Genomic DNA, 96719 nt, shown 5'->3' on the forward strand with positions numbered 1-96719 from the left:
CGGCGCGCCTTGATCCCTTGGCGGACCCACACCTCCTCCTGAGCCAGCTTGCGATCGAACTCGGCGTTTTTCAGCTCCTCGACCCGCAGCCACTCCTCTTTGCCCAGCAGGTATTGATCGTAGTTGCCAGGCCAGGAGGTGATCTCGCCGCGATCCAGATCGATGATCCGGGTCGCCAGCTTGTGGATGAACTCCCGATCGTGAGAGATGAAGACGATGGCGCCACGGAAATCTTTCAGGAACTCTTCCAGCCAGTTGATGGCTTCGATGTCCAGATGGTTGGTTGGCTCATCCAGCAGCAACAGATCCGGGTCACAGGCCAGCGCCCGGGCCAGGGCGACTTTGCGCAGCCAGCCACCGGAGAGGCTATCCAGGGTCGCGTCGGGATCGAGGTTCAGCAGGGTCAGCACCTGGCTGATACGGGTCTCGAACTGCCAGCCATTCTGATAATCGAGCTGTTCTTGCAGCTCGCTCATGATGCGAATGTTGGCATCGCTCGGATCGTGGGCCAGCTCCATGGAGATATGGTGATACTGCTTGAGCAGCTCGCCGACGCCGGCCAGCCCTTCGGCCGTGTAGTCGAACACAGTCAGATCGCTGGAGGCGGGCGGATCCTGCTCGAGGCGAGTCACCTTCAGATCCTGCTGTTGCACCATGCGACCGTCATCAAGCGGCAGTTCGCCGGCGATGACCTTCATCAGGGTGGACTTGCCCGCCCCGTTGCGCCCGACCAGACAGAGACGCTCACCGCGCTCTATGCTGAGCTCGGCATTGTCGAGCAGCGGGAAATCACTGAACGACAAGCAAGCGCCGTGCAATGTTAAAAGAGCCATTTTCGTTCCTTATTTCATATGAAAAAACGGGCGACAGACTGGGTCTGCTCCCGTTTCATCGTCAAATCAGCATTCATCCTGACGTTCAACCCAGGCCTTCAACTCAACCAGCGTGAAGGGCCAGCCCAGCTCGCGGCCAGCCTCATCCCGCAGCACAGGAATGCGTACCCGGTAGGCGGCAAGCCACTGCGCATCGTCCATGATGTCGCTCTGGCGGGTCTGGCCAGCCAGTCCGGCCTCCTTCACCAGCCCCCATGCCTGTTCGCACAGGTGGCAGCCGTCGGTGTGAAACAGGGTCAGCATCACGCCTGCGCTGGCGCCTCGGCGTGGGTGATGATCCAGCAGTTGTGGATATGCTGGTTACGCTCGAAGTCCTTCGGTCGGGTCTGCTGGGTGATGTTGCGAGCCTTGAGACCCGCGGCCTCGAGCCCGGCCAGATCCATCTTGAAGTGGCGCTTGTTGTTGGAAAACACCAGGGTGCCATCCGCCGCCAGCAGACGCTTCAGGTGCTGCATCAGCAGCAGGTGATCGCGCTGTACGTCGAAGCTCTCGTCCATCCGCTTGGAGTTGGAGAAAGTCGGCGGATCGATGAAGATAAGATCGTACTGATCATCGGCTTCAGACAACCACTTCAGGCAGTCGGCCTGCACAAACTTGTGCTGACGGCCCACCAGCGAGTTGAGTCGCATGTTGTCCTGCGCCCAGTTCAGGTAGGTGTGGGACATGTCGATGGTGGTGGTCTCGCTGGCCCCGCCAAGACCTGCGTGCACGGTAGCACTGCCGGTATAGGCAAACAGGTTCAGGAAGCGCTTGCCCCTGGCCATCTGACCCAACATGCGACGAGTCTGACGATGGTCGAGGAACAGGCCAGTATCCAGATAGTCGTAGAGGTTGACCCACAGACGGGCACCGTACTCCTGCACCTCCATCCGGTGCTGCTCTTCGGAGAGCTTCTGATACTGCTGTTTGCCTTCCTGACGCTCACGCACTTTCAGGATCACCTTTTCGCCGTCCATGCCGGTCACCTTGATGGCGGCTTGAACCATGTCGAGCAGACGCTGACGGGTCTTCTGGGCGGGGATGTCCTTGGGCGCTGCGTACTCCTGCACTACCAGATAATCCTGATAGCGGTCGATGGCGGCGTTGTATTCCGGCAGGTCCGCATCATACAGGCGGTAGCAGTCGATACCTTCCTTAGCGGCCCATTTTTCGAGGGTCTTCAGATTCTTGCGCAGACGGTTGGCAAAGTCCTGCGCGACCTCTTTCTGGGAAGCCACCGAGTCCAGCGCTATCTGGTAGTTGCGCAGCTGACACTCAAGGGCGCCGTTGAACAGGCGATATTGCTTGTCGGCACGCAGGCGCAGGCAGCTCAAGAGCTCGGGCGAGGCAGAGAGAATGGAGACGCGCCAGCCCTGGAAACTGCGACGCAGGGCATCACCGAGGGCCTGATGCACTTCCAAGAGCGCCGGGAACTCGCCAAGACGCTCGCCATAGGGCGGGTTGGAGATAAGCATGCCAACTTGGCGGGCCTCCCCTTGACCTTCTTCCCCTTCAACAGGGGCCGGCATCGGCAGCGGGTTTTCCAGCGCGGTGACATCGGCCTGCTTGAAGGTGATGAGGTGGGCCACACCTGCCGCCTTGGCGTTGTCGCGGGCCTTCAGCAGCACGCGGGGGTCGGCATCACAACCAAACAGCTTCACCTCGCAGCGCTGCATGCCGCGCTTGGCCCGCACCTGGGCTTCCATCATCAGGCTCTGCCACAGCTCGCCATCGTGCTGCAGCCAGCGATCGAAGCCGAAGCGTTCGCGGCGCAGGGCCGGCGCCATGTCGGCGGCGATGAAGGCCGCTTCAATCAGCAAGGTACCGGAGCCACACATGGGGTCCATCATGGGCTCACAGGCCCAGCCGCTACGGGCAATCATGGCGCAGGCCAGATTCTCCTTGAGCGGCGCCTCGCCTGTGCCCTGACGATAGAAACGCTGGTGCAGCGCCGGGCCTGACAAGTCCAGCGTGATATTGGCCTTGCCTTTGCCCAGGTGCGCCATGATGCGAATATCCGGCGATTTCTTGTCCACATCCGGGCGCACGTGACCGCGCTTGGTGAAGCGATCGACGATGGCATCCTTGATCTTCAGCGCGCCGTACTGGGTATTGCGAATGGCGGGGTTGGTACCGGTAAAGTCTACCGCTATGGTGGAAGTACCGGAGAAATGCTCTTCCCAGGGGATGGTGTGGGCGCCGAGATAGAGATCCAGATCGTCGTTCATCTGGAATTCGGACAGCACCAGCACGATGCGGGAGGCAAAACGGCTCCACAGGCAGGCCTTGTAACCAATGACCAGTTCGCCTTTGAAATGGACACCTGCGACTGTCTCACGGACCTGCTCTGCGCCCAGGGTGGTCAGCTCGTCGGCCAACAGGTTTTCCAGCCCCTTGGGGCAGGTTGCAAAAAATTCTTTCATCACGCTCACGGGGATGCCATAAAAATAGTGCCGCATTATACCTTAAGAGCCGATCCTGAGCAGCAAAAGCTTGGTGATGACGCCAGAAACAGGGTGTTTCTCTACGTGTTGGCCGGCTCACCTCCCCGCCCATTCTGCCATTCCCCTTGATACCAGGATGGGCGAGCCAGGCATTCGATGATGCCTGGCGCCAACTCACCTGATGGGGTGACAGGGTATCACCGTAAAATAGCGACAATCTGAACCGGGTTATATCTCCCTTGTCAGCAGGCTGAACATATTCCACATCCGTGGCGCAGCGGATCTCAACACATCATGATTGCCATATCTGACAGGCGTCAAACAAAGCTCACTGAGTTATTATCCTTCCGACAGAGCATGTCCTTTCGTTACCCCGTGTTTTTGCCCTCCCGTTATCGTCCGAAAACAGGAGGGCTATTTTTTACTTGCCGCGCCCCGCTATTCCATCAACTGTCAGACTGTCATATCTATCAGGTTTCAGGCTCAACCATACGTCTTAAAATAGCCGGGTGGCTGGAACAACAGCTTATTCCTCCTGTAGTGTGTGTTTGCCGCCCTCTCATCCTCTTGATGCGAGGGCATTTTTGTTGGTGGCATATGAGTATTCCCATAATGCCTCTGGCAACCGTCGATATCTGAATCAAAAAACTCGCTCGTCTTTGGGGATGTCACCAGATATTGATCGTTCCTGCTCTGTTCAGGCTCACTTGGTCATAAGCAAAATATAAAAACCCGCATCTCGCGGGTCTGTTACATCCAGAACAAGGGCATCAAATGGCCCAACGCAGGCCGAATGATGTCACGGCTACGTGTTTTCTGCCGGGCACATTATCCATCTTGGGGGCATACCCGATTTCCAAAGCCAGATTTTTATAGCCCAGGCTGACAACGGGCAGTACCGCAAAGCCATTGATACCTGAACCATCAAGATAGCCGGCCTGCAGTCCCAGACCGGCAAAGAAGTTTTCGGTGAGATACCACTCCTTGCGATACATGAAGCCTGCATAGGCCGCAAATTTTTCGTAAGAGTCCTCATAGCCCCCGCCACGCAATGAGAGCTTGCCGGTATCGTTATTTCCCAGAAAAACCCAATCCACCCCGAGCCCCGGATTGATATTGTTGAAGTCACAGGTTTTTCCGTGCGGTCCCTTGGCCGCTTGGCAACCACTGTGGATTGATGCTCCGTAGATGAGGACCGACAAATCTTCTGTCGCAGAAACGGTCAAAGGCAGAAATAATAGACTACTGGTCAGTAGATACTTGTTTATTGTCATGAGTCGTTTCCCTGATCATGTTGCTTACACGTATCAACCAGATACACACGTATTACACATCACAATTTCGAGACTACGGCGTTTGCAAACAAGCCTCAAGCGACACATGTCACAATTACCAGGTTAATGGAGGTAAACGAGCAAAAATAGAAACGTGACCAGACAGGAAGTTTCATGTTGAATTCATAATGAAGAAAAATACCCTGAACCAGAATGACATCAGGTTATTTTGCACCCACCGACAGAAGACAGGCGTCAACCATCACCCTACCTGACGGTATTGTGTCTGGGTCGACACCCTGGCGCTCATGCGATTGTTCATTACCTTGATCACCCCGAAACGGGGCAGGATCTTGCTGGCGGTCAAAATAAGATCATCCGTCAGATTCAGACAGACGCTGGCCTGTTCACCCGCCTCGATCACCATGAACTCCCCCTTGCCATGAGGGGTATTCATGCACACCAGGGCGCCGGTCTCAGGAATAATGAAGGGATGAACTTCACCAAAGAACCAGCTTTGCGGCATCAGGGGTTTATAAAAGCGACTGACGGCAATGGCATTGAGTACCAACTGAACCTGATGGGGAGTGCTCCAGTCGAGTTCGGCAGCCTTGTCCATCAATTGATAATAGAGGGCGGCATCGTCCACGCAAAAAGGCTGGGTGGTGAAGGAACAGGGGACAAGCTGTCGCCCTTTATATTCGGTCGCGAATATCATGCGATCGGATAAATCCAGCATCAGACGATCATCATGAGCATCATAATGCCACTGCCAATTGTCATTGGGTTGGATACACATGGGGGTGCCCTTACTGGAAGTCGTTACTCGACTTTATTCCATGTCGAGAATTTCAGCAACTTTAAATAAAGGGCACCCATTTATTTCTTAAATATGGGTCACAATCTCTTTGACCAGACTCGGGCCTTTATAAATAAAGCCGCTGTAAATCTGGACCAGACTGGCACCCGCTGCCAGCTTCTCCCGCGCCGCCATGGCGCTGTCTATGCCCCCTACCCCTATGATGGGCAGGGCGCCGTCCAGTGCCTTGGCCAGCTGGCGGATCACCTCTGTGCTCTTGTGCTGCAAGGGACGCCCACTGAGGCCACCCGCTTCACCTGCATGGGGCATGTCATAGATCATGTCACGCTCCAGGGTGGTATTGGTGGCAATCACGCCATCGATCCCGTTTTTGATCAAGGACGCAGCTACCTGATTAATTTCATCCAGACTCAAGTCCGGTGCAATTTTAACTGCGAGCGGCACGTACTTCTTATATTGGGCAGCCAGCTCCTGCTGACGAACCTTGAGCGCGGCCAGCAACTCATCGAGTGCGTCACCGTATTGCAGCTGACGCAGACCCGGGGTATTGGGGGAAGAAATATTGACGGCAATATAACCGGCATGATCATAAACCTTGTCCATGCAGATCAGATAATCATCCTTGCCCTGCTCTATCGGGGTGTCCTTGTTCTTGCCGATATTGATGCCGATGATGCCCTGGTATTTGGCTTTCTTGACCTGGGCAACCAGATGGTCGACACCCTTGTTGTTGAATCCCATCCGGTTGATGATCCCCTCTGCCGGAATAACCCGGAACAGACGAGGCTTGTCATTGCCGCTCTGGGGCTTGGGAGTCACTGTACCTACTTCAATAAAGCCAAACCCCATGGCCCCGAAGGCATCGATGCACTCCCCGTCCTTATCCAGACCCGCAGCCAGTCCGACCGGATTGGCAAAATAAAGCCCCATGACAGTGACGGGGCGTTTGGGCAGTGAATGGCGGAAGAAACAATCAAGTGGCGTACCGAGAAGGCGGGGCAAATATTTGATGGAGAGATCGTGTGCCTGTTCAGGATTGAGCTTGAACAAGAAATGCCTGGCGAGGGGGTACAACATTTTTGCTCCTTAAAAAAGCCCCGGCAACTGGCCGGGGCTTTAGGGGTTATGCCGAGGTTCGGCAATTCAACTGGAGCAGGTTCAACTCTCGCAAGGCCACCGAGAACTTGGCGAACTCGTGGGTGCTCGTGGTCTTGAAGTCGGCCAACATATGGGTCCAACGGGACAAGAGTTGCTCATGCTCCGAAATCCAGTCGGCCAGTATGGTAGCGCATTCTCCCTGCTCTTTGCACCCTTCCAGTACCACAGATGTGAGGCTGCGCTGCTGCCAGTCCAGATCTTCACGGAAGGAGGCCCGTGCCATCGCCTGCCAGTGGTTGCCCACCGGTTGATGGTTGATCTGATCGAGGAACCAGTGCAGATCCAGCTTGGCGCCGAGGCGATAGTAGACATTGGCGGCGCGCACTATGTCGGTCTTGTGCTCCGCGGCAATCTGCGCCAGATCCAGGCTGGAGAAGAGGCTGCTCATGTGGGCCACCTGACGGGCGATGGCATCCGGCACCTGCTTGGCCACCAGCGCGGCCACTGCCTGCTGGTGCTCGGCCACCTCGCTCTCGTCCATCACCTCGTAGAGGTGGGTCCCCAGGGTCTCGAACGCCGGGCGGAAGAAGGCGATGTTCTCAGCTATGCTCCAGCTGCGATTGCGGGCACGCAGGAACCAGCGGGTGGCACGGCGCACTATGCGACGGCTGTAGAACATCAGCTCGAGCTGGGTCTCTGCACCCACCAGGTTGTCGCACCCTTCGATGTCGCGCCACAGGGTCCCTAAGCCAAACACCTCGCGGGCCATGGCAAAGCAGCAGGCCACTTCGGCCACGGAGGCACCTGTCTCGTCCTTCATCCGGCTGGCGAAGTTGAGCCCCATGTCGTTGACCAGCATGTTGGCCACCCGGGTCGCAATGATCTCGCCACGCAGCGGATGCTGGGCAAGCTGGGCACCGAACTGCTGCTGCAGCTTGGCCGGGAAGCTGGTGACCAGCATGTTGGCCAGGAAGGGCTCTTCGGTGATCTCCGGGCAGTTGAGTTGCTCCTTGAGCACCATCTTGCCGTAAGCCACCAGCACCGCCAGTTCGGGACGGGTCAAGCCCTGCCCTGCCGCCATCCGCTCGGACAGCTCCTCATCGGAGGGCAGGAACTCCAGCCCCCGATCCAGCTTGCCTTCGCGCTCCAGCCCCTGAATGAAGCGTTGCTGCTCCTTGAGCTGCTCGGTACCCCGGAAACTGGTGACCGAGATGGACTGGGACTGACGGTAGGCGTTGGTGATGACGATCTGCGCCACGTCATCCGTCATCTCGTACAGCATCTGGTTGCGCTGCTTGAGGGTCAAATCGCCGGCGGCCACCAGCTGGTTCAACAGGATTTTGATGTTGACCTCGTTGTCGGAGCAATCCACCCCGCCCACGTTGTCGGTGAAGTCGGTGTTGATGCGACCGCCCTGGCTGGCGTACTCCACCCGGCCGAGCTGGGTAAAGCCCAGGTTGCCACCCTCACCGACGATATGGGCACGCAGGTCACGACCATTGACCCGCAGCACGTCGTTGCTGCGATCCCCCACTTCGGCATCGCTCTCGCGGGAGCTCTTCACATAGGTGCCGATACCGCCGTTCCACAGCAGGTCCACATTCAGGCAGAGCAGCGCCTTGATCAGTTCGTTCGGCGCCATGCTGGCCTTGTCGGTACCGAGCAGGGTCTGGATCTGCGGGCTCAGCTTGATGGACTTGGCCGAGCGCAGGAAGATGCCGCCCCCTGCCGAGATGAGGTCGCGGTTGTAGTCATCCCAGCTGGAACCCGGCAACTCGAACAGCCGCTTGCGCTCGACGAAACTCTTGGCCGCATGGGGCGTCGGGTCAATGAAGATGTGCATGTGGTTGAAGGCGCCCACCAGCTGGGTGTGCTCGGAGAGCAGCATGCCGTTGCCGAACACGTCGCCCGCCATGTCACCTATGCCCACGCAGGTGAAGTCGGTGGTCTGGCAGTTGATACCGATCTCGCGAAAATGCCGTTTGACCGACTCCCAGGCGCCGCGCGCCGTGATGCCCATCTTCTTGTGGTCATAACCGACCGAGCCACCGGAGGCGAACGCATCGCCGAGCCAATGGCCATATTCCTGGCTTATCTCGTTGGCGATGTCGGAGAAGGTCGCCGTGCCCTTGTCGGCCGCCACCACCAGGTAGTAGTCATCCTCGTCGTGGCGTACCACGGATTTGGGCGGGATCACCTCTCCCTGGATGATGTTGTCGGTCACATCGAGCAGACCGCGGATGAAGAGGCGATAGCAGGCCTTGCCCTCCTCCTGGATGACGGCGCGGGCCGCCCCCACCGGCATCTGTTTGCAGTAGAAGCCGCCCTTGGCCCCCACCGGCACTATCACTGTGTTCTTCACCTGCTGCGCCTTGACCAGACCCAGCACCTCGGTGCGGAAATCTTCCTTGCGATCGGACCAGCGCAGACCGCCACGGGCCACCTTGCCCCAGCGCAGATGCACCCCTTCCACTCGCGGCGAGTAGACGAAGATCTCGAATTTCGGCAGCGGCAGCGGCATGTCGGTGATGCTGGAGGGCGCCAGTTTGAAGGAGACGTAAGGCTTGACCTGACCCTCCTTGTCCAGCTGGTAGTAGTTGGTGCGCAGGGTGGCGTCGATCATCTCAACATAACGGCGGATGATGCGATCGTCATCCAGGTTCGCTACCTGATCCAGCTTGGCGGCCAGTTGCTCGTGCAGCCTGGCCTGTACCTTGGCATCCTGTTTGCCAGCCGGGTCGAGGCGCTGCTCGAACAGGGTGAACAGCAGCTGGGCGATATCGGGATAACGGGTGAGCGTCTCCTCTATGTAAGACTGGCTGAAGGAGACGCCGGTCTGGCGCATGTACTTGGCGTAGGCACGCAGCACAGAGACCTGACGGCCGGTGAGGCTGGCACCCAGCACCAGACGGTTGAAGCCGTCATCCTCCAGCTCCCGGTTCCAGACGGCCGCAAACGCCTGCTGGAAGCGCTGCTGGCTCTGTTCCAGATCAAACGGCTGATCGCCACGCAGCAGCATGGAGAAGTCGAGGATCCAGAACACATCCCCCGAGGGGGTACGGACCTGATACGGGGTCTCGCCTATCACCCGCAGCCCCATGTTTTCCAGCATGGGCAACACATCTGAGAGGTGAATGGGTTCGGTACGGTGGAACAGCTTGAGGCGGACCCGGCGATCGTTCTCCTCCTCCTGGGCACGGTAGAACAGCATGCCAAGGGGATGGGTTTCGCTCAGATTGTCCAGCTCCATGATGTCGGCCACGGCGGAGCCCGGCAGCACATCTTCCTTGTAGGCACGGGGGAAGGCTGTGCTGAAACGACGGCGCAGGGCATTGCCACGGGCCTCGCCATAGTGCGTCAGCAGCACTGAGTCGAGCCGGTCGTCCCAGCTGCGGGCCGCTTCAATCAGGTTGTTCTGTACTTCGTTCACGTCCACATCCACGTTGTTATTGTTGACCCGCACTATGTAATGGGTCCGCGCCAGCACGCCTTCGGAGAAGTAGACGTTGAACTCCACCTCTTCGCTGCTGCCGAAATATTTCTGCAGTATCTGCTGGGTCTTGACCCGCAGCGCCGTGTTGTAGCGTTCCTTGGTGACATAGACCATGCAGGAGAAGAAACGACCGTAGACGTCGCGGCGCACGAACAGCCGCAGCATGTCGCGCTCCTGCATCTCCAGCACGCCGAGACCCGTGGCCAGCAACTCCTCTTCGCGAGCCTGGATAAGCTCGTCGCGGGGATAGGTTTCCAGCACGTTGAGCAGGGCCTTGTAGGCGTGGGAGCCCTTCTCATGACCGGACGAGGCCATGATGCGCTCGAGGCGGTGGCTGATGAGCGGGATCTGGGTCGCACTGGTGTTGTAGATGGAAGAGGCGTAGAGACCGATGAAGCGATCCTCTCCCACTACCTTGCCGTGCTCGTCGAAACGCTTGATGCCGATGTAATCCACATAAGCCGGGCGGTGGACCCGGGACTTGCTGTTGGACTTGGTGAGGATCAGCAGGTCGGAGCTCAGGGCCGCATGACGGGCACTGGCCGGCATGTTGCCAAGGCGCTGCCCCTCATCCTTGATGGAGTTCTTCATCAACCCCAGGCTGGAGTCCGGCAGCGGCAGGATCTCGTGATCCCCCTCCACCGCCTTGACGTCGTAGCGGCGATAGCCCATCAGGGTGAAGTTGTGGGCGGCCACCCACTTGAGGAAGGCGACACAGGAGGCGACCTCCTCCTTGCTGACCGGGTTCTTGCGCTTGGGCAGCTCGTCGATGATCTCGTTCAGACGACCCAGCATGGGCAGCCAGTCACCCACCGCCAGCGCCACTTCACCGGCGACCGAGTGGAGCTCGGCGGCCAGCGCCTCCATCTGATCGTCACCGGTCAGGTGATCGATCTCGATGAGGAAGGCGGTTTCAACCGAGGTCTGCCCGGCCGTGTTGTCGAGATCCAGAATGGCGCTGATCTTGCCTTCGTTGCCGCGAATGAGGTGCAGCGGCTGGTGCAGCATCATGTGGGCCGTGATGTTGAGACGCTTGAGCGTCATGCGGATGGAGTCCACCAGGAAAGGAGAATCCTGCAGTATGATCTCGACTATGGTGTGGGGAGACTGCCAGCCGTGGCGGGTCAGCTCGGGATTGTAGACCCGGATGTAGGGCTCCGTGCTGGTACGCTGGTTGAGCGCATTCCACAGGCTGAGCGCTGCGCCGTAGAGATCGCTGTCATTGCGATCATGCAGATCTGTGCTGGCCATGTTGCCGTAGAACTTGGCAACGAAGCACTCGACCAGGGAGGCACTCTTCTTGGGCAACTTCTGATGGATCAGGCTGAGAACGTTTTCGAGCAGAACTGAGGTAGGGGCGTCTTTCAATGCCATTGCTATATTCCTTATCGGACGACATTAACCACCGACGGAAAGACATCCACCCTGGATGCCCACCGGTACAGAGTTGCTGCGAAGTGTAATGTCTTGGATCAAGGAAGGCGAGCAAAGGTGCTAACGAGATGTTAAAAACAAGGGGCAGATCACGGCTTGAGCTGTGAAAAATTTTGCCAATTTGGCAAAAAACAGAAAATCCCACTGGATGATTGCGGATTTACCGGATAGATAGTGACTGAAAGCAGATAATTACTCGGGATCCTGTTCAGATTTTGTTAATTTATGCGTTCCAGGCTGATAAAGCGATAATCGTCCTGGGTTTTCAGCCGGAAATAGCCGTATACACCATTGATAGCGACGAATGGCCGGATTTTTTCCAAGGCCAGCTCTATGGTCAGGCCCTGCTCGGTACGCACTACCAGCCGTCTGGCATGGCCCTGATACATCAGCATGATCTCGTCGCTGTTGAGCGACAGCCGGAAAGTAAACTGCTTCACTGTGACTCCTGATAAAAGGCAGCTTGTGGACGTCCCCACAAAGATAACGCCGGTGCCTTGACCTCGCGCTCGATAAAACAGGGCAGGAGAGCCGGCCCCCCTGCCCTGCACCACTCTTAATTACTGCTGCAACGCCTTGCTTATCTTCTCGAACAGATCCCGCGCCAGCCCGTCCAGGTTGAACAGCCGGAGCAGCTCTGCGCGGATCAGCGCCTTGCGCGCCTCATCCAGTCGCTTGAACTGGATCAGCGGCGTGATGAGGCGAGAAGCCACCTGAGGATTGACCTCGTTGAGCTCGATCAGCAGATCGGTCAGGAAGCGGTAACCACTGCCATCGACGGCGTGGAACTGCACCTGGTTGTTCATGGCAAAACTGGCCACCAGTGCGCGCAGCCGGTTCGGGTTGCGAATGCTGAAGGTGGGATGGGCCATCGCCTGGCGCACCTCGACCAGCACATCGCTCGCCGGCTTGGCGCCGACCAGCCGCAGCCAGTTGTCCAGCACCAGTCCATCCCTGGCCCACTTGCCTTCGAAGTCCGCCAGCAGGGCGGCCCGGCATGGCAGCAAATAGCCGTTGGCCACCTGCAGCGCCGCCAGGGTGTCGGTCATATTGTCGGCTCCCTGATACTGTTCCCGCACCAGGGCATCGGCATGCTCGGCATTCAGTGCCGCCAGATAACCCAGCACCACCCCTTTGAGGGCCCGCTTGGCCATGTCGGCATGAACCACCTGATAACCTTGCAAGCGCAGGCTCTCGTAAGTGGCCGTCAGCCGGGCACCGAACGCCTGCGCCAGCGAGGCATGAATGATATCCCGCACCTGATGGATGGCATCGATATCGGCCACCTCGAACAGCTCGGCCAGGGTAGCTTCCCCCGGCAGCGCCAGGATCTCCGCCTTGAGGGCAGGATCGAGTGCTGCATCGTCCAGAATGGCGACAAAGGCCGCCAGCAGGGTCTGGGAAAGCTCGACTCCCTGCCCGTGCTGGACCCGTGCCACCCCGTCGATCACCGCCTTGTTGATCAGCATCTGGGCGGCATCCCAACGGGCGAACTCGTTGCGGGCAAAGCGCATCAGGAAGGCCAGCGCCTCCTCGCTGTAGTCATAGTGCAGCTTGACCGGCGCGGAGAAGTCCCGCAGCAGGGAGGGAACCGGCTTGACCGGCACCCGATCGAAGACGAAGGTCTGCTGTGCTTCCAGCACGTCGAGCACGTTGCCGATGGCCTTGCCCTGATACTGCAACGGGATGACGGCCCCCTGCTCATCATAGAGTTCGATGTCGAGCGGAATATGCAGCGGCAGTTTTTGCGGCTGATCCTGGGTCGGCGGCGTGTGCTGGCTCACATGGAGGCGATAGACGCCGCTTTCAGCATCGTACTCATCGGTCACAGTGAGTTCAGGGGTACCGGACTGGCTGTACCAACGGCGGAAACGATCGAGATCCACGCCGGAAGCATCCTCCATCGCCTGCACGAAATCGTCACAGGTGACCGCCTGCCCGTCAAAGCGCTCGAAGTAGAGCTTCATCCCGGCTTGGAAGTTGGCTTCCCCCAGCAGGGTGTGCAGCATGCGGATCACTTCCGAGCCCTTCTCGTAAACGGTCAGGGTATAGAAGTTGTTCATCTCTATCACCACATCCGGACGGATGGGGTGTGCCATGGGGCCGGCGTCTTCGGCAAACTGCGGGCCACGCACGGTGCGCACGTTGTTGATGCGGTTGACCCCGCGCGAACCCAGATCGGAGGAGAACTCCTGATCCCGGAACACGGTCAGCCCCTCTTTGAGGCTGAGCTGGAACCAGTCGCGGCAGGTGACGCGGTTGCCGGTCCAGTTGTGGAAGTATTCGTGGGCGATGACCCGCTCGATGCCGTGGTAGTCGCCATCGGTGGCGGTAGCCGGGTTGGCCAGCACGAACTTGGAGTTGAAGATGTTGAGCCCCTTGTTCTCCATGGCGCCCATGTTGAAGAAGTCCACCGCCACGATCATATAGATGTCGAGGTCGTACTCGAGGCCAAAGCGCTGCTCGTCCCAGCGCATGGAGTTGACGAGGCTCTCCATGGCGAAACCGGCGCGGTCCAGGTTGCCCTTGTCGACGAAGATCTCGAGCGCTACCTTGCGGCCGCTCCTGGTGGTGTAGTGGCTGCGCTCCACGTCGAAGTCCCCGGCCACCAGCGCAAACAGGTAGCTGGGTTTGGGGAAGGGATCCTGCCACTGCACGAAGTGGCGACCGCCATCCAGCTCGCCACTGTCGACCTTGTTGCCGTTGGAGAGCAGGAAAGGGAACTGGGATTTATCGGCTGTGATGCGGGTGCTGTAGCGGGCCAGAATGTCGGGCCTGTCCAGGTAATAGGTGATGCGGCGAAAACCCTCGGCTTCACACTGGGTGCAATAGGCATCGCCGGACTTGTAGAGCCCCTCCAGCGCCGTGTTGGCGGCAGGATCCAGCAGGGTGACAACGGTCAGCACGCACTCGGCCGGCAGGTTGAACAGGGTCAGGCTGCTCTCCCCCAGCTCGTACTGGGCAAAGGGCACGCCATCCACGCTGACGCTGTGCAGGGAGAGCCCTTCTCCATCCAGCACCAAGGGTTCATTGTGCTCGCCATTGCGGCGCAGACGGGAGATGGCGGTAACCTGGGTCAGCGGCTCCTGCAGTTGAAAATCGAGATCGATGCTGTCGATCCAGTAGAGCGGAGCCTGATAATCCTGGCGATATTTGGCCGTCATGGCCTGGGAGTGATCGGTCATTATTGTTTGCTTCCACGCTTGTAATTGACGTGTCAGAGGCTGTCACAACCGGTTGGCAGGGTCAAATAGTTTGCATTCAGCCAAAAGAAAGGGCGACCTGAGTCGCCCTTGTATGCATGTTGTTCGTCAACCAATGTCAGCCCTGTTTGCTGAGTCTGGCCAGATCCGCCGTGATGTTGGCAGCCTCGACCAGATACTCGTCGGGGGCTTCAAAATCGGCCGGCAACTCGTCCAGGCTCTTCACCGCCGGCTTGCCAAGGCGAGCCAGACGCTCGTTGGTGCGCGCCAGCGCCTTCTCGTCCTGCTTGGCCTGATCAGCCAGACGCTCCGCCTCGTTGAGGGAGACCGACTTCTTGTCCTTCTCCTCCTTGTAGTCGGCGATGTCCTGCATCACATAGGCAAACTCCGGATCCTTGTTGATCCGTGCCTCGTGGGCCGATTGCAGCTTGGGCAACAGGCTGGCGAAATTGCCGAGCTTGTCGTACTTGGCCGAGGCTATCTTGTCCCAGGGCAGCGCGTTGAACTCACGGCTCTCACCCGTCTCTTCCGGGGCGACCGCAGTGGGGAAGCCGATGTCGGGTGCAACCCCCTTGTTCTGGGTGCTGCCACCGTTGATCCGGTAGAACTTGGCGATGGTGTACTGCACGTGACCCAGCGGCTGCTCGTAGAAGTCATAGACCTTGGCGAGGCTACGATGCTGTTGCACAGTGCCCTTGCCGAACGAGTTCTCACCCAGGATCAGGGCGCGACCATAGTCCTGCATGGCGGCGGCAAAGATCTCGGAGGCCGAGGCGCTGTAGCGGTCGATCATCACCGACATGGGGCCGCCGTAGTAGACGTTGCCATCGTCATCGCCATTGACCGTGATACGGCCCATGTGATCACGAATTTGCACCACGGGACCGCTGGCGAAGAAGAGGCCGCTCAGGGCAGAGGCTTCGGTCAGTGCACCGCCGCCGTTACCGCGCAGATCGACGATCAGGCCTTCGATCTTCTGCTTGTTGAGGCTGGAGAGCTCCTTGATCACGTCGTCGTGCAGATTGACGTAGAAACTCGGGATCTCGAGCACCCCAATCTTCTTGCCTTCGGCGTTGATCACCTTGGACTTGGCGGCCCTGTCTTCCAGGCGCACCTTGTCGCGGGTCAGCTCGATCTGCTCGGTCTTGGCGGTGGCGCCCTTGCCGCGCTGGATCTCCAGCTTCACCTTGCTGCCTTTTGGCCCCTTGATGAGTTCGACCACGTCATCGAGACGCCAGCCGATCACATCGACAATCTTGCCGTCGTCCTGCCCGACCCCGGTGATCTTGTCATCAGGCTTGAGGTGATTGGACTTGGCGGCCGGGCCACCCGGCACCAGGGAACGAATAACGGTAAAGTCATCTTCCGCCTGCAGCACGGCACCTATGCCTTCCAGCGAGAGGTTCATCTCGGTATTGAAGCGATCGGCGCTGCGCGGGGAGAGATAACTGGTGTGCGGTTCGATGGCGCGGGCGAAGGAGTTCATGAAGAGCTGGAACACGTCCTCGCTCTCGGTCTGGGACATCCGCTTGATGGCGTTGTTGTAACGCTTGCCAAGCAGCTCCTTGATCTCGGGCCACTCCTTGCCGCTGAGCTTGAGGCTCAGGGCATCGAACTTGACCCGCTGACGCCACAACTCGTTGAGTTCTGCTTCGTCTTTGGGCCAAGCCGCCCCTTCCCGATCAAAGATGTAATTGTCGGGCTGGGTAAAATCGAAAGGAGTATCGAGCAGTTTGAGGGCGTATTCGAACCGCTCATAACGCCGCTGCTGACTCAGATTGAACATCTCGTAGGCAGGTGCCAGCCGTCCTCTTTCGAGGTCGGTGTCAAAGCCGTTACGGTACTTTTCAAAGCGGCTGATATCAGAGGCCAAAAACAGGTTTCTGCTGTAGTCCAGATTCTCCAGATACTTGTCGTAAATCACGGAGGAAAAGGCATCGTCCAGCTTGAACTGCTTGTAATGCGAGCGGGTAAACAGATTGGCAATTCGCTTGCTAGCCGTAGCATGTTGGCTCTCTTGAGCCAACACAGGCAAATCACTTTCCTTGAGCACCGGCTCGATGGCCTGTGCAAGCCCGGCAAGCGCCAGGCTACAGGCAACGAGGGAAAAACGAATTACGCCATGCTTCAACATTTGTCTCCTTAGAGAACCAGATGCTCAAATTTGACCCGCAGCATCATGCCGGTCTGCAATTGGACCTGAACGTCATCCTTGGTCACTTCCTTGATGGTCGCCGGTACAGGAGACTTGCCCAGCACGACCCGAACGCCTTGATCCACTTTCAGATTGGCAGCATCGACCTTCACCAAGGGCGCATCGGCAACGGGTGCCTTGGGTGCGGCTTTGGGCTTGTCAGATTTGGCGGCAGCGTCAGCCTTGCGCGGGGCAGGACGACGGGGCTGCTTGGCCTTCTCTTCTTTAGTATTGGTACGACGGCTGGCAAAGACGCGCTCTTTGCTCTCTTTCAGGGCTTGCTTGGCGTGCTCGATGTGCTCTTCGGTGAGCAGCTCGCCCGGGTTACCGTCCAGATCGACACGGGCCTGGCCGGCTTTGAGGCCATGCAGGTAACGCCAGCTGGAGGTGTATTGACGCAGTGCAGAGCGCAGCATGGTCTTGGAGACTCTGGCGTCGTCAGCAAGACGCTCGGCCAAATCCTGGAAGATGCCAATCTTGAGCGGCTTGGCCTCTCCTTCAGCGATGAAGCAGGCCGGGAATTTCTCGACCAGGTAGGCAACGATCTCTTTACTGTTCTTCAGCTTCTCAGTGTTTTCCATGTATAACCTTGGCTTTCATATAAACGCGCGGGCACGCCCGAGCACAACAAAGGCCCCATTATAGAGAGCTTGGGGCCTTTTGCGAACCATCAAGCAATGACTTAGAGCATGCTTTCCAAAATTTGCACCGTTTCTTCCAGCCCAATCCGGTCTTCTGCGTCAAAACGGTTAAAGATTGGACTATCGATATCCAGTACGCCAATGATCTCGCCATCACGGCGCACCGGGATCACGATTTCCGAATTGCTGGCGCCATCGCAGGCGATATGACCTTCGAATTGGTGGACATCGTCAATGAGCTGGGTCTTGCCCTGTGCCACTGCCGTGCCACAGACCCCGCGGCCGACCGGAATGCGCACGCAGGCCGGCTTGCCCTGGAACGGGCCGAGCACCAGGGTATCCCCCTGCAACAGGTAGAAACCCACCCAGTTGATGTCGGCAAGCTCCAACGCCAACAAGGCGGAGAGGTTGGCCAGGTTGGCGATGAGATCCGGTTCCCCTTCCAGCAAGGCCTGTGCCTGCTGGTTGAGACCGCGATAAAATGCTTGTTTTTCAATCATGATTAAATGAACTTCACTCCCTGATAATCTGTGCAAGGTAACGCCCTGCCTGAAAATTTCAAATCTATTTTCACCTTACCCCTCATCCTTTTATTCATAAAGGCAGGGATTCAACGGTTGACGGAGAGCGCCAACTGCTGGCGCTGGCCATTGCTCCACTCGATATTGAGCAGCCAGACCATCACAGCCGAGGTGCAGGAACCCACCAGGGTCGAACCCTGCCAGCCGCGCTCTGCCGGCTCGAAGCTGACCGGTATGGTGCCCATGAACATGTCCCGTCCTTCCAGCCAGGCTTTCACCGGTTTGAAGGCGGGATCCCCCCCCTGAAGCAGTATCACCAAGTCATGTTCGGCCCGCACCGGCAAGGAGGCGACGCTGACGGTTATCGGCTTCTCCCCCAGCAGCAGGCTGCAGGAGGTGCGGGACAGATCACAAATCTGATCTTTTTCTGCGCCCGCCACCGCCGCCTGGCCCCCGTCAAACCAGGTTCGATAGGCAACCAATCCGAGCAAAATGGCCAGGACGATCGCCAAGTGGACAATTTTGCGTGAAGTGAGTCTCTCTTTCATGAAAAAACAACCTTGTAAGATGCCTTGAAAATGACATTTTCGTGATCTCGCGCAAGGTAAATAATTGAGCAGGCGAGACCCAACGGAGCCAAATATATCACTGTTTATACTGTTATTTTACCTGTCAGTTCAGTATCATTCCCATTGAATTTTCATTTAGCTACTTTTTGCTTTTCCTTTTATTAACAGTTGTTAACAAGGGGTAAGGCAGTAGCCAATGATGTCGGTCCATGTCACTGGACAAAAAATCAAACAACAGCAGCATCGGAAGCGGAATACAACGATGAGCCATACAACTAACCATCCTGAGTACAACTACACCGTTGTTCGCCAGTTCACAGTCATGACGATTGTCTGGGGAATTGTCGGCATGTCGGTTGGCGTACTGATCGCAGCCCAGTTGATCTGGCCTGCCCTCAACTTTGATACTCCCTGGCTGACTTACAGTCGCCTTCGCCCTCTGCACACCAATGCGGTCATCTTCGCATTTGGCTGTAGCGCCCTGATGGCGACCTCCTTCTATGTGGTGCAACGCACCTGTCAAACCCGACTGTTTGGTGGCAAGCTTGCCTCCTTCGTGTTCTGGGGCTGGCAGGCGATCATCCTGTCTGCCGCCATTTCGCTGCCGCTGGGATACACCACCTCCAAGGAGTACGCAGAGCTGGAATGGCCGATTGATATCGCCATCACCATCGTCTGGGTCGCCTATGCCGTGGTCTTCTTCGGCACCCTGGTCAAACGCACCACCTCCCACATCTATGTGGCGAACTGGTTCTTTGGCGCCTTCATCATCACGGTGGCCGTGCTGCACATCGTCAACAACATGGAAGTGCCGCTCTCCGGCATGAAGTCCTACTCCATGTATTCCGGTGCCATGGATGCCATGGTGCAGTGGTGGTATGGCCACAACGCGGTAGGCTTCCTGCTGACCGCCGGCTTCCTCGGCATGATGTACTACTTCGTGCCCAAGCAGGCGGGTCGTCCGGTTTACTCCTACCGCCTCTCCATCGTCCACTTCTGGGCGCTGATCTCCCTCTACATCTGGGCCGGTCCGCACCACCTGCATTATACCGCGCTGCCTGACTGGGCCCAGTCGCTGGGCATGGTGATGTCCCTGATCCTGTTCGTCCCCTCCTGGGGTGGCATGATCAACGGCATCATGACCCTCTCCGGCGCCTGGCACAAATTGCGTTATGACCCCATCTTGCGCTTCCTGATCGTGTCCCTGTCGTTCTACGGCATGTCCACCTTCGAAGGCCCCATGATGGCGATCAAGACGGTCAACGCCCTCTCCCACTACACCGACTGGACCATAGGTCACGTCCACTCAGGCGCACTGGGCTGGGTTGCCATGGTATCCATCGGCGCCGTCTATCACCTGATCCCGAACCTGTTCGACCAGGGCCGCATGTACAGCATCCGCCTGATCAACGTGCACTTCTGGCTGGCTACCGTGGGCACTGTGCTCTACATAGTCGCCATGTGGATTTCCGGCGTGATGCAGGGTCTGATGTGGCGTGCGGTCAACGACGACGGCACCCTGACCTACAGCTTCGTGGAAGCGCTGCAGGCCTCTTATCCCTTCTACTTCGTGCGCTTCCTGGGTGGCTGCTTCTTCGTCACCGGCATGTTGCTGATGGCCTACAACGCCTATCGCACCATCACTGCGCCCAAGGGTTCCCTGGAACCTGTCGCACAGCCAGCATGATTGAAGAGGTCAAAGCATGAGCAACAATAACCGTCACGAGATCTTTGAAAAGAGCGTACCCATGCTGGTGGTCGGCATCATATTTGCCATCAGCCTGGGGGGCCTGGTCGAAATCACCCCGCTGTTCTTCCAGAAGCAGACCACCGAGCCGGTAGAGGGCCTCAAGCCCTACACCGCCCTGCAGATGGAAGGCCGCGACATCTTCATCCGCGAAGGCTGCACCGTTTGTCACAGCCAGATGATCCGTCCGTTCCGCGCCGAAACCGAGCGCTATGGCCACTACTCGGTCGCCGGTGAAAGCGTGTGGGAGCACCCCTTCCTGTGGGGCTCCAAACGTACGGGTCCGGATCTGGCCCGTGTGGGCGGTCGCTATTCAGACGACTGGCACCGCGCTCACCTTATCAATCCGCGCGATGTGGTGCCCGAGTCCAACATGCCGGCCTTCCCCTGGCTCGACACCAATGTCCTGACCGGTGAACTGACCGGCAAGAAACTGGCGCTGTTCCGGGATCACTTCGGCGTGCCTTACAGCGACGCTGACATCCAGGGTGCAGGTGAAGCCGTCAAGGGCAAAACCGAACTGGATGCGCTGGTAGCCTATCTGCAATCACTGGGTCATGCCCTGAAATAAAGGAGTCAGGATATGGATTACGGCACATTTCGCGGCCTTTATACCCTGCTGTTGATGGCCATCATGATCGGCATCATCGTCTGGGCATACAGCAAGCGCCGCAAGGCCTCTTTCGACGAGGCTGCCAACCTGGTTTTTGCCGACGACGAGCAACCCGGTGCTGATAACAAGAACGCAGGAGCGAAACAATAATGAGCACTTTGTTTAGCATTTTTGTGACCGTCATCAGCCTGGGAACCATACTCGGCTGCTTCTTGCTGCTGGTGTGGTGCCTGCGCGACAAGATGGGCGTGGAAGAGGGCAAGTCCATGGGACACGCCTTCGACGGTATCGAAGAGATCAACAACCCGCTGCCGAAGTGGTGGACCTACATGTTCCTCTTCTTCATCGTCACCGGTCTGGTCTATCTGCTGGCCTTCCCGGGCCTGGGCAACTGGAAGGGTCTGCTGGGCTGGCAGAGCTCCAACCAGGACGTCCGCTCGCTGGCCGAGTCCAAGGCTGCGGTGGCCTCCGCCAAGGCCGAAGGCCGGGCGGTGGAGTACGACCGCGAACTGGTCAAGGCTGACGAGATCTACGGCGCCAAGTTCCGCGAGCTGGCCTATCAGGCCGATGGCAAGACCTATCGCGCCATCGAAGAGATCGCCGCCGATCCGGAAGCACGCAAGGTGGGTCAGCGTCTGTTCCTGCAGAACTGCTCCCAGTGTCACGGTTCCGATGCCCGCGGCGGTCGCGGTTTCCCGAACCTGACCGACAGCGAATGGCAATGGGGCGGTCAGCCTGATCAGATCAAGACCACCATCATGGGCGGTCGTCAGGGTGTGATGGCGGCCTGGGGCGAGATCCTGGGTCAGGATGGGGTGAAAGAAGTCGCCTCCTACGTGCTGAGCCTGTCCGGTCGCAAGGTCGATCTGGTCGAAGCCAAGAAGGGCGAAGCGCGCTTCACCATCTGCGCCGCCTGTCATGGCCCGGATGCCAAGGGCGGTATCGCCTTCGGGGCACCGGACCTGACCAACAACACCTGGCTGTATGGCGGTTCCCGTCAGGTTGTCGAGCAGACCATCACCCATGGTCGTCACGGCGTCATGCCGGCCTGGAAGGATATTCTGGGTGAAGACAAGGTCCACCTGCTCGCCTCCTACGTTTATAGTTTGTCCCACAACAACAAGTAAAATAAGCAGTAACATGTGATAAGCACGTGATTACTCAGCAAAAAGCCTCGACTCTTCGAGGCTTTTTGTTATCTTGTGTTGGCTGAAAAGCCTCCATTCTGTTAATCATTCGTTTCGGTAGCACTCATTATGTCCCAACCCTGGTATCGCCAATTTTGGCCCTGGTTCATCATCGCCCTCCCGGCCGCCGCCGTGATCGCCAGCATCGGCACGGCCATCATCGCCAGCAAGGATGGCGTCAATCTGGTGGCCGAGGACTATTACAAACAAGGCAAAGAGATCAATCAGGACTTGAGCAAGTTCGATCGCTCCGAAGCCCTCAACATTCGCATAGCGCTGGAAGTGAATGGCAAGGAGCTGACCCTCAAGCCTCTGTCGGGAGATATCCCCCCCGGTCAGGCCCTCTACCTCTCCCTGTTCCACCCGACTCTGGCCGGCATGGACAGCGAACACATGGTGACGGCCGACGCCAGCGGCGTCTATCGTCTGCTGCTCGACAAACCATTGAACGGGAAATGGCATATCCGGGTCGATGCCTTCAATCACGAATGGCGTCTGCAAGAGACAGTCCAGCTCCCGACCAAGGCGCCCGTCGAACTCGATCCCAAAGGACGTTAAGCCATGACAGGCGGTTTTCACCCTGGCGAGCCGGTTCCCGCCAGCACGCCCCATGCCCCGCTCGTTTACTTTACCTCCCGGGGCAAGACGCCATGAAGGCTTGTTTCCATTGTGGTGAGCCGGTTCCCGCCGGCAGTCGTTATGCGCTCGAGATCAAGGGCATAGTGCAACCCATGTGCTGCCCCGGCTGTCAGGCCGTGGCAGAAACCATCATGGAGTGCGGCCTATCCAGCTATTACGAGCACCGCACAGCGCCCGGCATCAAGGGGGAACTGGTCCCGGAAGAGCTGGCCGCCCTCACCCACTACGATCTGGCCGAGGTGCAGCAGGATTTCGTCACCGACAGCGGCACGGGCAGCCACAGGCAGCGCGAGATCCTGCTCAGCGTGGAAGGACTGACCTGCGCCGCCTGCGCCTGGCTCATCGAGCGTCATCTGACCGGCCTTGCCGGCCTGCACTACATCAACGTCAATACCACCACTCACCGCGCCCGCATCAAGTGGGATCCGGACCGGCTTGCCTTGAGCGACATCCTCAAGGGGTTCGCCAAGATAGGCTATCGTGCCTACCCGTTCCAGACCCACAACCAGGAAGCTATCTACGCCAAAGAAGTGCGCAGCTACATGTTCCGGCTGGCACTGGCGGGCCTGGGGTCAATGCAGGTGATGATGTGCGCCGTGGCGCTCTACATGGATCTCTTCATCAGTGTCGAGGATGAGTTCATGGTCTACTTCAAGTGGATAAGCCTCTTGCTCTCGACCCCCATCATGATCTACTCGGCCCAGCCCTTCTATGTGGGTGCCTGGCGCAGCCTGAAACAGGGCCATCTATCCATGGACGTGTCGGTATCGCTGGCACTGATCGGCGCCTTCGTCGCCTCCATGTGGGCCACCGTATTCAATACCGGTGAGGTCTATTACGACTCCATCACCATGTTCGTCTTCTTCCTGCTGCTGGGGCGTTTTCTGGAGTTGCGGGCCAGACGCAAGGCCTCCGAGTCCAGCTCCAACCTGGCGCGGCTGGTGCCCATCATGGCCACGCGCATCGATGAAGATGGCGAGCACGAAGTGGCAGCCAAGATGCTGCAGGTGGGAGACAGGATACGGGTACTGGCCGGCGCCACCCTGCCGGCCGATGGCCTCATCGTCGAGGGGCAGGCCAGCCTCAACGAATCCATGCTGACCGGCGAGCAGTTGCCGCTGCTCAAGCAGGTAGGTGACAGCGTCTATGCCGGCACCATCAACACGGACGCACCGCTACAGATCCGGGTCAGCCACCGCATCGAGGAGTCACGCATCGCCCAGATCATGCGGCTGCAGGATCATGCCCTCGACGACAAGCCGGCCATCGCCCAGATGGCGGACGTGCTCTCCCGCCACTTCATCCTGGTGCTGCTGATCATTGCCGCGGCTGTGTGGACCTTCTGGCACTTCCATCAACCGGAGCAGGCCTTCTGGGTCACCCTGGCCGTGCTTGTTGCCACCTGCCCCTGCGCCCTGTCGCTGGCCACGCCGACCGCGCTCACCTCGGCCACCGCCCGCCTGACCCGATCCGGCATTCTGCTGCGCCGTGGCCATGTGCTGGACGTGCTGACCAAGGCCAACCGGATCGTGATGGACAAGACAGGCACCCTGACCACGGGCAACATCAGCCTGATCAGCACCACGGCGCTGGCCGAGCTGAGCGAGGCCCAGTGCCTCGCCATCGCCCGCGCGCTGGAAGCCTACTCGGAACATCCCATCGCCCGCGCCTTTCGCAGCAAGGCAGCAGACGATGGTGTGTTGCTGGCGGCAAGCGAGGTGACCCCCGTCATAGGTCACGGCATTCAGGGCACGATCGCAGGCCGGCATTACCGCATCGGCAGCGCCCGCTGGCTGGCACTGCCCGCCGGACAGACTGCCAGCCAGGGCCTTGCCATCTATCTGGCCGATGAGTCCAGGCTGCTGGCCCGCTTCATCCTGGCAGATACCCTGCGCCCGGATGCCAAGGCGCTGATCCAGGCCTTCAAGGCCGCCGGTCTCAAGACCACCATACTCACGGGTGACAGCTCGGCCCAGGCCGACGAGGTGGCTCGCGAGCTCGGAGTGGACGAACTGGTGAAAGGGGTCACGCCGGATGGCAAGCTGGCCTATCTCAAGGAACATGAGGCCCGCGGCGATATCAGCATCATGGTGGGGGATGGCATCAACGATGCCCCCGTGCTGGCCGGTGCCCACGCCTCCTTCGCCATGGCGGGCGGCACGGATCTGGCCAAAAACAGCGCCGATGCCATATTGCTGGCCGACGATCTCTCCCGTCTGCTGGAGGCGCGTACCCTGGCCATTCGTACCCGCAAGATCATCCAAGAGAACTTCGCCTGGTCCATCGGCTACAACCTGCTGGTGCTGCCGCTGGCGGCCAGCGGCTGGTTGCCACCCTATGTGGCGGCAGCGGGCATGTCTCTGAGTTCCCTCATAGTGGTCACCAACTCCATGCGGCTGAACCGCTGAGCCATGGCCGCATACATGCACACGATAAAGGGAGCCCGCGTTTGCCGGGCTCCCCGCGCCACAGAATCGCCGGGCCCCTGGCCACCAACGGGTGTACCATGACCACTCTCATTGCAAGGCTTGCACCATGAACATCATCTTCGTCCTGATCCCCATCGCCATCCTGTTTGTCATCATCGCCGGCGCCGTCTTCTTCTGGGCCATTCGCTCCGAACAATTTGAAGATCTCGACCGCCAGGGCTCCAATATCCTGTTCGATGAAGACAAACCCGCCCAGAAACCCAGCGAGCATACCTCCGATGACCGCCAGCCTTGATCTGGTCGGGGCCCTGCTGGTGGGGCTCGCGGGCTCAGGCCACTGCATCGGCATGTGTGGCGGCGTCTCGGCCGCCCTCTCCATGGCCATTCCCCCCGAGAAGCAGCACTTCTGGGGCAGGCTCGGTTATCTGCTCAACTACAACCTGGGCCGGATCCTCAGCTACGTGGTAGCCGGTGCTCTGGTCGGGGGCCTGCTGGCCACCACCAGCGAGCTGGGCGCCGGCAAGCACGCCATCGCCGGCTTGCGGCTGGTGGCGGCGCTCTTGATGATAGCGCTCGGTCTCTATCTCGCCGGCTGGTGGCAGGGCATATTGCTGCTCGAGCGCATCGGCGCCCGACTCTGGCCTCGCATCAAGCCGCTGGCGGGCAAGTTTCTCCCCTTCACCTCGGCCTGGCAGGCCCTCCCCTTTGGCATGGTGTGGGGCTGGCTGCCCTGCGGTCTGGTCTACTCCATGCTGACCTGGAGTGCGGCGGCAGGTTCCGCCGGAGGCGGTGCGCTCATCATGCTCAGTTTCGGCATAGGGACCCTGCCGACACTGTTTGCACTGGGAGGGCTGGCAGACCGCCTGCGTTACTGGCTGACCCTGCGCAGTTTGCGCCAGGGCGGGGCTGTTTTGCTCATCGCGTATGGGCTTCATACTCTCTGGATCGGGATAGCGTCCTTTTGAAACCCTATCCAAAACGGATGAGTTGATGGTAAACTTGTTTGATATAAATCAATTATTCGTATGAGCCTATGATCCCGGAAAAGAAACCTGGCAGACGTATTCAGAGCGGTGGCTGTGCAATTCATTGCCAGGATTGCAGCATCAGCCAGCTCTGCATTCCCTTCACCCTGAACGACAGCGAACTCGATCAGCTCGACAGCATCATCGAGCGAAAGAAGCCGATCCAGAAGGGTGAGGAGCTGTTCAAAGCCGGCGATGAGCTGAAATCGCTCTACGCGATCCGTTCCGGGACCATCAAGTCATACACCATCACGGAACAAGGGGATGAGCAGATCACCGCCTTCCACCTCGCCGGTGATCTGGTTGGTTTCGATGCCATTCACAAACAAGCACACCCCTCCTTCGCCCAGGCGCTGGAAACGGCCATGGTGTGCGAGATCCCGTTCGACGTGCTCGACGATCTCTCCGGCAAGATGCCCAAGCTGCGCCAGCAGATCATGCGACTGATGAGCAACGAAATCATGGGCGATCAGGAGATGATACTGCTGCTCTCCAAGAAGAATGCCGAAGAGCGCCTCGCCGCCTTCCTGCACAATCTGTCGGTGCGTTTCTCCGAACGCGGCTTCTCCGCCAAGGAGTTCCGCCTCTCCATGACTCGCGGTGACATCGGCAACTACCTCGGCCTCACCGTCGAGACCATCAGCCGCCTGCTTGGCCGCTTCCAGAAGTCCGAGCTCATCAGCGTCAAGGGCAAGTACATTACAGTGCTGGATCATGTGGCCCTCGGCGTCATGGCTGGCGCGACCCGTCCTCCCTGCGGTTAATCCTCCTCTGTTGCCGGATCGGTTTACGCTGAAATTTGATCCGGCACACGTCTCCCCACCTCCTCCTGAGCTAAGCTGTAATGGCTAAAGGTCTGCCATCATTGGTATTTTTGCCAAGGAGGAGGAGAACATGGTCAAGTACCGAAAGATCCTGGTCGTTATCAACCCGGAAGAAGAGCGGCAAATTGCCCTCGAACGTGCGGTCAAGGTGGCTGAGCTGGATGAAGGCGCTCAACTGACCCTGTTGCTCACCATTTACGACTTCTCGTACGAGATGACCGCCATGCTGTCGGTGGACGAACGGGAAGAGATGCGCCACGGCGTGATCGCCCAGCGCCGTGAATGGCTCGACGATATTCTGAAACCCTACCGAGCCAAGGGGCTGGACTGCGAGATCAAGGTGGTCTGGCACAATAGGCCCTTCGAATGCGTCATTCAGGAAGTGCTGGAAAACCGCCACGATCTGGTGGTCAAGGCGACTCACCATCACTCGTTTCTGCAAACCTTCATCTTTACCCCGACCGACTGGCACCTGCTGCGCAAGTGTCCCTGCCCCGTCCTGCTGGTCAAGGAGGGTCATTGGCAACGGGGCGGCAACATCATAGCCGCCATCAATTGTTCCAGCGACGACCAGGATCAGAAGCTGCTGAACGAGCGGATCACGGAGGAAGGGATTGCCATCGCCGAGCTGCTCGGCTCCAACCTCTACCTGGTCAACACCTATCCCGGCACCCCGGTCAACGTGGCCATCGAGCTGCCGGAGTTCGATCCCAACGCCTACAACGATGCCATTCGCAAACACCATGAGAGCCTGCTGCTGAGCCATGCCGACAAATTTGGCATCAGTCATCTGTGGACCCGGGTGGCGGAAGGCCTGCCGGAAGAGGTGTTGCCCGATCTGGCCGAAGACCTGCAAGCCACCCTGATGATCATGGGCTGCGTCGGTCGCACCGGCCTCTCCGCCGCCCTGCTCGGCAATACCGCCGAACACGTGGTGGACAGACTCGCCTGCGACATGCTGATCCTCAAACCCGCCGATTACAGCTGCCCGGTAGACAGCCGGCGCAGTCAATCATAAGACGCCTTTCATCCTGGCATCTTGCCCTCCCCTGGGACATGGCTATAATAACGCGCTTATTTGTGTCCCGGGTTTTACGAGCATGCTAGAAGAGCTGAACGCCAAAGATAAATACAGTTTCAACAAACTGCAGAAGCGCCTGCGGCGCAACGTAGGTCAGGCCATCGCCGACTTCAACATGATTGAAGAGGGCGACAAGATCATGGTGTGCCTGTCCGGTGGCAAGGACAGCTTCGCCATGCTCGACATCCTGATGAGCCTGAAGGCGAGCGCCCCCATCCATTTCGATCTGGTGGCCGTCAACCTGGATCAGAAGCAACCCGGTTTCCCCGAGCATGTACTGCCGGAATACCTGGCCACCCTGGGCGTCGACTTCAAGATCGTCGAGGAAGACACCTACTCCATCGTCAAGGACAAGGTGCCGGAAGGCAAGACCACCTGCGCCCTCTGCTCCCGTCTGCGCCGTGGCATTCTCTATCGCACCGCCCAGGAGCTGGGCTGCACCAAGATTGCCCTCGGCCATCACAGGGACGACATACTCGAGACCCTGTTCCTCAACATGTTCTACGGTGGCAAGCTCAAATCCATGCCGCCCAAGCTGGTGAGCGACGATGGCAAGAACGTGGTGATCCGCCCGCTGGCCTACTGCAAGGAGAAAGACCTGGTGCGCTATGCCGAGGTCAAGGCCTTCCCCATCATCCCGTGCAACCTGTGCGGTTCGCAGGAGAACCTGCAGCGTCAGGCCATCAAGCAGATGATGCAGGATTGGGATCGCCGCTTCCCGGGTCGTATCGAGACCATGTTCACCGCCATTCAGGACGTGATCCCGAGCCACCTGCTCGATCACAAGCTGTTTGACTTCAAGAGCATCAACCGCGACTCCGGCATCATAGATGGTGGCGACAAGGCATTTGATCCGCCTGAACTGCCCAAGGCGCCGCTGCTGGACATCGACGAGATGGACATGCTGGATGTGATTGAAGTGCGCTAAGCACGATAGACACAAGTCCACAGCAACAAAAAAGGAGCGCCAGGCGCTCCTTTTTTTATCTCACTGGCAAGCGGCTGGCTCACTCCTTGTGCAGCCAGGGGGTCAGTCGCAGTATGTCGCCCTGCAGTTGCAGCTTGCCCGCGGCGAAATCCGCCAGCTGCGCATTGCTGAGCAGCAGTTGCCCCCCTTGCCAGGAGAGCGGTTGCTGGCGGGCACCGTCGACCAGATAGGCGGTGCCCGTCGGTTGTACCAGGGTCACCCGCACGCCCGCCATCTCGGGCAGGAAATACTTGCCGACCATGCCGGCCAGCTTGCTCAGCAGGGCCTGCATATCCTGCTGACGCCCGGCCACCTCGGCCACCTTGAGATCCCACTGGCTGCCTGACACCGGCTGCACATCGGCCATCACCTGCACCGACAGATCGCAGGCCGTGTGCGCTTCGGTCAAGCCCACCACCACGGTCGCCTTGTCCAGATTGAGATCATCGTCGTAGGGCAGCCGCAGCTCGCTGTCTACCGTCACCTCGGCGGCCACGTCCCGATCCAGGGTCGAGACCCGGGCCGAGGTGAGCAGGCAGCGCTGGCCATTTTGCGGATCGGTCAGGTAAAACCCCAGCCTGGCGTGACCGAACTCCCCCTTGGCGAAGGTCTTCATCTGGCTGTAGAAGGTACTGTACTGCAGATCCAGTGAAGGCTGCGCCAACCCCAGGGTAGGCAACAGCAGCAAGCCTGCCGCCACGCCATGTCGAGTCTTCTTCATATGCCGTCCTTTTGCATCGCGCACTCGTCATGCGCTGAAATATGCCTGCGCCATCGTCTGGCCTCAGACTCGCTATGCGGTGAAATGTGCCTGTGCATCACCTGGCATCACGCTAGCTATGCGCTGAAATGCGCCTGCGCCAGGCGTCTGGCTGCAGGCTTGTTATGCGTTGAAATGATTTGGGCCTTCGCTCACTTCCGTCACTTCGACCGCGACCCCGCACAGATCCCGATAGAGGATCCCCTTGCAGTTGAAGTAGAGAGGGGCCACCCAGACAAGGCCCAATCCCATGGGGATCAGCGCCAGGAAAAACAGCGCCAGCATGACGCCGTGCAGCAGCACTATGCTGGGCCAGCCACGGGCAAACAGCTTGAGCGACACAAAAATGGCTTGCACCGGCGACAGTCCGCGCTCCAGTACCAGCGGCACCGAGAACACCAGTCCCATGCCGATCAATGCAGACGGGATGAAGGCCAGCACCACCGGCAGTCCCACCAGTTCAAACAGGGGGCCGAACAGACTGGTGAGCATGCTGCCCAGCAGACTCAGGCTGCCCAGACGCAGGAAGTGACGAAAGAAATCGAATACCTGGCTCGGGCGGGCACGCACACCGACCGACTGCTGCAATCCCAGCATGTCGAGGGACGAGGTCATGGGCGACATCATGATGGTGATAAGCAGGCTCAGCACCAGGGCTATGTCCATTCCCCCCTCCTGATTGAGGTAGGGGGCCAGCAGGGTATTGCTCAGCAATATCCAGATGGCCGTGACACCGACGATGGCCAGCAACAGGCCGAAACCGGTGCGCCGCGTCTGTTGCCAACTCTCCTGCAATACCCCCTTGAGGTCGAGACGATATCCCTGACTCAGGGATTGTTCGAGGGAACCACCGATCCGCATTTTGTTACTCAATTGACTATCCAACATCAGAAAAACCACTATTCAGGGAGCACATTATAGCGATTTGACCCGGCATGCGTAGCCGTTTTTCCCCTTATCTGCTGACCAAAAAGTCTTTGATTTCATAAAGGCCCGTCATCACAGTCGGCGCCGCTTCCGGCCGGAACAGATTATCCACGCCAGGATCTTGCCCCCCATCCGCATCTGCCGTCGGGCGTCCCTGTGGGGCTGATCTCCCTGCCTTGGCCCGCCGCGGCGATGGGCGTAGGATGCCAGAAACCGTCACCCGTTTCTGCTCGCCGCCACCTCCCCCATCCTGGCGACTGCTTCACAAGGAGAATTGCATGTCTGATCTGACCCTGTATCTCGCCCCTGGCACCTGTGCCATGGCAGTGCACATAGCCCTGACCGAGGCCAAGGCCCACCATAACATCAAGGTACTCGACCTGACGGCCGGGGAGCAGCGCTCCGCCGCCTACCTCACCATCAATCCCAAAGGCCGGGTGCCGGCTCTCGTCACCGAGCGCGGCGTGCTGACCGAAACCCCGGCCTTGCTGCTCTATGTGGCGCAGCGCTTCCCGGACACCCGGCTTGCACCGCTGGACGATCCCTTCCTGCTGGCCCGCATGCAGGAGGTGAACAGCTTCCTCGCCTCCACGGTACACGTCTCCCACGCCCACGGTCGCCGTGGCAGCCGCTGGGCCGATGACGAACAGGCCATCGCCGCCATGCAAGCCAAGGTGCCGCAGAACATGCGCGATGGCTTTGCCGAGATTGAACGCCACTATCTGGTCGGCCCCTGGGTGCTGGGAGAGTGTTTCAGCTTGGCCGACATCTATCTGTTCGTAGTGGCGAGCTGGCTCGAGAGCGATGGCGTGGTCATCAGCGAGTTCCCCAGGGTAGCGGCCCACTATCAACAGATGCTGGCACGCCCCGGCGTGCAGCAAGCCCTCGCCCTCTAACCCGGTATCTGCGGGTGCCAGTGCTCTGTCTGGCACCCTTTTTCCCCCTCTCCATCCCCTGCATTGAGATCGTTTTCACATTTCTGCCATCTCACTGTGGATCGCTCGGGCCTTAGGGCCTATCTTCCCCACATGACGCAACCGGTTGCGTAACCGGTTGCCTAGATGAACATCAGATATGCGGACGCGAGTCTGCCGAGGTGCTGTATGAAACGAGGCAAGCTGCTCAATGCTCCCCTGAGTGCCCTGGTGGCACGGATGGGTCACACCGACGAGATCACCGTCTGCGACGCGGGGCTACCCATTGCGGCGGGGCCGGAGCGCATCGATCTGGCGCTGATGGCGGGCACCCCCAGCCTTGCAACCGTGCTGACCGCCCTGCTCACCGATCTGGTGGTGGAGAAGGTGATCATGGCGAGCGAGATAAAACTGATCAGCCCCGCCGCCCATCAGGCGCTGGTCGATCAGCTGGAGGCGCACGCCGCCGCCCAAGGCAAGCCCATCACCATCGAATACTGCCTGCACGAGGCGTTCAAGACCCGCTCCCGCCAGAGCAAGGCGATCGTGCGCAGCGGCGAGGTCACCCCCTACGCCAACATTATTCTCTGCGCCGGTGTGGCGTTTTAAGCCTCTTCAAGGAAGCTGCAAATGAGCACAACCTCCTCCTCGCCCATTTCGCCCATTCTGGAGCTCACCGGGATCGTCAAGACCTTCCCCGGTGTACGCGCCCTCGATGAGGCTGGTCTCAAGGTCTACCCGGGCCAGGTGATGGCCCTGCTCGGCGAAAATGGCGCCGGCAAGTCCACCCTGATGAAGGTGCTGACCGGCATCTATCAGGCCGATGCGGGCAGCGTCAGTTATCGCGGCCAGCCGGTGCACTTCAAGGGCCCCCGCGACTCCCAGGATCAGGGGATCAGCATCATCCACCAGGAGCTGAACCTGCTGCCTGAGCTGTCGATTGCCGCCAATATCTTCCTCGGCCGCGAACCGCGTACCCGTTTTGGCAGTATCGACCACAAACAGCTACGCGAGCGCGCCAGCGGCCTCTTGGGCCGCCTCGGCGTCAAGCACGGGCCGGATACAAGGCTTGGGGATCTCTCCATTGGCGAACAGCAGATGGTGGAGATCGCCAAGGCACTGTCGTTCGATGCCAGCGTCATCATCATGGATGAACCCACGGATGCGCTGACTGATACCGAGACCGAGCAGCTGTTTGTGGTGATCCGCGAGCTGCGCCAGCAGGGCTGCGGCATCGTCTACATCTCCCACCGTCTCAAGGAGATCTTCCAGATCTGCGACCGGGTTACCGTGCTGCGCGATGGCAAGTGGATCGGCGAGAAGGCGGTGAACGAGCTCGATGAAGACAGGATCATCGAGATGATGGTGGGTCGGCGGCTGGAAGAGCAGTATCCCCGCCTGCAACGAGAGCTCGGCCCCGTCAGCCTGCAAGTGAAAGATCTGGCCGGCCCCGGCGTGCGCGGGGTGAGCTTCTCCCTGCATCAGGGGGAAATTCTGGGTTTCAGCGGCCTGATGGGTTCCGGCCGTACCGAGCTGATGAAGCTTATCTACGGCGCCAGCCCCATCAGCGCAGGTGCGGTCGAAGTCGATGGCAAGGTCATGGTGCCCCGCAGCCCGGCCGATGGGCTGGCAGCCGGCATCGCCTACATCTCCGAGGATCGCAAGGGCGATGGCCTGGTGCTGGAGCTGTCGGTGCGCGAAAACATGAGTCTGTGCGCCCTCGGCGAGTTCATCCGCCACGGCAAGATTGACGGCAAGGCCGAACGTCAGGCGGTGAGCGACTATGTGCGGCTGTTCAACATCAAGACCCCGAGTCAGGATCAGCTGATAAAACTGCTCTCCGGCGGCAACCAGCAGAAGGTCGCCATCGCCAAGGGACTGCTGACCCGGCCCAGGGTGTTGATCCTGGATGAGCCAACCCGCGGCGTCGACGTGGGGGCCAAGAAGGAGATCTACCAGCTCATCAACCAGTTCAAGAAGGAGGGGATGAGCATCATCCTGGTCTCCTCCGAGATGCCGGAAGTGCTCGGCATGAGCGATCGCATCATGGTGATGCACGAAGGTCGCATCAGCGCAGAATTCATGTCCGCAGACGCCAATCAGGAGAAACTGATGGCGGCGGCAGTCGGTAAACAGTGGCAATCAGAGCAAGAGGCCTCCCAATGACAACCCAAACCCTTCCCCGCCGCGGCATCATGAGCAAGGCCTGGTGGATCGAGAACAAATCCCTGGTCGCCCTCCTGGTGCTGATCGGCGTGGTCTCGGCCTTAAGCCCCAACTTCTTCACCGCCGACAACCTGCTCAACATACTGCGCCAGACCTCGGTCAACGCCATCATGGCGGTCGGTATGACGCTGGTCATCCTCACCGCCGGCATCGATCTCTCGGTCGGCTCCGTGCTGGCCCTGTGCGGCGCCCTGGCGGCAACCATGGTGGCCATGGAGCTGCCCATCTGGCTGGTGGTGCCCCTCACCCTGGGAGCCGGTGCCCTGCTCGGCGGCGTCAGCGGTCTCATCATCGCCAAGGGCAAGGTACAGGCCTTCATCGCCACCCTGGTGACCATGACGGCCCTGCGCGGCGTGACCATGGTCTATACAGAGGGACGCCCCATCTCCACCGGTTTCAGTGACGGCGCCGATCACTTCGCCTGGCTGGGTACCGGCTACCTGCTCGGCCTGCCTGTGCCCATCTGGCTGATGGCCATCGTCTTCCTGCTGGCCTGGTTCATGCTCAACCACACTCGCCTCGGCCGTTATATCTACGCCCTCGGCGGCAACGAGTCGGCCACCCGCCTCTCCGGCATCAATGTGGCCAGGGTGAAGCTGGCGGTGTATGGTCTGTGCGGCATGCTGTCGGCACTGGCCGGGCTCATCGTCACCTCCCGCCTCTCCTCCGCCCAGCCGACCGCCGGCATGGGGTACGAGCTGGATGCCATCGCCGCCGTGGTGCTGGGGGGTACCAGCCTGATGGGGGGCAAGGGTCGCATCATGGGAACCCTGATCGGGGCGCTCATCATCGGCTTCCTCAACAACGCCCTCAACCTGCTCGACGTCTCGTCCTATTACCAGATGATCGCCAAGGCCAGCGTGATCTTGCTCGCCGTGATGATCGATAACAAAAGCAAGTAAGCACACACAAGGAATGAAATGATGAAAAAGCTCAATACCCTGCTCGCTGCCGCCATCATGTCCGTGCTGGGCACCGCCCAGGCCGCCGATCACACCCTGGCCATGGTGGTCTCCACCCTCAACAACCCCTTCTTCGTCACCATGAAAGAGGGGGCCGAAGCCAAGGCCAAGGAGCTTGGCTACGAGCTGGTGGTGCTGGACTCCCAGAATGACCCGGCCAAGGAGCTCTCCAACATGGAAGATCTCACCGTGCGCAAGGTCAATGCCATCCTGATCAACCCGACCGACTCCGAGGCCGTGGGCAACGCCATCCGCCTGGCCAACAAGGCCAACATCCCGGTGCTGACGCTGGACCGCGGCGCGGCCCAGGGTGACGTCAAGGCCCACATCGCCTCCGACAACGTAGCCGGCGGCAAGCTGGCCGGTGACTTCATCACCCAGAAACTGGGGGCCGGTGCCAAGGTCATTCAGCTGGAAGGGATAGCCGGTACCTCGGCCGCCCGCGACCGTGGCGAAGGTTTCGCCCTGGCCGTGGCCGCCAACAAGCTGGAAGTGCTGGCCTCCCAGCCCGCCGACTTTGACCGCACCAAGGGTCTGAACGTCATGGAGAACCTGCTGGCCGCCCACCCGACCGTGCAGGCCGTGTTCGCCCAGAACGACGAGATGGCGCTGGGTGCCATCCGCGCCGTGCAAGCCGCCGGCAAAGAGGTGATGATCGTCGGTTTCGACGGCACTGACGATGGCAAGGCCGCCGTGGCCAAGGGTAAACTGGCCGCCACCGTGGCCCAGCAGCCGGCGCTGATCGGTGCCATCGGCGTGGAAACTGCCGACAAGGTGCTCAAGGGCCAGCCGGTGGAAAAATCCATCCCGGTCCCGCTGCAAGTGGTCAGCAAGTAAGCTGACGGGGGGAGGCGTGCCTCCCCCTTTACCTCCTGTCTTCGATTAACCGTGCCGCTTGGCTTGGGCCCACTCAAGCCAAGATGTTCCAAATCAAGGGTGATAAGAATGAATCGTCTCGTTGTTCTGGGCAGTGTCAATGCAGATCATGTGCTGCGCGTTCCCCACTTTCCTCGCCCCGGTGAAACCCTGACCGGGCACAGCTATCAAGTCGTCCCCGGTGGCAAGGGGGCCAATCAGGCGGTCGCCGCCGCGCGCCTCGGCGCTCCCGTCGCCTTTATCGCCCGCATCGGCGATGACGCCATCGGCCAGCAGATGCGCCAGGGCTTTGCCCAGGACGGCATAGACGTCAGCGCGGTGGAGCTCGACGAGCAGCTTCCTACCGGCATCGCCATCATCTATGTGAGCGACGAGGGGGAGAACAGCATAGGCATCTCCGCCGAAGCCAATGGCGCCCTCTCCCCTGCCGTGGTCAAGCGCCATGAGACCCTGATTGCCGACGCCCACACCCTGCTGTTGCAGCTGGAAGTGCCGCTGGAGAGCGTGTTCGAAGCCGCCAGACTGGCTAGATCCCACGGCACCCGGGTGGTGCTCAATCCGGCGCCCGCCCAGCCGCTCTCTAGCGAACTGCTGGCGCTGGTGGATCTCATCACCCCCAACCAGACCGAAGCCGAGCTGCTGACCGGCGTCAAGGTCACCGACGAGGCCAGCGCGGCTCAGGCGGCGGCCCGCTTCCACCAGATGGGGATCAGCGATGTGATGATCACCCTGGGCTCCCAAGGGGTCTATTGCAGCAACGCCCGCCAGCAACAACTGATCCCGGGTTTTCGGGTCGAGGCGGTGGACACCACGGCCGCCGGCGACACCTTCAACGGCGCCCTGCTGGCCGCCGAGCTGGCCGGCGCCGATTTCAAGGCCGCGGTGCGCTTTGCCCACGGCGCGGCTGCGCTCTCTGTCACCAAGTTCGGCGCCCAGAGCTCGATCCCGAGCAAGCAGGAGGTCGAGGCCTTCCTGCTCGCCCAGACTGCGCAGGGGCACTGATGGCCAATATCAAGGAGGTGGCGGCGCGGGCCCAGGTCTCTACCACCACAGTTTCCCACGTCATCAACGAGACCCGCTTCGTGGCCGAGGAGACCCGGGAGCGGGTCTTCGCCGCCATGCGCGATCTCAACTATGCCCCCAGCCTGGTGGCCCGCAGCCTCAAGGTGAAGGAGACCAACAGTATCGGCATGCTGGTCACCACCTCCAGCAACCCCTTCTTCGCCGAGGTGGTGCGCGGGGTGGAGCGCTACTGCTTCGAGCAGGGCTACAACCTGATGCTGGGCAACACGGAGGGGCAGGCCGAAACCGCCCTCTCCTACCTCAAGATGATGCTGCGCAAACGGGTCGATGGCCTGCTGATCATGTGCAGCGAGGGGCAGCAGGAGGTGTTCAACCAGCTCGACTGGCTCAAGAGCCTGCCGGTGGTGGTGATGGACTGGGGCATGGAGAGCAAGGACGTGGATCTCATCGCCGACAACTCCCATCGCGGCGGCTACCTGGCCACCCGCCACCTGCTGGCGCTCGGTCACACCGACATAGGCTGCATCACGGGCCCCCACAGCCGCGCCCCCGCCAATCAGCGCCAGTCCGGCTTCGAGCAGGCGATGCAGGAAGCGGGGCTGACCATCAATCCGGCCTGGATCCAGGAGGGCGACTTTGACTGCGCCAGTGGTTTCAGTGCCATGCAGCAGTTGCTGGCTCAACCCAAACGGCCGAGCGCCCTCTTCATCTTCAACGACATGATGGCCATGGGGGCCATCAGCGCCGCCCATCAGGCAGGCTTGAACATACCGCAGGATCTCTCCATCGTCGGCTATGACAACGTGGCGCTGGCGCAATACCTGTCACCGCCGCTCACCACCATCAATCAGCCCAAGGAGGAGCTGGGTCGCCTCGCCGTCACCCGGCTGCTGGCGCGGATCAACGGGGTGGCGGTGGATAATCACCTGATCACGGTAGATCCTGACTTGGTGATCAGACAATCCTGCGCCCCCTTCCCCACCCCCTGATTTTCTAAACACATCATGCAAAAAGGCGACCCCTGGGTCGCCCTTTTTATCGCAGCCAGTCAGGCCTGCTGTCGCTCGGCCTGCGTAACCGGGGCCAGGCGTATCACGCCCAGTCGCTGTGCCAGCGGCGCCAGCAGACCGGCGTGAGCCGACGCCACCGGCAGCCAATAACGCAGTGGCCAGCCCGCCGCCAGCAAGTCCGGTGTGCTGCTGCCAATCTCGCGGAGCGCCAGGGTACAGGTGCACTGGTTCAGCTTGGCCAACAGGGCGGCATCCTGCTGCAGGCTTGGCAGCAGCAATATGGGTTCGACATGGGCCAGCGCGGGCAGATAGGCCAGCACATGGGCCAGCTGAGCCTGATGCGTGAGCGCGATCAGCAGCGGCTGCGGCTCACCGCCGGCAGGCTGATCATGCTCTTGCAGCAGCCGTGCGATCACGGGCCCCAGTATGCCGCCCTCCTGCAACCAGCCCATCTCGCAGGGCGTCAGCGTCTCCTGCCAGCGCAGCGACAAACCTGTCACCGCAGCGCCGCTCTCGCTGCCGAACCGCTGGGTATCGATCACCAGAGGGGAAGGCGCCACGTTTGCCAGCCAGTCCCGCAACTGGTGCAGCTGACGCTGGGTCAGTTGCAACTGCAGCTGCATCCCGGGCTCGAACCAGGCGAGATCCCCATCGGCATCGCGCTTGGCCTGATTGAGAGCCAGAATGGCCTGATCCAGCAGCCGTTTGGGATCCGGTTCCTCCTGCACCTGGGCAACCCCCAACCGACACGCCAGCTCGAAACTGCTCTCCCGGGTCACGAACTCGAAATGGAGCAGGCTCATCAACGCCTGGATCTGCGCCGCCATGCTCTGCCGCCCGGCGGTCAGGATCACCGCAAACTCATCCCCACCCAACCGGTAGGCATGACCGCCATGGGCTTGCTGCAGCTTGTCCGCCACTGTTTGCAGCAATCTGTCTCCCACCTGATAGCCGAGCAGATCGTTGACCTGTTTGAAGCGCTTCAGATCGAGCACCACCAGCGCCAGGGCATGGGAAGAGTCCAGCGAGCGTGCCAACTGTTCCTGCAAGGCGCGGCGATTGCCGAGCCGGGTCAGGGGATCGAGCAGGGAGAGACGCCGGTTCTGCAAGTTGGCACGAATGAGGGCAAACACCAGCACACCACCGGTCACCAGCAGGATCAGTTGCCAGATCTGCAGCCAGAACAGGCTGCTGCGGATCTGGTTGACCGAGGCTTCCCGCTCCTGGCCGGAGAGGATCTGATCGCCAATCTGCTCAATCTGGCGAGTCTGCTCGGCAATCTGGGTCTGCAGTTGTTCGAGCTCGGCCCCTTCTCGCAGTTGCCCGTCCTGTATCTGGGGTTCGAGCCGCTTTATCTGTTCGAACAGTCCGGCCAACGCCTTGCCCAGCCCGTGACGCTCGCGCGCCTCGGCGGTTTCACTGCTGATGAGGAAGATATCCAGCCGGTTCCACAACAGATCGTAATTGAGGCTCAGGGTCTCCATCTCCAGTTGCCCGGCCCGATAGAGACGCAACTCATAGAGGAAACGCTGGGACTCCAGCATCACCTGGCTGATGTTCCAGTGGATGTTGCGATAGAAGGTATCGACCAGCTGCTCCTGGCGGTGTTGCAGATAGAGCCCGCAACCCGAGGAGAACAGAAACAGCAAGGTGATCGAGACCAGCAGCAGGTTATGGCGCTGACGACCCATCAGTCGATGATCTCGATGCGGGTCACCTGCCAGACCATGCAGTTATGAATGGGGGGAATGTCCAGCTTGGGGTGGCTGGAAAACGGGATCAGCAGCCAGAGCGGCCCCTTGTTGCGCCGGGTCAGCGGCTTGTCATCCTCGTGGCGCACCAGGGTCAGGGGCACACCGTCAAACAGGGCAAGATCCACCACCTGCTGATAGCCGTTGAGGGCCGAGACGGCAATCTTGCTGGCACTCAGAATTCCCTGCGCCGCGAGTACGGCCGCCAGGGTCGGACCACGATAATGGTGCGAGCCCTGAGTCCAGGGCGTGGTGGTGGTGAACTCGGTTTGTGGCAGGGCGGCCAGCGCCGCGTCATCGAGCGTGAGCTGCTTGCCGTTGGGCAGCACCAGCGTCATCAGGGGGGTAGATGCCAATGCGCTGGCGCTGGCCAGCATCAGGAGGAAAAAAGCGATCCATTGCTTCACTGTGGTCATGATGATTTGCGCCAACTGCGTCCCATATTTGGGTTGCCAGTGTGGCGATTTCACCAGGTCATTGCAACTGTGACATGCCACAGTTGCTCAGGATCCGCGCATCTCCATCCAGTTGTGACCGTCTATCTGCTTGGGCTGATGCACACCGCAACGTTGCAGCAACTCGTCAACGAAGGCGGGCACCAGCAGAGAGGCAGGCCCGTACCGTTTTTCATCAAACTGGCTGCCCACCTCGCTCGGTTCCAGATTGAGCTCTATGGTATGGGCACCGTTCAACCCGGCCTCATGCACGAAACCGGCGGCGGGATAGACGGCACCCGAGGTACCGATGGAGATGAAGAGGTCGCACTGGGCCAGTGCGCCGTAGATGCGATCCAGCCCCAGCGGCATCTCGCCAAACCAGACCACGTGCGGGCGCAGTGGCTGGGGAAACTGGCAGCAGGAGCAGAGCTCATCCTGATGCAGATCGCCGCGCCACTCGATCACCTGGCCCGACTCGGGACAGCGGGCCTTGAGCAGTTCCCCGTGCATGTGGATGAGGTTCTTGCTGCCCGCACACTCGTGCAGGTTGTCGATATTCTGGGTCACCAGGGTGACTGTGCCCGGCAGCAGGCGTTCGAGGCGAGCCAGCGCATAGTGGGCCGGGTTGGGGTGGATCTGCGGTTGTTGCAGCTGATGGCGGCGCGAGTTGTAGAAGCCTTGCACCAGGGCGGGATCCCGCGCGTACCCTTCCGGGGTCGCCACATCCTCCACCCTGTGCTCTTCCCACAGACCGTCGCAGGCCCGGAAGGTCTTGATGCCGGATTCGGCAGAGATCCCGGCGCCGGTAAGGATGACGATGTGTTTAGCTGACTGCACCATGATGGATTCCCTCTGTCCGCATACAAGGCTGACCTTAGCACAGGGTGAAAAACAGGCCTATTCGCCCTTGGTCTTATGAGGATACCCCCGTCACAGGGTATCGAGCACGCTCAGATCGAGCCGGACAAACACCAGCTCCCGCCCCGTCACCAGGGTGAGCGGCAACCCCAACCCGCGCAGGAGTGCCAGCATGGGGCGATTCTGGGCCAGCACCTCGGCCGTCCACTCCCGAATGCCTTCGGCGCGCGCCAGCAGCGCCAGTGCCAGCAGGATACGCCGCCCCGCCCCCCTGTGCTGGAAGTGATCCGCCACCAGGCAGGAGAACTCGGCCCGATCCGGGTGCAGCCGCCGCCGGATGGACTGGGCCTGGGCCAGCGGCAGTCCCAGACCATCGGTGAGCAGCAAGCCTATCTGGGACGCTCTGGGGTAATCGAGAAAGAAGGCGAGCTGATCGGCGGTGGGGGGCTGCTTGGCCCGCATGAAGCGCAAGTAAATGCTCTGCTCGCTCAACGCCTCATAAGCCGCCTTGATAGATTCGGGATCGGCCCCCGCCAGCTCTTGCAGCCGGCAGGGGACACCCCCCACTTCCATCATCAGCGGCAAGGATGCCCGCGAGGTGGGATGCAGCCAGCCGGCCAGACTGCGGCGCAAGCGCGCCTCGTCGGGAGGCCAGCAGAGATAGCGAGGCACGAGTTACCAGCGCCCCGTCATGCCGCGATCGCGCCACAACTCGTTATCGAGCAGGTTGAAGGGGTCATCCAGATAGAGGGCGATGCCGAGCTCCCTGGCCCGGTTGATGAAGCGCCCCAGCAGGGAGTCCGGCGTCATGGCCTCCAGCCCGGGCAGCAGGCTCTGCCCCAGCAGCAGGTGCTGCAAGGGCATCCGCTCCAGCAGATCGAACGGCATGTGCTGATCGCTGTCGAGCAGCAAGGCGAGCCTGGCGCCGGCCAGACTGGCCTGCAACACCAAGGCAAACCGCTCCGCCTGACTGAGCAGATGGTCGCGACGGTGAATGACCAGGGTCAGCTCGCCGGCGTCTCGCCCCTGCTTGCCCAGCCACTCCCGCACCAGCTCCCAGCGTGGCGGCAAGCCGGTCACCGCCAGCCAGACGGGTAGCCTGGAGGGGGGATCCGAGATAAGCCCCAGCAGCCCCTTCTCCTCCCCCTGCCAGGTACGAATGGTACGGCGCTGGCCACTGAGCCGCTGTTGCCGCTGGGGCCCCAGATAAAGCACCTTGAGCAAGCGCAGCAGATCGTCGGTCAACAGGGGCTTGGCCAGGGCCGCTACCACGTTGAAACCGGCGTCATGCAGCAGGCGCCGGGCACCGTCTATCAGGGTCTGATCGTGCGCTGACAGCAATATGATGGGCAGGCCGCTTTGCTGGTACTGGGGCTGGCTCATCAACAGGCTGATGGCATCCTGCTCCACCAGACTGAGATCGCTGATGAGCAGTGTGACCTTCCCCTCCGCCAGCGCCTGGATACAGGCATTGCCATCCTGCACCCATTGACAGGAGAGCCCCAATCCCTGGATCTCCTGCTGAATGTGGGCCCCCTGAAAAGGGTGATCCTCCAGCAACAAGATCTGCATCCCGGCCAGCCAGTGTTGCCACTGCTGATAACGGCCATGCACGCCAGCCAGCCAGTCATCCGAGAGCCGATAGATCCCCTCCCCCTGCGCCATCAGTTGCGGCAGATAGTCGGCGCCAGCGTGCGAGGCCGGATCAAACAGGGCAACGGCACCGGCGGCAAACAACCCCTCCCAGTGCCAGCAGGCATCGGGTTTGGTGCGACGCAGGGTCGCAAATTCGGGCAGGCTGACCGCCTGGGCCGCCCGATAGGCGACCCCATCCAACGCATAGATGGTCACGGGATGGAAGAAACGCTCTTGCGTCTCTGCCGGATCCAGCAACGCCAATAACTCTTCATCTGTGATGATCATGTCAGACTCTCTCACCCAATCGCCGGCACACTTCATCCAGAGCGTGCCGCAGCGGGGATATCAGGGGTTGCCGTGGATCCCGTTGCCACTGCTCGATCACCTGGATAAGCGGGGTGGCCCCCACCATTTTGGCGGCCCCCTTCATCTTGTGTAAAGCCGCATCGAGCGCCATCTCATCCCCTTGTGTGATGCAGTGCTCAATGTCGGCCAGATCCTGGCGAGTGGCCTCCAGATAGAGGGTGACAAGCTCAGCGCTCAGCAGCGGCAGCATCTGGTCCAGCCATGCCGGCGCCAGGCTCTCCTCTGGTGCCCTGGACAACGGGGTGACTGTGTCGGCTGAGGTCGGCAGGCTGCGCAGCAAGTTGGCCAGATCCTTAAGCAGCAGGGGCTTGTCCAGATGCCCCCGGCAACCGCAGCTGGCCAGTCGCTGCGCCGCCTGCTCGCTGAGATCGGCGGTGATCACGTAGGCCGGCAGATGCTGCCAGCGCGCCGAGTCACGCAACTGCTGACACAGCTGGGCCCCATCCATCACCGGCATCTGCAGATCGGTCAGCACCAGATCCACCGTCTCGTGCTGTAAGATGTCGAGCGCCAGCTGGCCATTGGCCGCACTCAGTACCTGGGCACCCAGCTGGGTCAGTTGCATGCTGATCAATACCCGATTCACCTCGTGATCTTCGACCAGCAGCACCCGCATCCCCTGTCCCGGCAGACTCATCGCCTCCTCGGCAGAGGACACCAGCCTGGGCTGCAACAGGCTGACCACAGCGCCTGGCACCCAGGGCTCGCCCTGCCAGTCCCAGTAACGCAGGCCCTGTTCATCTTCGGCGGCGCGCAGCAGGGGGCCGGCGGGGTTCTCCCTCAGGCCGAGCTCGCCAAGCCAGGGCATGAGATAGGCACGCTCCGTATCGTTCAACTGGATGTTGACGCTGGTCACTCTCGGTTGCCAGCGCGGCGCCTCGTGCAGCAACACCAACGGCAAGGTGCAGGTGAAGCGGCTGCCCCCGAGGGGACGCGGCTCGACCCGGATCTCACCGCCCATCTGCTCCATCAGCTGACGGCTGATGGCCAGCCCCAGTCCTGTGCCCTGAGCCCTGGGCTGACCCTCCTCTCCTCCCTGCTCGAAGGGCAGGAACAGGCGAGGCAGCAGATCGCTACTGATGCCGGGCCCTTCATCATCCACACCACACAGCAGGCGGTTGCCTTCACGACGGGCCCACAGCACCACCTCACCGGCGGGGCTGAACTTGATGGCGTTGGCCAGCAGGTTATGCAGCACCTGCTGCACCCTGTGGGGATCCAGCTCCACCTGTGCGGGCAGGCGATGATCAATATCCAGCCGCAGTTGCAACCGCTTGGAGCGGGCCTTGGACCAGTGCACCGCCGCCACGTGCTCGCACAAATCCACCAGATCGGTCGGCTGGGGAGAGAGCGCCAGCTGCCGGTTCTCGTTGCGACTGAAATCGAGCACATCGTTGAGCAGGCCGAGCAGCTCGTCCCCCGCCTGTCTGACATGGGAGAGCGCAGAGCGCTGCTCCGCCGACAGTGGGGTGTGATCGAGCCACTCCAGCAGCCCCAAAATGGCATTCATGGGGGTACGGATCTCGTGGCTCACCGCCGCGAGAAAGCGCCCCTTGGCCAGCACGGCCTGCTCGGCCCGCTCATGGGAAGCCTGCAAGGCATGCTCCTGCTCGACTCGGGCGGTCACATCCTGCACCACACCGTAAACGCGCCACCCCCCTTCCGGCTGGCTGCGACCCCGACCATAAAACTGCAGCCACCGCGTCCCCTTGTCCGGATGGGCATAGCGCAGCGCGTAGGAGAAGGGCTGCCCCGCCTGCAACATGGCCAGCATGGGCAGCCGCATCTCGCGCCTGTCCTGATGCAGCAGCCGGCTGAGCGCGCTGTCGGGATCGCGGCGGATCTGCTGGCTGGCCAGCCCCAGCAGCTCGTAACTACCGCGGCTGATGAACTCGACCTGCGCTGTACCGCCCTGCTGCAGGATGAACTGAATGACGACCCCGGGCACCGTATTGGTGAGGGCACGCAGGCGACGCTCGGCCTGGCGCAGCAAGCGGGTGCGCTCGCGCAGGGCGCTGATATCGGACAGTGCGATCAGATCCCCGGCCTGTGTCTGCTTGCCCAGTTGCAGCGGGATCTGGGCGTAGGAGAACACCTGATCTCCGAGGGACAAGGTTCCTTCCGCCCCCTGCACCTGGGATGATGGCAGGCTGAGCTCGGCCAGATAACGGGCCTCCAGCCGTTTGGCCTGCTTGTTGCGCTTGATGATCTCCCCCTGATTGTCCCGCAGGAAGACAGGCACCGGCAGCGCCTGGAACAGAGACTCCCTGAACTGGCTCTCCAGCGCCAGTGTCTGCTCCATCTCCTGACGCTGACTCACCTCCCGCGCCAGCTGCTGGCGGGAGCGCCAGATCAGCCAGATGACGCCAGCGCTGATCAGCAGCGCCAGCAATACGGATCCCAGCCAGATACCGTAACTGACGCCTGCCTGCTGGGTCAGCACCAGCTGTCGCCAGCGCTGGTTGAGTTCATCGTTCTGCCTGCCGGTGAGGGTCATCAGACTCTGTTCCATCACCCCCGCCAGTCTGGGGCTACGGGAGCCTATGGCAAAACCGAGCCCGAAGCGAATCGGCAACTCCTTGATGTCCAGGCCATCGAGCCGGTTGTTGCGCAGCGGGTACTGCAGCTGATACAACTCGGCCAGCATGGCATCGGCCTTGCCTGCCTGCACCTGCGCAATGCCCGACTCAAGCGTCTCGCTCTTGCGCCACGCATGCTGGCCGAAACGTGCCAGCATGTCGGGGTCATAGAGGCTGGCGGGCACCACCACCTCCCCCTTGAGCGCCTCCAGCCGATCGAACGAGTGGGACTTGCGGCTGACCAGGGCGTAACGACTCGCGACCATGATGCGGGTGAAGTCGAACTCGCGGGTCAGGGCCGGGGTCTCCAGCAGGCCCGCCATCATGTCCGCCTCGCCACTGCGCAGCTTGACCAGTGCCTCCTCCCTGTCCCGGGCGGGCACCACATGGAAGTTCAGTCCGGTCTGCAGGCTCACCCGGCGCAGCACATCGGCGCTCCAGCCCTTGAGCTGCCCCTGTCCGTCGATGCCGCTATAGGGCATAAGCGCAGGATCCACCACCAGCTTGATGGTGCGGGAGGTACCGACCAGCCAGGCCTGCTCCTCATCGGTGAAGTGCAGCGGGTTGATGTCCTGCTCTCCCTGTTCCAGATAGCGATCCAGATCCTTGTAGAGGCTGCCAGGGGGCATGTAGCGGATCGCCGTGTCGATCAGCTCCCTGAGCTCGGGCTTGTCCTGCATCATAATGCGGTAGCTGATCACCAGTTCATCGCTGCGCAGCCGGCGCAGCCGCAACCCCTCATCCGGGTATTCGCGCATCAGGTAGCGCAGTTGCAGGTAATCCCCCAGATAGGCAGTCCCCTTGCCGGCCACCAAAGCCGCATACCAGTTGTCGGCATCGGTCAGGGCCAGCTGGGTCGCATGGGGATAGAGCAACTTGAGCGCTTCGCTCGCCTGCCAGACGGGCGACACCAGAAAGGTGGCGCGTTCCAGCTCGCCGCGATAGAGGATGGCGGATTCGGCCTCCAGCAGGGCGCGGCTCAGGGCCATGCCCGGCAGTGCCTGCAGTGAGGGGCCGACATAGGGGATGAGATCGCAGCGCCCCGCCAGCAGCCCCTGCTGCACTGCGGACCAGTTTGGCAATTTTTCGTGCAGCAGTGGCACCGGCAGTTGCTCGGCCAGCCGTTCCAGCTGATCGATCAGCAAGCCCCCCGACTCTTCGAGATAGGGCGGCCGGATCAGGGCCGGATAGCAGATGGTCAGCGGTTTGAGCGCGTCGGCATAGGCCTGGGTGGCAGGCGACAGAGGCAGGGTCATGGCCTGCACCGGCATGGCCAGCAACAGTGTGAGTAAAAGGCGGGTTTTTATCATGCAAAAGTAAAAGCCAGGCGGCTGCCTGGCTTTTTGTCACTCGTTGGGTTCAACATTTTCTACCCTGGCCTTGAGTTTCTGGCCAGGCCGGAAGGTCACCACCCGACGGGCGCTGATAGGAATATCTTCGCCCGTCTTGGGATTACGTCCAGGACGCTGATTCTTCTCACGAAGGTCAAAGTTACCGAAGCCTGAAATCTTGACTTGTTCACCACGCTCAAGCGCCTGTCTGATTTCCTCAAAGAAGGCTTCCACCATATCTTTGGCTTCACGCTTGCTCATCCCCAGCTGGGTGAACAGGTGCTCTGCAATGTCGGCTTTGGTAAGCGCCATAGATCAATCCCTCAAGGATGCATTCAACTCTTCACCAAGGGCCCGCACGACATTGTCTACGGTCTCGGCAATCTCTTTCTCCTCCAGAGTGCGCTGGGTGTCTTGCAATACAAGACTGATGGCCAGGCTCTTCTTGTCCTCTGCCATACCAGCACCCTGGTATACGTCAAACAAGTTTATTCCAACTACCTGATTTCCGCCAACTTTTTTAATTACTGCGAGGACATCGCCAGCCAGAACCGCAACGTCGACCACCACGGCAATGTCACGACGGTTGGCAGGGAAGCGAGAAACCTCGGCCGCAACCGGCACCTTGGCCGGGGTCAGCTTGTCCAGCTCCAGTTCAAACATGACGGCGCGGCTCTTGAGACCCAGCTTCTTCTCGAGGCTCGGGTGGATCACGCCGATGTGGCCGATGACCACACCGTTGCGCAAAATGGCTGCGCTCTGGCCCGGGTGCAGGGCACTGTGCTCGGTACGCTCGAAGCTGAAGGTGGCTCCTTCGGCGGTCAGATCCAGTACCGCTTCCAGATCCCCTTTCAAATCAAAGAAGTCGCTACCGCGGTTCTTGATATCCCAGTGCTCGTCGCTCTGGTTGCCGGTGATGATGCCAGCCAGCATGGGCTCCTGACGAATGCCGTTTTCAGCGCTCTCGTCCTTGATGAAACGCAGACCCTGCTCGAACAGACGCACCCGCGCCTGCTGACGGTTCTGGTTGTAGACCACCGCCTGTACCAGACCCGGGAACAGCGACACCCGCATGGCGGACATCTCGACCGAGATGGGGTTCGGCAGCACGATGGCATCGCTCTGCGGATAGAGCAGTTGCTGCGCCTTGGGATCCACGAAGCTGTAGGTGATCGCTTCCTGGAAGCCGCGGTCAACCAGCAGGTCGCGCACCCGCTTGAGGGTCACCTGCCCTTCAGCCTGCTCAACCATAGCCAGAGAGGCAGCGGGTTTGAGGTTCGGGATGTTGTTGTAGCCGTAGATGCGGGCCACTTCCTCGATGAGATCTTCCTCGATGGCGATATCGAAACGCCAGGAGGGCGCCAGCGCAGTCCAGCCGTCAGCATCCACAGTGACCTGCATGCCAAGGCGGGTCAGGATCTCGACCACCTGGGCATCGCCTACGCTGATGCCGATCACCTTGTCGAGCTTGGTGCGACGCAGCTTGATGGGGGCCGCTTTGGGCAGATGGGCATCGGATTTGACCTCGATGACCGGACCCGCTTCGCCGCCGCAAATATCCAGCAGCAGACGGGTGGCTCTATCCATCACCTTGGCTTGCAGCTCGGGATCCACCCCGCGCTCAAAGCGGTGGGAGGAGTCGGTGTGCAGACCATAGGCACGGGCACGGCCCGTGATGGAGAGCGGCGCAAAGAAGGCGCACTCCAGCAGGATGTCTGTGGTGGACTCGGAGACGCCGGTGCGATCGCCACCGAAGATACCGGCCATGCAGGCAGGACCTTTGGCATCGGCAATGACGAGCGTGGTCTCTTTGAGCTTCACTTCGTTGCCATCGAGCAGGGTCATGGGCTCATCGGCCTTGGCGCGACGCACCACCAATTCCCCTTCCAGCTTGGCCAGGTCGAAGGCATGCATCGGCTGACCGTATTCCAGCAGCAGGAAGTTGGTGATGTCGACGATGGCGTCGATGGAGCGGATGCCGCCACGGCGCAGCTTCTCCTGCATCCAGAGCGGGCTCATGGCGTGCAGGTTCAGCCCCTTGATGACGCGGCCCAGATAACGCGGGCAGTCGGCGCTTGCCTCGACCCGGATCGGGAAGGTCGCGTCTATGGTGGCAGCAGCAGGCGCCCAGCTCGGCTCGACCACGTCGGCGCTGTTGAGCACGCCGATCTCGCGGGCAAGCCCTGCGATCCCGAGGCAATCGGCGCGGTTCGGGGTCAGATCCACGTCGATAGCAACGTCGTTCAGGTTCAGGTATTCACGGATATCGGTGCCGACAGGGGCATCGCTTGGCAGCTCAATGATGCCATCCGCTTCCACCTCGATACCCAGCTCGCTGAAGGAGCAGAGCATGCCGTGAGACGGTTGGCCACGCAGCTTGGCTTTCTTGATGGTGAAGTCGCCAGGCAGGGTCGCGCCCACTTTGGCCACACAGACTTTGAGACCGGTGCGGCAGTTCGGCGCGCCGCAGACGATGTCCAGCAGCTCGGCCTCGCCCACGTTGACCTTGGTCACTCGCAGCTTGTCGGCGTCCGGATGCTGGGCACACTCGACCACTTCACCGACCACCACGTTGTTGAACTGGCCGGCCACAGCTTCCACGGCGTCCACTTCCAGGCCGGCCATGGTGATCTGCTCGGCCAGTGCGTTGTCACTCAACTCGGTGCGGACCCACTCCATCACCCAGGATTTACTGAATTTCATGTTCTCTCGCCCTTACTTGAACTGCTTGAGGAAGCGCAGATCGTTTTCGAAGAAGGCACGCAGGTCATTGACCCCGTAACGCAGCATGGTCAGGCGCTCAACGCCCATGCCGAAGGCAAAACCGGAGTATTTTTCCGGATCGATACCGACCGAACGCAGCACGTTCGGGTGCACCATGCCGCAGCCCAGCACTTCCAGCCACTTGCCGTTCTTGCCCATGACGTCCACTTCGGCGCTCGGCTCGGTGAACGGGAAGTAGGAAGGACGGAAACGTATGGTGAGATCTTCCTCGAAGTAGTTGCGCAGGAAGTCGTGCAGTATCCCTTTCAGCTCGGTAAAGCTGGCATGCTCGTCGACCAGCAGGCCTTCAACCTGATGGAACATAGGCGTGTGGGTCATGTCGTAGTCGTTACGATAGACACGGCCCGGCGCTATGATGCGGATTGGCGGCTGTTGCTGCTGCATGGTGCGGATCTGCACACCCGAGGTATGAGTACGCAGCATCAGATCGGGATTGAAGTAGAAGGTATCGTGATCGGTACGCGCCGGGTGATGAGCCGGAATGTTCAGCGCATCGAAGTTGTGGAAGCCATCTTCAATCTCGGGACCGCGTTCCACTTTGAAACCCATCTCGCCAAACAGCCGCTCGATGCGCTCGACGGTGCGAGTCACGGGGTGCAGACCACCGTTCTCGATACGACGGCCCGGCAGGCTGATGTCGATGGTCTCGGCAGCCAGCTTCTGGTTCAGCTCCTGCTCCACCAGTGCATCACGGCGTGCGTTCAGGGCATCCTGAACCTGCTGCTTGGCCTGGTTGATCACGGCGCCCGCGGCGGGACGCTCTTCGGCGGACAAGGCGCCCAATGTCTTCATCTGCTCGGTAAAAAAGCCTTTTTTACCCAGATATTTGACCCGGATCTCGTCGAGGGTCGCAACGTCATTGGCGCCCTCAATCTCGGCCTTGGCCTGGCCGACTACTTCTTCAAGCTGTTGCATGTCTTCCTCGTCACCACTCCCGAAACAGGAGCCTGTTAGGCTAAATAAGGTCAAGAGGGGAATAATACAAAAAAAGCCCCTTGGCTGACCATAGTTATGGCGGGCTTTTCTCCCTAGAAATCATTTTGTTATCAGGCAAGCAGCCTGCCCTGCCCTCTACTTGCATCAAATATGGGTAAAGAATGCTAGTTTGTTGGCATATGAAGGCTGCATGTTGCAGGGATGAAGAGCAATGGGTGAGCGCAATAACAGGATGTAAAAATGACGGGCAGCAAAAGACGGACAACAAAAAAGGAGGCCTGAGCCTCCTTTTATCTTTCATAACAGAACCGGATTAAACCAGCGCTGCTTTAGCCTTTTCAACCAGGGCGGTGAAAGCCAACTTGTCGTGAACGGCGATATCGGACAGGATCTTGCGATCGATCTCGATAGAAGCCTTCTTCAGACCGTTGATCAGACGGCTGTAGGACAGACCGTTCTGACGGGCTGCAGCGTTGATACGCGCAATCCACAGCTGACGGAACTGACGCTTTTTCTGGCGACGGTCACGGTAGGCATACTGGCCAGCTTTAGTTACCGCTTGTACCGCTACGCGGTAAACTCGGGAACGGGCGCCGTAGTAACCTTTGGCGGCTTTCATTACTTTCTTGTGACGAGCGCGAGCAGTCACACCACGTTTAACTCTTGGCATTTTTCACATCCCCCTTATGCGTACGGCAGACAAGCGACAACACGTTTGTGGTCGGCAGCAGAAACCATGAACTTCGGCCCCAGCTTGCGCTTACGCTTGCTGCTCTTCTTGGTCAGGATGTGACGCAGGTGGTTGTGCTTGCACTTGAAGCGACCCGAGCCAGTCTTCTTGAAGCGCTTTGCAGCACCCCGGTTGGTTTTCATCTTCGGCATTTCATACTCCGCATTGTGAGTGACAACAAAATCGCAAGGCGAACCGACTCATGGGGCGAACCCATGAGTCAATTTCTTGTGGGCCTTAAGATTTCTTCTTAGGTGCGAGGACCATCACTGCTTGACGGCCTTCGACTTTCGGGAACGACTCTACTACGGCCAACTCTTCCAGATCGTTCTTGACGCGCTCCAGAACCTTGATACCAAGATCCTGGTGGGCCATTTCACGACCACGGAAGCGCAGGGTGACCTTAGCCTTGTCCCCGTCTTCCAGAAAGCGAACCAGGTTGCGTAGTTTTACCTGATAGTCGCCTTCGTCAGTGCCAGGACGGAATTTGATTTCCTTGACCTGGACGACTTTCTGCTTTTTCTTCTGTTCTTTGGTTGTTTTGCTCTTTTCGTAGAGGAATTTGCCGTAATCCATGATGCGGCAAACGGGCGGTTCAGCGTTAGGACTGATCTCGACCAGATCTACTCCAGCCTCAAGGGCCAAGTTCAGTGCATCATGGATCTCGACGACACCCAAAGGCTCTCCGTCAATACCAGTGAGACGAACTTCTTTCAGACGAATCTCGGTATTGATCCGGTGAGCGCGGGCTTGCGGTTGCTTGCCCAGTTTTTTTCCGCCTTTTATAGCTTATTCCTCCACTTTCTTTTGTCCGCGGGTCTGAACTTCCTGGGTCAACAGAGCAACTAGCTCTTCAACAGGATAAGTGCCCAGGTCAGCCCCTTTACGAGTCCGTACTGCAATCTTACCGGCTTCAACTTCTTTATCGCCGCAGACCAGCATGAAAGGTACTCGCTTCAAAGTATGCTCGCGGATTTTAAAGCCAATCTTCTCATTTCTCAAGTCCGCTTTTGCGCGAAGACCCGCATCATTCAATGCTTTGGCTACTTTTACCGCATAATCGGCCTGATTATCTGTGATATTCATGACCACAGCCTGAGTCGGAGCCAACCAAGTCGGGAACAATCCGGCGTACTCTTCGGTCAGAATACCGATGAAACGCTCGAGTGAACCCAGAATGGCCCGGTGGATCATCACCGGTACGTGGCGTTCGTTGTCTTCACCCACATAAGTGGCACCCAGACGTCCAGGCAGGGCGAAGTCGAGCTGCACGGTACCACACTGCCAAGCACGATCAAGGCAATCATGCAGGGTAAATTCGATCTTGGGACCGTAGAAGGCGCCCTCACCCGGCTGCAGATCGTACTTCAGACCGTTCAGCACCAGGGCTTCGGCCAGCGCCGCCTCGGCGCGATCCCAGGCCTCATCGGAGCCAATGCGCTGCTCGGGACGAGTCGAGAGCTTGACCACGATATTTTCAAAACCAAAGGTGCCGTAGACGTCATAGACCATACGGATACAGGCGGACACCTCTTCCATGATCTGCTCTTCGGTACAGAAGATGTGAGCGTCATCCTGGGTAAAACCACGCACCCGCATCAAGCCGTGCAGGGAACCGGACGGCTCGTTGCGGTGGCAGGAGCCGAACTCGGCCATGCGCAGCGGCAGATCGCGGTAGGACTTCAGCCCCTGGTTGAAGATCTGCACGTGACCCGGGCAGTTCATCGGCTTGATGGCGTACTCGCGGTTTTCAGACTGGGTGGTGAACATGGCCTGGGCATACTTCTCCCAGTGACCTGAACGCTCCCACAGCACGCGATCCATCATGAAGGGACCCTTCACTTCCTGGTAGTCGTACTCTTTGAGCTTGCCGCGGATGAAGGTTTCCAGCTCACGGAAGATGGTCCAGCCATCGTTGTGCCAGAACACCATGCCGGGGGCTTCTTCCTGCATGTGATACAGGTCGAGCTGCTTGCCTATCTTGCGGTGGTCGCGCTTGGACGCCTCTTCCAGACGCTGCAGGTAGCCTTTGAGCTGCTTCTTGTCAGCCCAGGCTGTGCCGTAGATGCGCTGCAGCATCTTGTTGTTGGAATCGCCACGCCAGTAGGCGCCGGACATCTTCTGCAACTTGAAGTGGTGGCAGTGACGCATGTTGGGCACGTGCGGGCCGCGACACATGTCGACGTACTCTTCGTGATGATACAGACCAGGCTGGTCATCACGGGCAATATTCTGATCCAGGATCTCGACCTTGTAAGTCTCGCCACGGGCTTCGAACACGTCGCGTGCTTCCTGCCAGGAGACTCTCTTCTTGACGACGTCGTAATCCTTGGCGGCCAGCGCCAGCATGCGCTCTTCCAGGGCAGCCAGATCCTCGTCGGTCAGGGTACGATCCAGATCGATATCGTAGTAGAAACCGTTGTCGATGACGGGACCTATGGCCATCTTGGTCTGGGGCCAGAGTTGCTTGATGGCATGACCCAGCAGGTGAGCACAGGAGTGGCGCAGTATGTCCAGACCTTCTTCGTCTTTGGCGGTGATGATGGCCAGGGAGGCATCGGCTTCGATCAGCTCGCAGGCATCCACCAGTTCACCGTTTACCCGACCGGCAATGCACGCCTTGGCGAGACCCGGACCTATGTCCGCGGCCACGTCCATGACGGAAACGGAGTGGGCAAATTGACGTTGGCTGCCGTCAGGCAGAGTAATGATTGGCATTGTGTGTTTCCTTGTACAGTGGTGCCCCCTACCAAAGGGCACATGCGGGATGGAAAAAATCATTCAAAAAAGGTGATGTTCTGGCTCTCCACAGCACTTTGCGAAGACACCCAGTGCCGCAAACAGCTTGCGTGACGGCACAAAGCAAACCAAAAACCGGACTATGCTACCAGAAGTAGGCGGGGCTGTATCGGGTTTGATGAGATTTTCTACAACCAAATGAGGTGCTTGCCGGTTAGTCACCCAACAGGGGTTGCCAGTTGAAATCGAAGGTACTGCTCCCCTCCTCGACCAGTGCGAGCTCCTCCAACACCTTCAATGCAAGCTTGTTGCCCTTTTGCGAGGCCTGATAGAGCCACTGCTTGGCCTGAGCCAGATCGACCCGGCCACTCACCCCCATCAGGTGCAGCACGCCGACTTTCAGCATGGCGGGCACGTCACCGTTGCGGGCCGCCAGCTCCATCCAGTGAAATGCCTGCCGCAGATCCCGCTTCACCCCGGCGCCGCGCAGATAGACCTCCGCCAGCCGGTACTGGCCGAAGGCATCGCCCGCCTGCGCCGACTGGCGATAGAGACTGATGGCCTGCTCCATGTCCTGCTCTGTGCCCTGCCCCACTTCATGGCTCCAGCCCATCAGCGCCTGCGCGCGCGGGATCCCCTGCTCGGCCAGCGGTTGCCAGATCCTGGTCGCCGTCTCGAACTGGCCGCTGCGCCAGGCCCGGTTGGCCGATGCCAGCTCCTGCTCGGTCGAGAGCGGGATCAGCCGCCAGATGACCAGACCAAGCACTCCGATAAACAGCCAGCGGCAGGTGATGGGTTTCATGATGATTTCCGTGATCCAGTTCGCATTTTGTCTATGTAAACGAAATGTAGCGCCGTGATCAAGCAGGAGATCCCGTTGACATGCTTTTTATGTCGGTATGAATTGGCAGAGCTTGCATTTGGCAATGAGGGTCAGCATGATAACTGTATATATAAACAGTATCAGTGCGAGACGATGGCAGGACGAGGCAGCACCCACAATATCGAGCATCGTTTCAGCGGCCCGCTGGTCGAGGCTGTCGACGATGGCTGGGCCCAAACCGAGTGGGAGGCAGCATTTGCCGCCACTGCTCCCCGCACCGAGGTGAAGGAGATAACGGCACGCAGCATCATCAGCTACAACCGCTCACCGGATGTGCCCTTTGGTCGCTCCATCAACCCCTATCAGGGCTGCGAGCATGGCTGCATCTACTGCTATGCCAGACCCAGTCACGCCTACCTGGAGCTCTCTCCAGGCCTCGACTTCGAGACCAGGCTGTTTGCCAAGCTAAATGCCGCCGAGCTGTTGCGCCGGGAGTTTGCCAAGCCAATCTATCAGCCAGAGACCATAGTGCTCGGCGCCAATACAGATCCCTATCAGCCCATCGAGCATCACTATCGCCTCACCCGCGCCTTGCTGGAGGTGATGCTGGCCCACCGTCACCCGGTGGGCATCATCACCAAGAGCGCCATGATATTGCGCGACCTCGATCTGCTCGCCGAGCTGGCCCGGGAGGGTCTCTGCCAGGTGATGGTGTCGGTGACGACCTTGAATGAAACCCTGCGACGACAGCTGGAGCCCAGAGCCAGCACAGGCGCGGGTCGGCTCAAGGTGGTCGAGAAGCTGGCACAGGCCGGGGTGCCGGTCGGCGTGCTGGCGGCCCCCATGATCCCGCGCCTCAACGAGCCTGAGCTGGAGCAGATCATCAAGGCGGCGGCCGAGGCCGGTGCCCACTGCGCCGACTACATACTGCTGCGATTGCCCCACGAGCTGACCACCCTGTTCAGCGACTGGCTGGAGGAACACTACCCCAGCCAGAAGGAGGCCATCCTGAACCAGCTGCGGGCCAGTCGGGATGGCGGGCTCAACAGCCCCGCCTTTGGCACCCGCATGCGCGGTGAAGGCCAGTTTGCCGACTTGCTCGCCCAGCGCTTTCGGCTCATCAGCAAGCGCCTGGGCTTGGGCAAGCGCCATCTTCAGCTGCGGCGGGACGGCTTCATTCGCCCGGGCGAACAACTGCGGCTGTTCTGAGCGCCCCGACAGCGTCAACCGCGCTCACAACGCCTCCCCTTCGCCGGTACACCACAAACCATGCTGACGAGCAGGGCCTCACCCCCTTGGCCGAGGCGAGTGCGTGGCCTTGCCCTGGGCGATCAATTCGGCGGGCAGTCGTGCCGGCTCATGGGCCACTTCGTCCTCATGCTCCCCTGCCAGCGACGCTGGTTGATGTTCGCCCCATACCCGGCTCCACCAGATCTCCCACATTACCCAGCTAGTCATAAGGTGCTCCTGTTTGATGGCTGCGCGTCGCAGTCTGTTGAGTGCGACAGGGGCAAGCTTGGCCGCATCCCATGACAGGGGGATGACGCAGGCATGATGAATTGAGGACAAGGAAACAAGGAGGAGTGCAGTCATGCTCGCGGTGCGCGTGATCAGCGACGCGTGCGGCAACAGGATCAGGCTGACCCATCAGACTGGGGGCGCGCGGCCAGAGACAAACGGCAGCAACAAAAAGAGCGACCCTGGGGTCGCTCTTTTTCATGGAGGCAGACGCGCGATTATTCGTCGCTCGCTGCACCCTCTTCAGTGGACCCTTCAGTGGATCCTGCATCGGCAGAGCCGGCATCTGGCGCGGTATCTGTGCCTTCGGACACCTCACCGTCAACGGCCACGATGTCGTTCTCTTCCTCGTCGCTCTCGGCGATACGCTGCAGGCCGACGACTGTCTCGTCTTCACCGGTACGGATCAGACGCACACCGCCGGTGTTACGGCCTATGACGCTCACCTCGGCGACGCGAGTACGGACCAGGGTGCCGCCATTGGTGATCAGCATGATCTGGTCGGTATCTTCGACCTGGATCGCATCGATCACCTTGCCGTTACGCTCGTCCACCTTGATGGAGCGAACGCCCTGGGTACCACGGCTCTTGGTCGGGTACTCGGTCAGCGCGGTACGCTTGCCGTAACCGTTCTCGGTGGCGGTCAGGATGGCACCCTCGCCACGGGGGACGATCAGGGAAACCACCTTGTCACCGTTGAGCAGGCGGATACCACGAACCCCACCGGCGGTACGGCCCATGGGACGTACGCCCTTGAAGGTACCCTTGCTTTCGGTGCCTTCGCCGTTGTCGCTGCCATCGTCGTCGTTGCCGGCGTCAATGACACTCTCGTCATCCCCGTCGACATCATCGCTGGCATCGGCATCGGCTGCATCGGCGCGGCCGCTGCCTTCATTGAAACGAACCACCTTGCCCGCATCGGAGAACAGCATGATCTCGTTGCTGCCATCTGTGATATCCACCCCGATCAGCTCATCACCCTCTTTGAGGTTGATGGCACGAATGCCGGAGGAGAGCGGACGGCTGAACGCAGACAGGCTGGTTTTCTTCACGGTACCGTCGGCGGTGGCGAAGAAGACATACTTGTCGTCGGCATACTCTTTGACCGGCAGGATGGCGGTGATGCGCTCACCCTCTTCCAGCGGCAGCAAGTTGATGATCGGACGACCACGGGCGCCACGGGACGCCTCCGGCAGCTGATACACCTTGAGCCAGTAGACCTTGCCACGGGTGGAGAAGCACAGAATGGTGTCGTGGGTGTTGGCCACCAGCAGACGTTCCACAAAGTCCTCTTCCTTGATCCGGGTAGCCGACTTGCCACGACCACCACGACGCTGGGCCTCGTAGTCGGTCAGCGGCTGGTACTTCACATAACCCTGGTGAGACAGGGTCACGACCACGTCTTCCGGGGTGATCAGATCTTCGATGTTGATCTCGGCGCTGGAGGCGCTGATCTCGGTGCGACGCGCGTCGCCATACTGCTCGCGCACGGCCAGCAGCTCATCGCGGATCACTTCCATCAGCCGTTCCGGGCTTGCCAGGATGAACAGCAGCTCGGCGATCAGATCCAGCAGAGATTGGTACTCTTCCAGGATCTTCTCGTGCTCGAGGCCGGTCAGCTTGTGCAGACGCAGATCCAGGATGGCCTGGGCCTGCTGTTCGGTCAGGAAGTATTGACCTTCACGGATGCCGAACTCCGGCTCCAGCCACTCGGGGCGGGCCGCGTCGTCGCCTGCCTTTTCCAGCATGCCGGCCACGTTGCCGAGTTCCCAACCGCGGGCAACCAGCTTGGCCTTGGCGTCAGCCGGGGTATCGGAGTGACGGATCAGCTCTATGATGGGGTCTATGTTGGCCAGCGCCACCGCCAGACCTTCCAGGATGTGAGCCCGATCCCGCGCCTTGCGCAGTTCGAACACGGTCCGGCGGGTCACTACCTCGCGGCGGTGCAGCAGGAACGCATCCAGAATGTCTTTAAGGTTCATCACCTTGGGCTGGTTGTTATCGAGCGCCACCATGTTGATGCCGAACGTGGTCTGCAGCTGGGTGTGCTTGTAGAGATTGTTCAGCACAATCTCGCCAGACTCGCCACGTTTGATCTCGATAACGATGCGCATGCCGTCCTTGTCGGACTCATCGCGCAGGGCACTGATGCCCTCGACTTTCTTCTCTTTGACCAGCTCGGCGATCTTCTCGATCAGCCGCGCCTTGTTCACCTGATAAGGCAGCTCGTGAACCAGAATGGTCTCGCGACCCGTCTTGTCGTCCACTTCCACTTCGGCCTTGGCGCGCACATAGACGGAGCCGCGACCGGTGCGGTAAGCCTGCACTATGCCGGCGCGACCGTTGATGATGGCGCCAGTGGGGAAATCAGGCCCTGTGATATAGGTCATCAACTCATCGATGGTGAGATCGCTATTTTCGATCAGCGCCAGACAGCCGTTGACTATCTCGGTGAGGTTGTGAGGAGGAATGTTGGTCGCCATGCCCACCGCGATACCGGATGAGCCGTTGACCAGCAGGTTGGGCACCTTGGTGGGCATGACAGCCGGGATCATCTCGGTACCGTCGTAGTTCGGTACCCAGTCCACTGTCTCTTTGTCCAGATCGGCCAGCAGCTCGTGGGAGATGCGGGCCATCCGCACTTCGGTGTAACGCATGGCGGCGGCGCTGTCGCCGTCGACCGAACCGAAGTTGCCCTGACCATCGACCAGCATGTAGCGCATGGAGAAATCCTGCGCCAAGCGGACAATGGTGTCATACACGGCACTGTCGCCGTGCGGGTGGTATTTACCAATTACGTCACCGACCACACGGGCCGATTTTTTATAGGGCTTGTTCCAGTCGTTCCCCAACTCGTTCATAGCAAACAGAACGCGGCGGTGAACCGGTTTCAAGCCATCACGCACATCCGGCAGAGCTCGTCCTACGATCACGCTCATGGCGTAATCAAGATAGGAACTCTTGAGCTCTTCTTCGATGTTGATCGGCGTGATCTCTCTGGCCAGATCGCTCATAGAAAGCCTTAATCCCTAATTAGTTGTTCTTTGGCTTAAACAGCGCGCCATGGTAACACACTGAGCCAAATACCTTAAGCCACAAATCCGGGTAACAAGTCGGGCTGGTGTGACAAAGTGTGTCCGTTATAATGCCCGCCAGGACAATAGATTGCGCCCAAGTCTTGCTACCTGCGCGCCCTGCCACAGGATCATCAAAACATGAATAGTGATGCCAATGTCGATCTGACAGAAATCGCCAAATTTGAAGCCATCGCCTCCCGCTGGTGGGACATGGAGGGCGAATTCAAGCCACTGCATCAAATCAATCCGGTGCGCCTTGACTGGATCATCGACAAGAGCGGCGGCCTGTTTGGCAAGCACATCCTCGACATCGGCTGCGGGGGCGGCATTCTCTCCGAGAGCATGGCCCGGCGCGGTGCCCGCGTCACCGGCATCGACATGGGCAAGGAGCCCCTCGGCGTCGCCCGCCTGCACGCCCTCGAGCAGGGGGTGGAACTCCAGTACCAGCAGATGACGGCGGAGGAGCACGCCGGCCAGGCCCCTGGCCAGTATGACGTGGTCACCTGCATGGAGATGCTGGAGCATGTGCCGGATCCGGCTTCTGTGCTGCGCGCCATCGCGACCCTGGTGCGCCCGGGCGGACGAGTGTTCGTCTCCACCATCAACCGCAACCCGAAAGCCTACCTGATGATGATCCTGGGGGCCGAATACCTGATGAAGATGGTCCCCAAGGGTACCCATGATCACAAGAAGTTCATCACCCCGGCCGAACTGTGTCGCATGGGTGAAGCGGCGGGCCTGCTGGTGCGGGACATGAGCGGCGTGCACTATTCGCCGCTGACCGGCCAGTTCAAGCTCGGCAAGAACGTCGACGTCAACTACATGGTGGAGTTCATCCGCCCGGAGCAAGGCTGATGAGCGACTCTCACCCGGCGCCGCTGCGCTGCGTGCTGTTTGATCTCGACGGCACATTGCTCGACACGGCTCCCGATCTGGGCGCCGCCGTCAACCATGTGCTGGTGAGCGAAGGCTTTGCCCCGCTCTCCGAGGCCATCATCCGCCAGACCACCTCCCACGGCGCGCTCGGGCTGCTCAGGGCCGGGCTTGGCGATGAGCTGCTCGAGGAGCTGGGCGCCACGCGCCTGCGCACCGCCCTGCTCGACTTCTACGCCGCCCACCTGTGCGTCGGCACCCGCCCCTATGAGGGCATGCTGGATCTCATCGAATGGCTGGACGAACGGGCCCTGCCCTGGGGCATAGTCACCAACAAGCCGGGGTTTCTCACCGAGCCGCTGCTGGCGGCCCTGCCCGAGCTTGCCAGCTGCGGCGTCACCGTCAGTGCCGATACCCTGCCGGTGCGCAAGCCAGACCCTGCCCCCATGTACTTTGCCTGCGAGCAACTGGGCGTCGACGCCGCCCACTGCCTCTACGTGGGGGATCACGTGCGTGACATAGAGGCCGGCCGCAATGCGGGCATGCGCACCGCAGTCGCGGGTTGGGGTTATCTGAGCGATGACGAGGATCCCGCCGACTGGGGCGCGGATCTGCACTTCGATACCGTGCAGGCCCTGCACCACTGGCTGCGTTACGAGGTAGCCTGACCCATGATCCGCCGGGTCACAGGCATTGATGGATCATAAAGGCAGCTTTATTGCTAATAGGCACCCATATGAACACCAACATATGGATGTTCGTCGGTACGCCAGGATGCGATGGGAGATCAGGAGTGATCTCCCGTTTTTGCCGTTTGGCAACCGCTAACACACTGGGACAGGACACCTTTTGACCCTTGCTGCACAAGGGATAACCAGACTGAATTTGCTAGTAAAAACACCCCGTTTTCGCAAGCAAAAAAAGTTATTTAAATTTTCCATGTTCGATCATCAGACTTGCATTTACCGGATCGGACGCATGAAAACCCACTCACTGTGAGCATCCACTAACCTGGGTCGCGACACCCACAATTTATCCACAGCTAATGCCTTATCCACAGATTGCAAAGCCGGGTAGACCTCACTATCTTGTAGCTCGAACTTAAAATAACACTATATCTTGTGATTCATCGCACAATACGCCCCCACCTCCCGCAGCCGATCACGGCCAGGAGGTCAAGGCCGTGCGATGGTTTTTCGGGAATCAACTAAAGGTCATCAGCCAATGAACTTGTTTGTGACGAAGCGTAACGGCCACAAAGAACCCATCGATCTGGATAAAATTCACCGCGTGCTGGATTGGGCCGCCGAGGGACTCGACAACGTGTCTGTCTCCCAGGTGGAACTCAAGTCCCACATCCAGTTCTATGACGGCATCCGTACCGCCGATATCCACGAAACCGTCATCAAGGCCGCTGCTGACCTGATCTCCGAGCAAAGCCCGGATTACCAGTACATGGCCGCCCGTCTGGCCATCTTCCACCTGCGCAAGAAGGCCTACGGCCAGTTCGAGCCGCCCCACCTCTACCAGCACGTCGCCCGTCTGGTAGACATGGGCAAGTACGACAAGCACCTGCTGACCGACTATACCCAGGCCGAATTCGAGGAACTCAACGAGCACCTGGATCACTGGCGTGACATGGACTTCTCCTATGCGGCCGTCAAGCAGCTGGAAGGCAAGTACCTGGTGCAGAACCGCGTCACCGGCGAGATCTACGAGAGCCCGCAGTTCCTCTATATCCTGGTGGCGGCCTGCCTCTTCTCCAAGTATCCGAAAGATACCCGTCTGGACTACATCAAGCGCTTCTACGATGCGGTCTCGACCTTCAAGATCTCCCTGCCGACGCCCATCATGAGCGGCGTGCGCACCCCGACTCGCCAGTTCAGCTCCTGCGTGCTGATCGAGTGCGATGACAGCCTGGATTCCATCAATGCCACCGCCAGCGCCATCGTGCGCTACGTCTCCCAGCGCGCCGGTATCGGCATCAACGCCGGGCGCATCCGTGGTCTGGGCAGCCCCATTCGTGGCGGTGAAGCCTTCCACACCGGCTGCATCCCCTTCTACAAGTACTTCCAGACGGCGGTCAAGTGCTGCTCCCAGGGCGGCGTGCGCGGCGGTGCGGCCACCCTGTTCTACCCGCTGTGGCACACAGAAGTGGAGAGCCTGCTGGTGCTGAAAAACAACCGCGGCGTGGAAGAAAACCGGGTCCGTCACATGGACTACGGCGTGCAGATCAACAAGCTGATGTACCAGCGCCTGATCAAGGGCGGCGACATCACCCTGTTCTCCCCGTCCGATGCCCCCGGCCTGTACGACGCCTTCTTCGCGGATCAGGACAAGTTCGAAGCTCTCTACGTCAAGTACGAGCAGGATCCATCCATCCGCAAGAAGACCCTCAAGGCGGTCGATCTCTTCTCCCTGATGATGCAGGAACGCGCCGGCACCGGTCGCATCTACATCCAGAACGTGGATCACTGCAACACCCACAGCCCGTTCGATCCGAGCGTGGCGCCGGTACGCCAGTCCAACCTCTGCCTCGAAATCGCGCTGCCGACCAAGCCGCTCAACAACGTGGATGACGAAGAGGGCGAGATTGCCCTGTGCACCCTGTCTGCCTTCAACCTGGGCGCCATCGAGAAGCTGGAAGATCTGGAAGAGATGGCGGATCTCGCCGTGCGCGCCCTGGATGCCCTGCTCGACTATCAGGACTACCCGCTCAAGGCCGCCCAGAAAGGCAGCATGAACCGTCGCACCCTGGGGATAGGCGTCATCAACTACGCCTACTACCTGGCCAAGAACGGCGCCCGTTACTCCGACGGTTCCGGTCTGGCGCTGACCCACCGCACCTTCGAGGCGATCCAGTTCTACCTGCTGAAAGCCTCCGTGCAGCTGGCCCGCGAGTTCGGCCCCTGCCCGGCCTTCAACGAGACCACCTATGCCCAGGGCATTCTGCCCATCGATACCTATAAAAAGGATCTCGACAACCTGTGCAACGAGCCGCTGCACCTGGACTGGGAAACCTTGCGTGAAGAGATAAAGACTGTGGGTCTGCGCAACTCCACCCTGACCGCCCTGATGCCGAGCGAGACCTCCAGCCAGATCTCCAACGCCACCAACGGCATAGAGCCGCCGCGCGGCTTGGTGTCGGTCAAGGCCTCCAAGGACGGCATTCTCAAACAGGTGGTGCCCGAGTATCATCGCCTGAAAGATCAATACGAACTGCTCTGGAAGCAACCGAGCGTCGATGGCTATCTGCAGCTGGTCGGTATCATGCAGAAGTTTGTGGATCAGGCGATCTCCGCCAACACCAACTACGACCCCGCCCGTTTCGAAGGCAACAAGGTACCGATGAAGCAGTTGCTCAAGGATCTGCTGACCGCTTACAAATACGGCCTCAAGACCCTCTACTATCACAACACCCGTGATGGTGCGGATGACGCACAAGCCGATATGCTGGATGACGGTTGTGCCGGTGGCGCCTGCAAGATCTGATTAACCGGGCGGGAGCGACAAGCTCCCGCTCTCCTGTTTTATCCATTCAATACATTCTGGTAACCATGGCCTATTCAACTTTCTGCCAAACCCAAAACGACCAGCTCAAAGAGCCGATGTTTTTTGGCCAATCGGTCAATGTGGCCCGTTATGATCAACAAAAACACGAAGTCTTTGAACGGCTGATCGAGAAACAGCTCTCCTTCTTCTGGCGCCCGGAAGAGGTGGATGTCTCCCACGACCGCATCGACTATCAGGCACTGCCGCCCCACGAGCAGCACATCTTCATCTCCAACCTGAAGTACCAGACCCTGCTGGATTCCATCCAGGGCCGCAGCCCGAACGTGGCGCTGCTGCCGCTGGTCTCCATCCCTGAGCTGGAAACCTGGATCGAGACCTGGGCCTTCTCGGAGACCATCCACTCTCGCTCCTACACCCACATCATTCGCAACATCGTCAACACCCCGGCCCAGGTGTTCGACGATATCGTGACCAACGAACAGATCTTGAAGCGCGCCGGCTCCATCAGCTGCTTCTACGATGACCTGATTGAAGCGACCGCGCTCTATAACCTGCACGGTGAAGGGACCCACAGCGTCGCCGGACAGATGCGCACCATCACACTGCGCGAGCTGAAGAAGAAGCTCTACCTGTGCCTGATGAGCGTCAATGCGCTGGAGGCGATCCGCTTCTACGTCAGCTTCGCCTGCTCCTTCGCCTTCGCCGAGCGCGAGCTGATGGAGGGCAACGCCAAGATCATCAAGATGATCGCCCGCGACGAAGCGCTGCACCTGACCGGTACCCAGCATATGCTGAACCTGATGCGCACCGGCCAGGACGACCCCGAGATGGCCGAGATTGCCGCCGAGTGCGAGCAGGCCTGCTTCGAGATCTTCAAGGAAGCCGCCATTCAGGAGAAGGAGTGGGCCGAGTACCTGTTCCAGGACGGCTCCATGATAGGCCTGAACAAGGACATCCTCTGCCAGTACGTGGAGTACATCACCAACCTGCGCATGAATGCGGTCGGTCTGCAGCCAGCCTTTGCCGGCGCCAAGCAAAACCCGATCCCCTGGATCAACACCTGGCTGTCGTCCGACAACGTGCAGGTCGCCCCCCAGGAAGTGGAAGTCAGCTCCTACCTGGTCGGCCAGATCGACAGTGAAGTGCACGCCGATGACCTCGGTGATTTCGAGCTGTGATGAGGTTTACCCTGATGGCCTCGGTGACGTCGCGCGGTGAGTGACACCGTCAAGATGCGGGCCCCTGCACCGCAGCAGGTCACGGAGCAAGGGACACAGGCGCCGCTGGTGCATACCCACGACGGCGCCCTGCTCGCCCATCCCGGCGAGAGCCTGTTGGAGACCCTGGAGCGCCACGGCCATCATGTGGAGTTCCAGTGCCGCAGCGGCTATTGCGGCGCCTGCCGCACGCCCTTGCTGGCAGGCTCGGTGCACTACCCCAATGTGCCGCTGGCATTCGTCTCCCCAGGGGAGTGCCTGCCCTGCTGCTGCAAACCGGTCGGTGCCATCCGGCTGGACATCAAGAAAGGCTGACGCAGCAAGCACCACACACTTCGCCAAACAAAAAGCCGCCGGATTGCTCCGGCGGCTTTTTTATCGCTCGTCTTTTTATCGCTCGTCTCTGGCTTGGGGCCCTGACCCGTCAAAACCCCTTGATTGGCTTCAAAGCCAGGGAGCTGCGGTCGGCCCCTGGTGCAGGCCCAGCTTCCAGACCCGACCAAAGTGCTTGTAGTGACCGGCCGCCACACCCGCCTTCTCACCCATGCCGTGGTAAAGATCCAGGTGCCCCTTCTTCACGGCGCCACCCACATCCAGCGCGATCAAGAGCCGCAGCTGGTGTTTGCCGGTCCAGTTGCCCGCCTTGTCGAGCAGAGGCACTTCCGCAAGGATGGGGGTGCCCATCGGCAGCAGGGTCTTGTCTGCCGCCACGGCCGCCAGCGGCAGCAACGGAATGCCGGCGGCGCCGATCACGTCATTGGTGGGGCGACGCTCGAAGAAGACATAGGAAGGGTTCTGCTCCACCAGCTCCTTGACGCTCTCCTCCGGTTTGCTGTTGGCCCAATCCTTGATAGCCTTCATCGACATCTGCTCCTTGGGCACTTCACCGCGGTCGATCAGCACCCGGCCGATACTCACGTAGCCGTGACCATTCTTGCCGCTGTAACCCAGGTATTGCAGCCGATCTTCATCCCCGTAGTGGACAAAGCCCGAGCCCTGTACGTCCATCAGGAAGTTGTCGATGAGGGATTTACTGTAACCCAGCTCCAGCCCCCGGTTGGCCAGCGCCCCTTGGTGGATCTCGGCCCGGCTCGGGCAGCGGCCGCCGCACTTGGGCATGGCATAGATGGGGTACTTGTACTTGGCATCCGGGCGATGACGCACCTCCAGTACCGGCGAGTAGTAACCGGTAAACAGCACGTTGCCCATGCGATCGGCACCGCCCAGCTGGGCCAGGCTGATGCCGTACCGGGTGATCTGGGCGGGATCTCCACCATTGGCTACCCAGCGGGAGAGTTGGCGATAAAGCTCGCCATAGCGGCGGGTCATCTTGCCAGAACGCTCCAGCACCAGCCGGCTCTGGGGACCGAACTTGCTGTAGTCAGAACGCTGGCGACTGTTGACACGTTCTACCCGCACTAGATCATCCGGCAGGGGGCCATCCAGATACTGCTTGCCCAGATTTTCCGGCACCTCGCAGTTGAGAAAACATCTGGCATCGGGTTTCTTCTTGGGCACCTGTGCTTGATCAGAGTTGCCCGCACAACCGGCCAGCCCCAGCACTGCGGCGGTCAGCCAGTACGCGTGTTTATTCATATGTCCTCATATAACACCAAGCCTCATGCTTGGCGGGGAAGATGCCAAATTTGCAGGGGGAAAGCAAACGCCATCAGCCCCTTGGCAACGGATTTTTCCAAAGGGGATCTTCTGGGTTATAACAAGGTAACAAGGTGTGAGAGGCCATGGATGGAACAGCTCGAGATCTTCCCGCTGCAGAGCCCCTGCATCGGGGTATGCGAAGTGAACAACAAGGGCTACTGCAAGGGCTGCCTGCGCAATCGCGAGGAGCGCTTCAACTGGCTCACCATGACCCCCACCGAGCAGCAGGAGGTAATGCGCCTGTGCCGCAACCGCAAGGCCCGGGTGGACGCCGCCCGCCGCAAGGCGCAAGAGGCTATCCAGGCCAGTGAGCAAGCGCAGGCCGGCTGGGATTTTTGAATCTCCCCACCCCTCTCTATTATCCCTTCCTCATCAGCCATAAAAAAAGCGGCCCGCAGGCCGCCTTGTCATTCATGGTTGTGAGCTTGTCACGCCGTCGCCAGCTTGGCCTGCGCTTCGCCGCGCTTGAGCATGGCGTAGCCAACCCCGGTCACCAGGGAGCCTGCCGCTATGGCCAGTATGTACATGAACACATGGCTGATGGCGTTCGGGATGAAGAGCACGAACAGGCCACCGTGAGGGGCAACCAGCTCGCAGCCGAACAGCATGGAGAGCGCACCCGTCAGGGCGCCACCCGCCATGCAGGCCGGGATGACGCGCATCGGATCCTTGGCGGCAAACGGAATGGCCCCCTCGGAGATGAAGCACAGACCCAGCACAAAGGAGGCCTTGCCCGCTTCCTGCTCCGCCTTGATGAACTTGGCGCGAGCCAGGAAGGTAGCGATCCCCATCCCCAGCGCCGGCACCATGCCGGCGGCCATCACGGCAGCCATGGGAGCGTAAGTTTTGGAGGCCAGCAGGCCTACCCCGAAGGCGTAAGCGGCCTTGTTGACCGGGCCACCCATGTCGAAGCACATCATGGCGCCTATGATGACACCCAGCAGCACGGCGTTGGCAGAGCCCATGTTGTTGAGGAAGGTGGTCATGGCACTCATGATGCCCGCAACCGGACCACCCACCACGTAGATCATCACCAGACCGGTAAACAGGCTGGCAAACAGCGGAATGATGAGGATGGGCTTGAGCGCTTCCAGGGTCACCGGCAGACGCACCTTGTCACTCAGGTACTTGGCACAGTAACCGGCCAGGAAACCGGCGACGATACCGCCGAGGAAGCCGGCGCCAAGAGAACTTGCCAGCATACCGCCTATCATGCCGGGCGCCAGACCCGGACGGTCGGCGATGGAGTAGGCAATGTAACCGGCCAGTACCGGGATCATCAGGGCGAAGGCCGATCCACCACCAATTTTCATCAGGGCGGCGGCGAGGGTTCCCTCAACCTTGAACGCCTCGATCCCGAAGATGAAGGAGATGGCGATGATGAGGCCACCGGCCACCACCATGGGCAGCATGAAGGAGACACCGGTCAGCAGGTGCTTGTAAGGGCCGGCCTTCTCCTCTTTCTTGGGCTGGCTGGTGCCGCTGTGGCGATAGAGTGTTGCTTCAATCCATGCCTTGTCGAGCTCGGCACGGGTCTTCTTGAGCGCAGCGCCTGTGCTGGTGCGATAGACCTGCTTGCCATCGAAGCGGGTCATGTCCACCTCGATGTCGGTAGCGAGGAACACCAGATCGGCGGCGGCAATCTCATCCGCGGTCAGGGCATTCTGGGCACCGACCGAGCCTTGGGTTTCGACGCGGATCTGGTGGCCCAGCTGCTTGGCCATGGTCTCGAGCGCTTCCGCCGACATGAAGGTGTGTGCCACCCCGGTTGGACAGGCGGTAACAGCGACAATGCGCTTGGCACCGGTTGTCGGCTTGGCAACGACAGGAGTCGCCTGATGGCGATAGACGCTGGCACCGCTGGTGGCGGCCTCCAGCAAGGCGGCCGGATCCTGCAGCGCCAGATCCATGCTCCCCTGATAGACACGCTTGCCGTCATAGGCGGCGAGATCCACTGGGCTACTTGCCACCACCAGCACCAGATCGGCGGCGGCAATCTGCTCCTTGCTCGGCACCTGACGAGGTTGCACGCTGGAGCCGACATCGAGGGTGAGCTCCCAGCCCGCCAGTTTGGCCTGCTGTTCTATCCGTTTTGCAGCGAGAAAGCTGGTGGCAATGCCCGCAGGGCAAGCCGTAACCAGAATTGCTTTCATTGGGCATCTCCTGAGTTTTCCATTGAGGGGGTATTGAGTCGGGTCGGGGCAAGGTCATCCAGACGTTGCACACGCACTTGCTCGAGTAAAGGTGTCAGTACATCGATATCACTAAAACCGACCGCGATCTGACTGACCGCCAGCGCCGAGACGGCGGTGGCCAGACGCAGGGTCTGCTCCGGTGCCCAGCCGAGGCTGAGGCCGTGGGCCAGCCCCGCCACCAGGGAGTCGCCGGCACCGACTGTGCTGACGACCTTCATGCGCGGCGGGATGGCCTGCCAGGTGGCATCCGGACCAAACCAGACCAGGCCGTCGGCGCCGTTGGAGATCACCACATGGGCTATTCCCTGGGCCTGTAGCTCGCGGGCACACTCGGCCTGCTCGCTCAGGGTCTTGATGGGGCGACCGGCCCATTGCTCAAGCTCTTCCAGATTGGGTTTGATCAGGGTCGGCGCGGCCTTGATGCCTTCCGTCAGGGCCAGGCCGCTGCAATCGAAGATCACCTGCTTGCCCTTGGCCTTGAGCAGGCGAATGAGGCGAGCACAGTAATCGGGGGCAACCCCCTTGGGCAGGCTGCCCGCCAGCACGAACCACTCCGCCTGCGGTGCCAGCTCGTCGATGGCCGCCTCAAGGGCCGCCACTTCACCCTCATGGATGGTGAGCCCCGGCAGGTTGAGATCCGTAACCCGACCCGATTGCTCCGAGATCTTGACGTTGATACGGGTGCTGCCCGTCACGCGCACGAAGTGATCGGCCAGTGCCCGCTCGGCAAACAGGGTGACGAAGCTCTGCTGGTTGCCCTCGCCGAGCCAGCCGGTCAATCCCACCTCACGGCCCAAGTCTTTCAAGACCATGGCAACATTGATCCCCTTGCCCGCGGCGCGCAAATTGGCTTCGCTCACCAGATTCACCTCACCCAGGCTCATGGCCTCGAGGCGGGCGGTGAGATCCAGCGCGGGGTTGAGGGTGATGGTCACTATGTCCATCAGTGCGCCCCCTCGCCCAGCCCGGCAGCAATGGCCGCACCAATGCCCTTGAGGGCCGCTTCGGCATCCGCCCCTTCGGCGCGAAACGCCAGACGGTGCCCGCACTTGACCCCAAGACCGATCACCTTCATCAGACTCTTGGCGGAGACGGCTTCTCCGCTGCCATCCAGATTGGCAACCCGGATGTCGGATTCAAACTCTTTGGCCACCTTGACCAGCATGGCGCCCGGACGGGCGTGCAGGCCATGGGGATTGATGATGGTGAAGGTCTCGGAAAGACCGCTCGCCGGCCCCGCCTGCAGCATGGCCAGCCCTTCGCTGCCAGTCAGGGTGGCAAGCTGGCCTGTGGCAGCCAGTTTGGCCAGATTCTCCAGCTGCGGCAGATGGCTGGCATCGGCGGCGCACAGCAGCAGCAGGGCACTGACCGGCAGTTCCCCTGCCTGCAACTGCGCGCTCGGGGTCGCCACGACCCAGCCGGTCTGGGCCGCGGGTGTACGGGCCAGCCAGACGCCATCGCCCAGATAGACGGGCTCGCTTGCCAGCAGGGAAGTGACCATGGCGGCCTCCCCCCAACCGGCGGATTTGGCGCGGGCGGCAGCGCCCAGCAGCAGCTGGTCGCGATCGTCGGCAGGGAAGTCGGCCAGGGTCAGGAACTGCACCTCTTTGGCGGTCGTGGCCCCGGTCAGAATAGCGATGATGGTGTCGGCATCGCTGGCATTTTTAAGGGCCTCGGCCGCCTGCTCGTCACCCAGCACGTGGGTGAGCTGGCGCAGGATGCCCAGATGCTCGTCGGATTTGGCGGCGATACCGATGGCCACATAGGCAATCTGCCCCTCGTCCCACTCGATGCCCTGAGGGAATTGAGCCACCATGACCCCCGTGCTTTTCACCAGATGACGGGTGTCCGTGGTGCCGTGGGGAATGGCGATGCCGCTGCCGAGGTAGGTGGCGTGCTGCGCTTCCCGCGCCAGCATGCCGTCCACATAACCTGCTTCCACCAGACCGGCTTCGGTCAGTTTGCCTGCCAGCAGGGCGATGGCATCCGCCTTGGTCGCCACCGATTGCCCCAGCAATATCTGCTGCTGCGCCAACTTCAACATAGAGATTCTCCATCAGGTTCCTGGCTGGCCGTGCGGCTCGCCGGATCAACACAATAAAAAGTTTGGGTCATTTACCTGCTGACAATAGACCGGATTGCATCCCTTCGGGAGCCGCCGGGGTTTTTATCCCCGGTCATCGATTGTCTGCTGACAAGCTGAATCGTTTCACTTACACTCAGACTGAATCGTTTCAGCCAATTGATCAAGTACCCACAAAGAGTGCTTTTCAATGATATGATCCCGCGCACACTTTTCGGTGCCCTCACCTGGCAGTGACCGTGGGCCTTGCAACTCAAACAGAGCCAATATGATGAAACTGGATGAAATCGCCGCCCTCGCCGGTGTCTCGCGCACCACGGCCAGCTATGTGATAAATGGCAAGGCCGATCAGTACCGCATCAGTCAGGCGACCCGTGACAAGGTGATGGCCGTGGTCACGGCCCACAACTACCAGCCGGACAGCCGCGCCGCCTCCCTGCGCGGCGGCCAGACCAAGACCCTCGGCTTTATCCTGCCCGACCTTGAGAACGCCAGTTACGCCAAGCTCGCCAAGCGCCTCGAACAGGGTGCCCGGGCCCAGGGCTATCAGTTGCTGATCGTCTGCTCGGAAGATGAACCGGCCACCGAGAAGGAGCTGGCCGAGATGCTGGCCAGCCGTCATGTGGATGCCCTGCTGGTGGCCAGCTGCCTGCCACCGGACGATCCCTTCTATCCGCGCCAGCAGGCGCGCGGCATCCATGTGCTGGCCATCGACCGGGCCATGGCCGCCGACAAGTTCGTGACCGTCGCCAGTGAAAACCAGAAGGCGAGCTTTGATCTCACCACCTCCCTGCTCACCCCGGCGCTCAAGCACATTGCCTTGATCACCGCGCTGCCGGCGCTCACGATCAGCCAGGAGCGAAAAGCGGGCTTCGAGCAGGCCGTCGCCAGCCACAACGCCACGCGCCATCTGTGCGAGGGGGCCCACTTCTCCCGCGCCGAGGGTTATCGCCTGATCAAGGAGTTGCACCAGCGACTCGGCCAGTTGCCCGAGGCTCTGGTCGCCACCTCCTACATATTGATGGAAGGGGTGCTGGACTACCTGCTGGAGCAGGAGACCGACATGAACCGGCTCGCCATGGCCACCTTCGGGGACGATCGCCTGCTCGACTTCCTCCCCTTTGGCATCAACTCCCTGCCCCAGCAGCACGATGCCCTGGCCAGCCAGGCACTGGAGCTCGCCCTCAAGGCGATCAACGGCGAATACCTGTGCGGGCTGCACTACGTGAGCCGGACCCTCAAGCGTCGCCGCTGACATCTCCCTTCACGCGCCGACGCTCTCCACGCCGGCGCGTTTTTTCACCAGTCAACGCCCCGTTCTGTCATCTTTTATTTCCACCTATTGCCACCTTCCAGTACAAAATCCGCGTTTACAGGCTTGTTTCCACTATTTTGATCCGTTAACGTGGCAACCATCTTTTACAATCCACGGGTTGTTCGTAACGATGCGTCCACTCCGATATCGCTAGCCTCCGGTCCTGGCCCCGGAGGCGCCTTGCCAGCACAGCCACTGGCACTCTTTTTTGAATACGCAGTTTCTCGATCTGGATGGACACCATGAACACCAAGACCCTGGGTTGTACCCTGTTGATTGCCGGCACCACCATAGGCGCCGGCATGCTGGCCCTGCCGCTGGCCTCCTCTTCCCTCGGCGGACCCGCCACTCTGCTGCTGATGGTCGGGCTCTGGGCCCTGATGGCCTTCACCGCCATGTTGCAGGTGGAAGCCAGCCTCAATACCGGCAAGTGGTACCTGCACCAGCTGGCGGATCACCTGCTCGGCCCCTGGGGCAAGCGCATCGCCTCCTTCTGCATCCTGATGCTGTTCTATTCGCTGGCCTCCGCCTACATCAGCGGCGGCAGCAGCCTGCTGGCCCAGGCACTGGCCGATGCGGGCATGACCCTCAGCCAGGAGCAGGCGGCCTGGGCCTTTACCTTGCTGTTTGGCGGCATGGTCTGCGTTGGCACCAAGCAGGTGGATTACCTTAACCGGCTGATGTTCACCGTGAAACTGGTGATCATGGTGGCCGTGCTGGCGCTGCTGCTGCCACGCGCCGAGGGGCAGCACCTGCTCTCCATGCCGCTCGGCCAGGGCTTGCTGCTGGCAGGGCTGCCGGTGATCTTCACCTCGTTTGGCTTCCACGGCTCCATCCCGAGCGTCATGCTCTACCTGGGCGATTGCCCCAAGCAGCTGCGCCGGGTGTTTGTGTGGGGCTCGGCCCTGCCGCTCATCCTCTACGTGCTGTGGCAGGTGGCTATCCTGGGACTGCTCGGTCAGCAGACCCTGATCCAGACTGGCGGCGCGCTCGACAGCCTCTTGGCCAGCGTCGGCAATCTGGTCAGCTGGCCCGCCTTCAATCAGGCGATGCATCTGTTCGCCGATCTGGCGCTCGCCACCTCTTTCCTCGGAGTGACCCTTGGGCTGTTTGACTTCATGGCCAAGGTGACTCGTCGCAAGGACAACTGGCAGGGCCGCAGCCAGACCGGGCTTATCACCTTCGTGCCGCCGTTGCTGTTTGCCCTCTACTTCCCGCAGGGCTTCATCATGGCGCTGGGCTACGCCGCCATCGCGCTGGCGGTGCTGGCGGTGCTGCTGCCGGTAACCCTGGTGTGGCAGAGCCGCAAACGAGCCGAGGCGCACCACTACCGCGCCCCGGGCGGCGTGCTGGCGCTGGGTCTGGCCGGCGCCATGGGGGTGCTGATCGTGGGCGTGCAGGTCAGTGTCAGCCTAGGATACTTGCCCGCGCTGTAAGCATCCCGCTCCTCTCATACCAATGAAAAGCCCTGCCAATCTGGCGGGGCTTTTCATTGGGCACGATAACAAAAGCAGCTCCGAGTATTGCCCGCAGCTGCTCTGCTACTGCGGTTTAACGAGCCGAGACTATGATGCCGGCCAGGTCGATCAGGTTGACCGCTCCGCCCTGCCCGCCGGCATCGTTGTAGGTCGCGTTCGCCTTCAGATAGCTCATGTTATAGAAGTCACTCACCTGGATGTCGTACTGCCCCGCCGGCACCGCGACGATGACGGGGGTAGAGTCGCGCAGCGGCTTGAGGTCGCCATCCTGCATCACGTGGGGCATCTGCACCATGCCGCTCGCGACCACCTTGCCATTGCTGAGCACGGATACCCGTTTCACCCCGTTGGTCACCCCCAGGTTGATGGCGTGCTGGGCATTGCTGTATTGCAGGCGAATGGCGCGCTTGCCATCCAGGGTGACGCCCCGCACCAGCAGGGTGTCTTCCGGGCGGCCCCAATCCTTCACGGGAATGGCCGCATCGTCCGCCGTGAGGGTGCCGCTATGCGACACCATATCGGCATCGACCGCGATGCGCTGGCGTTCAGGCTGGTAGCACACCGGCTTGGCGTGATGGGAGCGGTTGCCAGACTCGGGGTAGATGGCTTCCGCGCTGTAGCAATAGGCCATGCCAGGTTGCGGTGCCAGCTCGTCGACCCAATCCCTCGCCGCATCCAGCCCGGCGGCCACCAGCTTGCCATCCCGATAGATGTTGTAGCTGAGCGCCCCCTGGTTGACGCTGTCTTGCAAGGCGACGACCAGCTTGCCCCCTTGCTCGGTGACCCCCAGCAGGGTGGGCTCGGTCGGGGCGAACACCTTGCGGTTCTCCACATCCAGCGGCGCCACGTCCTCGATCAGGCGGATCCCCTGTGCATCGGCCACCCCGGCGCCCAACTGGACCTCGATCAGGTTGCTGGCCGCCAGCATATCCTCGGTGATCAGCTCACCCACGGGGGCGCCATTGAGCGTGATGCCCCGCACCGGGTAGTAACTGCCCTCCTCCCCGACGTCGGGGAGCAGCAACTTGAGCTCTATCTGCTTGCCGCGGTAGTTCAGCCCCTTGAGCGCCACTTCCTGCTTGGCCCCCATCAGCTTGTGCAGGTGCGCGGTGGCGAAGGGCGAGACCCGGATCCCCTGCTCCTCAATGTGGTAACCGAATAGAGTGCTGGTCACCATGCCGAGATAGCCGCCCACGGACCAGAGCTGGCGCTGAGAGTTGATCACCGGGCCCGTCAGGTCGGGATGGGTCAGATCCATCAGCGAGGGCTGACCGGAGAGCCATTCCAGGTTCTCCATGTTGGAGAGGTTGAGCGCGGCCCCGCGCATCAGGGAGTCGACATGGCGATCGGCCACGGCCACGTTCTGCACCCTGGCGGCGGCTTTCAGCCCATAGGCGGAGACGAATGGCCAGATGGCGCGGTTATGGTAGACCGGCATGTCGGGCTGCTGCGGGAAATAGACAGGGGCGCCATAAGGCCCCAGGGGATAACGGCTGACGATCTCTCTGGCCTGCTCCTCATCGGCAATGCCCGCCAGGATGGCAAGGGACTCCCCGAGCAGGTCGAACTTGTAGGCCGGGCTCGGATCCGTATTGGTGTTGATCAGGCTGGCATACATCTTCTCATCTGCCAGCCAGAAGCCGTGATTGATGGCCTGCTTGAGCTCGGCTGCCCATTGGCTGTAGCGGGTCGTCAATTCATCCTGGCCCAGCTCGGTGGCCAGACGCGCCGCCAGCTTCAACCCCTGATAATGGAGCACGTTGGTGGAGAGGGACTTGCTCATGCCGATATGGGCTATGTCTGCGGTGATCCACTTGGCATAGGTCTGATCACGCCAGTCGAGGAAGGATTGCTCCCCGACATAGAGGCCATCGCCCTCATCGAAGGCCGCCAGGCGATCGCTCTCAATGGTATTGCGCAACCCCTCGAACGCCTCGGGCAGGAAGGCACTGCGCTCCCCGGCAGGCAAGGCCGCCAGCACCTGCTCGGCCGCCAGCGCCCAGCCCATGCGGTCGGTACTGATGGGCCAGCTGCCCCCCGTCCCCGTATCCTGGATGATCTGGCGTCCCTGCGGGATCAGGCCGTCGAGGCCCTGCTTCAGCTCGGCTCTGAAATCGGAGAGCTTGAACTGCAAGGAGTTTCGCGCCCGTTGCGGATCCAGGATGCCCAGCCCCAGATCGGTGGCGTAGGAGAGATCCCGCGTCCAGACATAATGCCACTTGGCACCGGTTTCGAAGCAGTCACAGGGGATCGCCTGACCGCCGCCGTAACTGCCATCCTTGACCTGGGCCACGCGGTTTTGCCGCATCTCGTGCGTCGCCAGCGCAAACAGGGCGTCAAACACCATGTTTCCCGAGCGCAACCGGGGCAAATCGGCCTGCTCCTGATACGTGGTGAAGCTATCCCCCGGATCCCGCAGCTCCTGGGTCGTCGACTGGGCATAGCCGCGATAGTCGGCCCCGGCCTGCTTGACCGAGAAGGTGGCGATTTCCTTGACCCCGGGTTTGTGGGTCTGGTACTCCAGCTTCTCGATAAGCTCATGCCCTTCATGAGGGTTGATCATGCCAAGATCCTCGTCGGTCGCCACGCTGACCAACAGCCAGGGAGCCTGCTCATCCTGACTCGCATCGAGGACAAACTTGTAATATCCCGCCTGCGACACCGACAGGGACGCCAGCTGGCAGCCGCTGTCACAACGCTGCATCCTGACGTTCTCATTCAATGAGATGGCGCCGCCAGGAGCAAAGCCGATCCCATCCTGCGCGGACGCCATCTTTATCTTGTGCTCCCCCGGGGTCAGCTTGGCGACCACCACGTAGCGTTTGTCACCCTGATAAACCATCTGCAAGAGAGGTTCGAGGTTGCCATCTACGCCCTTCAGGTAGAGGCTCTCGCCGTAATTGGGGTCATCACGCACCATGGCAAATTCGATGACGGGCGCCGCCAGATCGGCATTGATCACCTTGACCTGAATATCGAGCAGCCCTTTTTCAGTCACGACCAGACGGTTGTTCTGGCCGTTATTCTGGTAATACATGGGGTAACGCTGTTCGGGGAAAATACTGGTCTCTTTGCGGCTGTCGGCAGAAAAATCGGGATATTTTGTCCACTCCGGACCCCCTACCTTGAAGGGCGACATGCCTGAATTCATCTTCAGGTTATCCAACCGATAGACCCCATCTTTGAAAACCAGCTTGAATTTGTCTGCACGATCCCAGCCGCTGAATTCCCCGACCAGATAGAGATCGAAATCCCAGGGGGCCTTCACCTCTGGTTTGACAGTATTATCATTATTGGAAGATGAGCCGTTATCGTTACAGCCGGACAAGATGACGCCGCCGCATAATAATGCCACGGATAAAGCCAATGGATTTATTTTCATATATTCCCTTCGTTACTTTATTTTTTGTTATTTGAATGACAACAATAAAAATTGTTTTCACAGCTTACACCGGCATGCCTGGAAGGAAACATAGATGAGCTGACTGGCGAGATAGATGTGCTCTATAACGGCATGAGATTGCGTGATCGTACGCACTAAAATGGCGCAATTGCCGGCCAAAACGAATGGAAAACAACGTGAAGAGACACACATAAAAACCATTTCTGGCGATACGGTGGCGATTGACAGTCTCGCATGCTTGCACTAGCGTTGCGCTCCGCCTGACCCTGAACGGACGCCATTTTCCGTGGACAAACACCTAAGACAATTCATCGAGGTCGCGACCCACAAGAGTGTGAGTCTGGCAGCCAGACATATGGGGCTGAGCCAACCGACGCTGACCCACAACATGAAGAAACTCGAAGAGAGCCTGGACACGACCCTGCTGATCAGGCACGCCGGCGGCGTGACGCTGACCGCCGCCGGGGAGCTGCTGCTGACACAGGCCCGCGTGATGCAGCGGATCTATGATGATACCCTCAGGCGGCTCGCCATTCTTCGTGAGCGAGCGGCCCTGCCGCTGAGAGTGGGTACCGGCCATGCCTGGTGGCAGCATGTGCTGCAACCTGTCATCCTGCACTATCGAGCAGCCAATCCATCCTGTGCCATCAATATCGAGGTCGGCAATCACCTGCGGCTATTGGATCTGCTCCTTGGCAATCATATCGACCTGTTTCTGGGACATGAGATCCATGGTCTGGATAAACATTACAGCCTGATATTTATCCCGTTATTTACCTCCAGCGATGCCATATTTGTCAGGGCCGGGCATCCCCTCCTGGGGAAAGTATGCAGCAAACAGGAACTGGTAAATTACCCCAGCCTGTTGATCACCACGGATGAGCCGAAATATCTTCATCTGGTCGAGGACCTGGCAAGAAAAAAACAAGATCAGGCAGCTATGCAGCTCAATGATAAAATCATTTACACCTGTAATTCGCTGATGGCCGGCATTGACATGGCAAAGACCAGCAATGCCGTCATGCCCTATCCAGGCAGCATGGAGAGTTATTTCGCTCAATTCGGCATAGTCCCGCTCGACATGGATGAGGAATATAACAAAGGGGTTATCGGCATCTATATTTCTCGTGAGAAAATGGATGAGCCCCATATTCACACCCTGTGCCAACAGATCCAGACGCAAGTCAGCAAGCATGACCACTTGATTGCCACCTGCTGAAACCTGGATAGGCTCCCTCTACTCTAGGCGGCAACCCCAGCCACCGCGGATGGCGGCGAGCGACAGACAGACAGACACAAAAAAGCCCTGCCGGATTGGCAGGGCTTTTTATATCAACCTGTGACGCTGGGAGGTGTTACCTCACTCACTTACTGGTTGTGGGTAGCGCGGCGGGGGCGACGGGCCTGGGCCGGTTTGCCGGCGCCATCGGCCGGACGCTGTCCGCCCTGCGGCTTGGGCTTGCCACCGTTACCGGTGCGGGCACCGCCGGCGTTGCCGCCATTGGCGGAGCGACCGGCGCCCTGACGCTGGCCCTGACCCTGCGGACGCGGCGCAACACGGCGCTGCTCGCTCGGATCGCGGGGCTCTTTGCGCAGGGGCGCGCCGATACCACGGGCTATGTTGTCCAGGGTTTCGCGGGAGGCTTCGAAACCGGCCACCTGCTCGCACGGGATGTTCTGCTTGGTCAGACGCTCAATGGCCTTGATAAGCTTGCCTTCATCGGCCGCGACCAGGGAGATGGCGTGACCGGCGGCACCGGCACGACCGGTACGACCGATACGGTGAACGTAGTCTTCCGCCACGTTGGGCAGCTCGAAGTTGACCACTTGCGGCAACTTGTCGATATCCAGACCACGGGCGGCGATGTCGGTCGCAACCAGCACCTTGACGCTACCTTCCTTGAAACCGGCCAGCGCGCGGGTACGGGCACCCTGGCTCTTGTTGCCGTGGATGGCGGCAGCGCTGACACCGTTCTTGTCGAGGGTCTCGGCAACACGGTTGGCCATGTGCTTGGTACGGGTGAACACCAGCACCTGCTGCCAGTCGTTGCTGGTGACCAGATGGCTCAGCAGACCGATCTTGTTGGCCTTGTCGCACGGGTGAACCAGCTGCTCGATGCGCTCGGCCGTGCTGTTGCGCGGCGCCACTTCGATCACGGCCGGGTTGTTGAGCAGGCCGGTGGCCAGCTCGCGAATTTCGTCGGCGAAGGTCGCGGAGAACAGCAGGTTCTGACGCTGCTTGGGCATCAGGGCCAGGATCTTGCGGATGTCGCGGATGAAGCCCATGTCGAGCATGCGATCCGCTTCGTCCAGCACCAGGATCTCGACTTCGTCGAACTTGACGGCGTTCTGGTTGTAGAGGTCCATCAGGCGGCCAGGGCAGGCAACCAGCACGTCCAGACCACGGCGAGTCGCCATCATCTGCGGGTTGATGCTGACACCACCGAAGACCACGTGGCTGCGCATCGGCAGATGCTTGCCGTAGTTGCGCACGCTCTCGCCCACCTGGGCGGCCAGCTCACGGGTCGGGGTCAATACCAGGGCGCGGATCCGGTTGGGAGAAACTTTACGCTTGCTCTCCATCAGACGCTGCAGCATCGGCAGGGTAAAGCCTGCGGTCTTGCCGGTCCCTGTTTGGGCCGCCGCCATCAGGTCGCGGCCAGCCAGAACGGCGGGGATCGCTTGCAGCTGAATGGGAGACGGGGTGTCGTAGCCTTGCTCGGCAACGGCACGCAACAAGGGTTCGGCCAGACCGAGGGAAGAAAAACTCATAATTACCTGCTAGGGATAGTGGCGCCGGGGATTTGTGGTGGGGCTCCTCTGCTGAGCCGATGCCATCTCACAAGTTCTGGGCCTATTGAGAAAACAACGATTTCCCCGGGGAGCAGAGCAAAGGGGAAAGAATAGAGGCGCAGTCTAACGGAGTTGCCGTGGATAAACGAGAGAAATGTGATGTTCATCCCAGCGCGAACCGAAAAACTGGGTCACCTTCCCGCTCGCAGATCCTGCCTCAGAACTCATTCGAATCAGGCTATGCTTGATGCCAGCAACAGACGACCATCATTTCAGTCCCCGAACAAGGAGGTTCAGGCTCATGGCTGTACATATCACAAGCAAGTGTCGTCGCTGGCGTCAGGCAGGCCTGCTGCTGCTGGCACTGGGGCTGAGCCTCCCGCTCGGGGCCAAGACCAGGCTGTCGGTAGCCTGGGGCCACTGGCCGCCCTTTAGCTACATCAACCCTCAAGGCTCGCTGGATGGACTGGATGTGACCCTGACCCGCCAGATCCTGAGCCAGGCCGGGCTGGAGGCGCGCTTTCGCAACTTGCCCTGGGCCCGTGCCCTGCACCTGATCAAGCAGCAACAGCTGGATCTGGCCATGGGGGCGCTCGATACCCCGGATCGGCGCGAGTTCGCCCGCTTCTCGGCCCCCTACCGGCGCAGTACCTTCGTGCTGCTAAGCCACAACCCCATTCCGGGCCATGCCGATCCCTGGCAAGGTATCCAGAGCCTCCCCGCCCTGTGCCAGCAGACGCAACTGCATCTGGGCAAGCTGCGTGGCACCCGCCCCACCCAGCGGATGGAGCACTGCCCGGCCCTCAAGGGCGCCAACGACTACAACACCGACGACAGGTTGATCGAGCTGCTGCTGGCTCGTCGCCTCGATGGGGTCATCATGGAGTGGCAATACGCGCGCTATCGGCTGCAACAGCTGGGGGCGGACGGCTTCATCCGCTGCCAGTTGTTGCTGCACCATCAGCCGGTCAGCCTGATGTTTGCCAAAGAGGCGGTGAGCGAGGCAGAGCTAGCCCGGGTCAATGACACCATAGCCGCCCTCCCCTCGCCCGGCAGCGGTTTTGCCCCGCCCCCATGCCGGTTTGACAATCCAGAGGGGGAGGAAGCCGCGCCCCGACCAGACACGGCCCAGGCCCGTCAGCCCTAGGCGGCGAGATCCATAAAAAAGGCGACCCTGGGGTCGCCTTTTTGCGCTGCCTGTTATTGCGCCATTGCGGTATTTTTCTGCGCTCCCCCTCAATCAGTTGGCGGGGTAGGCAGGCCGATCAGCGCAACTGGGGGGTATGGGTCAGCACGCCCTGATTCTGGGCACGATGGCGCAGCAGGTGATCCATCAACACCAGCGCCAGCATGGCTTCGGCGATGGGCACGGCGCGAATGCCGACACAAGGATCGTGACGACCCTTGGTGATCATCTCGATGGCCTCGCCCTCGGTATTGATGGTCTTGCCCGGCACTGTGATGCTGGACGTGGGTTTGAGCGCCATGCTAACCACAATATCCTGACCGGACGAAATCCCGCCCAGAATGCCGCCCGCATGGTTGCTGGCAAAGCCAGCCGGGGTCATCTCGTCGCGATGTTCGGAGCCTTTTTGCTCCACCACGGCAAAACCGTCGCCTATCTCCACCCCTTTTACGGCATTGATGCCCATCATGGCGTGGGCTATGTCGGCATCGAGCCGGTCGAACACCGGCTCACCCAGGCCCACCGGCACCTTGCTGGCAATGACCTGTACCTTGGCACCGACACTGTTGCCCTCTTTTTTCAGGTCACGCATGTACTGATCGAGCGCCTCCAGCTTGCCCGCATCGGGGAAGAAGAAGGGGTTCTGCTCAATCTGCGCCGCGTCGAACGCCTCGGCCTTGATGGGGCCGAGCTGGGAGAGGAAGCCGGTGATCTCGATGCCGTGCATCTGCTTGAGATACTTCTTGGCGATGGCGCCCGCCGCCACCCGCATCGCGGTCTCACGGGCGGAGGAGCGACCACCGCCCCGATAATCCCGCTGACCATATTTCTGGTGGTAGGTGTAATCGGCATGGCCCGGGCGGAACACATCCTTAATGTCGGAGTAGTCCTTGGAGCGCTGATCGGTATTCTCGATGAGCAGCCCGATGGAGGTGCCTGTGGTCTTGCCCTCGAACACCCCGGAGAGGATCTTCACCTCATCCGGCTCACGGCGTGGCGTGGTGTAACGGGAGGTGCCGGGCTTGCGCCGATCCAGATCTCCCTGCAGATCCGCTTCGCTTATCTCGAGCCCGGGCGGGCAACCGTCGACCACGGCGCCCAGCGCCAGGCCGTGGCTCTCGCCAAAGGTGGTGACCCGAAAGAGTTGGCCAAAACTGTTCCCTGCCATGGGTGCTCCTTGCTGCTTAGCTCTTGTAAATCGCGAAATGGTCCCGGTATTGCTCCAGCTCGGCCCTGGTCATCACGAACACACCGTGACCACCGTTCTCGAACTCGACCCAGGTAAAGGGCACTTCGGGGAACTGGGCTTCCAGGTGGATCATGCTGTTGCCCACCTCGACCACCAGCACGCCATCATCCTTGAGGAAGTCGGCGGCATTGGCCAGCAGGCGCTTGGTGAGCTTGAGGCCATCGGAGCCGGAGGCCAGCGCCAGTTCCGGCTCGTGACGAAACTCCTCCGGCAGATCCGACATGTCTTCGGAGTCCACATAGGGCGGGTTGGAGACGATGAGATCGTACTTGTCACCGGCGGGCAGATCGCGCATCAGATCGGAGCGGATCGGAATGACCTGCTGCTCCAGACCGTGATCGGTGATGTTGCGCTCGGCCACGTTCAGCGCATCCACGCTGATGTCGATAGCATCCACTTCCGCATCCGGGAATTCGTGGGCCATGATGATGGCGATGCAACCGGAACCGGTACAGAGATCCATGATCCGGGTCGGCTCATGCTTGAGGAAGGGGGCGAAGCGGTTGGCCACCATCTCGGCGATGGGGGAACGCGGGATCAGCACCCGCTCGTCCACGTAGAACTCCCAACCGGCATACCAGGCCTTGTTGGTCAGGTAGGCGGCCGGCACGCGCTCCTGCACGCGGCGAATGATGAGCTCGGCGATGCGATGACGCTCGCTGGTGGTCAGACGGGAGTGGCGCATGCCCGGATCCGCGTCCGGCGGCAGATGTAGCGCGGGCAGTACCAGCTGCACGGCCTCATCCCAGGCGTTGTCGGTACCATGTCCGTAGAAGATCCCGGCGTCGTTGAAACGACTCATGGCCCAGCGCAACATGTCCTGGATGGTGTGCATCTCGGCAACCACCTCATCGATAAATATCTTGTCCAAATCCACCTCCAAGTCGAGTAATATCCGGCCCGAGAAACCTATATAGCGAGCAAGACGAGTACCTGATGAAAAAAACGCCCTCACCGACGATCGAGGAAAGCCTGCTGTTTCGCGATGCTGTCAAAGGTACCCGGAAAATTAAGCAAGATACCATAAGGGCCGACCTGCGCCCGGTCAAGCAGAAACGCGAACTGCGTGAAAGCCGCGAAAAGCTTGGGGTTGGCCACTTTTTCAGCGACGAGTACCAGCCCCATCTGGACGAGGATGGCCCGACCCGTTACGTGCGTGACGATGTGTCAAAATTCGAGCTGAAGAAGCTCAAACGCGGCATCTATCCGCCGGAGATTTATCTGGATCTGCACGGCATGAACCAGAATCAGGCAAAACAGGAGCTGGCCGCCCTGCTCACCCTCTGCCAGAAAGAGAACATCCACGTCGCCTCCGTGATGCACGGCATCGGCAAACACATCCTCAAGCAGCGGATCCCGAGCTGGCTGGCCCAGCACCCCAATGTGCGCGCCTTTCATCAGGCCCCCCGCGAATGGGGCGGCGACAGCGCCATCCTGGTGCTGCTGGATATAGAAGAGTAAACGGCCACAGACAAAGGGTGACAACACCCCTGCCGATGACGCTACCTTGATGCCCCTTGCCACCAGCGCCTGCCGCCTGCATCACACACTTGGGCTCATGTCCCAATAAAAAACCACCGCTGCCCGCCGGTGGTTTTTTATTGACCTGGCCGAACCTGCGTCAGCCAGCGGCCTCCACATAGCGTTTGAAGTTGTTCAAAATGCCCTGCCAGCCCGCTTGCTGTTGTTCGCGGCTATGCGCGGACTCGGCGTCAAAGTCCAGGCTCACCAGAGTGGCGCCTTGCTCCTCGACGAAGCGCACATCCACAGCCCGTCCGTCATCCATCACATAGGCAAGCCGGGTCGGTGCCTCGACCAGGGTGAAGGTGCCCTCGAAATCGAAGGCGGCACTGCCATCCCTGGCCGCCATGTGATGACAGAAACGACCACCCACCACCAGATCGACCCGGCTGCGCGTGGTGTGCCACTCATCGGAGGCGGCATTCCATTTGACGACACAGTCCGGGTCATTCCAGGCCCACCAGACGGCGTCTATCTCCTGCTCGATACGCGCATCAATGCTGATCTTCATCCCTCTCTCCTTGCCTCGATTGATATCCCTTGCCAGCGCTGGCCTCGACACCGAGGCCGCCTCTGCGAACACACCGGTGACGCGTGCGATACCCATGTCAACAGAGTAAAGCCCAGCCGCGCCCCCTGAGCCAGTCACCCCCGCCACGGCTTGACTCACCCCATGGCGGATCCTGACGCATGGCATGATTGGTGGAAAAACGGCCACACTATACTGAATATCAACGTGTTATTCGCAGTGGAGGTTGCATGTTCACACAGGGTTCCCATGCCGACATCAAGTCGTCTCTCGATGCCATCGGTGCCGCTGTGGCGGTATTTTCACTCGATGATGACGATCGTTTCACCCTGGTCTCGGCCAACGACACCTTTGCCCAGGCATTCGAGCTGGATGTGCTGAGCACCATAGGCAAACGGCTCAGCGAGATGTTTCCTCGCTACATCACCGGCAGCATAGAGCAGCCGATGCACGAATGCGTCAGCCAGCAGACCGGGCTGGAGAGCGAGCTCCCCATCGACACCCTGTCACGCACCAGCTGGTGGCGCTTCATCCTCTCCCCCATCATTCCCGAACAATCCCGCATCACCCGCATCATAGTCACGGCCATCGACATCACCGCCAAGAAGCAGCTGGAGGAGGCGCTCAAGATGAGCCGCAAGCGCTTCGAAGCCGTGGTCAACTCCGCCTATGACGGCATCATCAGCGTCAACAGCGAGTCGCGTATCGAGCTTATCAATACCGCCGCCTGCGAGATGTTCGGCGTCGATGAGACTTATGTCGGCAAGCGGCTGGAAACCCTGTTGCCCCAGCGTTTTCGCGCCAACCACGACGGCTATTTCAGGGCATTCAGCAGCTCACCCATCAATTCGCGCCCCATGCACGCCCGCGCCTCCGTGATGGGCCTGCGCCGCGATGGCAGCGAATTTCCACTGGAAGTCACCATCGCCAAGATCAATCTGGGTCAGACCACCGAGATGACCGCCATACTGCGGGACATTTCGGAGCGGGCCCGGCTGGTGGAAGAGCTGAAGGTAGCAGCCACCACGGATCCCCTGACCGGGATCGCCAACCGGCGCCGCTTCGACGAGCTGGTCAAGCTGGAGATGCAGCGCTGCCAGCGTTTCGGCCACACCATGAGCCTGCTGTTGATCGACATAGATCACTTCAAGCAGGTCAACGACACCTATGGCCATCAGCAAGGGGATCAGGCCATCCTCAGCCTGGTCAGGCGCATCGCCAAACAGCTGCGGGAAGTGGATATGCTGGGGCGCTGGGGCGGCGAGGAGTTCATCATCTTGCTGCCGGAAACCTCGCTGGAGCTGGCCTGGGCCAGCGCGGAGCGGATCCGCCTGGCCATAGAGTCGGAACGCCACCTGCTGGGCGCGGGCACCGAGGTGCCGCTCACCATCAGCATCGGCATCAGCGCGAGCCAGAGTCCGCAAGATACGGTGGAAAAAATGGTGCGCCGGGCGGATACCGCCCTCTATCTGGCCAAGAAACAGGGCCGCAATTGCTGCAAAAAGGAGTCGCCGGAGCAGTCGTAAGCCGGGCTTTCAACGCCACGGTCACCTGGCGTTCAAGCCCGAGTCAAAGGGGAACTCAGGCTGTCGAAACCAGCCAACTGAGCGCCATCCATTTTCAATGCGTACGCAATGAAACGCTCAATCTTGCAGGCTCGGACGACTGAAACGTATCAGTGGCCCGCTCGATGCATGCACCACGACCAAGCTGCCACCGTTCGGCAATTGCCAGTCGAAAAAATCGGAGAATCCCGTGGTCGTGAGAGCGCGGATCACTTTTGCCACCACCCCGTGCGCCACCAGCAAGACCCGCTCGCCCTGCGCCTCCTCGGCAAGCATGGTCAACCCCAGTGACACCCGCGCAATCACGGCATCCAGCGACTCCCCTTCCGGCGGCGCTGCTGTCCAGCGCCGGGTAATATTGCGCGCCCACAGCGCGGGATAACGCTCCCTCGCCTCTGCCTGGGTCAGCCCTTCAAATACCCCCACATGACGTTCACGAAAGGCGGGCACTATCCGGGCAGGCAGCGCCAGCGTGTGCGAGACAAGTTCGGCACTCTGCCTTGCCCGCAGCAGAGGCGAGGTCAGCAATCGCTGAAACGGCGCCTCCGTCGCCGCGATCAGCTGCGCCAATCTGGTGACTTGCGCAACTCCCGTGTCGTTCAGCCCGACATCCAGCGCCCCCAGATAACGCCCCTCGGCATTGGCCTGGGTCTCACCATGGCGGATCACCACCAGTTCCATCATTTGTCCTTGTCTGTCAACGTCATCGCATCAGCACCTTTCCCATCAAGGCTTGGGCGCAAACTGCTCGAACACCTGCTGGCCAGTCAGGGTGGGCGTCTCGTTCTTCAACTCGTAGAAGTCAGGCTTCTCATCGATGAAGATCTGGCTCGCCAGCTGAAAATCGTCCCGCTGGAAGAGGCCAGCCGGCACTATGTATTCATCCGTCGGCAGCAGGTGATAGAAGAGGTGGGTGCCGCAGGTGGGGCAAAAGCCGCGCTCCGCCCACTCGGAGGAGCGATAGGTCACAGGCGCCATCCCGCTGAAACGCACGTCCTTGCCGCAGTGCACCGCAAACAGGGGACCGCCGGACCAGCGCCGGCAGGTGGTGCAGTGGCAGAGGTTGACCTCCTGGTGATCCCCGCTCGACACCAGGATCCCGCCGCACAAACAATGTCCTTGCATAACGCCTCCCTGACAAGATGGATCCAAGCCGTTCTTCGGCCATATTTCGCATCAGATGAGTACCACGCCTGTCGCGCCCTCGCCATTAACTGCCTCACAAAACACGGCACGGATCCACCCAGTGCACCGCATCTGGGGGGGCGCCGCCTCTCCCTGTCGGCCAAAGAGGGACGCGTTCACCACGGCCTGCTCGTTACCCATCATCCCGCAAGCATTTCTTGAAACGCATCTCTCCCTCCTCCTGAATGCCATCCTCCATCCAGCCAAGGTGGCGATAAAAACCGTTGGCCCTGACCCGGAGATCCGCATCGGTCAGCAGCCACACCTCGGTGCACCCTTCGGCACTGAGCCAGCATTCGGCAGCCTGCATCAAGCGGCGACCCAGCCCCCTGCCCTCATGACTCTGGCGCACAAACAGGGCAAATATGGTGGCGTCACCGGCCTCTGCCATCGCAAACGCCACCACCTGGTCCCCATCACAGGCCACCCAGCCTCGCCCGCTTCCGGTGAGCATGCCGGGCAAGGTGGCGGGGGTGATCCCCACTGCAGCCAGCTCCAGGAGGGACATCTGGTTCTCTCGCACACTGGTACGCACCTCGAACATCGCCGGGACATCCGCCGGGGTAGCAATACGTATCGTCATAACACCTGCTTGTCTGTGCCGAGCCGGACCCCGTTTGGCCTGCCCAGCATGAATGAATGTTTGCGTCAGCGTCTGGCCGTTTCCTGCAGGGCGATCCGGTTGCCCTCGGGATCCTGAAATTCAGCCACCCTGATGGTGTCGCCAACCCGGGTAACGGGATACAGACTTTTGGCTCCGGCCAGCAAGGCGCTGGCCATCACCTGCTCGATATCGGTCACCGCCAGATAAATCCGCGTGCCATCCAGACTCGGAACATATGTCTCTCCCCTGGCCAGGGCACCGGAACCCCCCTCGCCCCCCTCCGAGAGCGGGAACAACGCCATCTCGTTGCCATCTATCTCCGCTCGCTCGAACATGATGCCAAATACGCGGGAGTAAAACTCGATGGCTCGCGTCATATCCGTCACCGGAATTTCAAAATGCATGGCGATATTCATTGTGTGGCCCCTCTTTGTTTATCCCGATTCCGCCATCATCAAGGTCCATGTCTGATATAGCCACCTGTCTTTCAAAACACAGAGTGAGAGGCTGGCACACGACAAGATCACGCCATTATGCCGCGCCATATCAAACAATGGATATTGTTCCAGGGGCAGTGTGCCAAACGCAACAACCCTGAAAATAGGCTTGACGACGGTGGAGATGAATTTTCCTGCCCCAGGTTATCGAGTGTTGTCGCGCGATAACAAGAGGCCGGCATGATGGCTGCCAGCCATAACACCACGCTGGATGAGCAGCCGTTCGCCAATATTTATGGCATCCAACCCACATCGCCAGACCAGCAAACGGCTTTTCGCCGCACATATATCTCCAACAGTGAGCACCATAAGATACCGGATATGAACAGAGGATAAATAAACCGTCTTCTTCAGGGATAAGTCATCTCTTGATAAGCGGGAGGTGCAAGCATGGCAATTCATCTTCTGCCTGGATGAATAAATGGCCTCTATATGATGAAAGGGGGAGGCAATAAGCCTCCCCCCTTGCCGTTCAGCCAGATATATGAAGGAGCCGTGGTACAAATTTCGTTAGCCCAAGTGACGAAGCCAAGCCCTCCTTACCTGGCCGGCACCAGCGCCCAGGGATCGCCCTTGCCGGGCTCATTGCCCTGAGTCCACCACTTTGCCTGATAAACGGCGCCCTTGTAGCTGACCTTGGCCCCCGCCGTATAGACGGCGGTCGCGCTCCAGGCCGGCGCGTCCCCGATCGGCGGATCGACCGGATCCACGGGGGCCGGATCCAGCTTGGCCACCACCCGTACCTTGGGCCAGTTGGCATGGGAGCCGTAGAAGTTGGTCACACACTTCTCGTAATCCCCCGGCACCAGGGCCGAATAGGCGGTCTGAAAACCCACCAGCTCACATTCGAAGGAGTAACCGCCGGGTCTGTCCGGGTAGTACTTCCAGTTGCCATCCCAGTTGGTATAAAGCACATCGGTGGCGCCGTTCAGATTCAGGCTGCCATAAGGGGTCTGCTGCCAGCAGGTGTTCTTCTCGTCGGCCTTGACGGGGATCTGGTAGTGCTCGGCCAGCCCTTCCCAATAACGGATCCGGTTGACCGGTTGGCCCTTGTCCTTGTTCTGTTCACCGCACTCTATGCCACCGTTGATGACGTTGATGGTGGTGCCAAAGCCGTAGCCGATGCCCGCTGCTATCTCGCGCTGGGAAGGCACCCAGGTGCGGTCTATCACGTGCAGCATGGCGGGCTTGGGGGCCTGGGGGGTGAGGAAGAACCAGATGGCGGAGGCGAGGTTGAGCCAGGAGTCGGCGACCCGCCCCGGATCGCTCAGCAGCACCGAGGCATCACCCGCAAACATGGCCTCGGAGAAGGCGCCGTAGTTGAAGTGATAAGAGAGCTGCTTTGCGCCGCGCCCGAAATAGCCCTGCCCCGTGCTGCAGGGCCACTTCTTGTTCTGCCAGTCATTCTGGCCGCAACCCGTGGTGTAACCCGCCTGCCCCTCTGACCACCCCATCTCGCGCACATGCACCAGCGCCTGTTGCCACTCCTCCAGCGCCAGCGGATTGTCGGATATATTGTTCTTGCTGATATGCCCGCCCGTCTCCTGGGCAAAATGGGCGAAGGCCGTCACTATGGATTTTTTGCAGATGGCATCCGAATCCCGGCCATCGGTATATTCACCACAAAAAGCCGGGAATTTACCTATGGCCCGCAAGAAGCGTTCATAGGTATATTCAGGCGCCGCCATCTGGGTCAAATATTCCCAGTCCGATTCCGTGAATACCCGCTCGACCCGTTTGACGTTATCCGGATTGCTGGCCGCTCTTGGTATGATGGCATCGACAATATTATTGGGCCGTGTCGCCAATGCTTTTGACCAGACCCCGTACATGGGATTGGCTGTTTTTGCTTTTTCAACTGCCGCCAGATCCGGTGCGGCAATCACATATCCACCGGCATTTTGTGGATCGGGCTGAATATTCATGGCGGCATAGCTTGGAAATGCGCAGGCAGCAGCAACCAGCCAGGCGCATTGCGTGGGTTTGAACATGGGGCACAGTCCTTGTCTCGGAAAAGTTCACCCCGAGAATAGGCCTTTTCATAACTAAATTCTCATCAAAAATTAAGAAATAAAACGGATCTGTGAGCCATTTCACTCTCTGGGCGCAACGCCATAAAATGCATAAAAAACAGATATTCTGAATTGCGCAGTGTGTGCCGTGATATGCCTTGTAAAGGCCGATGAAAAATAATAGCAACCCGCATCTTGCCGTGGCCCATCCCATGATGGGCCACATCACACGCCAATGGGGTCAATCACCCGGCAGGATAGGAACTGCCCGGCTGGCCGCCGGGCATTCCAGAGGGGTGTCACTCATGCCTGTGCAGAGCGCACGGCACGGATCAAGATATTGCGGGGGGTCATGGGTTTGTCGCAAAACTCGCCCACTTCCACCCGGTAGCCCTGCTCTTGCAGGAAGAGCGCCCGATCGAGCGCCAACCAGATCTCGAGCGGTCGGCGGAACAGATGACGCACCAGCTCCATGCGGGCGACATCGCCATAACGGGCCTCCCCCATGGCCAGAAAAGCGGCAAGATCCATTCCCGCCGGCAGGGCTATTCCCTTGCGCTCGGCCGCCCATTCACAGAACGCCTCGAAGCTGCCGGTGAGCAGGCTTTTTTGCATATTGGGCACCGGCAGGTATTCGTTCACTCCGCGCACCTGGCGCTGCAGGCAGTCAAACCCGAGCCGCCACACCACCTCCAGCTCGCGCAAGCGCGAGATGCGGGCTCCGGCGGTCACCGTCTCCTGCAGCGGCAACCGCAGATCCGCCTTGGCCAGGTGCAGATCGCTGGCCCGGGCGGCGGTGGACAAGGGGGCATAGTGAGTGCCGCGGATCAGGTGATAGCAACAAGGGGATATGGTCACCCCCTGAGCGCCGCGCTCTGCCACCAGCGCCAACAGATGGGTGTGCAGCTCGCCGCAGGCGTGCAACGCCATGGCGTGGTGCTCGGTGGCGAGCAGCTGGCCGGCATCGACCGCAAAGGCATCCGCCTGCACAAACTGCATGCGGGCCCCGTCACGCGCCGCCAGCCGACGCCCTTCTTCACAGAGCGGACCTTGCAGCTCCAGGCTCAGGATCTCTGCCCGGCGATGCAGGGAAACCAGCCGTCCCAGATGTCCCTTGCCCGCGCACCACTCCAGATAGGGGCCTTGATGGGGTGGCAGGCAGCCGGTAAAGGCCTCTATCTGCGCCTGCTTGCGACCCGGCATGTGCATCGCCATCTCCTTGGCGCACTGGATGGGCTCGGGGCTAAATAGCGCGAGCTCACTCAGGGCATGCAGCGTCTTCCCCGCCGGGATCCAGGGGGCGAGCAGGTCGCACAATGCCCCCATGTCGCCATCGAGTCGATTGATCTGTTCAAGGGGCATGGCGTTGAGCTGTGCGGCCAGCGCGGGTGCCTCGTCGGCGAAGGCCAGGTTCAGGTGATGATAGGGTTGGTATTGCCACCAGCGCCGGGTCTCGGTCAGCAATCTATCCAGTTGTTGAAAACGTTGAGCCAGCACGCTTGCCCCTGCCTTGCAGTCAAAAAAGAGGCTTATTCTAGCGATCCCTCCCCAAAAAGCACTCGCCAATGCGAACCGGCCGCCATGAGACCGGACTCCGGCCTGACTGGCGGTCATGCACCCAGGCTTGGCCCCGGCAAGCCGCCGTGAGCGCAAGTGTCAACCTGGCAAACGACCCGGAGCCCGGGTGTTGGCCTGACAAAGAGAGGGGTTTTATGCTATATTCCGCCCCCTCTTTACCCTGGTTCGCTCAAGGCGGGCCATTTTACCAACATGAATGGAACCAAAACATGACCATCAATGCCATCCTGCAAGCGCGCGCGGGCGCCAAGTGTGAACTGTGCGGCGCCGAACAGGCACTGACTGCCTTCGCTGTGCCCCACTCACCGGCCAGCGATGATGATCACAGCCTTGCCCTGTGTGACACCTGCCGTGGCCAGCTGGAGCAGCCGGACACCACAGTGGTCAATCACTGGCGTTGCCTGGGCGACAGCATGTGGAGCCAGGTTCCCGCCGTGCAGGTCATGGCGTGGCGTCAGCTGAAAGCCCTGTCCGGCCAGGGCGAAGTGTGGGCTCAGGACATGCTGGACATGATGTACATGGAAGACGAGACCAAGGCCTGGGCCGAAGCCGGCATGGCCAGCGATGATGACGACAGCGTACCGACCCTGGATTCCAACGGCGCCGTGCTGGTCGAAGGCGACTCGGTCACCTTGATCAAAGATCTGGACGTCAAGGGCGGCGGCTTCACCGCCAAGCGCGGCACCCTGGTCAAGGGCATCCGCCTGACCAACAACCCGCTGCACATCGAAGGCAAGGTCAACGGCGTGCAGATAGTGCTGGTCGCCGCCTACCTGAAAAAAGCCTGATAGAGTCCGGTTTGCCAGTGATACCAAGAGCGCCCCAAGGGGCGCTTTTTGGTGGCCGCAATATGCCGCACAAGCCTTCTGGTAGTCGCCCAACCTTGTCTGATGCCTACTGCAACCGAGGTCACACGCAGCTAGCCCCCCTGTTTTTCCTCGGCACCCCGGTTGAAATGTGCTGTTTTCTTCGACAGAGGCTTGGCTCAGACGGCAACCCTGTGGCAATCTGGGACGTCGATGGACAGACTCACGGACACTCAAGGTGTCCCCACTGCAAAAGGAGCAACACAGATGGCCAAAGCCAGCAAGAAAGATATCAAGAAGAAGATCGCCGCACGCCTTGAGAAAATTGCCAAGCACGAAGGCAAGATCAAGAAGCTGAAAAAAGCCCTGAAATAAGGGCCGGCATGATAAAAAAACCGCCATCAGGCGGTTTTTTTATGGCGCCATTAGTCGCAAGCCACACCCAATGGCCATGACTGCCAGCGTCTGGCGAGCACCAGCACCTCTTGCTCCAGCCACAACCCGTGTGCGATCAGATGCGTCAGCGCCTCTGCCAGCAGATCCCCTGGCCTGCCTGCCGTGGGAGCGGCACGCCAGGGGATCTTGCCTCTGCTGGCCTGTTGCCCCTCAAGCTGACGGGTCAGAGGACGGGCATAGTGATGGATATACGCCATCAGCGTCTCGGGCAACCAGAGTGCCAGGGGCCGATGGATGGCCCCGGCCAGCTCGGTGGCAATATCCAATCCCCGCTGATCCAGATCGCCAAAATGAGCCCAGGGCACAGCCGCCGGCAACAGCGGGATCACTTGCCGTGCCAGCCTGGTATTGCGGCCAGGCACATAGAGCAGCAGGTCCCCCGCTTGCAATGGGTAATCCACGAAGGCGCCCTTGTTCTCCACCGTGACTATCTGCCGCCCTTGCCACTCGATGCCCTGCAACCTGGCCAGGCTGCGCTCCGGCAAGGCCAGCTCTCCCAAGAGTGCCATCGGCGCACTCATCTCGTGGCGCTTGCCATCCTGATCGATGAGTGACAACGAGCTCAGGGTACGCAGTCGGATCACCTCATCCTGCGTCAATGCTATGTCCATGGCAGCTTGATCCGGGTCTGTGTCACTGCGTGGATGCTTGCTGTCCCCATGCCAGAGGGCATGAAAACTGGCCTGATTGAGGCGCGAAGGCAAGCTCACCCCGAGGGCCTGCACACTGCCGCGCATGTCCGCCATCTGAGGTGTTGTGTGTGCCAGCTGCTTGGCAAGATAGTCGTGCCCAGCGGGGGTCAAGGTATGGCGAGCGCTGCGCCCCACCGGCTTGACGCCGCTCACCGCCTGCAACAGGGCAAGCAGCTCGCGGCCATGCTTGCTATCGAGTGAATACCCCTTCTCGTCGGTGCCCTCCAGCAAGCGGGCACAGAGATCCTGTACCCTGCGCTCATCAAACAGTGACATCTTCGCCTCCCTATTACGGTGCCATATGACCAAGTAGAGAGGATTTTGCTGCCCGTTACCGTGACCAGCCTCGCGCCAGGGGAAACGCACTCCCGCGGCACCCCGTGCAGCAAGGGGCCCTGCCCCGCAGGATCTGCCAGCGGCTTCACTGGTAAACCCGAGGCAAACACGGCAAGCTGGATGGGTCTGTGCCAGTCAGCACGCATCCAGTGGGTGCAAGTCTGCTTGCTGACACCATCTCCCTGAGGGCGACCCCATGACCCAGTCGACAGAGCAGCAGCCGGTTTCCTCCTGGCATCTTTCCGATATCCGCGAGCTGGCCCGCTTGCTCACCCAGGCCCTGCCTGCTGCCGTGCAGATCACCGAGGCCGTCCATCAGGCGGTGTTGAGTGGCATGGGGATCAGGGGCAAGGCCCAGGGTCAAACCCGGGGGATCACGGGTCTGGTCTACCAGGGAGTGCATGGCGCCGCCCATACCCTGAGCGGTGGCATCCATGCCCTGCTCACCCGCTTGCCACCGACGCCTCCCTTGCACCAGATCCCCGAGACGCCCAGGCGCGCCGCCCTGCTCGCCACCCTCAATGGTGTGATGGGGGACAAGCTGGTCGAGAGCCACAATGCCCTCGCCACGCCCATGACACTGCGCCATGGCGGCCAGCCTCTGGACTGGCACGCCATGCCGTCGAGTCTGCCCGCCGGGGGCCGGGTGCTGCTGATGGTGCATGGTCTGTGCATGAACGATCTGCAGTGGCAGACCCAAATCAGGGGGAAGGACAAAGAAAAAACGCTCAACCATGGGGAGATACTGGCCGGCGAGCTGGGCTATGTGCCCGTCTATGTGCGCTACAACTCGGGCCTGCCCGTTGCGCAAAACGGGCGGGAGCTGGCCCGTCAGCTGGAACGGCTGGCAACCCACTGGCCCGGCGGCATCGACGAGATCAGCGTGCTGGCCTACAGCATGGGCGGCTTGGTGATCCGCAGCGCCTGTCATCATGCCAGCCAGAGTGAGATGGGCTGGCCCGGCGCCCTGAAAAACATGGTGTTTCTCGGCACGCCACATCATGGCGCCCCCCTTGAGCACGCCGGTCACTGGCTGGAGCAGCTGCTGCCTGCCACCGCCTATACCCAGCCCTTCGTCAGGCTGGCACAACTGCGCAGCGCCGGCATCAAGGATCTGCGCCACGGCAAGGTGCTGGACTCGCCGCCCCCGCAGGGCGAACCGCACACCACCTTGCCCGATCCTCGCCCCCCCTTGCCCCTGCCCGCCGAAGTGGCCTGCTTCACCATAGCGGCCACCACGGCGGCCAAACGCGGTCTGCTGGCTGATCGGCTGATTGGCGATGGACTTGTGCCCCTGCGCAGCGCCCTCGGCCAGCATGATGAGGTGCGCCACCAGCTGGCATTCCCCCCTTCCCACTGCTGGATTGCCTACCGCACCAGCCATATGGCCCTGCTCGGCAGCCTGCAGGTAAGTCGTCAGTTGCTGCACTGGCTCACCCCCGTTCACGAGGAGCAGAATCCGTCTGGGGAGCATGGCCAGAGCGCATAGTGGGCGCAATATGCCGAGAAACACGCTCAAGTTCGCTCCTGCACAAAGGAAAAAACCGCCAGTTGGCGGTTTTTTCATTGCGTGTCGCTCACATCAGGCGGGCCCGGCCGAACACCCTGATTGAGCTGCCGGGTGCGGCCGGGATCTCGGCGTGCAGGTGTGACGCCATCCCCATGTCCTCACCCTGAAAGAGATCTATGATGCCGCCGTGGGGCCAATGGATATCGCGCAGGTAACCGGCAAAGGCGGCGGTGGCCGCGCCTGTGGCGGGATCCTCATAGACGCCGCCATAGGCGAAGGGATTGCGGGTATGAAACAGCTGATCCCGGGCGGCATGGGCCAGCAGTATGGTGACCAGCCCTTCCCTTTGCATCAGGGTTCGCCCCTGCGCCAGTTCGTAGTGCATGGCCGAGAGCGCAGCCCGACTGTTCAGGGCCAGCACCAGATGATCGGCGCCGCCATGGATAAGTGCCGGCGGAATGCGGGGATCCAGATCTGCTGACGTGTAACCAAACAGCGTCAGCGCGGCACTCACCAACTCGGCCGGGGCCGGCTTGCTGCGGGTTGGCGGCGATTGCAGCGCCGCCTGCCACTGCCCCTCCTCATCCTGCCAGCCCGATACCTTGATCTCGGTCTGATTGAGGTGCAATGCATACTCCCCTTCTCCAAAACGCCGCGCCAGCGCCACACCCAGGGCGATTGTGGCATGGCCGCAGAAGGGCACCTCGGCCTCGGGGGAGAAGTAACGCACCCGCCACTCCCCAGACTCGACAGCTTGCCGGGCGGTCGCAGTCCCCCGGGGTGAGCCTGGTGGCCCGAGTAGCGACAAGGGCGCGGCGAAGGCCGTTTCCGAAAATCCCACCTGGGCGGCGATGCGTTGCATCTCCTCTGCCGCGGGCAAGCGAGGCCCCAGCCAGACACCTGCAGGATTCCCTCCTTGCTGTCCGTCAGAAAACGCGGCGATCCGCACCAACTCAGGCTCCAACGGGGAGGCTAGCTCCTTCATGACCACTCCTTGCTTGCGTGCTGAAAACCACTCTGGCGCCTGTGATGGGGCCCCAAGCGAGGGACACTGGCAAATGCAGGCCATGCCCCCATATAAGATAAGCAGACCCAGCTTACCCGTTAAATTAGGCTCTGTCCCA

Annotated in this window: 82 protein-coding genes (1 of these 82 only partly in view); 34 read left to right on the forward strand and 48 right to left on the reverse strand. The window is 60.4% G+C overall.

Going from position 1 to position 96719, the window contains the following annotated elements:
• The 13 genes from uup to BN1118_RS09800 all read right to left on the reverse strand — a co-directional run.
• Positions 1-833, reverse strand: partial view of an ATP-binding cassette ATPase Uup gene (uup, locus tag BN1118_RS09740; RefSeq protein ID WP_043555768.1) — the start only. 1078 nt of this gene lie to the left of the window's left edge; 833 of the gene's 1911 nt are visible here — the first part of the coding sequence; its start codon is at positions 831-833; the stop codon falls past the left edge of the window.
• 66 nt (positions 834-899) lie between these two features.
• A complete protein-coding gene (locus tag BN1118_RS09745; RefSeq protein ID WP_043555769.1) occupies positions 900-1136 on the reverse strand; it encodes a glutaredoxin family protein in 237 nt (78 codons plus the stop codon).
• Positions 1136-3331: a bifunctional 23S rRNA (guanine(2069)-N(7))-methyltransferase RlmK/23S rRNA (guanine(2445)-N(2))-methyltransferase RlmL gene (gene rlmKL / locus BN1118_RS09750; protein ID WP_043555770.1), complete on the reverse strand. Its 2196-nt coding sequence runs from the start codon at positions 3329-3331 to the stop codon at positions 1136-1138. The genes BN1118_RS09745 and rlmKL overlap by 1 nt, the downstream gene beginning before the upstream one ends.
• 755 nt (positions 3332-4086) lie before the next feature.
• Positions 4087-4590, reverse strand: coding sequence for a hypothetical protein (locus BN1118_RS09755; protein WP_043555772.1), 504 nt, complete (start codon positions 4588-4590; stop codon positions 4087-4089).
• 262 nt (positions 4591-4852) lie between these two features.
• Positions 4853-5389 carry a cell division protein ZapC gene (locus BN1118_RS09760; protein WP_043555773.1) on the reverse strand — a complete coding sequence of 179 codons (537 nt, stop codon included), beginning with the start codon at positions 5387-5389 and terminating at the stop codon, positions 4853-4855.
• 87 nt (positions 5390-5476) lie between these two features.
• Complete coding sequence (gene pyrD, locus BN1118_RS09765) at positions 5477-6487, reverse strand: quinone-dependent dihydroorotate dehydrogenase (RefSeq protein WP_043555774.1); 1011 nt, start codon at positions 6485-6487, stop codon at positions 5477-5479.
• A 46-nt stretch (positions 6488-6533) separates the two neighbouring features.
• Positions 6534-11375, reverse strand: coding sequence for an NAD-glutamate dehydrogenase (locus BN1118_RS09770; protein ID WP_043555776.1), 4842 nt, complete (start codon positions 11373-11375; stop codon positions 6534-6536).
• A gap of 278 nt (positions 11376-11653) precedes the next feature.
• Positions 11654-11875 (reverse strand): DUF2835 family protein, encoded by a 222-nt coding sequence (locus tag BN1118_RS09775; protein WP_043555777.1) that lies wholly within the window; start codon positions 11873-11875, stop codon positions 11654-11656.
• A gap of 120 nt (positions 11876-11995) precedes the next feature.
• Positions 11996-14620, reverse strand: coding sequence for an aminopeptidase N (pepN, locus tag BN1118_RS09780; RefSeq protein WP_043555779.1), 2625 nt, complete (start codon positions 14618-14620; stop codon positions 11996-11998).
• Between the two features lie 136 nt (positions 14621-14756).
• Complete coding sequence (prc, locus tag BN1118_RS09785) at positions 14757-16772, reverse strand: carboxy terminal-processing peptidase (RefSeq protein WP_042866428.1); 2016 nt, start codon at positions 16770-16772, stop codon at positions 14757-14759.
• Positions 16773-16780: 8 nt separating this feature from the next.
• Positions 16781-17413 (reverse strand): RNA chaperone ProQ, encoded by a 633-nt coding sequence (proQ, locus tag BN1118_RS09790; protein WP_043135353.1) that lies wholly within the window; start codon positions 17411-17413, stop codon positions 16781-16783.
• Positions 17414-17514: 101 nt separating this feature from the next.
• Positions 17515-17973: a GAF domain-containing protein gene (locus tag BN1118_RS09795; protein WP_043555781.1), complete on the reverse strand. Its 459-nt coding sequence runs from the start codon at positions 17971-17973 to the stop codon at positions 17515-17517.
• 110 nt (positions 17974-18083) lie between these two features.
• Complete coding sequence (locus tag BN1118_RS09800; protein ID WP_043555782.1) at positions 18084-18542, reverse strand: hypothetical protein; 459 nt, start codon at positions 18540-18542, stop codon at positions 18084-18086.
• 283 nt (positions 18543-18825) lie between these two features.
• Here BN1118_RS09800 and ccoN point away from each other — a divergent pair, with 283 nt between their 5' ends.
• From ccoN to ttcA, 11 genes are all read left to right on the forward strand, one after another.
• On the forward strand, positions 18826-20250 hold the full coding sequence (gene ccoN / locus BN1118_RS09805; RefSeq protein ID WP_043135357.1) for a cytochrome-c oxidase, cbb3-type subunit I: 1425 nt from the start codon (positions 18826-18828) through the stop codon (positions 20248-20250).
• 16 nt (positions 20251-20266) lie between these two features.
• A complete protein-coding gene (ccoO, locus tag BN1118_RS09810; RefSeq protein WP_042866433.1) occupies positions 20267-20881 on the forward strand; it encodes a cytochrome-c oxidase, cbb3-type subunit II in 615 nt (204 codons plus the stop codon).
• A 12-nt stretch (positions 20882-20893) separates the two neighbouring features.
• Positions 20894-21073 (forward strand): CcoQ/FixQ family Cbb3-type cytochrome c oxidase assembly chaperone, encoded by a 180-nt coding sequence (locus tag BN1118_RS09815; RefSeq protein WP_005315611.1) that lies wholly within the window; start codon positions 20894-20896, stop codon positions 21071-21073.
• Complete coding sequence (ccoP, locus tag BN1118_RS09820) at positions 21073-22050, forward strand: cytochrome-c oxidase, cbb3-type subunit III (RefSeq protein WP_043135358.1); 978 nt, start codon at positions 21073-21075, stop codon at positions 22048-22050. The genes BN1118_RS09815 and ccoP overlap by 1 nt, the downstream gene beginning before the upstream one ends.
• Before the next feature lie 129 nt (positions 22051-22179).
• Positions 22180-22668 (forward strand): FixH family protein, encoded by a 489-nt coding sequence (locus tag BN1118_RS09825; protein ID WP_043135359.1) that lies wholly within the window; start codon positions 22180-22182, stop codon positions 22666-22668.
• Positions 22669-22760: 92 nt separating this feature from the next.
• The gene (locus BN1118_RS09830) at positions 22761-25157 is read left to right on the forward strand and encodes a heavy metal translocating P-type ATPase (protein WP_043555784.1); all 2397 of its coding nucleotides are present in this window, start codon (positions 22761-22763) and stop codon (positions 25155-25157) included.
• Positions 25158-25284: 127 nt separating this feature from the next.
• The gene (gene ccoS, locus BN1118_RS09835; RefSeq protein WP_043135361.1) at positions 25285-25473 is read left to right on the forward strand and encodes a cbb3-type cytochrome oxidase assembly protein CcoS; all 189 of its coding nucleotides are present in this window, start codon (positions 25285-25287) and stop codon (positions 25471-25473) included.
• A complete protein-coding gene (locus BN1118_RS09840) occupies positions 25457-26143 on the forward strand; it encodes a sulfite exporter TauE/SafE family protein (protein ID WP_043555785.1) in 687 nt (228 codons plus the stop codon). The genes ccoS and BN1118_RS09840 overlap by 17 nt, the downstream gene beginning before the upstream one ends.
• Positions 26144-26211: 68 nt before the next feature.
• Positions 26212-26967, forward strand: a complete 756-nt coding sequence (locus BN1118_RS09845; RefSeq protein ID WP_042866440.1) for an FNR family transcription factor — start codon at positions 26212-26214, stop codon at positions 26965-26967.
• A 130-nt stretch (positions 26968-27097) separates the two neighbouring features.
• Complete coding sequence (gene uspE / locus BN1118_RS09850) at positions 27098-28045, forward strand: universal stress protein UspE (protein WP_043555787.1); 948 nt, start codon at positions 27098-27100, stop codon at positions 28043-28045.
• 82 nt (positions 28046-28127) lie between these two features.
• Positions 28128-29036, forward strand: a complete 909-nt coding sequence (gene ttcA, locus BN1118_RS09855) for a tRNA 2-thiocytidine(32) synthetase TtcA (RefSeq protein WP_042037821.1) — start codon at positions 28128-28130, stop codon at positions 29034-29036.
• A 79-nt stretch (positions 29037-29115) separates the two neighbouring features.
• Here the strand turns inward: ttcA and BN1118_RS09860 are convergent, their stop codons facing one another.
• Both BN1118_RS09860 and BN1118_RS09865 read right to left on the reverse strand, forming a co-directional pair.
• Complete coding sequence (locus BN1118_RS09860; protein ID WP_043555789.1) at positions 29116-29796, reverse strand: DUF2987 domain-containing protein; 681 nt, start codon at positions 29794-29796, stop codon at positions 29116-29118.
• A 162-nt stretch (positions 29797-29958) separates the two neighbouring features.
• Entirely contained in the window at positions 29959-30696 is a 738-nt protein-coding gene (locus tag BN1118_RS09865) for a DUF2189 domain-containing protein (RefSeq protein ID WP_052449178.1), read from the reverse strand.
• A 344-nt stretch (positions 30697-31040) separates the two neighbouring features.
• On the opposite strand from BN1118_RS09865, the gene BN1118_RS09870 reads away from it, so the two are divergent.
• From BN1118_RS09870 to BN1118_RS09900, 7 genes are all read left to right on the forward strand, one after another.
• Entirely contained in the window at positions 31041-31658 is a 618-nt protein-coding gene (locus BN1118_RS09870; RefSeq protein ID WP_043555791.1) for a glutathione S-transferase family protein, read from the forward strand.
• Between the two features lie 207 nt (positions 31659-31865).
• Positions 31866-32285: a D-ribose pyranase gene (gene rbsD, locus BN1118_RS09875; RefSeq protein WP_043135367.1), complete on the forward strand. Its 420-nt coding sequence runs from the start codon at positions 31866-31868 to the stop codon at positions 32283-32285.
• A gap of 21 nt (positions 32286-32306) precedes the next feature.
• Positions 32307-33842, forward strand: coding sequence for a ribose ABC transporter ATP-binding protein RbsA (gene rbsA, locus BN1118_RS09880; RefSeq protein ID WP_043555792.1), 1536 nt, complete (start codon positions 32307-32309; stop codon positions 33840-33842).
• Positions 33839-34804, forward strand: coding sequence for a ribose ABC transporter permease (gene rbsC / locus BN1118_RS09885; RefSeq protein ID WP_043555793.1), 966 nt, complete (start codon positions 33839-33841; stop codon positions 34802-34804). The genes rbsA and rbsC overlap by 4 nt, the downstream gene beginning before the upstream one ends.
• Before the next feature lie 21 nt (positions 34805-34825).
• Positions 34826-35701, forward strand: a complete 876-nt coding sequence (gene rbsB, locus BN1118_RS09890; protein WP_043555794.1) for a ribose ABC transporter substrate-binding protein RbsB — start codon at positions 34826-34828, stop codon at positions 35699-35701.
• A 108-nt stretch (positions 35702-35809) separates the two neighbouring features.
• Positions 35810-36742 (forward strand): ribokinase, encoded by a 933-nt coding sequence (gene rbsK, locus BN1118_RS09895; RefSeq protein ID WP_043555795.1) that lies wholly within the window; start codon positions 35810-35812, stop codon positions 36740-36742.
• Entirely contained in the window at positions 36742-37752 is a 1011-nt protein-coding gene (locus tag BN1118_RS09900; RefSeq protein ID WP_043555796.1) for a substrate-binding domain-containing protein, read from the forward strand. The genes rbsK and BN1118_RS09900 overlap by 1 nt, the downstream gene beginning before the upstream one ends.
• Positions 37753-37811: 59 nt before the next feature.
• Here BN1118_RS09900 and BN1118_RS09905 read toward each other — a convergent pair whose 3' ends face one another.
• The 14 genes from BN1118_RS09905 to BN1118_RS09970 form a co-directional block, all read right to left on the reverse strand.
• A complete protein-coding gene (locus BN1118_RS09905) occupies positions 37812-39464 on the reverse strand; it encodes a GGDEF domain-containing protein (RefSeq protein ID WP_043555797.1) in 1653 nt (550 codons plus the stop codon).
• Positions 39464-39940 (reverse strand): putative pterin-binding protein, encoded by a 477-nt coding sequence (locus tag BN1118_RS09910; RefSeq protein ID WP_043555890.1) that lies wholly within the window; start codon positions 39938-39940, stop codon positions 39464-39466. Before BN1118_RS09910 ends, BN1118_RS09905 begins: the two co-directional genes overlap by 1 nt.
• 87 nt (positions 39941-40027) lie before the next feature.
• Positions 40028-40801: a Sir2 family NAD+-dependent deacetylase gene (gene cobB, locus BN1118_RS09915; protein WP_043135373.1), complete on the reverse strand. Its 774-nt coding sequence runs from the start codon at positions 40799-40801 to the stop codon at positions 40028-40030.
• A 90-nt stretch (positions 40802-40891) separates the two neighbouring features.
• The gene (locus BN1118_RS09920) at positions 40892-41491 is read right to left on the reverse strand and encodes a GNAT family N-acetyltransferase (RefSeq protein WP_043135375.1); all 600 of its coding nucleotides are present in this window, start codon (positions 41489-41491) and stop codon (positions 40892-40894) included.
• 3 nt (positions 41492-41494) lie between these two features.
• Complete coding sequence (locus BN1118_RS09925) at positions 41495-42742, reverse strand: response regulator (RefSeq protein ID WP_043555798.1); 1248 nt, start codon at positions 42740-42742, stop codon at positions 41495-41497.
• A gap of 1 nt (position 42743) precedes the next feature.
• Positions 42744-46712: an ATP-binding protein gene (locus tag BN1118_RS09930; RefSeq protein WP_043555799.1), complete on the reverse strand. Its 3969-nt coding sequence runs from the start codon at positions 46710-46712 to the stop codon at positions 42744-42746.
• Between the two features lie 36 nt (positions 46713-46748).
• Positions 46749-47045 carry an integration host factor subunit alpha gene (gene ihfA, locus BN1118_RS09935; protein ID WP_005300715.1) on the reverse strand — a complete coding sequence of 99 codons (297 nt, stop codon included), beginning with the start codon at positions 47043-47045 and terminating at the stop codon, positions 46749-46751.
• 3 nt (positions 47046-47048) lie between these two features.
• Positions 47049-49436: a phenylalanine--tRNA ligase subunit beta gene (gene pheT, locus BN1118_RS09940; RefSeq protein WP_043555801.1), complete on the reverse strand. Its 2388-nt coding sequence runs from the start codon at positions 49434-49436 to the stop codon at positions 47049-47051.
• 12 nt (positions 49437-49448) lie between these two features.
• The gene (gene pheS, locus BN1118_RS09945) at positions 49449-50432 is read right to left on the reverse strand and encodes a phenylalanine--tRNA ligase subunit alpha (protein ID WP_043555802.1); all 984 of its coding nucleotides are present in this window, start codon (positions 50430-50432) and stop codon (positions 49449-49451) included.
• A gap of 334 nt (positions 50433-50766) precedes the next feature.
• Positions 50767-51123 (reverse strand): 50S ribosomal protein L20, encoded by a 357-nt coding sequence (gene rplT / locus BN1118_RS09950; protein WP_005300683.1) that lies wholly within the window; start codon positions 51121-51123, stop codon positions 50767-50769.
• A 14-nt stretch (positions 51124-51137) separates the two neighbouring features.
• Positions 51138-51335, reverse strand: coding sequence for a 50S ribosomal protein L35 (gene rpmI, locus BN1118_RS09955; RefSeq protein ID WP_005315535.1), 198 nt, complete (start codon positions 51333-51335; stop codon positions 51138-51140).
• Between the two features lie 85 nt (positions 51336-51420).
• On the reverse strand, positions 51421-51969 hold the full coding sequence (gene infC / locus BN1118_RS09960; RefSeq protein WP_011898682.1) for a translation initiation factor IF-3: 549 nt from the start codon (positions 51967-51969) through the stop codon (positions 51421-51423).
• Between the two features lie 3 nt (positions 51970-51972).
• Entirely contained in the window at positions 51973-53901 is a 1929-nt protein-coding gene (gene thrS / locus BN1118_RS09965) for a threonine--tRNA ligase (protein ID WP_043555804.1), read from the reverse strand.
• Between the two features lie 235 nt (positions 53902-54136).
• Positions 54137-54724 (reverse strand): tetratricopeptide repeat protein, encoded by a 588-nt coding sequence (locus tag BN1118_RS09970; protein ID WP_043555805.1) that lies wholly within the window; start codon positions 54722-54724, stop codon positions 54137-54139.
• 174 nt (positions 54725-54898) lie between these two features.
• Here BN1118_RS09970 and BN1118_RS09975 point away from each other — a divergent pair, with 174 nt between their 5' ends.
• Positions 54899-55954: a PA0069 family radical SAM protein gene (locus tag BN1118_RS09975; protein WP_043555807.1), complete on the forward strand. Its 1056-nt coding sequence runs from the start codon at positions 54899-54901 to the stop codon at positions 55952-55954.
• 78 nt (positions 55955-56032) lie between these two features.
• On the opposite strand, the gene BN1118_RS22020 is transcribed toward BN1118_RS09975, so the two are convergent.
• Positions 56033-56203 (reverse strand): hypothetical protein, encoded by a 171-nt coding sequence (locus tag BN1118_RS22020; protein WP_167336105.1) that lies wholly within the window; start codon positions 56201-56203, stop codon positions 56033-56035.
• Between the two features lie 278 nt (positions 56204-56481).
• Positions 56482-59277 (reverse strand): DNA topoisomerase (ATP-hydrolyzing) subunit A, encoded by a 2796-nt coding sequence (gyrA, locus tag BN1118_RS09980; RefSeq protein WP_043135391.1) that lies wholly within the window; start codon positions 59275-59277, stop codon positions 56482-56484.
• Positions 59278-59478: 201 nt separating this feature from the next.
• Between gyrA and ubiG the strand changes: the two genes are divergently transcribed.
• The 5 genes from ubiG (at position 59479) to yfaE (ending at position 65258) form a co-directional block, all read left to right on the forward strand.
• A complete protein-coding gene (gene ubiG, locus BN1118_RS09985) occupies positions 59479-60195 on the forward strand; it encodes a bifunctional 2-polyprenyl-6-hydroxyphenol methylase/3-demethylubiquinol 3-O-methyltransferase UbiG (protein WP_043555809.1) in 717 nt (238 codons plus the stop codon).
• A complete protein-coding gene (locus BN1118_RS09990; RefSeq protein ID WP_043555811.1) occupies positions 60195-60881 on the forward strand; it encodes an HAD family hydrolase in 687 nt (228 codons plus the stop codon). The genes ubiG and BN1118_RS09990 overlap by 1 nt, the downstream gene beginning before the upstream one ends.
• Before the next feature lie 556 nt (positions 60882-61437).
• Positions 61438-63705: a class 1a ribonucleoside-diphosphate reductase subunit alpha gene (nrdA, locus tag BN1118_RS09995; RefSeq protein WP_043555812.1), complete on the forward strand. Its 2268-nt coding sequence runs from the start codon at positions 61438-61440 to the stop codon at positions 63703-63705.
• A gap of 65 nt (positions 63706-63770) precedes the next feature.
• Complete coding sequence (nrdB, locus tag BN1118_RS10000; protein WP_043135401.1) at positions 63771-64904, forward strand: class Ia ribonucleoside-diphosphate reductase subunit beta; 1134 nt, start codon at positions 63771-63773, stop codon at positions 64902-64904.
• Positions 64905-64958: 54 nt separating this feature from the next.
• Entirely contained in the window at positions 64959-65258 is a 300-nt protein-coding gene (gene yfaE, locus BN1118_RS10005) for a class I ribonucleotide reductase maintenance protein YfaE (protein WP_043555891.1), read from the forward strand.
• 129 nt (positions 65259-65387) lie between these two features.
• Here yfaE and mltA read toward each other — a convergent pair whose 3' ends face one another.
• Entirely contained in the window at positions 65388-66539 is a 1152-nt protein-coding gene (gene mltA, locus BN1118_RS10010; protein WP_043555814.1) for a murein transglycosylase A, read from the reverse strand.
• 150 nt (positions 66540-66689) lie between these two features.
• On the opposite strand from mltA, the gene BN1118_RS10015 reads away from it, so the two are divergent.
• Positions 66690-66941 (forward strand): DUF1289 domain-containing protein, encoded by a 252-nt coding sequence (locus BN1118_RS10015; RefSeq protein WP_042866477.1) that lies wholly within the window; start codon positions 66690-66692, stop codon positions 66939-66941.
• 89 nt (positions 66942-67030) lie between these two features.
• On the opposite strand, the gene fruA is transcribed toward BN1118_RS10015, so the two are convergent.
• From fruA to fruB, 3 genes are read right to left on the reverse strand one after another with little or no spacing between them, the layout of a single operon-like run.
• Positions 67031-68755 carry a PTS fructose transporter subunit IIBC gene (gene fruA, locus BN1118_RS10020; RefSeq protein WP_043555815.1) on the reverse strand — a complete coding sequence of 575 codons (1725 nt, stop codon included), beginning with the start codon at positions 68753-68755 and terminating at the stop codon, positions 67031-67033.
• Positions 68752-69741: a 1-phosphofructokinase gene (pfkB, locus tag BN1118_RS10025; protein ID WP_043555817.1), complete on the reverse strand. Its 990-nt coding sequence runs from the start codon at positions 69739-69741 to the stop codon at positions 68752-68754. The genes fruA and pfkB overlap by 4 nt, the downstream gene beginning before the upstream one ends.
• Positions 69741-70841, reverse strand: coding sequence for a fused PTS fructose transporter subunit IIA/HPr protein (gene fruB, locus BN1118_RS10030; RefSeq protein ID WP_043555818.1), 1101 nt, complete (start codon positions 70839-70841; stop codon positions 69741-69743). The genes pfkB and fruB overlap by 1 nt, the downstream gene beginning before the upstream one ends.
• A 307-nt stretch (positions 70842-71148) precedes the next feature.
• Between fruB and cra the strand changes: the two genes are divergently transcribed.
• Together cra and BN1118_RS10040 are read left to right on the forward strand one after the other, a co-directional pair.
• A complete protein-coding gene (cra, locus tag BN1118_RS10035; RefSeq protein WP_043555819.1) occupies positions 71149-72135 on the forward strand; it encodes a catabolite repressor/activator in 987 nt (328 codons plus the stop codon).
• A 302-nt stretch (positions 72136-72437) separates the two neighbouring features.
• Positions 72438-73631 (forward strand): aromatic amino acid transport family protein, encoded by a 1194-nt coding sequence (locus BN1118_RS10040; protein ID WP_043555820.1) that lies wholly within the window; start codon positions 72438-72440, stop codon positions 73629-73631.
• 115 nt (positions 73632-73746) lie between these two features.
• On the opposite strand, the gene BN1118_RS10045 is transcribed toward BN1118_RS10040, so the two are convergent.
• Positions 73747-76839, reverse strand: a complete 3093-nt coding sequence (locus tag BN1118_RS10045; protein WP_043555893.1) for an MGH1-like glycoside hydrolase domain-containing protein — start codon at positions 76837-76839, stop codon at positions 73747-73749.
• A 523-nt stretch (positions 76840-77362) separates the two neighbouring features.
• Between BN1118_RS10045 and BN1118_RS10050 the strand changes: the two genes are divergently transcribed.
• Positions 77363-78295, forward strand: coding sequence for a LysR family transcriptional regulator (locus BN1118_RS10050; protein WP_043555821.1), 933 nt, complete (start codon positions 77363-77365; stop codon positions 78293-78295).
• 149 nt (positions 78296-78444) lie between these two features.
• On the opposite strand, the gene BN1118_RS10055 is transcribed toward BN1118_RS10050, so the two are convergent.
• Positions 78445-79848, reverse strand: a complete 1404-nt coding sequence (locus tag BN1118_RS10055) for a DEAD/DEAH box helicase (RefSeq protein ID WP_043555822.1) — start codon at positions 79846-79848, stop codon at positions 78445-78447.
• Positions 79849-80170: 322 nt separating this feature from the next.
• On the opposite strand from BN1118_RS10055, the gene BN1118_RS10060 reads away from it, so the two are divergent.
• Entirely contained in the window at positions 80171-81016 is an 846-nt protein-coding gene (locus tag BN1118_RS10060; RefSeq protein ID WP_043555823.1) for a substrate-binding periplasmic protein, read from the forward strand.
• Positions 81017-81134: 118 nt separating this feature from the next.
• On the opposite strand, the gene aroC is transcribed toward BN1118_RS10060, so the two are convergent.
• Both aroC and prmB read right to left on the reverse strand, forming a co-directional pair.
• Positions 81135-82223 carry a chorismate synthase gene (gene aroC, locus BN1118_RS10065; RefSeq protein WP_043555824.1) on the reverse strand — a complete coding sequence of 363 codons (1089 nt, stop codon included), beginning with the start codon at positions 82221-82223 and terminating at the stop codon, positions 81135-81137.
• Positions 82224-82239: 16 nt separating this feature from the next.
• Positions 82240-83175, reverse strand: a complete 936-nt coding sequence (prmB, locus tag BN1118_RS10070) for a 50S ribosomal protein L3 N(5)-glutamine methyltransferase (RefSeq protein WP_043142017.1) — start codon at positions 83173-83175, stop codon at positions 82240-82242.
• A gap of 65 nt (positions 83176-83240) precedes the next feature.
• Between prmB and smrB the strand changes: the two genes are divergently transcribed.
• Complete coding sequence (smrB, locus tag BN1118_RS10075; RefSeq protein ID WP_005315464.1) at positions 83241-83765, forward strand: endonuclease SmrB; 525 nt, start codon at positions 83241-83243, stop codon at positions 83763-83765.
• Between the two features lie 160 nt (positions 83766-83925).
• Here the strand turns inward: smrB and BN1118_RS10080 are convergent, their stop codons facing one another.
• Entirely contained in the window at positions 83926-84336 is a 411-nt protein-coding gene (locus tag BN1118_RS10080) for an SRPBCC domain-containing protein (protein ID WP_043141921.1), read from the reverse strand.
• Positions 84337-84584: 248 nt separating this feature from the next.
• Between BN1118_RS10080 and BN1118_RS10085 the strand changes: the two genes are divergently transcribed.
• Positions 84585-85880: a sensor domain-containing diguanylate cyclase gene (locus BN1118_RS10085; protein ID WP_043555826.1), complete on the forward strand. Its 1296-nt coding sequence runs from the start codon at positions 84585-84587 to the stop codon at positions 85878-85880.
• A 117-nt stretch (positions 85881-85997) separates the two neighbouring features.
• On the opposite strand, the gene BN1118_RS10090 is transcribed toward BN1118_RS10085, so the two are convergent.
• The 4 genes from BN1118_RS10090 to BN1118_RS10105 all read right to left on the reverse strand — a co-directional run bounded on the left by BN1118_RS10090 (position 85998) and on the right by BN1118_RS10105 (position 88112).
• Entirely contained in the window at positions 85998-86600 is a 603-nt protein-coding gene (locus BN1118_RS10090; RefSeq protein WP_043555828.1) for a histidine phosphatase family protein, read from the reverse strand.
• 45 nt (positions 86601-86645) lie between these two features.
• Positions 86646-87044 (reverse strand): GFA family protein, encoded by a 399-nt coding sequence (locus BN1118_RS10095; protein WP_043141925.1) that lies wholly within the window; start codon positions 87042-87044, stop codon positions 86646-86648.
• Between the two features lie 193 nt (positions 87045-87237).
• The gene (locus BN1118_RS10100) at positions 87238-87687 is read right to left on the reverse strand and encodes a GNAT family N-acetyltransferase (protein WP_043555829.1); all 450 of its coding nucleotides are present in this window, start codon (positions 87685-87687) and stop codon (positions 87238-87240) included.
• Positions 87688-87752: 65 nt separating this feature from the next.
• A complete protein-coding gene (locus BN1118_RS10105; RefSeq protein WP_244463596.1) occupies positions 87753-88112 on the reverse strand; it encodes a VOC family protein in 360 nt (119 codons plus the stop codon).
• 273 nt (positions 88113-88385) lie between these two features.
• Here BN1118_RS10105 and BN1118_RS21675 point away from each other — a divergent pair, with 273 nt between their 5' ends.
• Entirely contained in the window at positions 88386-88541 is a 156-nt protein-coding gene (locus BN1118_RS21675; RefSeq protein ID WP_156994880.1) for a hypothetical protein, read from the forward strand.
• Positions 88542-88744: 203 nt separating this feature from the next.
• Here BN1118_RS21675 and BN1118_RS10110 read toward each other — a convergent pair whose 3' ends face one another.
• Both BN1118_RS10110 and BN1118_RS10115 read right to left on the reverse strand, forming a co-directional pair.
• Positions 88745-90196, reverse strand: coding sequence for a chitinase (locus tag BN1118_RS10110; protein ID WP_084214069.1), 1452 nt, complete (start codon positions 90194-90196; stop codon positions 88745-88747).
• Positions 90197-90520: 324 nt separating this feature from the next.
• On the reverse strand, positions 90521-91750 hold the full coding sequence (locus BN1118_RS10115) for a methyltransferase (RefSeq protein ID WP_043555895.1): 1230 nt from the start codon (positions 91748-91750) through the stop codon (positions 90521-90523).
• A 254-nt stretch (positions 91751-92004) separates the two neighbouring features.
• Here BN1118_RS10115 and BN1118_RS10120 point away from each other — a divergent pair, with 254 nt between their 5' ends.
• Positions 92005-92583, forward strand: a complete 579-nt coding sequence (locus BN1118_RS10120) for a PhnA domain-containing protein (protein WP_043555832.1) — start codon at positions 92005-92007, stop codon at positions 92581-92583.
• A 443-nt stretch (positions 92584-93026) separates the two neighbouring features.
• Here the strand turns inward: BN1118_RS10120 and BN1118_RS10125 are convergent, their stop codons facing one another.
• Complete coding sequence (locus BN1118_RS10125) at positions 93027-94025, reverse strand: Wadjet anti-phage system protein JetD domain-containing protein (protein WP_043555833.1); 999 nt, start codon at positions 94023-94025, stop codon at positions 93027-93029.
• A gap of 256 nt (positions 94026-94281) precedes the next feature.
• On the opposite strand from BN1118_RS10125, the gene BN1118_RS10130 reads away from it, so the two are divergent.
• Positions 94282-95574, forward strand: coding sequence for a lipase family alpha/beta hydrolase (locus BN1118_RS10130; protein ID WP_043555835.1), 1293 nt, complete (start codon positions 94282-94284; stop codon positions 95572-95574).
• An 88-nt stretch (positions 95575-95662) separates the two neighbouring features.
• Here BN1118_RS10130 and BN1118_RS10135 read toward each other — a convergent pair whose 3' ends face one another.
• On the reverse strand, positions 95663-96580 hold the full coding sequence (locus BN1118_RS10135; RefSeq protein ID WP_043555836.1) for a PhzF family phenazine biosynthesis protein: 918 nt from the start codon (positions 96578-96580) through the stop codon (positions 95663-95665).
• Positions 96581-96719: the final 139 nt, after the last annotated feature.

Source organism: Aeromonas bestiarum (assembly GCF_000819745.1).
GTDB lineage: Bacteria > Pseudomonadota > Gammaproteobacteria > Enterobacterales > Aeromonadaceae > Aeromonas > Aeromonas bestiarum.

Excerpts from the sequence above, each read along its gene's own strand:
- BN1118_RS10095 (WP_043141925.1), bottom strand. The coding sequence starts at position 87,044 with ATGCAAGGACATTGTTTGTGCGGCGGGATCCTGGTGTCGAGCGGGGAT.
- ccoO (WP_042866433.1), top strand. The coding sequence starts at position 20,267 with ATGAGCAACAATAACCGTCACGAGATCTTTGAAAAGAGCGTACCCATG.
- ubiG (WP_043555809.1), top strand. The coding sequence starts at position 59,479 with ATGAATAGTGATGCCAATGTCGATCTGACAGAAATCGCCAAATTTGAA.
- BN1118_RS09860 (WP_043555789.1), bottom strand. The coding sequence starts at position 29,796 with ATGAAGAAGACTCGACATGGCGTGGCGGCAGGCTTGCTGCTGTTGCCT.
- thrS (WP_043555804.1), bottom strand. The coding sequence starts at position 53,901 with ATGCCAATCATTACTCTGCCTGACGGCAGCCAACGTCAATTTGCCCAC.
- BN1118_RS09845 (WP_042866440.1), top strand. The coding sequence starts at position 26,212 with ATGATCCCGGAAAAGAAACCTGGCAGACGTATTCAGAGCGGTGGCTGT.
- fruB (WP_043555818.1), bottom strand. The coding sequence starts at position 70,841 with ATGTTGAAGTTGGCGCAGCAGCAGATATTGCTGGGGCAATCGGTGGCG.
- rlmKL (WP_043555770.1), bottom strand. The coding sequence starts at position 3,331 with ATGCGGCACTATTTTTATGGCATCCCCGTGAGCGTGATGAAAGAATTT.
- BN1118_RS09755 (WP_043555772.1), bottom strand. The coding sequence starts at position 4,590 with ATGACAATAAACAAGTATCTACTGACCAGTAGTCTATTATTTCTGCCT.
- BN1118_RS09840 (WP_043555785.1), top strand. The coding sequence starts at position 25,457 with ATGACCGCCAGCCTTGATCTGGTCGGGGCCCTGCTGGTGGGGCTCGCG.
- BN1118_RS09770 (WP_043555776.1), bottom strand. The coding sequence starts at position 11,375 with ATGGCATTGAAAGACGCCCCTACCTCAGTTCTGCTCGAAAACGTTCTC.
- ccoP (WP_043135358.1), top strand. The coding sequence starts at position 21,073 with ATGAGCACTTTGTTTAGCATTTTTGTGACCGTCATCAGCCTGGGAACC.
- cra (WP_043555819.1), top strand. The coding sequence starts at position 71,149 with ATGATGAAACTGGATGAAATCGCCGCCCTCGCCGGTGTCTCGCGCACC.
- proQ (WP_043135353.1), bottom strand. The coding sequence starts at position 17,413 with ATGGAAAACACTGAGAAGCTGAAGAACAGTAAAGAGATCGTTGCCTAC.
- prc (WP_042866428.1), bottom strand. The coding sequence starts at position 16,772 with ATGTTGAAGCATGGCGTAATTCGTTTTTCCCTCGTTGCCTGTAGCCTG.
- fruA (WP_043555815.1), bottom strand. The coding sequence starts at position 68,755 with ATGAAAGCAATTCTGGTTACGGCTTGCCCTGCGGGCATTGCCACCAGC.
- gyrA (WP_043135391.1), bottom strand. The coding sequence starts at position 59,277 with ATGAGCGATCTGGCCAGAGAGATCACGCCGATCAACATCGAAGAAGAG.
- ttcA (WP_042037821.1), top strand. The coding sequence starts at position 28,128 with ATGCTAGAAGAGCTGAACGCCAAAGATAAATACAGTTTCAACAAACTG.
- BN1118_RS09970 (WP_043555805.1), bottom strand. The coding sequence starts at position 54,724 with ATGAAACCCATCACCTGCCGCTGGCTGTTTATCGGAGTGCTTGGTCTG.
- aroC (WP_043555824.1), bottom strand. The coding sequence starts at position 82,223 with ATGGCAGGGAACAGTTTTGGCCAACTCTTTCGGGTCACCACCTTTGGC.
- rplT (WP_005300683.1), bottom strand. The coding sequence starts at position 51,123 with ATGCCAAGAGTTAAACGTGGTGTGACTGCTCGCGCTCGTCACAAGAAA.
- BN1118_RS09795 (WP_043555781.1), bottom strand. The coding sequence starts at position 17,973 with ATGATTGAAAAACAAGCATTTTATCGCGGTCTCAACCAGCAGGCACAG.
- rbsB (WP_043555794.1), top strand. The coding sequence starts at position 34,826 with ATGAAAAAGCTCAATACCCTGCTCGCTGCCGCCATCATGTCCGTGCTG.
- pyrD (WP_043555774.1), bottom strand. The coding sequence starts at position 6,487 with ATGTTGTACCCCCTCGCCAGGCATTTCTTGTTCAAGCTCAATCCTGAA.
- BN1118_RS10055 (WP_043555822.1), bottom strand. The coding sequence starts at position 79,848 with ATGAGTTTTTCTTCCCTCGGTCTGGCCGAACCCTTGTTGCGTGCCGTT.
- nrdA (WP_043555812.1), top strand. The coding sequence starts at position 61,438 with ATGAACTTGTTTGTGACGAAGCGTAACGGCCACAAAGAACCCATCGAT.
- BN1118_RS10040 (WP_043555820.1), top strand. The coding sequence starts at position 72,438 with ATGAACACCAAGACCCTGGGTTGTACCCTGTTGATTGCCGGCACCACC.
- pheS (WP_043555802.1), bottom strand. The coding sequence starts at position 50,432 with ATGCAACAGCTTGAAGAAGTAGTCGGCCAGGCCAAGGCCGAGATTGAG.
- BN1118_RS10100 (WP_043555829.1), bottom strand. The coding sequence starts at position 87,687 with ATGACGATACGTATTGCTACCCCGGCGGATGTCCCGGCGATGTTCGAG.
- BN1118_RS10110 (WP_084214069.1), bottom strand. The coding sequence starts at position 90,196 with ATGTTCAAACCCACGCAATGCGCCTGGCTGGTTGCTGCTGCCTGCGCA.
- BN1118_RS09830 (WP_043555784.1), top strand. The coding sequence starts at position 22,761 with ATGAAGGCTTGTTTCCATTGTGGTGAGCCGGTTCCCGCCGGCAGTCGT.
- rbsC (WP_043555793.1), top strand. The coding sequence starts at position 33,839 with ATGACAACCCAAACCCTTCCCCGCCGCGGCATCATGAGCAAGGCCTGG.
- BN1118_RS09865 (WP_052449178.1), bottom strand. The coding sequence starts at position 30,696 with ATGCGGATCGGTGGTTCCCTCGAACAATCCCTGAGTCAGGGATATCGT.
- BN1118_RS09825 (WP_043135359.1), top strand. The coding sequence starts at position 22,180 with ATGTCCCAACCCTGGTATCGCCAATTTTGGCCCTGGTTCATCATCGCC.
- BN1118_RS09930 (WP_043555799.1), bottom strand. The coding sequence starts at position 46,712 with ATGATAAAAACCCGCCTTTTACTCACACTGTTGCTGGCCATGCCGGTG.
- rbsK (WP_043555795.1), top strand. The coding sequence starts at position 35,810 with ATGAATCGTCTCGTTGTTCTGGGCAGTGTCAATGCAGATCATGTGCTG.
- uspE (WP_043555787.1), top strand. The coding sequence starts at position 27,098 with ATGGTCAAGTACCGAAAGATCCTGGTCGTTATCAACCCGGAAGAAGAG.
- BN1118_RS09870 (WP_043555791.1), top strand. The coding sequence starts at position 31,041 with ATGTCTGATCTGACCCTGTATCTCGCCCCTGGCACCTGTGCCATGGCA.
- BN1118_RS10135 (WP_043555836.1), bottom strand. The coding sequence starts at position 96,580 with ATGAAGGAGCTAGCCTCCCCGTTGGAGCCTGAGTTGGTGCGGATCGCC.
- BN1118_RS22020 (WP_167336105.1), bottom strand. The coding sequence starts at position 56,203 with ATGACTAGCTGGGTAATGTGGGAGATCTGGTGGAGCCGGGTATGGGGC.
- pfkB (WP_043555817.1), bottom strand. The coding sequence starts at position 69,741 with ATGGACATAGTGACCATCACCCTCAACCCCGCGCTGGATCTCACCGCC.
- BN1118_RS09815 (WP_005315611.1), top strand. The coding sequence starts at position 20,894 with ATGGATTACGGCACATTTCGCGGCCTTTATACCCTGCTGTTGATGGCC.
- BN1118_RS10125 (WP_043555833.1), bottom strand. The coding sequence starts at position 94,025 with ATGTCACTGTTTGATGAGCGCAGGGTACAGGATCTCTGTGCCCGCTTG.
- pepN (WP_043555779.1), bottom strand. The coding sequence starts at position 14,620 with ATGACCGATCACTCCCAGGCCATGACGGCCAAATATCGCCAGGATTAT.
- BN1118_RS10105 (WP_244463596.1), bottom strand. The coding sequence starts at position 88,112 with ATGCATTTTGAAATTCCGGTGACGGATATGACGCGAGCCATCGAGTTT.
- BN1118_RS10080 (WP_043141921.1), bottom strand. The coding sequence starts at position 84,336 with ATGAAGATCAGCATTGATGCGCGTATCGAGCAGGAGATAGACGCCGTC.
- yfaE (WP_043555891.1), top strand. The coding sequence starts at position 64,959 with ATGCGGGCCCCTGCACCGCAGCAGGTCACGGAGCAAGGGACACAGGCG.
- BN1118_RS10120 (WP_043555832.1), top strand. The coding sequence starts at position 92,005 with ATGACCATCAATGCCATCCTGCAAGCGCGCGCGGGCGCCAAGTGTGAA.
- BN1118_RS09975 (WP_043555807.1), top strand. The coding sequence starts at position 54,899 with ATGGCAGGACGAGGCAGCACCCACAATATCGAGCATCGTTTCAGCGGC.
- BN1118_RS21675 (WP_156994880.1), top strand. The coding sequence starts at position 88,386 with ATGATGGCTGCCAGCCATAACACCACGCTGGATGAGCAGCCGTTCGCC.
- rbsA (WP_043555792.1), top strand. The coding sequence starts at position 32,307 with ATGAGCACAACCTCCTCCTCGCCCATTTCGCCCATTCTGGAGCTCACC.
- ccoS (WP_043135361.1), top strand. The coding sequence starts at position 25,285 with ATGAACATCATCTTCGTCCTGATCCCCATCGCCATCCTGTTTGTCATC.
- cobB (WP_043135373.1), bottom strand. The coding sequence starts at position 40,801 with ATGGTGCAGTCAGCTAAACACATCGTCATCCTTACCGGCGCCGGGATC.
- BN1118_RS09925 (WP_043555798.1), bottom strand. The coding sequence starts at position 42,742 with ATGATCATCACAGATGAAGAGTTATTGGCGTTGCTGGATCCGGCAGAG.
- ccoN (WP_043135357.1), top strand. The coding sequence starts at position 18,826 with ATGAGCCATACAACTAACCATCCTGAGTACAACTACACCGTTGTTCGC.
- BN1118_RS09990 (WP_043555811.1), top strand. The coding sequence starts at position 60,195 with ATGAGCGACTCTCACCCGGCGCCGCTGCGCTGCGTGCTGTTTGATCTC.
- BN1118_RS10060 (WP_043555823.1), top strand. The coding sequence starts at position 80,171 with ATGGCTGTACATATCACAAGCAAGTGTCGTCGCTGGCGTCAGGCAGGC.
- rpmI (WP_005315535.1), bottom strand. The coding sequence starts at position 51,335 with ATGCCGAAGATGAAAACCAACCGGGGTGCTGCAAAGCGCTTCAAGAAG.
- BN1118_RS09900 (WP_043555796.1), top strand. The coding sequence starts at position 36,742 with ATGGCCAATATCAAGGAGGTGGCGGCGCGGGCCCAGGTCTCTACCACC.
- BN1118_RS10085 (WP_043555826.1), top strand. The coding sequence starts at position 84,585 with ATGTTCACACAGGGTTCCCATGCCGACATCAAGTCGTCTCTCGATGCC.
- pheT (WP_043555801.1), bottom strand. The coding sequence starts at position 49,436 with ATGAAATTCAGTAAATCCTGGGTGATGGAGTGGGTCCGCACCGAGTTG.
- smrB (WP_005315464.1), top strand. The coding sequence starts at position 83,241 with ATGAAAAAAACGCCCTCACCGACGATCGAGGAAAGCCTGCTGTTTCGC.
- BN1118_RS09745 (WP_043555769.1), bottom strand. The coding sequence starts at position 1,136 with ATGCTGACCCTGTTTCACACCGACGGCTGCCACCTGTGCGAACAGGCA.
- BN1118_RS10090 (WP_043555828.1), bottom strand. The coding sequence starts at position 86,600 with ATGGAACTGGTGGTGATCCGCCATGGTGAGACCCAGGCCAATGCCGAG.
- BN1118_RS09910 (WP_043555890.1), bottom strand. The coding sequence starts at position 39,940 with ATGACCACAGTGAAGCAATGGATCGCTTTTTTCCTCCTGATGCTGGCC.
- ihfA (WP_005300715.1), bottom strand. The coding sequence starts at position 47,045 with ATGGCGCTTACCAAAGCCGACATTGCAGAGCACCTGTTCACCCAGCTG.
- BN1118_RS09760 (WP_043555773.1), bottom strand. The coding sequence starts at position 5,389 with ATGTGTATCCAACCCAATGACAATTGGCAGTGGCATTATGATGCTCAT.
- BN1118_RS10015 (WP_042866477.1), top strand. The coding sequence starts at position 66,690 with ATGGAACAGCTCGAGATCTTCCCGCTGCAGAGCCCCTGCATCGGGGTA.
- BN1118_RS10130 (WP_043555835.1), top strand. The coding sequence starts at position 94,282 with ATGACCCAGTCGACAGAGCAGCAGCCGGTTTCCTCCTGGCATCTTTCC.
- mltA (WP_043555814.1), bottom strand. The coding sequence starts at position 66,539 with ATGAATAAACACGCGTACTGGCTGACCGCCGCAGTGCTGGGGCTGGCC.
- BN1118_RS09905 (WP_043555797.1), bottom strand. The coding sequence starts at position 39,464 with ATGGGTCGTCAGCGCCATAACCTGCTGCTGGTCTCGATCACCTTGCTG.
- nrdB (WP_043135401.1), top strand. The coding sequence starts at position 63,771 with ATGGCCTATTCAACTTTCTGCCAAACCCAAAACGACCAGCTCAAAGAG.
- rbsD (WP_043135367.1), top strand. The coding sequence starts at position 31,866 with ATGAAACGAGGCAAGCTGCTCAATGCTCCCCTGAGTGCCCTGGTGGCA.
- BN1118_RS09800 (WP_043555782.1), bottom strand. The coding sequence starts at position 18,542 with ATGAAAGAGAGACTCACTTCACGCAAAATTGTCCACTTGGCGATCGTC.